The organism is Streptomyces spirodelae, assembly GCF_017676385.1.
GTDB classification, from domain to species: domain Bacteria; phylum Actinomycetota; class Actinomycetes; order Streptomycetales; family Streptomycetaceae; genus Streptomyces; species Streptomyces spirodelae.
Genome location: NZ_JAFFZN010000002.1, coordinates 341,061 through 435,887, shown reverse-complemented (window position 1 = coordinate 435,887; position 94,827 = coordinate 341,061). Strand labels below are relative to the sequence as shown.

The following is a 94,827-nucleotide window of genomic DNA, read 5'->3' as shown; positions in this document are numbered from 1 at the left end:
ACGGCGTACGGCGAGCGACCTCGCACTGCGCCCTTGGGGCAGGGCCGTGGGGTCCGGTCCCCCCGGAAAATCAGCGCGATACCGTTGTCGGGTGGACAACAGGGAAGCAATCGGGTCGTGGCTGTCAGGACCGCGCGCCGCGGCGGAGGAGATGGGCGCCGACTACGGCCACCGCGGCAAGCGGCTCGGCCTCCCCGAGGACGGCCCCGGAGCCATCGCGCCGGTCGGGCGCCGGGTCGGCGCCCTTTTCATCGACTGGGCACTCTCGGCCCTCATCGCCTTCGGGCTGCTGGCGGGGCGCCACCTGGAGGGCACCAACAACTGGGCGCTCGTCGTGTTCCTCGTCATGAGCCTGCTGACCGTCGGCACGGTCGGCTCGACGCCGGGCAAGCGGCTGCTGCGGCTGCGCGTCGTCTCGCTGGACGGGCTGGGCAAGCTGCCGGTGTGGCGCGCGGCCGTACGTACGGTGCTGTTGGGGCTCGCCATTCCCGCGCTCGTCTGGGACCGCGACAATCGCGGACTGCACGACCGGCTCTCGGGCTCCGTGCAGATCCGGACCTGAGGGCGACGCGCGGCAGGGTGGGCCCCGGGAGTCCCGGGAGCCCACCCTGTTCTGTGCGGCGTCAGCGGCCCTGCGGGCCCTTGGGGAGCTTCATACCCTTGGGCATCGGCCCCTTCGGGATCGGCATATTGCTCATGAGGTCGCCGAGCGCGCGGAGCCGGTCGTTGATCTGAGTGACCTCGGCGCCCTGCAGCGTACGAGGCAGCTTCATGATCTTGACGCGCAGCTTCTTCAGCTCCACCTGGCCCTCGTCGGAGCCGACGACCAGGGTGTGCACCGGTACGTCGCCGACGACGCGGTTCATCTTCTTCTTCTCGGACGCCAGCAGCCCGCGCAGCCGGTTGGGGTTGCCCTCGCCGACGAGCACGATGCCCGCCTTGCCGACCGCGCGGTGGACGACGTCCTGGCTACGGTTCATCGCCACGGCCGGAGTGACCTGCCAGCCGCGCCCGATGTTCTCCAGCACGGCGGCCGCCGCCCCCGGCTGGCCCTCCATCTGTCCGAACGCGGCCCGCTCCGCGCGGCGCCCGAAGACGATCGCGCACGCCAGCAGGGCCAGCAGTACGCCCAGAATCCCCACGTAGACGGGGTGACCGATCAGAAAGCCGATCGCGAGGAGTACACCGAAGGTGACAAGCCCCACGCCGGCCAGGATCCAACCGATCTTCCGGTCCACGCGCCGGGTCATCTTGTACGTCTGAGCGATCTGCTTGAGCCGCCCAGGGTTCTCGGTGTTGTCCTTCCTCGCCATGCGGTGAAGTTTACGTGGGAGGGCGGGGGCACTGCCGCGCGGCCGGGGGAACGTGGGTCGCCCCAGGAAGGCAGCAGCACGGGGAAGGGCGGGGACGCTGGTGAGCGGGCAGGTGGGGGCCCTTCCGTGGAAGGGCCCCGGTCGTTCAGCCTCGGGACGTCAGCAGTGTGCGGCGGTCCGCTGCCGCGTTCAGCACGGTTTCCGCCTCATGGCGGGCGCGGGCGCGGCGGCGGTCCTCGAGGACCGCCGTCCACGCGTTGCGCCGGGCGACCCGCTGGCCGTTCCCGAAGAAAAGATGTTCCAGACCTTCCAGTGCCCACAGGGTGGTTCGCACTGTCGTCCCCTCCGTCGGTGATGCGTCTGAACCGGACGCTCATCCGCACAGCCGGACGGCTGTGCGTGCGCGGTGTGTGGTTTCAGCGTTACGCATTGGTGTTACCAGGCGATGACCGGAGGGTCAAAGCCGGCGAAAGCCTGTGCGGCGAAGCTCACTCTCCGCCGCCCGCGCCGCCCGGCGGGCACCGGGCGGCGGGCACCGGGCGGCGCCGGGCCTCAGCGGTCACGCAAGTCTCAGGCAAACCCCAGGCAACCTCAGGCCGCGACAGGCAGCAGCTCGCAACGGGCCTCGGTCCAGCCGTAGGTGTCAGGCTGCGGAGGTCGTGCCCGTCCGGCGGGCTTCGACGGCCTGCTGGTAGAGGCGGCCGGCGCGGTAGGAGGAGCGGACGAGCGGGCCCGACATGACGCCCGCGTAGCCGATCTCGTCGGCCTCCTGCTTGAGCTCGACGAACTCCTGGGGCTTCACCCAGCGCTCCACGGGGTGGTGGCGGGGGGTGGGGCGCAGGTACTGGGTGATGGTGATCAGCTCGGCACCGGCCTCGTGCAGGTCGCGCAGCGCCTCGCTGACCTCCTCGCGGGTCTCGCCCAGGCCCAGGATCAGGTTGGACTTGACGACGAGGCCGGCCTCGCGGGCGCGCGTGAGGACCTCCAGGGACCGCTCGTAGCGGAAGCCGGGGCGGATGCGCTTGAAGATGCGCGGCACCGTCTCCACGTTGTGCGCCAGCACCTCGGGGCGGGAGGAGAAGACCTCCGCGAGCTGGTCGGGCTCGGCATTGAAGTCGGGGATCAGCAGTTCGACACCGGTGTCGGGCATCAGGCCGTGGATCTGGCGCACGGTCTCCGCGTAGAGCCAGGCACCGCCGTCCTCGAGGTCGTCGCGGGCCACGCCGGTGATCGTCGCGTAGCGGAGCTCCATCGTGCGGACCGATTCGGCCACCCGGCGCGGCTCGTCGCGGTCGAGCTCGGCGGGCTTGCCGGTGTCGATCTGGCAGAAGTCACAGCGGCGGGTGCACTGCTCGCCGCCGATCAGGAAGGTCGCCTCGCGGTCCTCCCAGCACTCGAAGATGTTGGGGCAGCCCGCCTCCTGGCAGACCGTGTGCAGCCCCTCGCTCTTGACCAGGTTCTGGAGGGCGTTGTACTCGGGGCCCATTTTCGCCCGGGTCTTGATCCACTCGGGCTTGCGCTCGATGGGGGTCTGGCTGTTGCGGACCTCCAGGCGGAGCATCTTGCGACCGTCGGGTGCGACAGCGGACACGTCCGGCTCCCTACGTACTTTCGATTCAGCGGCGGCTATCAGCCTACGCCTGCGGTTTCTGGCTTTCGTACGGGCCGGAGCCCGGGAAACATCCTGACCCCGGAGGACCCCGGAGGACCCCGGGGCCCGGCCCGTGGCCGTCGTCAGACCGCGCGGGGCAGTGGGGTCGAGGACTCCAGGACCTCGCGCAGGTGTTTCTCCATGAGAGGAAGCACCTCGGAGACCGGAACATTCCTGCCGAGTTCCTGCGAGACGGAGGTGACGCCCGCGTCGCGGATACCGCAGGGGACGATCCGGTCGAAACCGGTCGTGTCCGGGTTGCAGTTCAGCGAGAAGCCGTGCATGGTCACGCCCTTGGCGACCCGGATGCCGATTTGTGCCAGCTTACGGTCCTCGCCGCGCTGGCCCGCGTTGGAGGGCGCGTACTCCGGGCCCATCAGGCGCGGGTCGTAGTCCTCCTGGTTCATCCGGGGGTCGAGATCCAGCGCCAGGCCGCCGGTGGCGCCCTGCCCGGCGGGGGCCGGCTTCTCGACGGCGTCGCCGAGCACCCACACGCCGCTGCGGCCCTCCACCCGCGTCGTCTCCAGGCCGAGCTCGGCACAGGCACGGATCATGGCCTCTTCGAGGCGGCGGACATGGGCGACGACGTCGACGGGGCGCGGCAGTTTCAGGATCGGGTAGCCGACGAGCTGCCCCGGGCCGTGCCAGGTGATCTTGCCCCCGCGGTCGACGTCCACCACCGGGGTGCCGTCAAGCGGGCGTTCGCTGTCCTCGGTGCGCCGCCCGGCCGTGTAGACCGGGAGGTGCTCCAGCATCAGACAGGTGTCGGGAATCTCGTCGGCGAAGCGTGCGGCGTGCACCCGCTTCTGCTCCTGCCAGGCGTCCAGGTAGTCGACGGCGCTGTCGCCGAATCCCAGGTGGACGAAGCGGAGTTCGCCCTCCACAGGACCGTCCGCCGGACCCTCCAGCCGGGGTTCTCCCATGCCTTCTCTCCTTCGTAAGCCCGCGTGAGCCCGCTTCGCACGCCCTCAGTGGCAGGCTGCTCGGCGCTCGCGCCCCCCGCCACTGTACGGCCGTCACGCACCGTCGCCGCAGGTGGCCGCCCCCTCACACGTATGGATGAATGCACGACGAAGGGGGCGAACGATGTACGAGGGACCGTTACATTCGCGCCGTTCCAGCAGGGCGCCCCGGCGTCTGACACAAGCCGTGAGGGCAGGAGACCGTAGACCTGATGACGATGGAACGACCTGGGGAGTCCGTGAACGACGCGGCCCAGCCATCCCAGCAGCGAATCCCCAACCGCCAGCTCGCCGCCCTGATCGCCGAGGCGGGCTTCTCGAACGCGGGCCTGGCCAGGCGCGTGGATCAGCTCGGCCTCGAACACGGTCTTGACCTGCGCTACGACAAGACGTCGGTGACCCGGTGGCTGCGCGGCCAGCAGCCCAGGGGCACCACTCCGGCGCTGATCGCCGAGGTCTTCACCCGGCGCCTCGGCCGGCGGCTGACGGCGCAGGATCTGGGGCTCGACGCCTGCGCGCCGGTGTACGCGGGGCTGGAGTTCGCGGCGACGCCCGCCGAGGCGGTGGACATCGTCAGCGGTCTGTGGCGCAAGGACTCCGGCAGCCACGCGGAGCTGCGGAAGATCGCGTTCACTCCGGCGGGGCTGGTGGTGCCGAGCCGGGACTGGCTGATCGGCCGGGCTGACGAGCGGGTGGCGCGCGGCCCCGAACCGGACGGCTCGGGCGGCCACGCGGGCCCTGGCGGCCCGGGTGGCGGGCACGGCAGCGGCGGACACGGGAGCGGTGGACACGGCGGCGGGCCGACCGGCTCGGGGGCGGGACCGGCAGGCGCTCCCGGGGCGGGGCCAGGACAGCCCGGCACCGGGGTGGGCGCGGCCCGCGGACAGAGTCTCGGCGCTCATGGCCCTGGAGCCGGCCACGGCCACGGGCACGGCCATGGGCCCGGGGGTGCCACCGGCCATCCCGGTGCGGGCGGCCCCGGCGGTGCGGGCCACGGCACCGGACTGCGGGTCCCGGCGCAGTCCCGGCTCGGCGGTGGGGCCGGAGGGCCGAGTCGGCCGCCGTCGCTGGCCGCACGGCTGGACCGGGTCGAGCGCGGCCCCGGCCAGCGGGTCTCCGGCGGCGATGTGGCCGCCCTGCGCTCGGTGTGCGAGCTGTTCCGCGCGCTGGACAACGCCTACGGCGGCGGGCACGCGCGGCAGGCCCTGGTGCGGTATCTGGAGCACGAGGCCGAGCCGATGCTGCGCGGCGTCTACGGGGAGCAGCTCGGCAGGCGGCTGTTCTCGGCCGCGGCCGATCTGACCCGGCTGGCGGGCTGGACCTCCTACGACATCGCCGCGCACGGCCTGGCCCAGCGCTACTTCGTCCAGGCGCTACGGCTCACCCAGGCCGCGGGTGACCGCGCGTTCGGCGCCTACGTGCTGGTGACGATGAGCAGGCAGGCCGTCTATCTGGGGCATGGGCGCGAGGCGGTGCAGCTGGCCAGGGTCGCGCAGCAGGGCGTGGGCACCTCCGTGCCACCGGTGGTCCAGGCGCTGCTGCACGCGGCTGAGGCGCGCGGTCACGGGGTGCTGGGCGAGGTGCGGGCCTGCACGGCGTCGCTGGCCCGCGCCGAGCGGGCGCTGGAGGCCGCCCGGCCCAGCGAGGATGTGCCCGCCTGGGCTCGGTTCTTCGACGAGGCGCAGCTGGCCGACGAGTTCGGGCACTGCCACCGCGACCTTCAGCAGTACCGTGCCGCCGCACAGCACGCCGAGCGCTCGCTCCAGCTGCGCGGCGCCGGGTTCGCCCGCAGCCGGCTGTTCTGCCGGGTGGTGCTGGCCACCGCCCGGCTGGGGCTGGGCGAGATCGATCATGCTTGCACGCTGGGTGCCGAGGCGGCGCACCAGGCGGCGGAGATGCGGTCCGTACGTGCTCATGAGTACGTACGGGATTTCGAGCGGCGGCTGGAGCCGTATCGGGACGCGGCGGCCGTTCGGCAGTACCGGGAGAAGGTCTCGGCGCTGGTGTGAGGCGACTGTGCCGGGGAGGGGCTGCCCCTGTTCGGCGGTTGCGGACTGCGGGTGGGGGTGATTGCTCGCGCCCACCCGGCGGAGCCGCAGATCAGCACAGCCCCGCTCCCCTTCCGGGGCGCGGCTCAGATGGGGCGGCAGGGGATCTCCAGGGTGACCATCGTGGGGCCGCCCGGCGGGCTGCTGAGGGCCAGAACGCCGTCGAACGGCCCCAACCGGCGCTCGATGCCGGCGATCCCCGACCCCTTGGAGATGTCGGCGCCGCCCCGGCCGTCGTCGGTGACGGATATCCGCAGCATGCCGCCCGTGTCGTAGGTGTAGTGGATGTCCAGCCAGATGCGATCGGCCCCGGAGTGCTTGGCCGCGTTGGTGAGGACCTCGCTGACCGCGAAATAGGCGGCCGACTCGACGGGCTCGGCGAACCGGCCGGGAAGTTCGACGTCGGCCTCGACGGGTGTCTGCATTCGCAGGGCGAGGGCTTGGGCCGCATCGCCCAGGCCGCGTTCGGCGAGCACCGGGGGGTGGATGCCGCGTACCAGGTCCCGTAGTTCGGTGAGCGCCTCGGCCGAGGACTCCCGGGCCTGGGCGATGAGCTGCTTGGCCTTGGCGGGGTCGTGCTCGATCAGGGCCTCCACGGTGCCGAGGCTCATTCCCATGGCGACCAGCCGCGCCTGGGCGCCGTCGTGCAGGTCACGTTCGATGCGGCGCAGTTCGGCTGCCGAGGTGTCCACGGCGTCGTGCCGCGTCTCGTAGAGGTGCTCGACGCGCTGGGCGAGCCGCGCGCCACGGGTGGGGGCCAGCAGGGCGCGGGCGAGCTGGAAGTGGGCGCTGATCAGACGGGGGTTGGCGTAGAGGCCGAGCAGCAGCACGAAGCTGCCGAGCGCCGCGCACTGTACCGCGTCGCCGAAGGTGTCCACGTGGATGAAGCCGTACCAGTAGTCGCCCGCGACGGCGCGCCACACACCGGCGAACATCACCCAGCCCTCCACGGCGTAGGCGATCAGCGCGACCGGCAGCAGGGCGAGGACGAAGCCGAAGATCGCGTCGCTGATCAGCCAGGCGAAGTCCCGCCAGGTCGCGGGGTCCTTGAGCATCAGGACGCACCACTCGACATGTCCGGTCACTCCGCGCGGTCCGGGCGGCAGCGGCCGGTAGGGGGCTCCCATGGGCAGGCCCGCCCACTCGCCGGCCAGCGCGCGGCGCTGGTTGGCGTGCACCCGTACGACGTGCAGCAGCCACGGGGTGGTCAGCACGCCGACGCCGAGCAGCATCAGCACCATCGAGAGCAGCGTCATCAGGAACAGGGCCAGGGAGACGCCGAGGGAGAGGACCATCAGCACGAGGCCGCGTCCGGCTGCCAGGAGCGCGGCCGCCGGGCTCCCCGGCCGGCGCCGCTGCCGGGCCAGGGCCGGCCGCTGTACGCCGTCGGTCCACCGCTCCGCCGCTTCCCCTGTCCCGGCTGTCCTCGTCCCGCTCACCGCTCGTCCTCCCTCACTGCCTGCTCCCCCCGCCACACCGCTCCCGCCCGCATGTCTGGCGCCACCTCGTCCTCCGATGCCCGCCCTGGTGCCGTTTCGGGGGCACCGTGCCAGTCTGCGCCCGCTGCCGGGGCCCGCGCACTCGTCCGGGCTGCCGTCCCACGGGTAGACCTAGCACCACCCCCAGGCTCTCCATTTCCCTCCCCGGCACGGGGGTTCGCGCCTCCTCGGTACGGGTGCTCGGCGGCTGTGGCCGCGGCCCCGCCGTTTCTAGCGTCGTCTCTGCCCGGCACGGCAGGCCCGGCGGCCGAAAGCGGCACACCGCGCACATCGCGCACACCGCGCACACCGACGAAACGCGGCACACCGACGAAACGGGGAGAGCCCGATGCACAGACCACCCGCACCTTCCGTCCCGCACGGCGGAGAGGAAGCGTCAGCACTTCCCGGGAGCCCCGGGGGTCTTCCCGGGAGCCCCCCGGGTCGGGGCCGCACGCCCCGGCAGGGGCTGGCCGCCAGGCTCGGCGGCTGGAGCACCCGGCACCGCAAGACGGCGGTCTTCGGCTGGCTGTTGTTCGTCGTGCTGGCCACGGTCCTCGGCGGGATGGCCGGGCTGACGGAACCCGCCGACAGCGAGCAGTCCGTACGGGACTCGGCACGGGCCACCGCCATCCTGGAGGATGCCTCGATCGACGAGCCCCCGGCCGAGTCGGTGATGGTCACCAGCGCCGGCAAGGGCGGCTGGCGGGCGAGCGCCGAGGAGGTCACCCGGGCCGTGGAGAAGACCGGCCGGGTCAAGAACGTCCAGAAGCCGCTGCCCTCCCGGGACAACCGCGCGGGGCTGATCGGTTTCGAGATGCGGGGCGACCCCGACTCGACGGACGAGAAGCCGATCGACGAGGTGATCGAAGCAGTCGGCGAGGTCCGTGAGGCGCACAGCGGCGACGGGATCGAGATCCACCAGTACGGCGAAGCCAGCGCCAAGAAGTGGCTGAACCAGATACTCGGTGACGACTTCGCCAAGGCCGAGTGGACGGCCGTTCCGCTGGCGCTGGGCATCCTCCTGGTCGCGTTCGGTGCGCTGGTGGCCGCGCTGCTGCCGGTGGCGCTCGCGCTGACCGCCTTCCTCGCCGCGAACGGCATCCTCGCGCTGACGTCCGGCCTGCTGCACATCGACGAGACGACCAACTCGGTGATGCTGCTGATGGGGCTCGCCGTCGGAGTCGACTACTGCCTGTTCTACCTGCGGCGGGAGCGGGACGAGCGGGCCGCGGGACGGGACGCGGAGACGGCTTTGCGGATCGCCGCGGCCACCAGCGGCCGTGCGGTGCTGGTGTCGGGTGTGACGGTGATGGTGGCGATGGCGGGCATGTTCCTGTCGGGGCTGCTGCTGTTCAAGGGCTTCGCCGTCGCCACCATCCTGGTCGTCTTCATCGCGATGCTCGGCTCGGTGACGATTCTGCCCGCGCTGCTCTCCTGGCTGGGCGACCGCGTGGACAAGGGCAGGGTTCCCTTCCTCGGAGGCCGCAGGCGGGACCGCTCCGCCGGGCGGCGCAAGCCGGCCGGTCGGATCTCCGGGGCGCTGCTGCGCCCGGTGCTGGCAGCGCCCGGGCTGTTCGCCGCTGTCGCCGCCGTGGCGATGCTGGCGCTGGCCGCGCCCGCGCTCGGGATGAAGACCGAACAGCTCCCCCTCGACAAGCAGATGCCCAAGGGCGCCGAACTGCGGGTGAACGCCGAGAAGATCAGCGAGACCTTCCCCGGCGGTCCGGCACCGGCCCGCGTCGTCCTCAAGGCCGACGACATCCGTTCGGACGAGGCCCGCGCCGCGCTCGCGGACTTCGACAAGACGGTCCGCCAGGACGCCGAGCACTTCGGCCGGGGCGTGCAGACCGCCGTGCACGCCGAGAAGAACGTCGCCGTCATCGATGTCCCGCTGGCCGGCAACGGCACCGACGACACCTCCCTCGCCGCACTGGACACCCTGCGCAACACGGTCGTGCCGGACACGCTGGCACCGGCCGCGGCCGACGGGCAGGTCTATGTCGCCGGGGAGCTCGCGGGCTCACAGGACTTCAACGACCAGCTCAAGGAGGGGATCGTGCCGGTGCTCGTCTTCATCACGGTCGTCACCTTCCTGCTGATGCTCGTCTGCTTCCGCTCGGCGCCCATCGCGCTCGCCTCGATCGTCCTCAACCTGCTGTCGGTCGGCGCCGCCTACGGTGTGATGACGGCGGTCTTCCAGCACGGCTGGGGCGCCTCGCTGTTCGGCACGGAAGCGGTCGGGGCCATCGAGTCGTGGATGCCGCTGTTCGTCCTGGTCGTCCTGTTCGGGCTGTCGATGGACTACCACGTCTTCGTCGTCTCGCGGATACGGGAGGCCAAGGACCGGGGCATGAGCACCCGGGAAGCCATCCGTGACGGTATCCGGGCCACCGCCTCGGCCGTGACCGGTGCCGCGCTCATCATGGTGGCCGTCTTCGCAGTCTTCGCGACGCTGTCCATGCAGGACATGAAGCAGATGGGGGTCGGTCTGTCGGTGGCTGTCTTCCTGGACGCGACAGTGGTGCGGATGGTGCTGCTGCCCGCCGTGATGATGCTGCTGGGCGAGCGGAACTGGTATCTGCCGCGGTGGCTGCGGTGGCTGCCGCGGATGGAGCACGGGGAGGCGGCGCCGGCTGGTGCGGGGCACTCCGTGCCGGGGCCGGGCGATTGGGGCGCGGGGCCTTACGGGCAGCCGCCGCAGGTGGACGACCGGTCCCCGGAGAGGGTCAGGTAACCCCCAAGGACCTCCCCCGGCCGGACCGCCGCCCCTCCCCGTCAGCGTCCCGCCCCGTCAACGTCCCGCCCCGTCAGCGTCGCGGAAGCGCGTCGCTGACGGGGCGGGCGTCGCAGACGGGGCGGGCGTCGCAGACGGGGCGGGCGTCGCAGACGGGGCGTCGCCGCGGCCGTGGCAGCAAGAACTGGGCTCTCAGCGTTCGCCCCCCTCGGGCTGCGGGCCGGGCCGCCCGGTGATCAGGTCGGCGGCGCGTTCGGCGACCAGCAGCACGGTCACCATGGGGTTGATGGTCGGCATCGTGGGGAAGACGGATGCGTCGATCACCCGCACGCCCTCCTGGCCGCGCAGCCGCAGCAGCGGGTCGACGACGGCCATCGGGTCCTCGGCCGCGCCCATCCGGCAGGTGCCCGCCGGGTGGTAGACGGTGTGCGCTACGCGCCGCCCGTACTCCGACAGCTCGGCGTCCGTGCTCACCCTCGGGCCTGGGGCGATCTCCTGCTTGAGCCAGTCGCGCAGCGGCGCTGTCGCGGCCACCTCGCGGGCCAGGCGCAGCCCGTCGACGATGGTCTGTTCGTCGTGCCCGTCCGGGTCGGTGAAGTAGCGGAAGTCCAGCGCCGGGTGCTCGGCCGGGTCGGAGCTGCGCAGCCACAGCCGTCCCACCGAGCGGGCACGGGGCACGTTGGGCGTCATGCACACGCCGTGCGGGGGTGTGGGGTAGCCGAGGCGTTCTGTGTTGACGGTGAAGGGCACCTGGTAGAAGTGCCACATCAGGTCGGGGCGCGGCTGGCCGGTGTCGCGCCGTACGAACAGGCCGGCGTCGGAGTCCATGGCGGAGTTCGGCGGCAGCGGCTCGTATGTCTCCCAGACGATCACCGACTCGGGGTGGTCGAGCAGGTTCTCGCCCACACCCGGCAGGTCGGCCCGTACGTCGATGCCGAGGGCGCGCAGCTCGTCGGCCGGGCCGATACCGGACAGGAGCAGCAGCCGCGGCGTGTCGACGGCCCCGGCGCACAGCAGCACTTCACGCTCGGCGCGCACGGTGCCGGTGGAGCCGTCGGCGTACCGCACCTGGACGCGGGTGAGTCGCCCCGCCTCGTCGGGCAGCAGCCGGTACGCCCAGGTCTGCAGCGTCAGCGTCAGATTGGGCCGCTTGCCCATGACGGGGTGGAGGTAGGCGACGGAGGCCGAGGAGCGCTTGCCTGTCTCCGGGTCGTAGGCGAGGGAGAAGAAGCCGGCGCCGTCGGGGAAGGGGCGGCGGTTGAAGTCCTCGACGACGGGCACGTGCAGCGCTTCGGCGGCAGCGGTCACGAAGTCGCGGGCGATGGGGTTACGGTCCTGCTCGCCGACGGGGACGATGTTGTTGCGCAGCCGCTTGCGGTACGGCAGCACGGTGACCGGGTCCCAGCCGGCGCAGCCCATTCCCACCCACTCGTCCAGATCCTCGGGGAAGGGCAGGAAGCTGATGAGCGTGTTGTGCGAGGAGCAGCCGCCCAGCACCTTGGCCCGGGAGTGGACGATGTGCGAGTTGCCGCGGGGCTGTTCGGTGGTGGTGTAGCCGTAGTCGTACTCGGACTCCAGCAGGTTGATCCAGTTGCGCAGCCGCAGCACGTTCTCGTCGCCGACGTCGCTGGGCCCGCCCTCGATGACGCACACCCGGCAGTCCGGGTCCTCGCTCAGCCGGGCCGCCAGCACGGAGCCGGCCGTGCCACCGCCGACGATGACGTAGTCGTAGCTGTTCCCGTCGTTCGCATTCATGCCGGTCCGCTTCCTCAGCCCTTGAACCAGCCGGAGGGGGCCGGTGAGAGGTTCTGGTAGATGTGCTTGGCCTCCTGGTACTCGCGCAGCCCGGTCGGCCCCAGCTCGCGGCCGATGCCCGAGCGGCCGAAGCCGCCCCACTCGGCCTGCGGTACGTACGGGTGGAAGTCGTTGATCCAGACCGTGCCGTGGCGCAGCCTGTTCGCGACCCGCTGGGCGCGGCCCGCGTCGCTCGTCCACACGCCGCTGGCCAGCCCGTAGCGGGTGTCGTTGGCCAGCTCCACCGCCTCGTCCTCGGTGCGGAACCGCTCAACGGTGACCACCGGGCCGAAGATCTCCTCCTGGACGATGCGCATGGAGCGGTCGCAGTCGGCGTAGACGGTCGGCAGCAGGAAGTAGCCGTTGGCCAGTTCGGGATCGTCGGGGCGGCGTCCGCCGGTGACCAGCCGGGCGCCCTCCTCGCGGGCGATCTCCAGATAGCCCTCCACCTTCGCGCGGTGCTCTGCCGAGCTGAGCGGGCCCGACTCGGTCATCGGCTCCAGGCCGTTGCCGAGCCGGATGGCGCTCGCCCGGGCGCCGAGCGCTTCGACGAACTCGTCGTGCACGCCCTCCTGCACCAGCAGCCGGGAGCCGGCCGAACACACCTGCCCGGAGTGCAGGAAGGCGGCGTCCAGCGCGTAGTCGACGGCGGCGGCGAAGTCCGCGTCGTCGAAGACCACATTGGGGTTCTTGCCGCCCAGCTCCAGGGCGAGGTTCCGCACGCCGGGCGCGACGCCTTCCATGATCTTCCGCCCGGTCGCCAGCCCGCCGGTGAAGGAGACCAGGTCCACCTCGGGGTGGGTGGTCATGGCCGAGCCGACCGTCGCGCCGGAGCCGAGCACCAGGTTGGCGACCCCGGGCGGCGCCCCGGCTTCCGCGATCAGCCGGATCATGGCAATGGTGGACAGCGGCGTGGTCTCACTGGGCTTGAGTACGAAGGTGTTGCCGGCGGCCAGCGCCGGGGCGACCTTCCAGGACGCCTGGAGCAGCGGATAGTTCCACGGTGCGATCAGACAGCAGACCCCGACGGGGTTGTAGACGACGCGGCTGAGCACGTCGGGGCCGACGTCCACCACCCGGCCGCCGTCCTTGCCCGCGAGTTCGGCGTAGTAGCGGAAGGCGTTCGCCACGTCCTCGATGTCGATACGGGCCTCGGTGAGGGTCTTGCCCGTGTCGAGGGTCTCGGTGCGGGCGATCTCCTCCTGGTCCCGCAGCAGCAGTTCGTGTACGCGCCAGAGGACGTCGGCGCGCTCCCGGGTGGGCGCCGAGGACCAGTCGGCCCGCTCGAAGGCGCGCTTGGCGGCGCGTACGGCAATGTCGACGTCGGTCTCGTCGGCCTCGTCGACCGTGGTGATCACGGAGGCGTCGAAGGGGTTGCTCACATCCCGCCGCCCACCAGCGACGGCCTGCCGCCACTCCCCGTCGATGAACAGCTCCGCCATCGCCCGTCTCCCTCGTTCGCACCGACCGGCGCCAAGATTGCGCCCGAGTGCCACCGCTGGCTACGGGGCGCACCGGTCACGTGCGCCTCCGGCGGAATATTCGGCACCGATGGGGCAATCCCGGCCCGCGCCGCCCGGTATCGGCCGCGCCACCCGGCACCGGCCCGCGCCGCCCGGCACCCCCGTGCCCGCCGGGGCCCTCGGCGCGGGGACGCCCTCGGCATCCGCGCCCGGACCTCGTACGCTGCCCGGTATGAAGTTCGGACTGCTGGGGACAGGGCCCTGGGCGGAGCGCACCCACGGACCCGCGCTGGCCGCGCACGACGAGGTGGAGCTGGTCGGGGTGTGGGGGCGGCGCCCCGAGCCCACGGGAGCACTCGCCGAGCGGCTGGGAACCCGGCCCTGGGCCGAGGTGGACGCGCTCTTCGACGCCTGCGACGCGGTCGCTGTCGCGCTCCCGCCGGATGTCCAGGCGCCGCTCGCCGCGCGCGCCGCCGAGGCCGGATGCCATCTGCTCCTGGACAAGCCCGTCGCCACCACGCCGCAGGCGGCCCGCGGCGTCGCCGAAGCCGTCGAGCGGGCCGGGGTCGGCTGCGTCGTCTTCTTCACGCTGCACTTCTGCGAGTCGACCGGCGGCTGGCTGCGTGAGCAGGCCGCGGCGGAAGGCTGGCAGGTCGGAAGAGCAGACTGGCTCTCCCCCGTCTTCGGCGGCGCCGACTCGCCCTACACCGCGTCGCCCTGGCGGCGCGAGAAGGGAGCGCTGTGGGACGTGGGGCCGCACGCGCTGTCCGTGCTGCTTCCGCTGCTCGGCCCGGTGGAGCAGGTCTCGGCAGCGCCCGGCGGCATCGGTGACACCGTGCACCTGGTACTGCGGCACACCTCGGGCGCCTCCAGCACCTGCACGCTCAGCCACTCGGTGACCCCCGCGGCGGCCGGGGTGACCGCACAGGTGCGGGGCGCCCCGGGCGTCACCGAGCTGCCGCTGCGCGACGAGGCCCCCGCCGACTCCTTCGGGCGCGCCGTCGAAGCGCTGCTGACGGCGGCCCGCACCGGCGAACAGCACCTGTGCGACGCCCGCTTCGCGGAAACGGTCACCGGTCTGCTGCACACGGCTCAACAGCAGTTGCCGACCGGGTGATCCGGCACCGAGCTCTCCGCCGGCTCACCGATCAACATGTCCGTCCCAACGCGGCGCCGGGCCGGTCTCTTCCGGGCGGTGGGCGGTGAGGGTGGTGGCGTTCAGGTCGGGGTCGGTGGTGACCGTGACCTGGAGACCGGCGGCCGACAGCAGTCCGGCTGCCGGTTGTGCCTGGTGGGAGCTGGTCTCCGTGAGCAGTGCGCCGCCCGGCGCCAGCCAGGCGGCGGCGTCGGCGGCGACCCGCCGCAGCAGGGACAGGCCGTCGGGGCCGCCGTCCAGCGCGGGGCGCGGCTCGTGGTCGCGGGCCTCGGGCGGCAGGAGCGGTATGTCCGCCGTGGGAACGTAGGGAACGTTGGCCGTCAGTACGTCGATCCGGCCCCGCAGCGAGCCGGGCAGCGCGGCGAACAGGTCGCCCTCGTACACGTGGCCGCCCGCCGGGGCGAGGTTGCGCCTGGCACACCGTACGGCGGCGGGGTCGAGATCGGCGGCGTGCAGTTCGCCCCGCCCTCCCAGCGCGGCCAACAGTGCCACGCCGACCGCTCCGGTGCCGCAGCACAGGTCGACGAGGACGGGGGTGCCCTCATCCGGGGCGCAGGCGGCGGCGCACCGTACCAAGGACTCGGTGCGGCGCCGGGGCACGAAGACGCCGGGGTCGACGGCGATCCGCAGCCCGGCGAACTCCGCCCAGCCCAGTACGTGTTCGAGGGGGTGACCTGCGACGCGGCGCGCCGTCATCGCCCGGAGTTCGGCCGGGCCGCTCGCGGTCTGACACAGCAGCTGCGCCTCGTCCTCGGCGAAGACGCAGCCCGCCGCGCGGAGCCGCCCGACCAGGTCGGACGGCGGAGAGAGCGGGGACTGAGGGGACTGCCGGGAGAGCTGGGAGGAGCTCTGAGAGGAGGGAGAAGAGGGGGAGGGAGGGGTGGTGTGGTGCATGGAAGCCTTTCCCGTGCTGGAGCGCTCCCGTTCGCCCGCGGTCGCCCGGGTCAGCTGCTGCCGGGCCGTTCACCGCGAGGCGAGAACGCGTTGTCTTCCGGAGCGGAAATGCGTCTCACCTCCCTCTGTCACCGCATCGCTCGAACATCCGTTGCTGTCGCCGCACCTTATCCCGGGCGCAACCCGCACGCATCCGAAGGGTTCGGACCGCGCCCTCGGCGTCCCCCAAAAAGCCCTGGACAAGCGGGAGTTGAGAGGGTGGGATGGACGCGTCGCGAGTAACGGCAGATGTTTGTGTCATCTGGTGGTGTGGCCGACGCCGCGCCCCGCAGTCGCCCCGGCGGCCGGGCGCCGCCGGGGCGGGAAGAGAAAGGACAGGCTCATCAGGACCAGCCAGCACTCCCTCGGAAATCGCCTCACCCGCCGTACCGCCAAGAGCACCGCCAGGGGCACCGGCAGGGCCGCGCGTGCGGTGTTCGTCTCGGCCCTCTCCCTGGGGCTCGCCGTGGCGGGCACGGTCGCCTACGCGGCCCAGGAGTCGGGCACGGCGGGGGACTCCGGGTACGAGACGAAGATCATCGGCGGTGAGGAGTCCACCGAGAACTACTCCTTCATCGTCTCCCTGCAGAAGCAGCGCGGCGACGACCCCGACGGCCACACCTGCGGCGGCACCCTGATAGCCGCCGACTGGGTGCTGACGGCAGGGCACTGTGTCACCACCACGGCGGGCACCAACGACCCGGCCGCCTACCATGTGCGGGTCGGCTCCCTGGACCGCACGCAGGGCGGCGAGGTCGCCGAGGTGAAGAAGATCGTGGTCCACCCGGGCTACGACTACACGGACGCGAACCGCGGCAGCGCGGACGATCTGGCGCTGCTCAAGCTCTCCTCCAAGGTCTCGAAGAAGCCCGCGCCGCTGGCGTGGCGGACCCCCGCAGCCGGGGAGACCGTCAAGGCGACGGGCTGGGGCTACACCAAGGCGACGGGCAACGACCCCTCGCAGCTGCCCGTCATGCACCGCGAGGTCGACCTGCCGGTGCTGGCTCCGGACACCCCCAAGTGCGTCTCGAACGAGACGGACGGGGACGCCTGGGGCATCCGCGAGGGCGACTTCTGCACGGACAACCCGGACGGCTACGCCGGCACGTGCGGTGGCGACTCGGGTGCTCCCGCGCTGACGAAGGTGCACGGCCGCTGGCGGCTGGCCGGTGTCACCAGCCGGTCGGTCGGCGACTGCGGCACGACGCCCGACATCTACCCGAGCGTTGCCGAGCACCGCGGCTGGATGCACAAGGTCATCGGCTGACCCGCCGCCACCGGGAGGGGGCGGCACCTCGCCCCCTCCCTCCTGGAAACTCTCGGAAAGGTCGGGAGGGACACCCGGATGAACCGGATCGACCTGGTCACACTGCTGGTGGAGGACTACGACGAGGCCCTGGGCTTCTACGTCGGCGTGCTGGGCTTCACCCTGCGCGAGGACACCAGGATCGACGCGAGCAAGCGCTGGGTCGCTGTGCGGCCGCCCGCGCCCGGCGGCACGGGACTCCTGCTGGCCCGCGCCGTGAACCCGGCGCAGCGCCGCCGGGTCGGGGACCAGACCGGCGGGCGGGTCGGATTCTTCCTGTACACCGCGGACTTCGCCGCTGAGCACGCCCGTCTCACCGAGGCCGGAGTCCGCTTCGAGGAGCCGCCCCGCCGGGAGCCGTACGGGACGGTCGCCGTCTTCCGGGACCTGTACGGCAACCGGTGGGACCTGATCCAGGGCTCGGACCGGCCGGGACCGCGCGAGGTTCTCGACCGCTACCACCGGGCGATGCTGGACATGGACGCGGACGCGCTGGCCGGCCTGTACGCGGACGACGGCGTGCACGAGTTCCCGTTCGCCTTCCCCGGGCTGCCCGAGCGCTTCACGGGGCGGGAAGAGATCCGTGCGGGCTACCACGCGCTGTGGGACGGCAGTCCGGCCCGGCCGGAGGAGATCCGGGATGTCGTGGTGCACCCGAGTACGGATGGGGAGGTGCTCACCGTCGAGCAGACGGTGAGCGGGACGGTCGCGCCCGAGGGCCGCCCGTTCCGCTTCCCCGGGCTGTTGGTGCTGCGGGTGCGCGACGGACGGCTCGTCCTTGTCCGCGACTACATGGACGGGCTCGGGGTCGCCCATGGATTGGGGCGCCTCGACGCGGTCGCCGCCGCGTTGCGGAAGGAACAGGGCCGCTGATGCGCCGGGAGGTTCCCCGGTAGATTCAGGGCGTCGTGCCGCCATCCGGCCCAAGCCGCTGTCAATGGGGAGCTTTCCGTGCGTGTCGTGATCGCCGAGGACCTTTTCCTGCTCAGGGACGGGCTCGTACGGATGCTGGAGGCGTTCGACTTCGAGATCGCCGCGGCTGTCGACAACGGTCCTGAGCTGAGCCGGGCGCTGCTGGAGCTGGAGCCGGACGTGGCCGTGGTGGACGTACGGCTGCCGCCCTCGTTCACCGACGAGGGCCTGCAGTGCGCGCTGGAGGCCCGCCGCAAGCGGCCGGGGCTGCCGGTGCTGGTGCTCTCGCAGCACGTCGAGCAGTTGTACGCGCGCGAACTGCTGGCCGACGGCAACGGCGGGGTGGGCTATCTGCTCAAGGACCGGGTCTTCGACGCGGACCAGTTCGTGGACGCCGTGCGCCGGGTGTCCGAGGGCGGTACGGCGATGGACCCGCAGGTCATCCAGCAGTTGCTGACGCGGCGCGCCCAGGACGAACCGATGGGCAATCTGACCTCCAGGGAGAAGGAGGTCATGGAGCTGATGGCGCAGGGCCGGTCGAACGCGGCGATCGCGGCCCAGCTGTTCGTCACCGAGCGGGCCGTCGCCAAGCACACCTCCAACATCTTCGGAAAGCTGGGACTGCCGCCCTCGGACGACGACAACAGGCGGGTACTCGCCGTGCTCGCGTACCTCGACCGAGGCTGACCGCTTCGTTACCGTGCCTCCCCGTACGTGTCTTTGGTCACATACGGCAGGACATCCGTCATCTGGAGGCGCCCACCATGCACGAGCCGGTCAATGAGCGGGAAAGATACGACAAGTCCGATCAACGCTCGGTGCCCCCGGCACGCTCCCCCCTCAACAGACGCGCCGTGCTGGGCACCACGGGGGCGCTCGGCGCGGGTCTCGCGCTGGGAAGCGGGTATGTCCCCGCCATGGCAGCGGACAGCACCGGCGCGGCCCACGGCGCACTCGGCGCCCAGGCCCCTGCCACCGCACCGGGCAAGGCGGCCACGGCTGCCGCCCGGGCCGCGCTGCGACGGCTGCTCCCCCGGCACGCCGACCAGATCACGCTCCAGCACATCGGCGGCCCCGAACGCTTCAAGGTCACAGGCCGCGCCGGGCGTATCAACGTGGCGGGCACCGGCCCTGTGGCGCTGCTGACCGGCGTGCACTGGTACCTCAAGTACAGCTGCGACGCGCACATCTCCTGGGCCGGCAGCCAACTCGACCTGCCCGCCACCCTGCCCGCGCCCCGCAGGCAGCACGCGCAGCAGGCCACCGTGCCCAACCGGTTCGCGCTCAACGACACGCACGACGGCTACACCGCCCCCTACGCCGACTGGGGGCACTGGGAGCACTTCCTCGACGTCCTCGCGCTGCACGGCTTCAACGAGGTGCTGGTCACCGCGGGCCAGGAAGCCGTCTACCACCGGATGCTCCAGGACTTCGGCTACAGCGACCAGGAGGCGCGCTCCTGGATTCCGGCGCCCACCCACCAGCCCTGGTGGCTGCTGCAGAACATGGCCGAGTACGGCGGTCCCCTCAGCACCGAGCTGCTGAAACGGCGTACGGCGCTGGGCAAGCAGATCGTGGACCGGATGCGCGAGCTGGGCATGAAGCCCGTGCTGCCGGGCTACTTCGGCACCGTCCCCGGCGACTTCGCCAAGCGCAACAAGGGCAGCCGCACCGTTCCGCAGGGCAAGTGGGCCGGGCTGGAGCGGCCGCCGTGGCTGGACCCGCGTACGGCGGCCTTCCGCAAGGTCGCGGCCTCCTTCTACCGGCACCAGAAACAACTGTTCGGTGAGGCGGACCACTTCAAAATGGACCTGCTGCACGAGGGCGGCGACCCCGGGGACGTGCCGGTGCCGCAGGCGGCGCGGGCCGTGGAGAAGGCCCTGCACACCGCACGGCCCGGCGCCACCTGGGTGATTCTCGGCTGGCAGAACAACCCGCGCCGCGACCTGCTGGACGGGCTCGCGGCCAAGGACAAGATGCTCATCGTCGACGGCCTCTCCGACCTGGACCGGGTCACCGATCGGGAGAAGGACTGGGGCGGGGTGCCGTACGCGTTCGGCACCATCCCCAACTTCGGCGGCCGCACCACCATGGGCGCCAAGACCCACATGTGGACGGAGCGGTTCACCGCCTGGCGCGACAAGCGGGGCAGCAAGCTGACCGGCACCTGCTACATGCCCGAGGCCACCCATCGCGACGCGGCAGCGCTGGAGCTGTTCAGCGAACTGGCGTGGCGGCAGCGCCCGGTCGACCGCGGCACCTGGTTCGACACCTGGGCGAAGATCCGGTACGGCGGCACGGACGCGCAGGCCAAGAAGGCGATGCGGGCGCTGCGCGAGACGGCGTACCGCATCAACAGCAAGGACGGGCGGCCGCACGACAGCATCTTCGCGGCCCGTCCCAGCCTGACGGCCCGCTCCGGCGCCTACTACGCCACCCACACGCCGGCCTTCGACCTGCCCGCCTTCGACGCCGCCTTCGACGCGCTGCTGGGCGTCGGCAAACGGCTGCGCGGCAGCGACGCCTACCGCTACGACCTGACCGACACCGGGCGGCAGATCCTGGCCAACCGCTCCTGGTCGCTCATCCCCCAGCTGAGAGCGGCCCACAAGAAGAAGGACGTCGCCACCTTCAAGAAGCTGGCCGCGCTGTGGCTGAAGCTGATGGAGCTGGCCGACGACATGTCCGGCGGCCACCGCGCCTTCCTGCTCGGCCCCTGGCTGACCGCTGCCCGCGCCTCGGCCGCCTCCGGCCCGGAGCGCGCCGCACTGGAGCGCACCGCACGCGTGCTGGTCACCACTTGGGGCGACCGCCCCACCGCGGACGGCGGCCACCTGGCCAACTACGCCAACCGCGACTGGCAGGGCCTCATCCGGGACTTCCACCTGCCGCAGTGGAAGGCGTTCCTCGACGACCTGGTGGACGCGCTCGAACAGCGGCGCGCACCGAAGAAGTTCGACTGGTACGCCGAGGAAGAGCCCTGGACCAAGAAGACGAACGACTACCCCACCCGGCCCCTCACCGACCCGTACACCACCGCGACCCGGGTCCGTGACGTCCTGGTCAAGGCGCCCTACCAGGGTTCGCTGAAGGTGTCGGCCGAGCCGCGCGCCGTCCCGGCCGGTGAGACCAGCACCGTCCAGGCGGTCTTCCGCAACGAGAACGGGCTGTGCCCCACCGGCACCGTCGACCTCGCGCTGCACGGCCTGGACGGCGCCAAGGCGCAGGACCCGACCCGGCACCGGGCCATCAGCCCCGGCGGCACGGCGACCGTGCGCTGGCGCTACACCACACCCGGCCGGCAGCCGACCCGCCCGCTGGAACCGCTGGAGTACACCGTCGAGGCCGAGAACGGCCCCGAGGGCCAGGAGCGGATCACCCTCGGCGAAAACGGCCGCATCTACCGCGCGGGGGCGCTCCCCGACGGCGTACGCACGGTGACGACCAACGAAGCCGTCTTCGGTCACCTGGCGGGCCGGTGGGCGATCGACGGCGCCGGCGCGGACCTGTGGAAGGCCACCGCCGAGTTCGGCACCGTCTACCGCGCGCAGGCGCTGGCCGACGGGGGCAGTGTGACGCTGAAGGTCGTCTCCCAGGAGGACAGCGGCCCCTGGGCCCGCGCGGGCATCGTGGTGCGCAACAGCCTCGCCGAGGCCGGCTCGGCCGGTTTCGTCAACCTGGCGGTGACCCCCGCGCACGGCGTCGTCCTGTCGTACGACAGCGACGGCGACGGCACCCTGGACTCCTACCGGGCGGCCTCCGGGGTCAAGGCCCCCGTCCTGCTGCGGCTCTCCCGCTCCGGCACCTCCTACAAGGGGGAGCTGTCCACCGACGACGGCAGGTCGTGGCGTACCGTCTCAACCGTCGAGGCGCCGGGCGCGTCAGGCAGACAGGACACCGGACTGTTCATGTCGGCGACCAACGGCGGCAGCGGCGACCGCGCACTGGTCGAGTTCGCGGACTGGCAGACCGAGTAGGACCGACCGGCCGGGACCGAGGAGTGGGGGCACGGCAGACGTGACGGAGGACAGACCGCGGGCCGCGGTACAGACACACGAGCTGATGCTGGCTCTCGTGCGAGGACCCGCGCTCGCGGTCGTCACCCTCCCGCTGTCCATCCTGCTGTTCACGCTCTGCGTCGTCTCGATCGTGCTGCTGCCGATCGGGGTGGGCGTCTTCACCACGCCGCCCACCCAGCAGGCCCTCCGCTGGTACGCGGACCAGCGGAGGCGGCTCGTGCGCGACTGGGGCGGCCTGGAGGTGCCCCGGCCCTACCGTCCCTGGCCGCGTGAGCTGCGCAGCGGCGTCGTGGGCCAAGTCGAGCGCTGCGTACTGCTGCTCAAGGACCCGGCGACCTGGCGGGACCTGGCCTGGCTGCCCGCCGATATGACCGCGGGCTTCACCACGGCCCTGCTGCCGCCGCTGCTGCCGGTCAACCACCGGATCACCAAGGCGATGCTGGAACCCACCCGCGAGATGCTGCTGGCGCAGCGCGTCGAGCAGCTGTACGAGACGCGGCACGACGCGGTGGACGCCTCCGCGGCGGAGCTGCGGCGGATCGAACGCGATCTGCACGACGGCGCGCAGGCACGGCTGGTCGCCATGGGCATGAGCCTGGGCACCATCGAGGCGCTCGTCGAGCGGGACCCCGCGCGGGCGAAGAAGATGATCGCGCAGGCGCGGGCGAACTCCGCTGAGGCGTTGACCGAGCTGCGGGATCTGGTGCGGGGCATCCACCCGCCGGTGCTCGCCGAGCGGGGGCTCCCCGACGCGCTGCGCGCGCTGGCGCTGCGGATGCCGGTGCCGGTGGAGGACGACATCGAACTGCCGGGCCGTTTCGACGAGCCCGTGGAGACGGCGGTGTACTTCGCTGTGAGCGAGCTGCTCACGAATGCGGCGAAGCACGCGGACCCGAAAAAGGTGTGGCTCGACGTGCTGTTCGCCGCCGACGTCTCGGGGGCCTCCGTCATCCGGGTGACGGTCACCGATGACGGCAAAGGGGGTGCCACGTCGGAGGGCACCGGCTCGGGGTTGGGCGGCGTTCAGCGACGGCTCGCCCAGTTCGACGGTGTCCTTGCCGTGAGCAGCCCCGAGGGCGGCCCCACCATGATCACCCTCGAACTCCCCGCCACCCCCCTCCCGGGGTGACCCCGACGCTGCCGCTCCGTTGGTGGGTGACGGGTGGTGGCCGTATCCCGTGCGTGCCTTTCGCATGGTCAGTCGAGGACGGGGAAGTTGGTGCGGAAGACGCCACGGGGGTCGCGCTCGTGCTTCAGCGCGCGCAGTCGGCCCAGCGCGTCCGGGGTGAAGGCGCTCGCGGCCCGCTCGCCGGGGGCGAGGAACGTGTAGGGCTTGCGGCCGCTGGTGTACGGGGTGAGGGTGGCGGCCAGCTCGCGCTGCCGCTCGCGGACGGCCGCCGCCTTCTCGGGTGTGGCCGGGATGCCGAACGTGTACAGCAGGTACGGCTCGGAGAGCGCCCCGCAGGCCCCGGCGTCGGCTGCGGGCCGGGTCAGCGCTCCGCCGAGGTGGCGCAGCTGCACGCTCAGCAGCGGGTCGACCGGCTCGGCCAGCAGGGCCTGCGCCACCTCGGCCGTCAGTTCGGTCAGCAGCTCGGCGCGGGACATGCCGGGGCCCGGGTCGGTGGGCTCGGCGGTGATGGTGCCCAGGTCGGCTACCGGGAGCGGGCCGCGGGAGTCGCTGATCCGGCCATCGATCTTCTCGAAAGCGCGCAGCAGATCGGCACCCTCCCAGGTCTGGCCCAGGTAGGTGGCGTCCACGGCGACCATCGCCGGGGCTCCGGGGAACTGCAGCAGGTCGTACCAGACCGAGAGCTCGTCCGGCGCCCGGGCGGTCACCTCGCGATACACCTCGAACACCGCGGGCGCGGCGGCCGCCGGCCACAGCATCCGCCCGCCGTACAGATTCGGCGCCGGGTGCAGGGCGAATTCCAGGGCGGTGACGGCGGCGAACTCGCCGCTGCCGCCGCGAAGGGCCCAGAACAGCTCCGGGTCCGACTCCGCTGTCACCCGCCGCCGTGCGCCGTCCGCGTCCACGACATCGAACGCACGGACGCTGTCTGCCGCGAAGCCGTACGCGCGGCTGAACCAGCTCAGCCCACCGCCCAAGGTGTACCCGGTGACGCTGACCGCGGGGGAACTGCCCGCGAGTCCGGTCAGCCCGTGCGGGCCCGCCGCGCGAAGGACCTCACCCCACTTCACGCCCGCGCCCACCCGGGCCAGCCGCTGCTCAGGGCGGATCTCGACACCGCCGAGGCCGCCCGTGCGCAGCAGGATCGCGCCGTCCACGTCCCCGGTGGCACCGTGCCCGCTGGGCTGGGCCAGGACCGCCAGACCCGCCAGGCGGGCCCGGCGGACCACGGCGGCGACGTCGTCGGCGTCCGCCGCGTCCACAACGGCCGCCACCCGCTGATCGACCGCGAGGTTCCAGGGGCGGCGGGCGGCGTCGAAGCCCTCGTCGCCGGGGGTGAGAATCCGGCCCTTGACCGCGGAGCGCAGATCGTTTCCGATAGTCATCGCTGTCTTCCTCTCGTTCGTTCGCTGTTCGATGCCGCTAGCTTCGGGCCGCAGGTCTGGGGTTGAGCTGGGATCGGGTTGAGGTCGCAGTTCGCAGCAGGCTGCGGTCGCACAGGGCCGCGGGAGAGGGAGCGAGTCATGCCAGGAAGCCCGGAGTTCCGGCTGTTCGGGACCGTGGAGGTCGTCGACGAGGCCGGGCGGCCACGGGATCTGGGCACCCGCAAGCAGCGGGCCCTGATCGCGATGCTGGCCCTGGAGCCCGGCCGCGTGGTGTCCCTGGACCGGTTGATCGAGGAGCTGTGGTCCGGCGAGCCGCCCGCGCAGGCCACCCGCACCCTGCAGGCGTACGTCGCCCATCTGCGCAAAGTGCTCGAACCCGACCGCCCGCCGCGCACCCCGCCACGGCTGCTGCTCACCCGTGAACCGGGCTATCTGCTCGCCGTCGCACCCGGCCGGGTCGATCTGGAACGCTTCACGGCCTGGGCCGACGAGGGGCGCGCGGCGCTGGCGCGGGGCGAACACGCCGAGGCGGTCCGGGTGCTGAGCCGGGCGCTGGAGCTGTGGCGTGGTCGGCCGCTGGGCGAGTTCGCCGACGAGAGCTTCGCCCGGCCGGTGGCCGCGCGGCTGGCCGAGGTGCGGGCGGCGGCGCTGGAGGACAGGTACGAGGCCAGGCTGGCGCTGGGCGAGGCGGCGGCATGCGTACCTGGCCTGGAGGCGCAGACCGTGGAGCAGCCGTACCGCGAGCGCGGCTGGGCGCTGCTCGTGCTGGCGCTGTACCGCACCGGCCGACAGGCGGACGCGCTCGCCGCGCTGCGCCGGGTGCGCTCCAGGCTCGACGACGACTTGGGGCTGCAGCCGGGGCCGGAGCTGCGCCAACTGGAGCAGGCAGTGTTCGAACAGGCCCCCGAACTGCGGCTCCCGGCCCTGCCACAGCCCGTCTCGGCGCCCGTTCCGCGGGACCGGCCCACCGCACGGGCCGACGGGCTCATCGCCAGGGACGCCGAGCTGGCGCTGGCCGAGGAGCGGCTGAGCGCGGCACGGGGCGGCCGCGGCGGAGCCCTGCTGGTGACCGGCGAGGCGGGGATCGGCAAGACCCGGTACGCCGGCGAGGTGGCCGAACGGGCCGCGGCACGCGGCTTCGCCGTGGCCCGGGGCGGCTGCGTCGACGGCACCGCGCCCGCCTTCTGGCCGTGGGTCCAGGTGCTGCGGGCGGCGGTCGACGACGCCGCCGGGGCCCTGTTGACGGACGGAGAGCCCGCCGCGGACCCGGACGCGGCTCTGTACGAGCGGTACGAGCGCGTCGTATCGGCGCTGACCGCACGAGACGGGCCACTGCTGATCATCCTCGACGACCTGCAGTGGGCGGACGTCTCTTCGCTGCGGCTTCTGTCGTACGCGGCCGACGCCGTCGCCCGTCAGCCCGTGCTCGTCCTCATAACCCTCCGTCCCGAGCCCGGCGACCACCCCGGCGCGCTGCGCGACACCCTCGGCGCGCTGGCCCGCCTCGAGAGGACGTCGCGGGTGGAGCTGCGGCCGTTCACGGCCGTCGACGTGGCGGCGTACCTGCGAGCCCGGGGAGTTGGCGAGGACCTGTCACAACCACTGCTGCACCGCACCGGCGGCAACCCCTTCTACCTGGGCGAGGTGCTGCGGCTGCGGGAGAGCGAGGGCGGCGTCGAAGACGCGCTGCCCGCGGGCGTGCGGGAGGTCATCGAGCGCCGCGTCGCCCGCCTCCCCGAGGAGACCGCGCGGCTGCTGCGCGCCGCCGCGGTGGCCGGTGCCGAGACGGACGCCGACCTGCTCTCCGCCGTCAGCGGCCGCCCCGTCGAGGACGTGCTGGACGCGCTCGAACCGGCTGTCGCCACCGGCCTGCTCACCGAGCCGCCGGACGGGCCCGACTACCGCTTCCGGCACGCGCTGGTGCGCGACGCCCTGCGCACCGGGCTGAGCCGCCGCGAGCGCGCCCGGATGCACCTGCACATCGGCCAGGCGCTCGAACCCGTGCTGCCCGCGGCCGAATCCGCCACCCTGGCCCGGCACTTCGCCGCGGCCGCCCGGGTCGGCGGCGCACCCAAGGCGGTGGAGCACGCGTCCGCCGCGGCCCGGCACGCCACCGGGCAGCAGGCATACGCCGAGGCCGTCGAGTTCTGGGAACTGGCGTTGTCCGCACTGCCGGCCGAGGAGGGAATGGCGCGGCGCGCCCGGCTGCTCACCGACCTCGGCCAGGCGCGCCGCGCCGTGGGCGACGCCACCGGCGCCGGACGGGACCTGGACGCGGCCTTCGGCCTGGCCCGTGAGTCCGGCGACCGACAGGCCGTCATCGGTATCCTCACCGCCTTCGCCGCCCCCACGCTGTGGAACTGGCGCCCGTACGGCACGGTGAAGCAGCCGGTCGTCGACGCGATCGAGGAGCTGCTGGCCGGACAGCTCGACGACCGGGACCGCGTCGGCCTGCTCGGCGCCCTCGGCGTCGAGCTGCACTACACCCCGCGCCGCGCCGAGGGCGAGCGAGCCACCGCCGAGGCGGTGGAGCTGGCGCGCGGGCTCGGCGACCCCGCGCTGCTCGCCCGCGCCCTGGGCAACCACCTGCTCGCGAGCTTCGCACCCGGCCGCAACGCCGAACGTCTGCATGCCGCCCGGGAGATGGCGGCACTGCCCGGTCTGCCCCGCTCCACCGAGCTGATCGCCCGCGCCTTTCTGATGTCCTGCCTGCTGCGCCTCGGTGACCTGCCTGCCTGGGAACGGCAGCTGGACCGCTGCCGACGGCTGCTGAAGGAGGCGCCCCGCCCCGAGCTGGAGTCGATCGTGCGGGTCGCGCAGACCGCCCGCGCCACCCTGGACGGCCACTGGGCGCAGGCGGAGGAGCTGGTCGGTACGTACGCCGCAGTGCGTTTCGCCGCCACGCCCTGGGGCGCACGCTGGCGGACCCTGGTCACCACGTACACCTGCCGGCGCGGACAAGGCCGGGTCGCGGAGATCGCCGACGACCTCGTGGCCGCCGCCGAGGAGCCGGACATGGTGCCGCTGCGCCCCGTCGCGATCCTGGCCACCGCCGAGGCCGGGGGCAGCGGCCGGGCAAGTGAGCTGCTCGCCCGCTGGGGCACGGACCTCGCGGACGACTGGACCGCCGACTTCCTGCTGCCCGTCTGGGGTCTCGTCGCCGCCCGCCTCGGCACCCCCGACCCTCAGCGCCTGTACGACCTGCTGGCCCCGTACGCCGACCAGTTCATCGTCGCCGGCATGGGCACGGCGGCCTGGGGCTCCACCCACGCCGTCCTCGCGGAACTGGCCACCCGCCTCGGCCGCGACGACCTGGCACACCACCACACCCGAGCGGCGGCCGAGGCTCACCGCGCCCTCGGCAGCGCATCCACCGGCGCGGGTGTGCGCTCCTAGAGGGGAGGAGCCCTGGCAGGAAAGAGGATCAGATGGCCGGGGCCTCAGCCAATGGTGGCGGTGACTCTCGGGGGGCGGGGATCGTTCTGAGGGTGTGAGTGAGGGGACGCTGGACGTCGAGCAGGCCGAACTCGCCCTCGTCGAGCACTACACACGACTGGTCCGACTCGCATACTGCGTACTGGGCGACAGCCCTCGCCGAGCGCACGCGCTCACCCGCAGAGCGCTCCCCCGCCGGTGCGCGTCGGCATCGGTACTGCCACCCCGGCCACGGCCGGAGCCCGCTGAGGGAGAGGGAGAGAGCGAGGGCGAGGACCCCGCCTACGCGTGGCTGCGACTTCGCGTGCTGCGCGCGGCGCTCGCCCGGCCCGCGGACCGGCGAGCGCCCGCCCGTGCCGCGTACGCCCTCCGGCATCTGGAGCGGATGACGGACCCGGACATCCGGTGCCTGCTGCGGGCCGCCAGGGTCCGGGACCCGGACGAAGCGCTGACCCAGGCGGAGGTCCAGCCCGCCTGGGAGCTGCCGGGGCCGGAGTGCCGCCTGTGTGCGGCACAGCCCTGGTACGCCCGCGATCTGGTGCGCCGCCGCAGGCACTGGCGAACAGCGGGGGCCGCGCTCGTGGCGGCGCTGCTGTGCGGCGCGCTGCTGGGCGTGCCCGGCGACTCCTGGGGGCCGGACGCTGCGGCGCGGCCGCCGCTGGTGCGGGGCACGGACGGGGAACGGGCGCTGGACCCGGGTGCGTTGGTCCGGGTGAGCGACACAGCGTGGCGGCAGGCTTCCCGCGTGGACTTCGCCGTGTGGCCGGCACGGGGGGCCCTGACCCGCGATGAATCGTTGCTGCGCCGGGCGCTGGTGACCTGGGCGCGGCCGCGCGCTGATGTGCGGGTGAGCGCGGCACCGGGTACGCCGAAGGGGCCGCCGCCCGGGCCGCCGCACCTGCTGTACGCGGGGCGGCTGGAGGGGCGCGCTGTGGTGCTGCTGTACGACGGGCTGCGGGTGGCGCGGTACGCCGAGCCGCTGGACCCGCACAGCGGTTCGAGCGCGGCGAAGGACGGTGTGTCGTTGGAGCTGTCCCGTACGGCGGGCGCTGGGACGGTGGCCTCCGGGGCGCTGGCCCTCACGCGGAGTGAGGAGGAGGTGCGGTTTCTGACGGCGCCGTGGATTCGGCAGGCCGCCGAGGTGGATCTGCTGGACCCGGCGGATACGGCCGGCCGGCCGCTGGCCCGCGACGAGGACGGGGTCACCGAGCCGGTGCCGCTGCCGGTGACACTGCCGCGCCGGTGCGAGAGCTGGCCGGGGCTGGCGCTGCGCGGCAGCCCCGGCGCCGCGCGGGACACGCAGCTGTACACGGACCTGGGCGAGTTGACCCCGGCCCGGCTGACGGACGGCGCCGGGCGGGTGCCCGCCACCGGCGGCGCCGCCCGGAAGCGGCTGGCGCGTACGGTCTGCCACCTTCCGGCGGTGCTCGACCGGGGGGTCAAGGCGGTCAACTCCTGGCAGTTCGCGCGGCAGTGGCTGCCGGACGGGGACGGCGAGGCGGTGTGGGTGTGCACCAGGGCCGGGACCTGGCGGGGTGCGGGTGCCCGGGTGATGACGCAGTTCCAGCCGTCTGCCGCGGCTCCGGGGCGCCCGGGCGCTGTCACGTCCCGGGCCGAGGACACCCGCCTGTGCGGCCCGCGTGCCGGACAGTTGCTGACGGGGCTGCTGTGGAAGTCGACCGAGGGCAACTGGTACGTGCTGGCCGCCGCCGACGAGAGCGCCACCCGCCTGCGGGCACGCGGCAGCGGCCTGGTGGACGGTCCGGCGGAGGCGAGCGGCAACACCCTGGCCGTACGCGCCGAGCGGGACGCCTCGGTGCGGCTGTCGGCGCAACGCGCGGGCGGCTCCCCGGCCCGCCCGCGCGTCCTGCCCTGATACGGCCACCGTCATACGTCGCGGCGCCGCACCACCCACGTACCGGCCGCGACGGACGCGAGGCTCCAGCCGGTGAGGACCAGCAGCGCGGCGGCCCAGCCATAGGTGCCGTTGTCGCCGAGGACCAGGGCCTCGGAGGCGCCGGCCGGCAGCAGGTCCACCGCTGTCTCGCCGCCCGGCAGCACGTCCAGGCCCACGGGCAGCAGGAAGAGCAGCCCGAACAGTGCCGTGACCGTACCGGCCGATCGGCGCACCACGGCGGCCAGCCCCACGGTCAGTACGCTCAGCAACGCGGCGTGGGCGGCGACGGCGAGGAGGCGGCCGCAGACAGCCCCGGCGTCGAAGGTGCTCTCCTCCAGCGTCAGGGCGCCGCACACCGCGCCCAGCACGGCGCAGGCCAGTCCGGCTGCGAAGGTGACGGCGCCGAGCAGCAGGTACTTGGCGGCCAGCAGACGCCCCCGGCGGGGCACACACAAGAACGCCGTGCGGGCGCTTCCGGTGGCGTACTCCCCCGTCACCGACAGCATGGCCAGCGCGGCCAGGACGAGCCCGACGCCGTTGAGTTCGGCGATCGCGGCGGGGTCGGCGGGAGAGGCGGCGGGGTCGTGGGTGAGGACACCGGCCGCGGAGGCGACGGTCCCGGTCAGCGCGGCCGCGCCCAGCAGCAGGTACCAGGTCGAGTGCAGCGACACCAGTTTGGTCCACTCGGCGGCGAGGGCGCCGCGCAGTCCGCCGCTCCCCGTCCGGGCGGAACGCCGGACGGCCGGTGGCGGGGAGGACGGGGACGAAGGGGACGAGGACGACAGAGACGGGGCGAGTGCTTCGGTCACGTCACACCCCCGCTTCCGCGCCGGTGCGCGGCGCCTGGCCGTACTCCACGCTCCGGGACGTCAGCCGCATGTACGCCTCCTCCAACGAAGCCTCCTCGGCGCGCAGTTCGTACAGGTGTACATGTTCCTCATGGGCGAGGTCGCCGACGCGTTCGAGCGGTACGCCGGTCACGGACAGCTCGTCCGGCGCGGGCCGGGCCACTTCGGTCCCCTCGCGTACGAGCCGGTCCGCCAGCACCGCCAGCCCGCCGTTCCGCGGTCCGCGTACCCGCACGGAGCGGCGGGTGCCGGCCGCGACGACGTCCGTGACGGGACCGTCGGCGAGCAGCCGTCCCCGGCCGATGACAACGAGCCGGTCGGCGGTCAGCTGCATCTCGCTCATCAGATGGCTGGAGAGGAAGACAGTGCGGCCCTCGGCCGCCAAGGAGCGCAGAAAGGTGCGCACCCACAGCACACCGTCGGGATCGAGGCCGTTGACGGGCTCGTCCAGCAGCAGCACCTCGGGGTCGCCGAGCAGGGCGGCGGCGATGCCCAGCCGCTGGGCCATCCCCAGCGAGAAGGAGCCCGCGCGTCTGCCGGCGACATCGGAGAGTCCCACGGCGCCGAGCACCTCGGGCACCCGGCGCGTGGGGATGCCGTTGCTGCGGGCCATGGCCAGCAGGTGCTGGTGCGCGGTGCGCCTGGGGTGTGCCGCGCGCGCGTCGAGGAGCGCGCCGGCCACCCGCAGCGGATGGGCCAGCTCGGCGTACGGCGTGCCGCGGACCAGTGCGGTGCCGCTGGTGGGACGGTCCAGCCCCACGGCCATCCGCATGGTGGTGGACTTGCCGGCGCCGTTGGGGCCGAGGAAGCCGGTCACCTTGCCGGGGGCCACCTCCAGCGTCAGGTCGTCGACGACGGTCTTGCCGCCGTATCTCTTGGTCAGTCCGCGCAATGTGAGCATGCCTGGGACGGTAGGCGGCGGCCGGAGCCGCAGGCAGTGCACATTGGTCGTCGGTGCACTGCACTTTCGTCAAGGTCCGGCCCGCCGCCGGGGAGGCCGGGCCCGTGCTGGGTTAACGTGCTGCCGTGGACGGGGCGGAAGCGGGGGCGGGAAGACGATGATTCGGGTACTGCTGGCGGACGACGAGGCGATGATCCGGGCCGGGGTGCGGGCGATCCTGGCGTCGGCGCCGGACATCGAGGTCGTCGCGGAGGCGGCCGACGGGCTGGAGGCCGTCGAGCTGGCGCAGCGGCACCGCCCCGATGTGTGCCTGCTCGACATCCGGATGCCGAGGCTGGACGGGCTGCGGGCCGCGGCCGAGGTGCGGCGCACGTGCCAGGACAGCGCGGTGATGATGCTGACCACCTTCAGCGAGGACGAGTACATCTCCACCGCGCTCGGCTCGGGCGCCGCCGGCTTCGTCCTCAAGTCGGGCGATCCGCACGAGTTGCTGTCGGGCGTACGCGCCGTCCACGAGGGCGGCGCCTACCTCTCCCCCGTCGTGGCGCGGCACGTCCTCACCCAGATGGCCGCCGGGCAGCTGAGCCGCCGGGCGACCGCGCAGGCCCGCACCGCCGCCCTGACCCCGCGCGAGCGCGAGGTGCTGGGCCTGGTCGGCGCGGGCCTGTCCAACGCGGAGATCGCCGGACGGCTGCACGTGGTCGAGGGCACGGTGAAGACGTACGTCAGCCAGATCCTGGCCCGTCTGGAGATGAAGAACCGCGTCCAGGCCGCGATCCTCGCCTACGAGGCGGGGCTGGTGCCGTCCTCGTAGAAGGAGCGCCCAGCGGAGCAGCGCCCAGGGCCCGTGGCCGGCTCAGCCACGCGGCACGTGTGCCGTCGAGCCCCGTACGACCAACTCGGGCTGGAAGACGAACTCCGTCTCGGCCATCGGGCTGCCGCCCATCGGCTCCAGCAGGGCGTGCACGGCGGCGTTGGCCATGGCGCGCACCGGCTGGCGCACGGTGGTCAGCGGCGGATCGGTGAAGGCGTTGAGCTCGGAGTCGTCGTAGCCGACCACCGAGAGCCGGCCTGGTACCGCCAGCCCGCGCTGGCGTGCGGCGCGGATGGCGCCGAGGGCCATCATGTCGCTGGCGCACACGATGCCCGTGCAGCCCTCGTCGATCAGCGCCCCGGCGGCGGCGTGGCCGCCCTCGACGGTGAACAGGGTGTGCTGGATGCGCGGTTCGGCCCCCGCCTGCTCCATCGCGCTGGTGAAGCCCGCGACCTTGCGCCTGCTGGGTACGAACCGCTCGGGGCCGACGGCCAGTCCGATGCGCCGGTGTCCCAGCTGGAGCAGGTGGTCGACGGCCATCGCGGCGGCTGCCCGGTCGTCCGGGGAGACGAACGGCGCCTGGATGCGGTCGTTGTAGCCGTTGATCAGGACGAACGGCACACCCCGCTCGGCCAGCCGGGCGTAGCGGGCGGGGTCGGCCGTCAGGTCGGCGTGCAGTCCGGAGAGGAAGATGATCCCGGACACGTCGCGCTCGACGAGCTGGCCGACCAACTCGTCCTCGGTCGCGCCGCCCAGCATCCGGGTCCCCAGCACGGGTGTGAAGCCGTATCCGGACAGGCACTGCTCGATGACCTGGGCGAAGGCCGGGAAGATCGGGTTGGTCAGCTCGGGGATGACCAGCCCGACCAGCCCGGCGCTGCGCTGCCGGGCGCGCGCCGGGCGCTCGTAGCCGAGCACGTCCACCGCGGCCAGCACCCGCTGCCGAGTGGCCGCGGCCACGCCCGGCTTGCCGTTCAGTACCCGGCTGGCCGTGGCCTCGCTGACCTCGGCCTGTGCGGCGATGTCGGCGAGGCGCGCGGTGAGGGAGGTGGTCATCCGGCGGCCCACCATGCGGTCGTGTCCCCGGGCAGTACCGGTCGGCCGGAAGCCCCGTGCCGGGTCAGCGAACCGCTGGCCAGCAGCAGTTCGCCCGGCTGGAAGTCCAGCTCCGCCGGCTGAGTGCGGGTGTTGGCCGCGCAGACGAACGCGCCGCGCCGGAAGGCCAGCACGCCCTCGGGGGCGGGCAGCCACTCCAGCGGTGCGCCGTCGCCCAGCTCGGGCCGCTCCCGGCGCAGCCGCAGCGCGGTGCGGTAGAGCTCCAGGGTGGATGTTGCGTCACCTGTCTGAGCGGTGACGGACAGCGCACCCCAGCCGGGCGGCTGCGGCAGCCAGCTGCCCCCGCTGCCGAAGCCGTAGGAGCTGCCGCCGTCCGCGTCCTTCTCCTCGGCCCAGGGCAGCGGCACCCGGCAGCCGTCGCGGAGCCCGTCCTGGCCGTTGTCCCGGAAGAAGGAGGGGTCCTGGCGCGCCTCGTCGGGCAGCTCGGTCACCTCCGGCAGCCCCAGCTCCTCACCCTGGTAGAGGTACGCGGAGCCGGGCAGCGCCAGCATCAGCAGCGAGGCGGCCCGGCCCCGGGCGTGGCCGCCGCCGAGCCGGGTGCGGTGGCGTACGACGTCGTGGTTGGACAGCACCCAGGTGGCGGGTGCGCCGACGGCGCCGAGCGAGCTGAGGGAGGCGTCGATGACCTCGCGCAGCGCCGCCGCGTCCCAGCCGGTGTTCAGATAGTGGAAGTTGAACGCCTGGTGGAGTTCGTCGGGGCGTACGTACAGCGCGGTGCGCTCGGCGCTGGGCGTCCACGCCTCGGCGACACCGACGCGCTCGCCCGGGTACTCGTCGAGTACCTGTCGCCAGGAGCGGTAGATCTCGTGCACCCCGTCCTGGTCGAAGAACGGCAGCTCGGCAGTGCCCAGCAGCTTCAGCTGCCCGGTGCTGCCCATGTCGGGCAGCCCGGCCGCCTTGACCAGGCCGTGCGCCACATCGATCCGAAAGCCGTCCACGCCCATGTCGAGCCAGAACCGCAGCACGGACCGGAACTCGTCGCGGACGGCGGGGTGGTCCCAGTTGAAGTCGGGCTGCTCCGGCGCGAACAGGTGCAGATACCACAGCCCCGGCGAGCCGGGCACCGGGCTCCAGGCGGGGCCGCCGAAGACGGACTCCCAGTCGTTGGGCGGCAGTTCGCCCGCCGGCCCCTTGCCGGGGGCGAAGTGGTAGCGCTCCCGGGCGGCCGCGTCCCCCGCGAGGGCGCGCCTGAACCACTCGTGCTGGTCGGAGGAGTGGTTGGGGACGATGTCGGTGATCACGCGCAGCCCCAGCGCGTGCGCGTCCCTGATGAGGGCGCCGGCATCGTCCAGGGTGCCGAACATCGGGTCGATGGCCCGGTAGTCGGCGACGTCGTATCCGGCGTCCGCCTGCGGTGACGCGTAGAAGGGGCTGAGCCAGACGGCATCGACGCCGAGCTCGGCCAGGTGCGGCAGCCGCTGCCGTATCCCCGGCAGGTCGCCCATGCCGTCGCCGTTGCCGTCGGCGAAGGAGCGCGGATACACCTGGTAGATCACCGCCTCCCGCCACCAGTCGGCTGCGCCGTGCGACGCCGCCGGGGCAGCCTCTTCCACGGCGCCTTCGGCCTGGGGGGCACTGCTGTGCTGAGTCATGTCGTCCCTGAAGAGTTGAGGTGACGCGCCCCCGAAGGGGCGCGGGCCTGTGTCGATATGCGGCTCCGCCGCGTGGGCGCGAGCGGCCGACGACGAGCCGCGGTCCGCGGTGCCGGTCAGGGGCACCTCCGACCGCACAAGGGAGGGCCCGCTTCGGACGCGCGGCCTACGACTTGGTCGCTCCTGCGGTCAGCCCGCCGACCAGATGCCGCTGGGCGAAGCCGAAGACCACGGCCGCCGGTACGGCGATGACGACGGCGGCCGCCGTCATGGAGCCCCAGTCGGAGCCGTACCGGTTGACGAAGGTCTGCAGACCGCCCGCCAGCGTGAGGTTCTCCTCACCGGTCATGAAGGCCGTCGCATAGGCGACCTCCGCCCAGGCGGTCACGAACGTGTAGAACCCCGTGACGGCGATCCCTGGCTTGGCCAGCGGCAGGATCAGCCGCCAGAACGTGCCGAACGGGTTGAGCCCGTCCACCCGGCCCGACTCGTCGATGTCGACGGGGATCGTGTCGAAGAACCCCTTCATCATCCACGCGCAGAACGGCACCGCGATCGTCAGATACGTGATGATCAGCCCCACCGGCTGGTTGAGCAGCCCCAGCTTGGCCATCGTGTTGTACAGCGGGACGATCAGCACGGCCATCGGGAACATCTGCGTGATCAGCAGCACCCACATCAGCGGCCGCATCCCCGGGAAGCGGAACCGGCTGAGCGCGTACCCGGTGGTGGCCGCGATCAGCACGCCGGTGACGGTGGTGCCGACGACGACGATCAGCGAGTTCCCGAACCAGGTGAGGAAGTGGGTGTCGGCGATGACATGCCGGTAGTTGGCGAAGGTGAAGTTCTTCACCAGCGCCGTCGTGAACGCCTCGCTCTCCGGCTTGAAGGAGGTCACCAGCAGCCAGAGCGGCGGGAAGAGCGCGCACGCCGTGCCCAGCAGGAGGCCCGCGTGGAGACCGGCGGAGGCGAGGGGACTTCTCTTGGTTGTTCTCATGGCTTCGTTGTCACCACGCCTCTCCCTGGCGGCGCAGCGCCCGCCGGTAGACCATCGTGAACAGGCAGAGCAGCAGCAGAATGAGCACGCCCCAGGCCGCCGACGTGGCGAAGTCGCGCGGGCTGTTGACGAACGACAGCCGGAACGCGTACGTCACCAGGATCTCCGTCGAGTCCTCGGGGCCGCCCCGGGTGAGCAGGAAGATCACCGGGAACATGTTGAACGTCCAGATGGTGCTGAGCAGGATCACCGTACTGCTGACGGAACGCACGCCCGGCAGCGTGATGTTGCGGAACCGCTGCCAGGGCCCGGCCCCGTCCATCTCGGCCGCCTCGTACAGCTCGCCGGGTATCGCCTGGAGCGCGCCCAGCATGGCGACGATCATGAACGGCACGCCGAGCCAGACGTTGACCGCGATCACGGAGACCTTCGCCCACGTCGGGTCCCCCAGCCACGGCACCCCCTCGATGCCGCCGCCGTCCAGCACTTTGTTGAGCAGGCCGTTCTTCTCGTTGAACAGCATCTTCCAGGCGAAGACGGAGACGAAGGCGGGAATGCCCCAGGGCACGATCATCGCCACCCGGTAGAAGGAGCGGCCCCTCACCTTGCGGTTGAGCATCACCGCGAGCGTCAGACCGAGGGTGAAGGTCACGCCGACGCATGCGGTCGTCCACATCGCGGTCCAGCCCAGCCGGTCCCAGAAGACACTCTCGGACAGGATCGCCTTGTAGTTGTCCAGGCCGACGAACTCATAGGTCGCCGGGATGTGGTTCACACCGATGGTGCGTTCGACGTTGGCCTCGTCGGCGTCGGTGAGGGAGAGGTAGATCCCGCGGGTGAGGGGGTAGCCGATGATCAGCCCGATGACCAGGGTCACCGGGGCGATCATGGCCCATGCGTACCAATGTCTCGCCGCCCACGTTCTGACCCGCCTCATGTTGAAGCCTTTCACTCGTCTCCGGGGCTCCGCCCCTACTGGGCCCCCGCCGCGTTGTGGACGCGGGCCCCGTTTGTTGCTTCGGCTGCCGCCGACAGGTCGTGTCGAGGGGCGAGCCCCCCGACGCCCGTCCGGCGAGGCCCCGGGAGTTGGGGGGGGCGGAGCCCCCCAACAACGAGAGGGAGCAGAGGGCCGGGCCCTCGGCCATTGGAGGCGGCGCCCGTTACTTGTAGTCCTTCAGGAGCTTGCGGAACTTCTCCCCCATCGTGGAGGCCGCCTCATCAGGCGACTTGCCCCCGGCAAGAACCCCGTCGACGCCCACCCGAATCGGCTCGAAGAGCGAATTGCCCTCGGCGATCCAAGGCCGCTGCACCGCCTTCTTCACGGCCGGCCGGAAGAACTTGACCATCTCGTTGCGGCGTACGGACGGCTGCTCGTAAACAGACTTCCGCGTGGGCAGGAGCGACAGCTCCTCCGTGGTGCGGGCCTGCACCTTGGCGCTGCTCATGTACTTGACGAACTCCTGCGCGGCCCGCATGTTCTTGGTGCCCGCGTAGACGGACAGGTTCCAGCCGCCCTGGGGCGAGCCCTGCGCCTTGCTGCCGGCCGGTACGGGGGCAACGCCCAGGTTGTCCCCCTTGGCTCCCTTGAACTCCTTGCCCTCGCGGGCGAGCGCGATGTCCCAGGGGCCGTCGATGATCATGGCGACCTTGCCCTCCTGGAACGCCTTGATGCCGTTCTCCTGGCCGTCGCTGGAGTCGGTGATCGCCGCCTTGGAGTCGACGAGGTCCTTCATGGTGGCGAGGGCCTGTACGCCGGGCTTCTCGTCGACGGTGACCTTCTTGTCCTCGGTGTCGATCAGGTCGCCGCCCTCTCCGTAGAGGTAGGGCAGGAACCAGTAGGGGTCGTCGCCGCGCAGATACAGCGCGGTGGCGCCGGTCCTGTCCTTGATCTTCTTGGCGTTCTTCTTCAGCTCGGCGAAGGAGGTGGGCACCTCGACGCCCGCCTTCTTCAGCAGCCGCTTGTTGTAGAAGAGGCCAAGGGTGTCGGTGACCTGCGGCGCCGCGTAGGTCTTGCCCTTGAACTTCGTCGAGCCTGCCGCCGTGGCGAGGTAGTCCGACTCGTTGTCGAGGGCGGGGGTGCCGTCCAGCGGGGCGAGGTAGCCGAGGTTGGCGAAGTCGGCGACCCAGGCGACCTCGGTGCGCATCACATCGGGGGCTCCGGAGTTGCCGCCGGCCGCGTTCTTGAACTTCTGGTTGGCGTCGCCGAAGTTGACGTGCACGTACTTGACGTTCACCTTCGGGTACTTCTTCTCGAAGTCTTCGGCGATCTTCTTGTAGGTGCCCTTCTCGCCGTCGTTCGAGGTGTCCCAGTAGGTGACGGTGCCCTCGATCTTGCCGTTCGAGTTGCTGTCGGCGCCGTCCGAATCTCCGCCGCAAGCCGTTGCCGCAAGTGCCAGCCCCGCTACCAGCGCGGTGGCGCCTATGCCACGCCGCATGTCCGATCCCTCCGCAAGGTGAAAGGGCGCGCCTCGATTTCTGTTGGCCTGTGGCGGCGCCCGGCTGCGGAGGAACGTAACAGCGGTGACACCTGAAGGAAAGACCTTGCCGCAATTTTCTGCAAGGATGCGAGGGGCCTCGTTGGGGCACGTAACCCCATGACCGCGTCCGCGTTGTGACCGTTGACACCGGCTTGCCACACTTAGCGACCCGTACCGGGTCCCGCCCGATAGGGAAGACTTGTGACCCAGCACGTCACGACCCAGCACACCGCCGACTCCGACCCGGCCCCGGCCGGTCACCGTCCGCCGCAGTCCCCGCTGGGCTGGTGGCGGGACGCCGTCATCTACCAGATCTACGTCCGTTCCTTCGCCGACAGCGACGGCGACGGCGTGGGCGATCTGCCCGGTTTGCGGCAGCGGTTGCCCTACCTGGCCGAGCTCGGCGTGGACGCGGTGTGGCTGACGCCGTTCTATGCCTCCCCGCAGGCCGACGGCGGCTACGACGTGTCCGACTACCGCACGGTCGACCCCCGCTTCGGCGACCTGGGCGAAGCGCGGGCACTGGTGGACGAGGCGCACGCGCTCGGGTTGCGGATCATCCTCGACATCGTCCCCAACCACACCTCCGACCAGCACCCCTGGTTCCGGCGCGCGCTGGCGGGCGACCCCGAGGCGCAGGCCCGCTACTACTTCCGTGACGGCCGCGGCGAACGCGGCGAGCTGCCGCCCAACGACTGGCAGTCCGTCTTCGGCGGCCCGGCCTGGAGCCAGGTGCCCGGCGTCCCCGCGCTGTGGTACCTGCATCTGTTCGCACCCCAGCAGCCGGACCTGAACTGGCAGCACCCGCGCGTCCACCAGGAGTTCGACTCCGTCCTGCGGTTCTGGCTGGACCTGGGCGTGGACGGCTTCCGGATCGACGTGGCGCACGGCATGGTCAAGGCCGAGGGACTGCCCGACATCGGCCCGCGCGAGCAGGCCCGGCTGATCGGCGCGCAGCAGCTCCCGTTCTTCGACCAGGACGGCGTGCACGAGATCCACCGCTCGTGGCGCCGGCTGCTGGAGACCTACGGGCCCGACCGGATCGGGGTCGCCGAGGCATGGGCCCCGACCCCGGAGCGGCTGGCCCTCTACGTGCGCCCGGACGAGCTGCACCAGGCGTTCAACTTCCACTTCCTGCGAGCCGGGTGGGACGTCGGCGAGCTGCGCAGGGTGATCGAGGAGTCGATGGCCGCCACCACCTCCGTCGGCGCCCCGACCACCTGGGTGCTCTCCAACCACGATGTCGTACGCCACCGCACCCGGCTCGGCTCGCTGGCCAGGGCCCGGGCCGCGGCGCTGCTGATGCTGGCGCTGCCCGGCTCCGTCTACCTCTACCAGGGCGAGGAGCTGGGACTGCCCGAGGTGACCGAGCTGCCCGACGAGGCCCGCCAGGACCCCGCGTTCCACCGGGCACCGGGCACGGCGGCCGAGGGCCGGCAGGGGATGCGCGACGGCTGCCGGGTGCCGATGCCGTGGCAGACAGACGGCCCCTCCATGGGCTTCGGGCCCGCGGGGAGCTGGCTGCCGCAGCCGCCCGGCTGGCGGGAGCTGTCCGTACAGGCGCAGACCGGTGACCCGCTCTCCACCTTGGAGCTGTACCGCACGGCGCTGCGGCTGCGCCGGCTGCTGCCGGGGCTCGGGGACAGCGCGATGGAGTGGCTGCGGGCGCCCGAGGGGGTGCTCGCGCTCTCCCGCCCCGGGCTGGTCTGTCTCCTCAACACCCGCGACGAGGCGGTGCTGACGGCCGCACCGGGGGAGCTGCTGCTGTGCTCCGTCCCGGAGGAGTCCCGGGATTCCATGGAGGCCGGGGCGCCCCCGGGACAGCTGCGTATCCCGGCGAATTCCTGCACTTGGTGGGCAGCGTGATCCAGGGCCGGTAAGGTCCAGTCCTGTGACCGCGCGGCTGGCTGACATCGCAGCACAAGCGGGGGTCAGCGAAGCCACCGTCAGCCGGGTGCTCAACGGCAAGGCGGGAGTGGCGGCGACCACCCGCGAATCAGTGCTGGCCGCGCTCGACGTGCTCGGGTACGAGCGCCCCGTCAAGCTGCGCCGCCGCAGCGAGGGCCTGGTGGGGCTGATCATCCCCGAGCTGGAGAACCCGATATTCCCGGCCTTCGCGCAGGTCATCGCCCAGGGCCTGACCAGGCAGGGCTACACCCCGGTGCTCGCCACCCAGACCCCCGGCGGCTCCACCGAGGACGAGCTGACGGAGATGCTGGTGGACCGGGGCGTCGCCGGGATCATCTTCGTCTCCGGGCTGCACGCCGACACCACGGCCGACGTCGGACGGTACGAGCGGCTGCACGGCCAGGGTGTCCCCTTCGTCCTGGTCAACGGCTTCTCCGAGGGGGTACGGGCGCCGTTCGTCTCGCCCGACGACCGCGCCGCCATGCGGCTGGCCGTCACCCACCTCGTCTCGCTCGGCCACGAACGGATCGGCCTCGCGCTCGGTCCCGAGCGCTTCGTGCCCGTCCAGCGCAAGATCGAGGGCTTCACCCGCACCATGCGGGAGCACTTCCCCACCGACCCCGCGGTGTTGATCGAGCACTCCCTCTACACCCTGGAGGGCGGCCAGGCAGCCGCCACCACGCTGCTGGGCAAGGGCTGCACGGCCGTCGTCTGCGCCAGCGACATGATGGCCCTCGGCGCCATACGCGCCGCGCGGCAGCGCGGACTGGCGGTGCCCGGCGATGTCTCGGTCATCGGGTTCGACGACTCCCCGCTGATCGCCTTCACCGACCCGCCGCTGACCACCATCCGGCAGCCGGTCACTGCGATGGGGCAGGCCGCCGTACGGGCGCTGTTGGAGGAGATCGGCGGCACCCCGGCGCCGCACAGCGAGTTCGTCTTCCTGCCGGAGCTGGTGGTACGCGGCTCCACCGCGTCCCGTAGGAGAAACCCGTAGGCGACGTAGTCACCGGTCCTCCCCCGGGGGGACGACGGCGGAGGCGCAAGACCCGACCGCAGGATGATCGAGCGGCACCCCCCGTCTGGCAGACTGTCGCCCCATGGGGGTACCGACGACGAGGACCGAAGACGACAGCCGGCAGGACACCACCGAAGCCCCGGCGGAGCCGGCCGCTGCGCGTACCGCGACGGCCGCGGACGACCAGGCGGCCGTCGATGCGCGGCGCCCGGAACCCCGCTGGACCCTGGCCCGGTTCCGTTCCCCCCGGCATCCCCGGCTCTGGTTCGAGATCGTGCTGATCGCGGTCAGCTACTGGACGTACTCCCTGATCCGTAACGCCGTCCCGGAGCAGCGCGCCGATGCGCTGCGCAACGCGGACTGGATCTGGCGGGCCGAACACACTCTGGGCATCGCCGTCGAGCAGTCGATCAACCACGCGGTCGGCGGTGTGACGTGGCTCATCGTCTCGATGAACTACTACTACGCCACGCTGCACTTCGTCGTGACCATCGGCGTGCTGGTGTGGCTCTACCGCGCGCACCCGGGGCGGTACGCCGCAACCCGGCTGGTGCTGTTCGCCACGACCGGCATCGCGCTGCTGGGCTACTACCTCTTCCCCCTGGCACCGCCCCGGCTGATGGACGGCGGCCACTTCATCGACACCGTCCAGGTCCATCAGACCTGGGGCTCCATGGCCTCCGGCAACCTCGCGCAGATGTCCAACCAGTACGCGGCCATGCCCTCCATGCACATAGGGTGGTCCGTCTGGTGCGGGATCACCATCGCGATGCTGGCCCGCCCCATGTGGGGGAAGGTTCTGGGAGTGCTCTATCCGCTGGCCACGCTGACCGTCATTGTGAGCACGGCCAACCACTTCTGGCTCGACGCCGTCGGGGGCCTGCTGTGCCTCGCTTTCGGCTTCGGCCTCTCCTGGGCCTGGTACTCCGGCCTGCCGTATCACCTCCCCCGAGTGGTTGAGGGCCCGGCCCGCGGCACCCCGAAGAAAGAGGTTCTCGACTACTCGGCGTCGTAGAAGAGGCGGTCGACAACGGCACGCGCCCGCCGCGTAACCCGACGGTAGTCATCCAGCATCTCCCCCACATGCCCCGGCTCATACCCGAGATACCGCCCCACCGCAGCGAGCTCCCTCGACTCTGAGGGAAACGTGTCACCCGGCCGCCCCCTCACAAGCATCACGGCGTTGCGCACCCGCGAAGCCAGCACCCACGCCTCATCGAGCACATCCGCGTCATCGGCGCCGATCAGCGAAGCGTCCCGCGCGGCGGCCAGCGCGGCCCGCGTACGGGTGGTCCGCAAGGAAGTGAGCTCAGCGCCGTGCCTGAGCTGCATCAATTGCACGGTCCACTCGACGTCGGTGAGCCCTCCACGGCCCAGCTTGGCATGGGTCGTGGGGTCGGCACCCCGCGGCAGCCGTTCGCTCTCCATCCGCGCCTTCAGCCGGCGGATCTCGCGCTCGGCGTCATCGCTCAGGCCGCCCGCGGGGTACCGCAGAGGATCGATCAGCTCGATGAACCGCTCCGCGAGCCCCGCGTCGCCGGCGACGTATTCGGCGCGCAGCAGGGCCTGGCTCTCCCAGACCACGGACCAGCGCTCGTAGTAGGCGGCGTACGAGCTCAGCGAGCGCGCCAGCGCGCCGGACTTGCCCTCGGGGCGCAGGTCGGCGTCGATGATCAGCGGCGGGTCGGAGGTCGGCAGCTGCAGCAGCCGCCGCATCTCGGTGGCGACCGCGAAGGCGGCCTTGCCCGCCTCGTGCTCGCTGACGCCCTCCCGGGGCTCGTGCACGAACAGGACATCGGCGTCGGAGCCGTAGCCCATCTCGCGGCCGCCGAACCGGCCGACGCCGATGACGGCGAACCGGGTGGGCAGCTCGTCGCCCCACTGCTGGCGTACGGCGGCGCGCAGCGCACCCGCCAGGGTTGCGGCGTTGAGGTCGGTGAGCGCGTTGCCGACCCGGTCCAGTGCCTCGCCCGGCTCCTGCTGGGCGACGTCCTCGGTGCCGTACGCGCCGATCAGGTCGGCCGCCGCGGTGCGGAACAGCTCCCGGCGGCGCACTCCACGCGCCGCCGCGACGGCGGCTTCGGCACCGTCGGCGCGGCCCACGGCGGCCAGCGTCTCCTGGGTGAGCGCGGCCCGCGAACGGGGCCGCAGCCCGTTCTCGTCACCGAGCAGCGCGACGGCCTCGGGGGCGCGCAGCAGCAGGTCGGGCGCGAGGCGTCCGGCCGACAGCACACGGGCGAGGTTCTCGGCTGCGGCGCCCTCGTCGCGCAGCAGCCGCAGGTACCAGGGTGATTTGCCGAGCGCGTCGGAGACCTTGCGGAAGCCGAGGAGGCCGGCGTCCGGGTCGGCGGAGTCCGCGAACCAGCCGAGCAGTACGGGCAGCAGGGTGCGCTGGATGGCGGCCTTGCGGCTGACGCCGGAGGCCAGCGCCTCCAGGTGGCGCAGCGCGGAGGCGGGGTCGGCGTAGCCGAGGGCTTCCAGGCGCTGTCGGGCTGCCTGCGGCGAGAGGCGTTCGTGCCCGGCCTCCAGCTGGGCGACGGCGTCCAGCAGCGGCCGGTAGAACAGCTTCTCGTGGAGCCGCCGTACGGCCGAGGCGTGCCGCCGCCAGGCTTTGTGCAGTTCGGTGACGGGCTCGCTGCGGTAGCCCAGCGAGCGGCCGAGGCGGCGCTGGTCGGCCTCGGCCTCGGGCATCAGATGGGTGCGGCGCAACTGGTGGAGCTGGATGCGGTGCTCCATGGTGCGCAGGAAGCGGTAGGCGGCGTCCAGGGCTGCCGCGTCCTGGCGGCCGACGTAGCCGCCGGCGGCCAGCGCGTCGAGGGCTTCCAGGGTGGTGGGGCTGCGCAGTGAGGTGTCGCTGCGGCCGTGGACGAGTTGGAGGAGCTGGACGGCGAATTCGACGTCGCGCAGTCCGCCGGGGCCCAGCTTCAGTTCGCGGTCGAGCTGGGCTGCGGGGATGCTGGCGACCACGCGGCGGCGCATCTGCTGGACGTCGGTGACGAAGTTCTCGCGTTCGGCGGCCTGCCAGACCATCGGCGCGACGGCGTCCACGTACTCGTACCCCAGCACGGCGTCGCCCGCGACCGGACGGGCCTTGAGCAGCGCCTGGAACTCCCAGGTCTTGGCCCAGCGCTGGTAGTAGGCGAGGTGGCTGCTGAGGGTGCGGACGAGGGGCCCGTTGCGGCCCTCGGGGCGCAGGTTGGCGTCGACGGGCCAGATGGTGCCCTCGGCGGTGGTGTCGGAGCAGATCCGCATCATGTGCGCGGCCAGCCGGGTGGCGGCCTTGACGGCCCGCTCGTGCTCGTCGGCGGATTCGGTGCTCCGGCCGGTGGCGGCGGGTTCGGCGACGAAGATGACGTCCACGTCGGAGACGTAGTTGAGTTCGTGGCCGCCCGCCTTGCCCATGGCGATGACGGCGAGCCGGCAGGCGGCCGCGTCCTCGGGTGCCTCTTTCTCGGCGATGGCCAGCGCCCGGCGCAGGGTGGCCGTCGCCAGGTCGGCGAGTTCGGCTGCGGTCTGGGAGAGGTCGCTGGTGCCGCAGACGTCGCGGGCCGCGATGGACAGCACGGCCCTGCGGTAGGCGACGCGCAGCGCGTCGGGGCTGTCGGCGTCGGCCAGGGCCGCCTCGAACTCTTCCACTCCCGGGTGCAGATCGGCCGACTCGTAGGTGACCAGCGCCTCCCAGTCGTGCGGGTGGCCGGCGAGGTGGTCGGCCAGCGCGTCGGAGGCGCCGAGCACGCCGAGCAGCCGGTCGCGCAGCGGCTTGGCCGTCAGGAGGGTGTCGAGGAGCGGCTGGGCTTCCTTGTCGAGCGCTTCGAGGGCTTCGGTGAGCCGGACGAGGCCGAGGAGCGCGAGGTCGGGGTCCGCGGTGGCGCCGAGCGCGTCGAGGAAGAGGGCGTCGTCGCGGACGGGGGCGAGGGGAGGGCTGTCGAGGAGGCGCGCGGCGGTCTCCGGGTCCGTGAAACCGTGCCGCAACAGTCGCCCGTACCGGGTGCCCCGCCGCCCGTCTGGTGTCACGCTCACTCCTCTTGTTCCTCCTTCCCGGGGTCCCGGGGAACCGGGTTCCCGGCGGTCCCGGCCCGGCGCCGCCCGTCTCCTCGGGTGAGGCCCCGCACCCCGGGAGGGACTACAACGTAGCCCCTCCGGAACGTGCGGAGCACGGGTCGGGGGCTGAGCCCCGCGAAACGGTGAAGACCGAAGGCGCAGGGCAGGGGCCTACAGCACCGGCAGGCTCTTGCGCAGCTCGAAGGCGGTGACCTCGCTGCGGTACTCCTCCCACTCCTGCTTCTTGTTCCGCAGGAAGAAGTCGAAAACGTGCTCGCCCAAGGTCTGGGCGACCAGTTCGCTGCGCTCCATGAGGTGGATGGCCTCGCCGAGGTTCTGCGGGAGCGGCTCGATGCCCATGGCGCGCCGCTCCGCGTCGGAGAGGGCCCATACGTCGTCGTCGGCCCCGGCAGGCAGCTCGTACCCCTCCTCGATGCCCTTGAGGCCGGCGGCGAGCAGCACGGCGTAGGCGAGGTAGGGGTTGGCCCCGGAGTCGAGGGAGCGCATCTCGATGCGCGTCGAGCCGGTCTTGCCGGGCTTGTACATCGGTACCCGGACCAGCGCGGAGCGGTTGTTGTGGCCCCAGCAGATGTACGAGGGCGATTCACCGCCCTCGCCCGCGGTGCGGTTGGCGCCGCCCCAGATGCGCTTGTAGGAGTTGACCCACTGGTTGGTGACGGCGGAGATCTCACCGGCGTGGGTGAGCAGTCCGGCGATGAAGGAGCGGCCGACCTTGGAGAGCTGGTACTCGGCGCCGGACTCGTAGAAGGCGTTGCGGTCGCCCTCGAAGAGGGAGAGGTGGGTGTGCATGCCGGAGCCGGGGTATTCGGAGAACGGCTTGGGCATGAAGGTGGCCTGGACCCCCTGCTCCAGTGCGACCTGCTTCATGACCAGACGGAAGGTCATGATGTTGTCGGCCGTGGACAGCGCGTCGGCGTAGCGCAGGTCGATCTCCTGCTGCCCCGGGGCTCCCTCGTGGTGGGAGAACTCGACGGAGATACCCATGGACTCCAGCATGGTGATCGCCTGACGGCGGAAGTCCATGCCGACGTTCTGCGGGGTGTGGTCGAAGTATCCGGAGGAGTCGGCCGGGACGGGGCGGGTGCCGTCCACCGGCTTGTCCTTGAGCAGGTAGAACTCGATCTCCGGGTGGGTGTAGAAGGTGAACCCGAGGTCGGACGCCTTGGCCAGGGCGCGCTTGAGGACGTAGCGCGGGTCGGCGTAGGAGGGGGAGCCGTCCGGCATCAGGATGTCGCAGAACATCCGCGCCGTTCCAGGGGCCTCGGCCCGCCACGGCAGTATCTGGAAGGTGCCGGGGTCCGGCTTGGCGATCATGTCGGACTCGTAGACGCGGGCGAAGCCCTCGATGGCCGAGCCGTCGAAGCCCATCCCCTCGTCGAACGCCTGCTCCAGCTCGGCGGGGGCGACCGCGACCGATTTCAGGAAGCCGAGGACATCGGTGAACCAGAGCCGGACGAACCGGATGTCGCGCTCCTCCAGAGTGCGGAGGACGAATTCCTGTTGCTTGTCCATGGGGCCTATCCTTGCAGGTCAGAGGGGTTCGCTCGGGTCCCCCGGCGCACGGGGCCATATCAGCATTCCACCACAGGGTTTCCGCGGTATTGCGCGCCCCGATCCGATCGTTTCACAGCGGGCGAAAGGGAGCAGCGCAGCACCCGAACGAGCACGCGGTGTGACGTTCACGTAACGCGCAGGAGTGACCACCGGGCGGGCGCGGGATGGGACGCGAGGCCAAGGTGCGGGTGGCGGAATTTCCGGGAACCCCCGCGCATTGAGAGGGGTGAAAGGTAGTTCAATAGTCAACTACTTCGACCGAGGCACCACCCGAAGACACCACCCGAGGACGGCGAGCACCATGACGGCCACGGCCACCCCGACCCCGACCCCGACGGCCCCCATCCAGTTCGGGATCTTCACCGTCGGCGACGTGACCCCCGACCCCACCACCGGGCGGACGCCGACCGAGCACGAGCGGATCAAGGCGATGCTGGCCATCGCCCGCAAGGCGGAGGAGGTGGGACTGGACGTCTTCGCCACCGGGGAGCACCACAACCCGCCGTTCGTACCGTCCTCACCCACGACGATGCTCGGCTATCTGGCGGCCAGGACCGAACGGCTGATCCTCTCCACCTCCACCACCCTGATCACCACCAACGACCCGGTGAAGATCGCCGAGGACTTCGCGATGCTGCAGCACATCGCGGACGGCCGCGTCGATCTGATGATGGGCCGCGGCAACACCGGACCGGTCTACCCCTGGTTCGGCCAGGACATCCGGCAGGGCATCCCGCTGGCCATCGAGAACTACGCGCTGCTGCGCAGGCTGTGGACCGAGGACGTCGTCGACTGGGAGGGCCGCTTCCGCACCCCCCTCCAGGGCTTCACCTCCACCCCGCGCCCGCTGGACGGCGTACCGCCGTTCGTCTGGCACGGCTCGATCCGCAGCCCGGAGATCGCCGAGCAGGCCGCGTACTACGGCGACGGCTTCTTCGCCAACAACATCTTCTGGCCCAAGGACCACTTCAAGCGGCTGATCAACCTCTACCGCGACCGCTTCGAGCACTACGGCCACGGGACGCGGGAGCAGGCCCTGGTCGGCCTGGGCGGGCAGGTCTTCATGCGCCGCAGGTCCCAGGACGCGGTGCGGGAGTTCCGCCCCTACTTCGACAACGCGCCGGTCTACGGACACGGCCCCAGCCTGGAGGAGTTCACCGACCAGACCCCGCTGACCGTCGGCAGCCCCCAGGAGGTCATCGACAAGACGCTGACCTTCCGCGAGTCCTTCGGCGACTACCAGCGCCAGCTCTTCCTGATGGACCACGCGGGGCTGCCGCTGAAGACCGTGCTGGAGCAGCTCGACATGCTGGGCGAAGAAGTCGTGCCGGTACTGCGCCAGGAAATGGCCGCCCGGCGTGCGGCAGGCGTCGCCGACGCCCCCACCCACGCGACCCGTGTCGCTGACCGAGAGGGAGCTGCCGTATGACGTCCACCGAGGGAACGGGCACCGTCCAGCTGGCCGTCGTCTCGGCGGGGCTGAGCGACCCGTCATCCACGCGCATGCTGGCCGACCGTCTGGCCGAGGCGACGCGGGTCGCGCTCCGCGAGGAAGACGTCGCCGCCGAAGTCACCACGGTCGAACTGCGCGATCTCGCCACCGGGATCGCCCACAACTTCACCACCGGCTTCCCCGGCACCGCGCTGCGCGAGGCCATGGAGCAGGTCACGGGGGCGCACGGCCTGATCGCCGTCACCCCGGTCTTCAGCGCCTCCTACAGCGGGCTGTTCAAGTCGTTCTTCGACGTCCTGGACAAGGACGCGCTCGCGGGCAAGCCGGCCCTGCTGGGCGCCACCGGCGGCACCCCGCGCCACTCGCTGGTGCTGGAGCACGCCATGCGGCCGCTGTTCACCTACCTGCGCGCCGTGACGGTACCGACGTCCGTCTACGCGGCAACCGACGACTGGGCCGCACCGGACGACGGGGTCACCCCGTCCCTCCCCCGCCGGATCGCCCGCGCGGGCGGCGAGCTGGCCGGACTGGTGGCGCCGCGTGCCACCACTGGGACAGCGCGTCCGGGCGCGGAGCCCGATGTGGTGCCGTTCGAGCAGCAGTTGGCGGCGTTGCGGGTGAAGGAGTGACGGACACTTCCAGCGACTGGTGCGCTCCGGTGGCATGACGCGGTTCGCGAAGTTGCGCAAGTTCGTGCAAGTTCATGGCGCGGCACGGGCGGATCGGCGCAAGCTCATCAGTGCCGATCCGCCCTGAGGAACCGGAGGAGACATGGCCCTGCACCGGTTGGGCAAGGACCCCGAGAGCCCGAACAACGGCTCCCCGACCGTGTACCTGGACGACGAGACCGGGAACTACGTCCTGCAAGGTTGGCGGGTGACCGATCCCGAGCGGCTGGCGCAGATGGATGTTCCGCCGCATGAGACAGTGATCGAATTCCCACCCCGCATGATGCAGTTCTTCCCGGAGATGGACGGCGGTCGTGGCAGCGACGTTTGAGGAGATGTTCCGCGCCGCTCGGTACAGCGCGTACCACTTGGAGACGCGCGACGGCTATGAGCAGGACGAGGCGTACGCCGAGTGGCTCGCGGGCCACCGGTTCGATCCGGCCGAGCGCTGGCCCTGGTGGATCGAACTGGTGTCGGCGGCTGTCGCTCGCGGTGTGGAAGTCCGCCGTGCGCGCGTCGTCTCCGAGCCGGTGAGCGCCTACATCCGGTACGAGTACGACCTGACCACCGGTCACAACGTCAAGGCAGGCGAACAGGTGCGCTGGCTGCCGCGCCGACAAGCGAACGCGCTGTTGCTGCCGGGTAACGACCTGTGGCTGTTCGACGGGTCACAGGTGCTCTTCAACCACTTCGACGGCGACGGACGCATGACCGGCGAAGAACTGGTGACGGAACCGGGCATCGTTGCCCACTGTGTGACTGCCTTCGAGGCGATCTGGGACGCTGCCACACCGCACGAGGAGTACAAGCCCACCTGAGTTCAGCGACACCGGAATGGAACGTGACGTCTTCATCGAGCGTACGCCAGGCCCGGGAAGCCCTCGGCAACCGTCTGCGTGAGATCCGGAAGGATGCCGGACTGACCGCACGGGAGCTGGCTTCCCGGGCCGGTTGGCATGAAAGCAAGTGCAGTCGGATCGAGCACGGGCGCACCTCCCCGGCCGATGACGACCTGAGGACATGGGCACATCTCTGCGGCGCAGAGGGCCAGGCTGCCGATCTGATCGCCACGGCCCGCAACATCGAGGGTGCGTACGTCGAATGGCGACGCATGGAGCGCTCCGGGCTCAAGCACGCCCAGGAGTCCGTTCTCCCCCTATGGGAGCGGACGAGGAATTTCCGCGCGTACTCGTCGTGGCTGATCCCAGGGCCATTCCAGACCCGCGCCTACATCGAAGCCCTGCTGCGCGCCATCCGCGACCGGCGCACCGTTCCCGACGACGTGGCCGCTGCGGTGCAGGTACGCGTGAACAAGCAGCGCATCCTTCACGAGGGACGGCACCAATTCGCAGTCGTGCTGGAAGAGAGCACCCTCCGGCACCGTATCGGCGGAGCGGAAACCATGTCCGGGCAGCTCGGCCACCTGCTGTCGCTCGCCACGCTGCCGAACGTCAGTCTCGGTGTGATCCCCATGGAGGCCGACCGTTCCGCACTCTGGCCTGTCGAGGACTTCTGGATCTTCGACGACGCGCAGGTGAACGTGGAACTCGTCTCCGCTTTCCTCACCATCACACAGCCGAACGAGGTTCGCGCATATGACGAAACTTTCGCCCGGATGATCGAGTTGGCCGTCTACGGCCCGCATGCACATGCGCTGATCACCAGAGCAATTGACTCTCTGGAGTAACCGGGTGCAAGTCCCCGCACATTCGTTGAGGCTCCTCACCGTGCGCGCCTAGCGTCGAAGGCTCACACCTGCAGCGACCGCGACTGGAGGCCCCGCAATGGGTGGACACGAGAAGCCCAAGGACAACCCCGAAGACCCGCTTCCGGGACAGCCATGGTCCCCGCCCCAGGACCCGCCGTCCCCGGACGGCGGCGCACCGGAAGGCGACGGAGACCACCGAAAGTGAGCCGAGACCATGAAACGGAGAACCGCACCAGCCCCCACGCGGAGCTGGCGCGGTTCCTCCTCGACGCCGGTGCCCTGACGCGAGATTGGAGCTCGGCATTCGACACCGCCCCGAGAAGCGCGTTCCTGCCGGACCTCATTTGGCCGTTCGACATGGACGCGGGCACCAGCCGTGCCGTGGACCGGCGCACCGACCCGGAGGGCTGGGAGCGTGAGGCGTACACGAACGCACCACTCACCATCCAGTGGGACGACGGGCACCATGTCGGCCCCGAACCAGGCCGCGTGCCGACCAGTTCGGCGAGCATGCCGTCCGTCGTCACCCGAATGCTGGCCGACCTTGATGTGTTTCCAGGGGCTCATGTGCTGGAGATCGGGACGGGCACCGGATGGAACGCCGGTCTGCTGTCAGCCCGGTTGGGAGACCGCAACGTTGTCACGGTCGAGGTGGACAGGACCGTCGCGACGTGGGCACGCTCGGCACTCGGAAGCGTCGGGCTGTCCCCAGATGTGGTCTGTCGGGATGGCAGGTTCGGCCGGTCGGAAGAAGCCCCGTATGACCGTGTGATCGTCACGGCAGGCGTGCGAGAGTTCCCTGCCGCGTGGGTCGAGCAGACCCGCCCTGGCGGACTCGTCCTGGCTCCGTGGGGAACCCACTACTCCGGCGGGGACGCGCTGGTACGGCTGACCGTCGCCGGCGACGGGAGCGCGCACGGGCGGTTCCTCCGACCGCTGGAGTTCATGAAGCTCCGGGCTCAGCGCCTCGACTGGAACCGGTTCGGCCGGCACGTCGGGGAATACCCCGGAGACGCTTCCGTGTCGGCAACGTCGGTGAGCCTGTCGGACCTGGGTGAGGGGCGACGGTTCCAGGACATTCAGTTCGTCCTGGGGCTCTGCGTACCGCGATGCGCCCATGTTCGCAACGTAGGCGAGAGTGAAACGGTGCTCTGGTTCTTCGATATGACCGAGGGCTCCCGCGCTTGGGCGTCGGCCACCTTCACCGACGGGGAGTCCAAGGTCACGGTCCGCCAGTCGGGCCCCCGCCGGCTCTGGGACGAGGTTTTCCGGGCGCTGGAGTGGTGGCGTGGTGAGGGGGCACCACGACTGGACCGGTTCGGCCTCACCGTCACCCCGGACGGCGTCCACCGGCCATGGCTGGCGGACCCGGCGAACCCTGTTCCGTCGTTCGCCGGGTGACCGCCCCGGGCGGCAGCGTCATCGCCCGGAGTGCTTCACGCCTTCGACGAAGGTCTGCCATGCGGCCGACGAGAACGACAGCGGCGCGCGCGTGGTGTCCTTACTGTCCCGCACCGGGACCACCCCGTTGCCGCCGCACACGAGCTCCGGGGCCCACTCGACGCAGTTGCCGCCCTCTCCGTCGCTGTAGCTGGACTTGATCCATACGGGCCTGTCGCTCATGTGCTTCCCTCACAGTGTCGATGAAGTCCAACGAAGCATGCGGGCTCAAAGCGCACGCGCGCAAATGATCGAAGATCCGGCGCGAGTTCTTCAGTGCCGCTTTGTCGTCGTACGGCCGCCCACCCTGGGGGCCTTCCACGTGAACTGAGAACTGACCGTCCTCAAACCCCAGCAATGTGAACGGCGTTGCGCGTGCAGCAGCCGACGCGGAAAGCGGCAGAACCTGGAGCGCCAGCGTCCGGCACTGCGTCACCGCATCGCGCAGGAAGCGAAGTTGCGTTGCCATCACCTCCGGTGTTCCAACGTTGGCGCGCAAGCAAGCTTCGTGCAACACCACCCAAATCTGCGGCGGTTCGCCCCTGAGCATGATCTCGCGGCGCCGCATACGTCCCGCCACCTTGGCATCCAGATCGCGGGGGTCCGCCCCCGAGGCGACAGCATCCAGCGCCGCTCGCGCATACTCCGGAGTCTGAAGCAAGCCGTAGACGAAAAGGGTTGAGTAGTCCTCGATGACTTCGGCCTCGCGCTCCGCTTCGATGAAGGGCGCGAACCATGACGGGTTCTCACCCTCAATGATGCGACGGAGCTGTCGCGCGAAGAGTCCGCCCGTGCTAAACACCTTGTCGCACCCTTCCGCGAAGCGTTGCGACGGGATGACCGCGCCGGATTCGACCTTGCTCACGTAGCTCTTGCTGTAGCCGGTCGCATGCCCCAACGCTTCCTGCGACATACCTCGGGCTTCCCGGAACCGCTGCACGTCCTCGCCTAATGCTCCGCTGGGTTCGTGATTCAACCATGGGTTCCAAGGCTGGCTCTTCTTCGAGCGTGACATGGGCGTTTCCCCTCCTCTGCAAGGGAGTTCGGACCCAACGGAGTTGAACATGTCGCTTCAACCCGCGACATCGTAGCGCCCTGCGTGTTCCCCTCACCACAGAAAGTCACAATCAACTACCGCAGCAGGTGGGAAAGATGGACCAAGGAAGCCCTCCCCAAGACGGGGGCTGCGAGGACTGTGCGTGGTTCCGCACGATGATCGTGCGGTCGGCACACGACCCGGGGCCGCGCGCCGATCTCGAAGTGCTCTTCGGCGCGCATCTGCACCGCAAGCACGCGCCGGACCAGTCAGGCGGCGGCGCCCAAAGGCTGCGCGGTGTGTGACATGTGGGCGGTCGGCGACGTGGTGCAGGACAGGAAGACGGGGAAGAACGGGGAGATCGTCCGGGTGACGGGGCCCGCACCGTTCATCTACCGGCTCAGAGTCGAGGAGGACGACGGGGCAGCCATCCTCATCTACCGGTACGGCGACCAGGTCCGCCGCGTGCCGCCCCAGGCCGGGGGCGACCCGTGCTGTCTCTGCGCTCTGCGTCCCACGTGAGAGGTGGCGACTTCGGCGGGGCAGCCGGGCTCGGCTGCCCCGCGCGTACGGTGGGCTCCCAGCAGGGGACCGGCGTCCGTCAGGTCAGGCGACGGCGGAGCCACCAGGCGCAGAATCCGGCCAAGGCCAGGGCGAGGCCGAGGTAGAGCCCGGTCTCGGCCCATTGAAGGGGCCAGAAGTTGCCGGCGGGATGGTAGGTCAGCTGTTGCTGGTAGCCGCGTTCGCCGAGGTCCGCGACGCAGCGGTCGATCCGCTCCATGCTGGGCGGGCCCGACGCGGGTTGCAGGCAGTCGGCGAAGGACGCAGGCGGGGAGGACGGCCGGCCGGCGGCGTTCAGCGTCTGTTCGGACGTCAGCCAGGCACCGGGCTGCTCGAGCGGCACGGCGATCTCCCTGCCTTCCTCGCGGATGCCGATGGGGGTACCGCTCCCGATCGGCACGGTTGTCCGGCTGGATGCGGCCAGATGGGACCGGACCCACAGCGGCACGGCAACCTGTACCGCCGTGTAGACGGCGAGCGTGGTGGCCATCGCGGGCAGGGTGCGGTGGATGACGAGGCCCAGGGTGACGCCGAGGACGAAGGCGAAGGCGGCGTAGCCGACGGGGACGATGCCGCGGGCGGCGAAGGCCAACGGGTCGAGGCGTGCCAGATATGTCTCGGTGCCGCCGCCGTTGTCGACGGCGCGGTCGATGGGGCCGCTCCACCAGGTGACCGCCAGGCTGACCAGCCCGGACGCGGTCATGGCGGCCAGCGCGCCGACGCCGAGTTTGGCCGCGAACCAGCGAGTACGGGTGATGCTCTGGTTCCACACGAGGCGGTGAGTGCCGGTCTCCAGTTCACGGGAGATCAGCGGCGCGCCCCAGAACATCCCGATGACGGCCGGCACGGCGAACACGACCGTCAGACCGGTGTAGTAGAGGGTCTGATCGGTGCTGGAGAGCTGGTCCACGAGGCTGCTTCCACCAGACTCGTACAGGTCGGCGAGTTGCGGTCCGGTGACCGCGAGGAGCACTGCGAAGCCCGCGACCACGGCGAACATCACCGCGGCCTGGGTGCGGAACTGGCGCCAGGTCAGCCAGATCATCGAAGGACCTCCAGCGCCGGCCGGGAGTCACGGACCGCGTCGGCGGGCCGGGTCATATGAGCGAGGATGATGTCCTCCAGGCCGAGCGGACTCACCGTCCAGCCCGGGTCGTGGACCGCGGTGTCGGTGCGCACCAGGAGCGTGGTCTGCCGCTCGGTGTGGCTGGCGGAGAGGATGTGCAGGCCCGTCGGCAGGGTGTCCGGGTCGCGGCGCGGGCCGGTGAGGCGGTGGTGGGAGGCGACCAGGTCCTCGATGTCGCCGGTCACCTGTACCCGGGAGTCGACCAGGACGATGACGTAATCGCAGGCCCGCTCCACATCGGAGACCAAGTGGGAGGAGAGCACGACGCTCATCTCGTGCTCGGCGACGGCCTCCATCAGATCCTGCATGAACTCCCGTCGGGCGAGCGGGTCGAGGGCGGCGACCGGTTCGTCGAGGATGAGCAGTTGCGGACGCTTGGCTATGCCCAGGGTGAGGGCGAGCTGCGCGCGCTGACCACCGGACAGCTTTCCTGCCCGCTGCTTGGGGTCCAGACCGAGGCGACGGATGCGGTCCCGCGCCAGGGCGTCGTCCCACGTCGGGTTGAGGTGCCTGCCGAGGTCGAGGTGGTCGGCGACGCTCAGGGAGGCGTAGGTCGGGGTGTCCTGGGCGACGAAGCCGACCTTCGCCAACTGGTCGACGCCCGCGGCGGGACGGCCGCCGCACACCTCGATGGTGCCGGCCGTCGGGGTCAGCAGCCCGGAGGCCAGGTTCAAAAGGGTGGACTTGCCTGCTCCGTTGGGGCCGACCAGGCCCACCACCCGACCGGCCGGGATGTCCAGGTCGCAGTCCCGCAGCGCCCAGCGCTGCTTGTACTTCTTGCCCAGTGCCTGGGCCCGCAAGACGGCGCTCACGCCACGTCCTCCCCTGCTTCGTTACGCAAAGTGTTCATGAACAGCGCCTCGATGCTCTCCTCGTCGAGCCCGGCCAGGCGGGCCTTGGTCAGCCAGCGCCGCAGGTCCTGACGGAGCGGGCCGTGCGCGGCGAGCGTGCCGTCGGCCAGCGTCCGGGTCACGAACGTCCCGACGCCGGGTCGGGCGGCCACCAGGCCGTCGTGCTCCAACTCGCGGTACGCCTTGAGCACGGTGTTCGGGTTGATCGCCAACTGCCGCGCCACGTCCTTGACCGTCGGGAGCCGGTCCCCCTGCTCCAGCAGACCCAGCCGCAGCGCGTGCCGCACCTGCCGCACCACCTGCTGGTACGGCGACAAGCCGGAACGGTCGTTCAGGTGAAACTCGATCACCAGTTCCTCCATTTACCTAGCTACCTAGCACTTTAGCTTCCTGGTCCGCTGCGCGGTCAAGGCGGGGACGATGACAACAGGCGAAGGAGGCCGAGCTGCACTGAAGTTGAGGAGACCGAGCGAGGCGGAGGCACCCGGTGGGCTCGCGTCGTACCTGAGAGGGACATCCCAGGTGCGCTCTGCGGAGGGACGTGGGTGAGGGGGCCCGGTTCATAGCGTCCGTGGGTGTCCGGTTCCGCTTCATGGAAGGCACCCTCACCATGGTGTTCGGCTCCTCGCACGCTCTGTCGGGCACGCGCGGCCTCGCACGGCGCATCGCCGATGCCACCCCTCCCGACCGGGACCGGGGCGCCGATGCGCTGCGGGCCTTGGCCATAGGTGGGGTGGTGCTCGGGCACTGGCTGGTGACCGGGCTCGTGGATGACGGCGGCGCCCTGCACGGAGCCAGCCCGCTGGGGTTCCTGCCTCAACTGGCGCCCGTCTCCTGGCTGTTGCAGACGCTGGCCGTCTTCTTTCTGGTGGGCGGGCAGATGGCGGCCAGGGGGTGGGCCTCGGCTCGGGAGAGAGGAGCCGGGTACCGGGAGTGGGCGGGTGCCCGGATGGTGCGGCTGGCCCGGCCGGTGGCGGCGCTGCTGGGCGTATGGGCCGTGGTGGTGGGGGTGATGATCGGCTGCGGGGTCGCGGGCACGACCGTGCGGACGCTGGCCAAGCTGGTCGTCTCACCGCTGTGGTTCCTGGCGGTGTACGCGGTACTGACGGCGGCGACGCCGCTGGTGGCGCGGCTGCACCCGCTGTGGCCGGTCGCGGTGGTGGCGCATGTGGACCTGGTCCGGCTGGGGTTGGGCGGCCCGCAGTGGCTGGGGTGGGTCAATCTGGGCGCCGGGTGGCTGGTGCCCTACTGTCTGGGCACTGCCTGGGCGCGCGGGGAGCTGCGGGACCGTACGACGGGATGGGTGCTGCTGCTGGGCGGCGCGGGTTTCACCGGGCTGCTCGTGGTGGCAGGGGGCTATCCGGCGTCCATGGTCGGAGTGCCGGGCGCCGCGCTGTCCAATCTGAATCCGCCCAGCCTCGCCGCCGTCACCTTCGGACTCGCCCAGTGCGGGGGCGCCCTGCTGCTGCACGGGCCGTTGCGGCGGTGGTGCGCGAGGCCCGGCGCGTGGGCTGCCGTGGCGCTGGTCAACCTCTCGGCGATGACGGTCTTCCTGTGGCACCAGACCGCGATGATGGCCGTCACCCTGGCCGGGACGTGGGCGGGCGACCCGCTGCCGGGGCTGCACACCGTGCCCGACGGCGCCGGGTGGGTGCCGTCCCGGCTGCTGTGGCTGCCGGTGTTCGGGGTGGCGTTGCTGGTGTGCTGGGCCGCTTTCCACCCGTGTGAGCGAGGGTGGCGGAAGGGGGCGAGCAGGGTCGTACGCAGGGGGTCCATGGCCCGGTCGGAGACGGTGGAGCACGTTTAGGGTGACGTTCATGACAACGGTGGGGCTGGGACTGGCCCGGCGGCTGCGGGCGATGCCCCGTGCGTTGCGCGAAGACCTGTTCATGCTGGAGCGGGGGACGCCGCCTCAGGCGACTGGTCCCGGCGCCGGGGACGCGACGAGTTGGCGTATCTGGCAGCCGACCGTCGTCCTGCTGGTGTCCCTGGCCGCCCTCGTCATCGGTCTGTTCAACATCGGCGTCCTCACCTCGGACGTGCACAGCACCCTGAGCCAGCCGGAGGCGGTGCTGCTCGGCGGGGGCCAGGCGGCTGCGCTTGTTCTCGCCGCTTTCCGGCCGGTCACCGCTTGGTGGGTGGTGACCGGCTTCATGCTCGTCATCACCGTGCGGCTCGGTGCGCTCCCGCCGGCTCCCTGGTCCCGGCAGTCCCCCTGGACCGTCCCGGAGGTGGCCTGCCTGGCAGGAGTGCTGCTGCTGGTCGCCGTACGCAGACGGCCCCGGGCCGCGGCAGGCGCGCTGCTCGTCACCGTGGTGAGCGCGCTGATCTGCGGTATGGCCACGCGTCGGCTGCTGGGCCCGCCCGCCTTCCGCGACGTCCCCGGGGATGTCCTCGTCCTCATCATGGCCGTGGTCGTCGGCACCGCCCTGCACGGGCGGCAGGCGGCCCGCAGCGAGTTGGTCGTCCAGGAGGAGCTGGCCACCGAGGAGCGCACCCGGCGCACACTGCTGGAGGAGCGCAACCGGATCGCGCGCGAGCTGCACGACGTGGTGGCCCACCACATGTCGGTCATCTCCATCCAGGCGCAGGCCGCTCCGCACCTGGTGGACAACCCCTCCCCGGAGCTGAGGGAGAGTCTGGCGGGCATCCGGGAGAACGCCGTGGAGGCGCTGGCCGAGCTGCGCCGCGTACTGGGCGTGCTGCGGTCCGGAGACGCACCGGGCGACCGGCACGCACCCCAGCCCACCCTGGAGGGGCTGCCGGAGCTGGTCGCGAACGTACGGGCCGCTGGGCTCACCGTCACCGACAGGGTCACGGGCCGGCCCTTCCCGCTCGCCCCCGGGATGGAGGTGTCGGCCTACCGCATCGTTCAGGAGGCCCTCAGCAATGTGCTGCGGCACGCGCCGGGTGCCGAGGCGCACGTGGAGATCGGCTACCACCCCACCGAACTCACCGTGCGGGTCAGCAACACCGCTCCGGACCGGCCCATGCCCCCTGCCACCGGTGCGGGGCACGGTCTGCCCGGTATGCGGGAGCGCGCCGCGATGCTGAACGGCACCCTGTGGTGCGGAAACACCCCCGACGGCGGCTGGAGCGTGACGGCCACGCTGCCCTACCCCGAGACCGCTGAGGACCCCTCGTGACGAGAGCCCGGACCATCCGCGTACTGCTCGCCGACGACCAGAAACTGGTCCGTCAGGGCTTCACCGTGCTGCTCGACGCGGAACCCGACATCACGGTGACCGGCCAGGCCGTGGACGGTGTGGAGGCGGTGGAGCGGGCCGCGGAACTCGCCCCGGACGTCGTCTTGATGGACATCCGGATGCCACGGCTGGGCGGTATCGAGGCCACCCGCAGAATCACCGAGGCGAACACGGCGGGCGACGGCCCGAAGGTGCTCGTGCTGACCACGTTCGACCTGGACGAGTACGTCTTCGAGGCGCTGCGCGCCGGGGCCTCCGGCTTTCTGCTCAAGGACGCCTCAGCCGCCGAACTGGCCGAGGGGGTGCGGGTGGTGGCCCGGGGCGAGGCACTGCTGGCGCCGGGGCTGACCAAGCGGCTCATCGAGAAATTCGCGGGAATGCGGGACGAGAACGGTCCGGGTGGCGCGCGGCTCATGGAGCGCGTCGCCGATCTCACCGAGCGCGAGACCGAGGTGCTCGCGCTGGTGGCGCGGGGCCTGTCGAATCTGGAGATCGCCGAGCAGCTCGTGGTCGCCGAGCAGACGGTGAAGACCCATGTGAGCCGCATTCTGGTCAAGCTGGGGCTGCGCGACCGCACCCAGGCCGCGGTCTTCGCCTACGAGACCGGGCTGGTGCGGCCGGGTGGGGCTTGAGACCGGAATGCACGGTTTTCAGGTTGTTTCACCGTAAAATCTGACAGCTGATCGACCAGTGGTTTCCGACTTCGACGAGCGCGGAGTCCGACTTCGACGAGCGCGAAGTGCGACTTCGACGAGCGCGAGGTCCGACTTCGTCGAACGCGAAGAAATGAGAGGGAGAGATGGAATCCGCGATCCGCCGGCGCGCCCGGCGCGGTGCGGCCCTGTGGCTCGCGCTGACACTGGCGGCCGGCACCGGGTGGACGGCCGGGGCCGGGCCGGCGCATGCCGAACCACCACCGGTACCGCCCTTCCGGCTGCCGCTGCCCCTGCTGTGGCACTCGTCCGGCTCCGAGTCACCGCCGCCGCACACGGGCAATTCGCACACGGGAAGGCCCCGTACCGGGAGCGCCAAGGTGCTCCGGCTGGTCAACGTGGAGCGCGCACGGGCGCACTGTCCCCGGGTTACGGAGCACAGGGCGCTGCGCCGGGCAGCGCAGCGGCACAGCGTACGGATGGCTCGCGCCCGGCAGCTCTCCCACACCCGACCGGAGCACGCGGGCCCCGGGCGGCGCCTGGCCCGCGAGGGATACCGGTTCGGGCGGGTGGGAGAGAACATCGCGCGAGGCCAGCGAAGCGCCGCGGGGGTGGTGCGCGCGTGGATGCGCAGCCCGAAACACCGTGCCACGCTGACCAACTGCGCCTTCCGGGAGGCCGGGGTGGGCGTGAGCAGCGGGCCCGGGGGCCCGTGGTGGGCGCTGATGCTGGCCAGCAAGCGGAGGTAAGGCGAGCCGAGCCGCGGCCGGACGCGCCTGCTGCCGGACCGGGTAGGCGAGCGAGCCTGCTATTGCCGGGCCGGGTGTCGGGCCGGATGTCGGGCCTGATGCCGGCTGAGCCGGGGTCGCACGCACGACCGCGGCCCGGTGTGTGGGGCACCGGGCCGCGGAAGGTGGGGGTTGTCCGTGCGCCGCCGTCAGCCGGCGGCGCACGGGGGTGTCACTTGACGACGTTCAGCAGCAGGTTGGGCGAGCCCTGGCCCGGGTTGCCCACGACGTCCTTGGAGGCGCCCTCCGTCAGGGCCTTGGAGACGGCCTCGGGCGTGGCGTCCTTGTGGCCGGAGAGGTAGACCGCCGCGGCGCCCGCGACGTGCGGGGAGGCCATGGAGGTGCCGGAGATGGTGTCTGTGGCGTCGTCACCGGTGTTCCAGGCGCCGGTGATGTCGACGCCGGGCGCGTACAGGTCCAGCACCTCACCGTAGTTGGAGAAGGTGGCCTGCGCGTCCTTGTTGTCGGTGGCACCGACGGTGAGGGCTTCCTTCACCCGCGCGGGCGAGCTGTTGCCGGCGTCCGTGCCCTCGTTGCCCGCGGCCACCGCGAAGGTGACGCCCGCCTTGACGGAGTTCTGCACGGCCTTGTCCAGCGCCTCGTCGGCGCCGCCGCCCAGCGACATGTTGGCGACCGAGGGGGCCTTGGCGTTCTTGGTGACCCAGTCGATGCCCGCGACGACCTGCTCGGTGGTGCCCGAGCCCTGGTCGTCCAGGACGCGGACGGCGATCACGTTCGCCTTCTTGGCGACGCCGTGCGCCTTGCCCGCGACCGTGCTGGCCACGTGGGTGCCGTGGCCGTTGCCGTCCGAGGCGTCGTCGTCACCGTCGACGGCGTCGAAGCCGCTCTTGGCGCGGTCGCCGAAGTCCTGGTGCGTGGTGCGGACACCGGTGTCGATGATGTAGGCGTTCACGCCCTCGCCCGCGCCGTCCGGGTAGACGTACTTCTTGTCGAGCTTCAGCTCGGGTGTGTCGATGCGGTCCAGGCCCCAGGAGGGCGGGTCGGCCTGCTCGCCGGTGATGGAGTGCCGCTGGTTCGCGTAGACCTTGTCGACCGCCGGGTCGGCGGCCAGTTCCTTGGCCTCGCTCGCGGACATCTTGGCGGAGTAGCCGTTGAGGGCCTTGGTGAAGGTCCTGCGCACCTTGCCGCCGTGGTCGGCGATGACCGACTTGCCCTTCGCGGCGGCCGACTTGGTGCTCACGGCCGACTTCTTCATCGTGACGATGTAGCTGCCCTTGACGGCCTTCGCGGAGTGGGCACCGACGACGGTGCCCTGTGCGGGCGCCTCCGGGGACGCGTTCGCGGGGAGCGCCGTGACGGTGCCGATGGCCGCCGCGGCGACCGCGGCCGATATGCCGAGCGCAGCTTTCTTACGCGTCACTGCCATGGGGAGGGTTCCTCCTCGTGTGGGGGGATGCGCATGTGGGGTGCGCGATCGGCACGCTAAGCGCTCTGTCACGAGCAGGACAAGGGGTTCGGTGTGACGCGGGTAGACGGTCAATTGCCTTACTGCGGGCCATTCCTAGCGGTTCGGGCGGGGCTCGAAGGCGCCTGCGGAAGCCAGCCGAGACTCGCCGCGCGCACCCCCAGCTGGAACCGGGTCGTCGCCCCCAGGCGCTCCATCAGCCCGTGCAGCCGCCGCTGGAAGGTCCGGTAGCTGACGCCGAGCTGGCGGGCCATCACCTGGTCGGTCATCCCGGTCGTCAGCAGCGCCAGCAGCTTGGCCTCCTGCGGACTCGGCCCGTCGGGAGCGCCCGGATGGCGGCCCGAGAGGTACTCCGAGATCGGCAGCGCCCTGCCCCACAGCACCTCGAAGAACTCGCACAGCACTTCCAGCAGCCCGGAGGGGTGGACGACGACGCTGCTGGCCAGCTCGTTCGGCGCGGCGCGCAGCGGGATCAGTGCGATGCGGTCGTCGGCGATCAGCATCTTCGTCGGGGTGTCCGCCATCACCCGTGCGTCCTCGCCCAGTTCGGCGGCGGCGCCGATGTCGGTGTCGAACCGGTGCGAGGTGGTGAGCCCCTCGGTGTCGTAGATCACCCGGTATCTGACCCCGCGCCGCATCATCTGCGCCTGCACCGGCATCATGCCCGTCTTCGGGTCGAGGCGGTCGGGGTCGCTGTTGGCGTACGGCGGCCGGTCGATGCCCCGTATCTCGCCGCGTGCGCTGCGCTGGAGCTGGTCGACCTGGCGGATGACGGCAGCGCGTCCCGTCACGATCTCCACCAGCTCCAGCGGGTCGCGCCCGGCCGTGTGCGCCCGGAACCGTGCCGCCAGATGCTGGATGTGCCGGCGCGTGCGGTGGATCTCCTCCTCGCGGGCCAGCAGCAGCGACTCGAAGGCGATCTCGGGCGCCACGGGCAGATAGCGCTCGGCACCCTTGCCACCCCCGTCCGCCGAGAAGCGTCCCACCAGGTTGAGCTTCTCCAGGGAGGCCAGCGCCGCCCGCACCCGGGCGGCACTCACCCCGGCGGCGGTCCGCAGCTCATCGACGGTCACGGCACCGTCCACCAACGCCTCGTAGACCTGCTGCTGGACGGGGTCGAGATCAAGAGCCTCCAACATGGTGCGCATCCTGTGCACGGTGGCGAGTTCACGTCAATGACCGAACGTCGCCAGACCACCGGTCAAATCCCCCGGAGCGCCGCGAACCGACCCACGGCATACCCCCGGTGGGCATCGGGTTAGGGTGATCCCATGCTGACGGGCGAGCGCACCCCCACCGCCACCTGGTGCGTGCGCGCGCTGCTGCTCGCCACGCTGCTGCTGGGGCTCGTCACCATGCACACGCTCGGCCACACGGCGTCCGGGCCGGCACCACCCGCGGCAGCGCACCTCTCCCACGGACCGGCATCCGGTCCGGGTACGGCGTCAGGCACGAGTACGGCCGCCGCGCCCGCCCCCGCCCACCACCACATGATGCCGCCCCCGGCGCACGACGACGGCCACGGCAACGGCACGGCGGGGGACCCGCTCTCGGTCTGCCTGGCCGTCCTGGGCATATGGACGGCCGCCGCGCTGCTGGGCGCGGCCATCGGGCCGGCGCTGCGCGGACGCGGCACCGCCCTGTCCCCGTTCCGCTCCCGCACACTGCGTGCGCTGTGGCCGCTGCCGCCGCCGAGAACAGCGCTGAGACTCGCCCAGTTGTCGATCCTGCGGACCTGACAGGGCCGCGCCCCTGCGACGCATCCGCACCGCAACCATCGACAACACCAAAGGCACACATATGCGTTCCCACTTCACACGACGAGCCGTGCTCGGCACCGGCGCCGCGCTCGCCGGGGCCGGTTTCCTGACCGCCTGCTCGGACACCGCGCGGCGCTCCGACGCCAAGTCCCCCGCCGGCTATGTCGAGTCCGACGGCCCCGAGGTCCGCGCCGCCGAGGCCCGCCGCGCCCGGGGCCGTACCGAGCGGGTCCGGCTCACCGCCACCCGCACCCGCCTCGAACTGGGGGCCGAGGGCACGGTCCCCACCTGGGCGTACGGCGACCGGGTGCCCGGCAAGGAGATCCGCGTCGGCGCGGGCGGCACCCTCGACGTCACTCTCGCCAACCACCTCTCGGCCCCCACCTCGGTGCACTGGCACGGTCTCGCCCTCCGCAACGACATGGACGGCGTGCCCGGCCTCACCCAGCGGGAGATCCGGCCGGGCGCCGACTTCACCTACCGCTTCGCGGTGCCGGACCCGGGCACCTACTGGTTCCATCCGCACTCCGGCGGCCAGCGGGACCGCGGGCTGTACGCGCCGCTGATCGTGGAGGACCCCAGGGAGCCGCTGCGGTACGACAAGGAGTGGGTGGTCGTCCTCGACGACTGGTTGGACGGCGTCGATGGCTCCAGCCCGGACGGCGTCCTGGCCGAACTGCGCCGGGGCATGGATCACGGCGCAGGGCACGGCGGCAAGAACAGCGAGGGCGGCAAGAGCGACGGCAAGAGCGACGGCGGCGGCCACGACATGCACGGCATGCACGGCATGGGCGGGAGCCGTCCGGCCGGCAAGGGCCCCTCCCGGGTGCTGATGGGCGCCACCAGCGAGCTGCTCGGCGGCGACGCGGGCGACGTGCAGTACCCCTACTACCTGGTGAACGGGCGTACCGCCACGGACCCCGAGACGTTCAGGGCCGAGCCGGGCGACCGTATCCGCATCCGTTTCATCAACGCGGGCGGGGACACGGCCTTCCGGGTGGCGCTCGGCGGCCACCGGATGACCGTCACCCACACCGACGGCTACCCGGTCGAGCACAAGGACACCGACGCACTGCTGCTGGGCATGGGCGAGCGCTACGACGTGCTCGTCACGGCCGAGGACGGCGTCTTCCCGCTCACCGCGCTGGCCGAGGGCAAGAAGGCGACAGCCCGGGCGATGTTGCGCACGGCGCCGGGCGCAGCGCCCGCGGCCTCCGTCCGCCCTGAAGAGCTGGAGCGCGGCAGGCCGCTGACCGCCGGGCAGCTCGAGGCGGCGGAGTCGGCCCGGCTGTCCCCCGGCCGGCCCGATCGCACGGTCACGCTGCGGCTGACGGGTTCCATGGCCGCGTACGACTGGGGCTTCAACGGCAAGCAGTACACCCCGGATCAGCGGCACCCCGTCACAGCGGGTGAGCGGGTGCGGCTGCGCTTCGTGAATACGACGGAGATGTGGCACCCGCTCCACCTGCACGGCCACACCTTCGCCCTGCCGGACGGCGGAGCCCGCAAGGACACCGCGATCGTGCTGCCGGGGAAGACCCTGGAGGCGGACTTCGAGGCCGACAACCCGGGCCTGTGGCTGGTCCACTGCCACAACGTCTACCACAGCCAGGCAGGCATGATGACAGTGCTCGGCTACCGTAAGTAGTGGCGCGGGGGAGGTCTCAGGGCCTCCCCCGCCCATAACGTCAGCCCGACGATTACACTCGGCCTCGTGCCTCAACTACGTCTCGCGCTGAACCAGGTCGATTCCACCGTCGGCGATCTGGAGGGGAACGCCGCCTCCGTCGTCCAGTGGACCCGGAACTCCGTCGAACAGGGGGCGCATCTGATCGCGTTCCCGGAGATGATGCTGACCGGCTACCCGGTCGAGGACCTGGCGCTGCGGCGCTCGTTCGTCGAGGCGAGCCGCACCGCCGTACGGGACCTCGCCGTGCGGCTGGCCGACGAGGGGCTGGGCGAGGTACCCGTCGTCGTCGGCTACCTGGACCGCTGCGCACAGGTGCAGCCCCGCTACGGCCAGCCCGCCGGAGCCCCGCAGAACGCGGCGGCCGTGCTGCACCGCGGCGGGATCGTGCTGACCTTCGCCAAGCACCACCTGCCCAACTACGGCGTCTTCGACGAGTTCCGCTACTTCGTGCCCGGCGACACCATGCCGGTGATCCGGGTGCACGGCGTCGATGTGGCACTCGCCATCTGTGAGGACCTGTGGCAGGAGGGCGGCCGGGTCCCGGCAGCACGCACCGTGGGCGCCGGGCTGCTGCTCTCGGTCAACGCCTCCCCCTACGAGCGGGACAAGGACGACACCCGGCTCGAGCTGGTGCGCAAGCGCGCGCAGGAGGCCGGGTGCACCACGGCGTATCTCGCGGAGATCGGCGGCCAGGACGAGCTGGTCTTCGACGGCGACTCGATCGTCGTCGGCGTCGAAGGAGAGGTGCTGGCACGGGCCCCGCAGTTCGAGGAGAGCTGCCTGGTCCTCGACCTGGAGCTGCCCGCCGCCGCCCCGGCGGCTCCTTCGGGGACCGTGGACGACGGGCTGCGTGTGGATCACCGCGTCATCTCGTCCGAGCCGCTGCCCGCCTACCCGGCGGAGCGCACCGGCGGCGAGGCACCGCGGATGGACGACGACGAGGAGATCTACCACGCGCTGGTCGTCGGGCTGCGCGCGTATGCGGCCAAGAACGGCTTCCGCTCGGTGCTGATCGGACTGTCCGGCGGCATCGACTCGGCGCTGACGGCCTCGATCGCCTGCGACGCGGTCGGGGCCGGGAACGTGTACGGCATCTCGATGCCCTCGCGTTACTCCTCGGAGCACTCCAAGGAGGACGCCGCCGAGCTGGCGGAGCGCACCGGGCTCAACTTCCGCACCGTCGGGATCGAGCCGATGTTCGCCGCGTACATGGACTCTCTCGCCCTCACCGGGCTCGCCGAGGAGAACCTCCAGGCACGGCTGCGCGGCACGCTGCTGATGGCCGTCTCCAACCAGGAGGGCCACATCGTGCTCGCACCGGGCAACAAGTCCGAGCTGGCGGTGGGCTATTCGACGCTGTACGGCGACGCGGTGGGCGCCTACGGGCCGATCAAGGACGTCTACAAGACGAACGTCTTCCGCCTCGCCAAGTGGCGCAACCGCGCCGCCGAGGAGCGCGGCGAGACCCCGCCCATCCCCGAGCGCTCCATCACCAAGCCGCCCAGCGCCGAGCTGGCGCCCGGCCAGGTGGACACCGACTCGCTGCCCGACTACGGGGTCCTCGACCGCATCCTGAAGCGGTACGTGGACGGCGACCAGGGCGCGGCCGCCATCGTGGCGGCGGGCTTCGACGCGCAGACCGTGACCCGGGTGCTGCGGATGACGGACCGCGCCGAGTACAAGCGCCGTCAGTACCCTCCGGGCACCAAGATCTCCCCCAAGGGCTTCGGCAAGGACCGCCGGCTGCCGATCACCAGCCTCTGGCGCGAGGGCTGACGGTCCCCTGCGGGCTGCGAGCAGGGCGGCACGGAGTGGGTCGGGGCCTGCCCGCGGGGTGCCCGCAGGGCGCGTCCTAGTGCGCGGAAGGGGCCCCCACCGGGACGTCGCTCGCCCGGGCCACCACCCGCGAGTCGCCGCGGTCGAGCATCCCCGCCGTCACGGCGATGGCGAGCCCGGCCAGGGCGAGGGCCGCGCCGACCAGGGTGGGGGACATCCAGCCCCAGCCGGCGGCGATGACGACACCGCCGAGCCAGGCCCCGCCCGCGTTGGCGAGGTTGAACGCGGAGTGGTTGGAGGCCGAGGCGATGGTGGGCGCCTGCGCGGCGGCCCGCATCACCAGCATCTGGATCGGCGTGGTGATCAGGAAGCCCACGGCTCCCAGCAGCCCCACCAGCGTCAGTGCGGCCCACTTCACGGGCGCCGCGAAGTGGAAGGTGACCATCAGCGCGGCCATCAGCCCCAGTGCCGCGTACAGGGTGCGGCGCGGGGCCCGGTCGGTGAGCGGTCCGGCGACCAGGGTGCCCAGCGTCATGCCGATGCCGAAGAGGGCGAGCACCCAGGTCACCGAGGTCTCGGCGAGCCCGGTGACCTCGGTCATCATCGAGGCGAGGTAGCTGTAGACGGCGAAGACGCCACCGAAGCCGAACACGGCGGTCAGCAGCCCGAGGACGACCTGGCGGTTGCCCAGGGCGCGCAGTTCGTGGCGTACGCCGCCCTGGTGCTCCAGAGGCATCCGGGGCACCAGCAGCGCGAGCGCCGTCATGGCGGCCAGGCCGATGAGGGTGACGACCACGAAGGTGGCGCGCCAGCCGAGCTGCTGGCCCAGCGCGGTGCCGCCGGGTACGCCGACGATGTTGGCGACGGTCAGCCCCAGGAACATCGTGGCAACGGCGCGGGCCGCACGGCCCTCGCGCACCAGCCGGGCCGCGACCACGGCGCCGACACCGAAGAACGCGCCGTGCGGCAGCCCCGCCAGCACCCGGCCCGCCAGCAGGGTGCCGAACCCGGGAGCGAGAGCGGAGGCGAGGTTGCCGAGGGTGAACAGACCCATCAACAGCAGCAGCATCAGCTTGCGTGGGACGCGGGCGCCGAGGGTGGTCAGCAGGGGGGCTCCGAGCACGACCCCGAGGGCGTAGGCCGAAACCAGGTATCCCGCGGTCGGAACGGATGTGCCGAGATCGTCGGCGACGTTCGGCAGCAGGCCCATCATCACGAACTCGGTGGTGCCGATACCGAAGGCGCCCACGGCGAGTGCGAGCAGAGCCAGAGGCATGCGCAGACCTTTCTTACGCGTCAGGAGTGATGTAACCGATTACATTGCTGAGCACCCGCCGGTGCGGGCCTATGTTTGGGACTGCAACAAAGTCTCGCAGCCAGATGTTCCACGGCGCAAAACGCGACGTTAAGGGCCGTGGAAACCCGGTCGGCCTGGCGGTACGGAGCTGCCCCCGGCCGTGCCCCTACTCCGTCAAGTTGATCTTCGCAGCGATGGGGAGGTGGTCGCTGTCGGTCGCCGGCAGCGTCCACGCGGAGACCGGGTCGGCGCCCTTGACCATGATCTGGTCGATCCGTGCCATCGGGAACGAGGCGGGCCAGGTGAAACCGAAGCCGTCGCCCGCCGCACCCTGCGCGGACCGCATCTGGGAGGTGATGGGCGCCAGCGCGCGGTCGTTCATGGTGCCGTTGAGGTCGCCGAGGAGCAGGACCTTGTCCGCCGGGTCGTGGGCGATCGCCTCACCGAGCGCCTCGGCGCTGCCGTCCCGCTTCCCGGCCGTGAAGCCGGAGCGGAACTGCACCCGTACCGAGGGCAGATGCGCGGCGTACACGGCGACCTCGCCCTTGGGGGTGCGAACCGTGGCACGCATGGCACGCGGCCAGCCCATCTTGATGTCGACGGTCCTGATGTCGCTCATCGGGTACTTGGACCAGATCCCGACCGTGCCGGTGAGCTTGTGGAACCGGTATGTCCTGCCGAGTTCGGACCGGTAGGAGGCGGCCTGGGCCGGAGAGACCTCCTCCAGCGCGAGGATGTCGGCCCCCGAGCCGGCCAGTGACTTGGCGGTGCCCCGGGGGTCGGCGTTGTCCGCGTTGACGTTGTGGGTGACGACCGTGAGGTCGGCCGGGCCGCTGCCGGTCTTGTCGTTGAACGGGCCGCCGAACAGGTTCACCCACATCAGCGTCGGCACCAGCAGTGCGACCAGCGCCGTCGCCGAGCGGCGCAGCACGGCGGCGACGAGCAGGACGACGATCAGCAGTCCGCCCCAGGGCAGGAACGTCTCCCACAGCGAGCCGAGGTTACCGATGGCGTTGGGGACCTCGGCGTGCAGGAAGAAGGCCAGCCCCAGCAGCAGGGCCAGCGCCGCGAGCAGCATCCCCCGCCGCCATTTGCCCGGCCCCGACCACCCCGCGAAGCCGCCGCGGGAGCGGTTGCCGGTGTAGCGGGACCACAGTCCCTGTCGTTCGCCGCCGTTCTCGCTGTACGCGGCCTCCGACGTGTACGCGCGCGCCATCCGCCGTCCTCACTTGCCTGTGCTGGTGCCCGATGAACGATAGGCGATGCCCGTTTTTATGCAGTTAAACCTTTCCGTTCAACTGCCGCTTTCGCCCTGAAGTCCGTTGTGGAGTCCGAGAGGAGGACGAGACGCGGCTGCGCACGGGTTCCAGCAGGTCGGGGCGGGATCGGGACTGTGACACAACCAGCACATCAGCCGCACGCGACGGCCACGGACACCCCCACTCCCCCGGCGGACCGTCCCCCGCCGGGCCGTCCCCCGCCGGGCCGTCCCTCCGCCGGCCCTTCACCGCAGCACGGCACCGGCACGGTGCTCACGTCCGAGGGCGCAGGCCGTCCAGGAAGGCGTCGACGATCTGCCGGGGCATCTCCTCGGGGAGTTCCTCGCCCTCCCGCAGCAGGATGCGGGCGAGTATCGGCGCGGTCAGCAGGTCGATGAGCACATCGACGCCGATGTCACCCCGCAGCTCGCCGTGGTCGATGCCCCGCCGCAGCACGGCGGCCAGCCGCTCGCGCCGGGCGCCGACGACGGTCTCGCGGTAGCGCTGCCATAGTCCGGGGTGCGAGTGCACCTGCCCGGCCACCACCCGCAGCAGCGCGGAGCGCCGCTTGGCGAGCCCGACCTCGCGCAGCCACTCCAGCGCTCCGACGAGCACCTCGCGCAACGGCCCCTCCCTCGGGCCCTCGTACGGCAGTTCCTCCAGCTCCCTGACGACGTACAGGAACAGCTCGTCCTTGCCGGACCAGCGCCGGTAGACGGCGGCCTTGCCGACGCCCGCGGTGCGTGCGATCCGCTCGATGGAGAGCGCTTCGTAGGAGACGCCTTCCTCCAGCAGCCGTGTCACCGCTTCGACGATGGCGCGCTCGACGGCCTCGCTGCGCGGCCGCCCACGGGTCTTCCCTGCCGGGAGGGGCACACCCCGCTCCCGCTCGGGTGCCGCTGCCCCGACGCCGCTGCCGCCCGCCGACCCGACGCCGCTGTCACCCTCGCGCTTCACCGCAGGCTCACCGCTCCGTCCCCACTCGCTCCGCCTCCTCTTCCCCGCCGGTCTCATCCTCTCGCGCGCCTTCCTCGGCGGGCTTGCCCGGCAGCCAGACGGCGACAACCAGCGCACCCAGCAGCGCGACGGCACCGGAGGCGAGCACGGTGGTGTGCATGGCGTCGACGAAAGCCGACTTGGCGGGGGCCACCAGCGCCCGCCCCGCGGGGCCGAGCCGGTCGGCGAGCGCGAGGGTGGCCTCGATGGACTCGCCCGCCTCGTGCCGCGCACCCGCGGGCAGGTGCGGCGTGGTCTCGAGAGCGCCGCCGATGCCGTCCCGGTAGCGGGTGGAGAGCAGCGAGCCGAGGACGGCGACCCCGAGCGCCCCGCCGACCTGGCGGAAGGTGTTGTTGACGGCCGATCCGGAGCCCGCCTTCTCGCGCGGCATCGCCTGCATGATCGAGACCGTGGCGGGCGGCATCACATGCGCCATGGCGCTGCCCATCACAAAGAAGATCACTTCCAGCACCCACAGCGGCGTCGTCTCGTCCAGCCCGGTGAAGGCGAACATGCCTGCGGCCACCAGCAGCAGCCCCGTGGTGCACACCGCCTTGGCGCCGAAGCGGGCGACGGCCTTCGCGGCACGCGGCGCGAAGATCATCTGGGCGGCGGCCAGCGGGAGCAGCAGCAGTCCGGCCTCCAGCGGGCTGAAGCCGCGCACACTCTGAATGTAGAAGACGCTGAAGAACATCGCGCCCATGAGGGCGAAGAAGACCAGCCCGATCGCGGCGACGGCGGCCGAGAAAGCGGGTTTGCGGAAGTAGCGCACGTCGAGCGCGGGGTGCGTGGTGCGCCTCTCGTGCAGCAGGAACAGCAGCAGCAACAGGACACCGCCGCCTGCCGTTGCCAGCACCTTCGGCTCGGTGAAGTCGGCGAGCTGCCCGCCCTCGATGATCCCGTAGACCAGCAGCACCAGCCCGGCGACCGAGAGCAGCACGCCCAGCGGGTCCAGCCTGCCGGGCGCGGGGTCGCGGGAGTCGGGCACCAGCAGCAGGATCGCCACCAGCGCGAGGAACACGACGGGCGCGTTGACCAGGAAGACCGAGCCCCACCAGTAGTGGTCGAGCAGCACCCCGCCGGTGATGGGTCCTGCCGCGATGCCGAGGCCGACGGCGCCCGCCCAGATGCCGATGGCCCTGGGCTGTTCCTCGCGAGGGAAGACGTTCATCAGGATCGCGAGGGTGGCCGGCATGACGAAGGCCGCGCCGAGCCCCATCACGGCGCGGTAGACGATCAGTTCGCCGGGGCTCTGGGAGAAGGCGGCGAGCAGGGAGCCGAGTCCGAAGACCAGCAGCCCGGACAAGAGCACCTTCTTGCGGCCGAGCCGGTCACCGAGGAGCCCGGCGGTGAACAGGAAGCCGGCGAAGACGAGCGTGTAGGAGTTGATGGCCCATTCGAGCTCGCTCTGGGTGGCGCCGATTCCGGTGGGCGCGGGCTGGGCGAGGGTCTTCATCGCCACGTTGAGGATGCTGTTGTCCAGGACGACGGCCAGCAGGCTGAGCATCAGCACGCCGAGGACCGTCCAGCGGCGCAGGTGGGCCGGCGCGGCTTGCTCACTCTCCCCGGCCGGCGCCGGGGAACCGGGGGTACTCATGGCGGGCAGCGTAGTCGTATTTACGAAACGGCGCCGTTCCGTTTCGTAAAAACTCGGTCATGAGTGCCAGGAGCCGGGCCCTCTACCGGGCAGCGGAGGGGCGTGCCAGCATGGACAGCGGATCCGGAGACGCCGTTGGGGCGCTTCGAGACGACCACAGGAGTCAATGCCATGCCGCAGACGCTCTACGGGGGAACCCGTAATCGCCGTGTGACCGTGCGCGACCTCGCACTCGCCAAGGAGCGAGGCGAGAAGTGGCCCATGCTCACCGCTTACGACGCGATGACCGCCTCGGTCTTCGACGAGGCCGGCATTCCCGTCATGCTCGTCGGCGACTCGATGGGCAACTGCCACCTCGGCTACGAGACGACGGTGCCCGTCACCATGGACGAGGTGGCCATGCTGACCGCCGCCGTCGTACGGGGCAGCAGCCGCGCCCTGATCGTCGCCGACCTGCCCTTCGGTTCGTACCAGGAAGGAGAGGTCCAGGCGCTGCGCAGCGCCACCCGACTCGTCAAGGAGGCCGGGGCGCAGGCCGTCAAGCTGGAGGGCGGTGAGCGCTCCGCCGACCAGATCGGACGGCTGGTCAGCTCCGGCATCCCGGTGATGGCCCATGTCGGGCTGACACCGCAGTCCGTGCACACCATGGGCTACCGGGTGCAGGGCCGCGGCGAAGAGGCGGCCGACCAGCTGATGCGCGACGCCAAGGCCGTCCAGGACGCCGGGGCCTTCGCCGTCGTCCTGGAGATGGTGCCCGCGCCGCTGGCCGCCGAGGTCACCCGGGCGCTGCACGTGCCCACGGTCGGCATCGGCGCCGGGCCGGAGTGTGACGCCCAGGTGCTGGTGTGGACCGACATGGCGGGCCTCACCCCGGGCAAGCTCCCGCGCTTCGTGAAGCAGTACGCACAGCTGCGCACCGCGCTCGGGGACGCGGCCCGTGCCTTCGCCGAGGACGTCACAGCGGGCGCGTACCCGACGGCGGAGCACTCCTTCGAGTAGGGCGGAGGGTCCGGCGGACACCCGCTGACGGACGGCCCATCGACAGAGCAGGGCTCGACTGTCGGTGGGCTGTCGGTCGGCTGTCGGTCGTTTGTCAGTGGCGGCTGTCATATTGGCGACATGACGCGAGAGAAGACGACGAACGCGGTCGAGGTCCGCGGACTGGTCAAGCACTTCGGGGAGACGAAGGCCGTCGACGGCATCGACCTCGATGTGCGCGAGGGCACCGTGATGGGTGTGCTGGGCCCCAACGGCGCGGGCAAGACGACGCTCGTCCGGATGCTCTCCACCCTGCTGCAGCCCGACGGCGGCACGGCGAAGGTCGCCGGGTTCGACGTGGTGCGCCAGCCACGCGAGCTCCGCCGCACGATCGGCCTGACCGGCCAGTACGCCTCGGTGGACGAGAAGCTGGCCGGCTGGGAGAACCTCTACATGATCGGGCGGCTGCTCGACCTGCCCCGCAGCGAGGCCCGCAAGCGCGCCGACGAGCTGCTGGAGCGGTTCTCCCTCACCGACGCGGCCCGGCGCCCCGTGATGAAGTACAGCGGCGGGATGCGCCGCCGGCTCGACCTGGCAGCCTCCATGATCGGCCGCCCCAAGGTGCTGTATCTGGACGAGCCCACCACGGGCCTGGACCCGCGTACCCGCAACGAGGTGTGGGACGAGGTCAAGAACATCGTGGCCGACGGCAACACCGTGCTGCTCACCACCCAGTACATGGAGGAGGCCGAGCAGCTGGCCGGCGAGCTGACGGTGATCGACCGCGGCCGGGTCATCGCCGAGGGCAGGGTCCCGGAGCTGAAGGCGAAGGTCGGCGGCCGCACCCTGGAGATCCGCCCTGCCGACCCGGGCGAGCTGACGCGCATGGTCGGTGCCATCGCCCAGGCGGGCCTGGACGGCGTGGCCGGCGCCACCGGCGACGAGGAGTCCGGCGTCGTCAGCGTCCCGATCGTCAGCGACGAACAGCTGACGGCCGTGGTCGCGCTGCTGGGCGAACGCGGCTTCGCGATAGCCGACATCGCCACCCACCTGCCCAGCCTGGACGAGGTGTTCCTCGCCCTCACCGGCCAGAAGGCCACCCACCAGGACGAAGAGAACGAACTCGAGGAGGTCGCGGCGTGAGTACCGCCACCGTCAAAGCGCCCGGTTCCGAGCAGGCACCCTCCGGGTCCGGGGCCGGGACGAACCCCGCGCCCGGCAAGCCCGCCACGGTGGAGGGCCGGATCGGGCTGCAGGCCAACCTGCGGCACATCGGCGCGCTCGTCCGCCGCAACGCCCTGCAGATCAAGCAGGACCCCGAGTCGATGATGGACGCACTGCTGATGCCCATCATCTTCACGCTGCTGTTCGTCTACGTCTTCGGCGGCGCCATCGGCGGGAGCGGAGGCGGCGGCGACCGGGCTGAGTACGTGCAGTATCTGATCCCCGGCATGATGGGCATGATGGGCATGAACATCGCCATGGCCGTGGGCACCGGTATCAACGAGGACTTCCGCAAGGGTGTGATGGACCGCTTCCGGTCCATGCCCATCGCCCGCTCCTCGGTGCTGATAGCCAAGGCGGTCGTCGAAATCGGCCGGATGCTGGTCGCCATCACCGTGCTGCTGACCGTGGGCTTCCTGGTCGGCTTCAACATCAGCGGACACTGGCTGGGCATGCTGGCCGCCATCGGACTGACCGCGCTGTTCGGCGCCTCGCTGCTGTGGATCTTCATCCTGCTGGGCCTGACGATGAACACGGCCCAGGCTGTGCAGGGCGTCTCGTTCCTGGTGCTGATGCCGCTCCAGTTCGGCTCCTCGGTCTTCGTGCCGACCGACACCATGCCGGGCTGGCTGAAGGCGTTCACGGACGTCAACCCGCTCACCCATCTCGCCGACGCGGCCCGGGGACTGATGCTGGGCCAGGGCGAGGTCGGCAACCCGGTGATGTGGACGGTGATCTGGTCGGCGGGGCTGACGCTGCTGACGGCGCCGATCGCCATCTCGAAGTTCCGCAAGAAGACCTGAGGCAGACCGCCGACCAGGAGACCTGGGGCGGCCGGCACCCGGCCGGCCGCTCAGCTCTCCCGCACCAGGGCCACGGCCTCGTCGGTGGTCAGACCGTGGCCCGAGGCGTAAGCGCCCGCGTACGCCTGATCGGACAGCACTTCCCGCACAGCCGCCTCGGCGGCCGCCCGCGACTCGCGCTCGACGGGGTGCGGGAAGTGCCCCTGCGGCAGCTTGGACAAGCCGTCGTAGGCGCCCACCAGCCGCCCCGCCTGCTCGCCGCGGCCCAACTGGGCCAGGGCACGTGCGGCGGTCAGCAGCTGACTGAGAGTCAGGTGCGGGGCGACCGCCTCCGCCATCACATCGCGGGTCTTGACAATGGACTGCCGGACCTTGGCCAGCGACTCGGCGGACCGGCCGTCGACAACGTACGTCCAGGCCAGAATCCCCTCGACCATCCCCGCGAACAGCTGCGGCACCCGGTCGGCGAACTCGGCCTCCAGCGGCGTCAGCAGCTCCCTGGCCTGCTCGGCCAGCCCCTGCCGGGTGAGGAAGACGGCGTACTGGATGGCCGCGAAGTTGGGGCCGTCCCCTCCGATGTGGTCGGAGTCCTCGACGGCCTCCCGCATCAGCCGCTCGCCCTCGGCAGCCTGCTCCGGGCCGCCCAGCTCCACCAGCACCGAGCCGAGGCGGGACTTGAGCTGCGGTACCTGGCTGTGCGCACCCAGCTGCTCGGCCCGGGTGATGGCCAGCCGGCAGGACTCGGCGGCCCGGGCGAACTCCCCGCGCGCCGTGGCGGCTTCGGCCCGGCTGGAGAGCGCCTCGGCCTCTCCCCAGGCGTCCCCCACCCGGCGGAAGATCTCCAGGCTCTCCACCGCGTCCGCCGCCGACTGCTCCCAGGAGGCGGGCTGGTCGCTGGTCAGCTTGGCCCGCAGTTGCAGGGCGAAAGCCAGCTCCCACTCATAGCCCAGCTCGCGGCAGCCGGTCACGAAGGCGTCGGACAGCTCGGCCAGCTTCCCGAAGTCACCGGTCATGAACCAGGCGAAGAACCACATGCAGCCGGGAATCCGGCACACCTGCGGCATTCCGGGCGAGTAGACCTGGGTGATGTTGCGCAGCTCGGCCTGGCGTTCGGGGGTCTGGAACTTCTCGATTCCCTCGTCCGCGTCGGCCAGCGCCATCAGCCGCACCCCGCGCCTGGCCTCCCACAGCTGCTCCTCGTCCATCGGCGGCGGGTTCGCGGTGCACGACTCGTACAGCGGCCGTGCGGGGCGCGGTGGGGAGCCGAAGGGGTCGGGGCCGAGCCGGAGCACCGCCTGGGCCCAGGTGCGTACGTCACCGCGGTGGCCGCGCAGCTGCCAGAACCAGCCCATCGACAGGACCAGGCACAGCGCCTCGTGCTCGGCACGCGCGGCGACGGCCCGGCGCAGCGCGGTGCGGATGTTGTCGTGCTCGCGCTCCAGCCGGTCGAGCCACACCACCTGCCGGGGTCCGCGCAGCAGCGGGTCGGCGGTGCGGGCCAGCTCCCGGTAGACGGTCAGATGGCGGCGCTCGGCGTGCTCGCGTTCACCGGGCACCTCGTCCAGCTTCTCGGCCGCGTATTCCGCGACGGTCTCCAGCAGCCGGTAGCGCATCCCGGCCGTGTCCTCGCCGGGCACCGCCACCACCAGCGACTTGTCGACAAGCGAGCTGAGCAGCGCCGCCACGTCCCCGTCGGGCCCCTCGACCAGGTCCGCGCACACCTCCTCGGCCTGCTCCAGCTCGCAGCCGCCGGCGAAGACCGCCAGCCGCCGCAGCACTGCTCGCTCGGCAGCGTCCAGCAGCTCCCAGGACCAGTCGACCACCGCGCGCAGCGTCTGTTGCCGGGGCAGCACCGTACGGTTGCCGCTGGTCAGCAGCCGGAAGCGGTGGTCGAGGCGGCGGGCGAGCTGACCGGGGGTGAGCGAGCGCAACCGCGCTGCGGCCAGCTCGATGGCCAGCGGCAGCCCGTCGAGCCTGCGGCAGATCTCCGCGCACGCCTCCGGGTCGTCCTCTGTCCGGAAGCCGGGGCGCGCCGCGGCGCCCCGCTCGGCCAGCAGCCGGAGCGCCACCGGGTCGGGCAGCGGCTCGACGGGCCGTACGAGCTCGCCGGGCACCCCGAGGGGCTCGCGGCTGGTCGCGAGTACGGTCACTCCGGGGCACTCCACCAGCAGCGTCTCCACGACCCGGGCCGCCGCGTCGATCAGGTGCTCGCAGTTGTCCAGCACCAGCAGCATCCGGCGGGTCGCGCAGCGCTCGGCGAGCTGGGCGAGGGGGTCGTTGAGGGTGGGGTCGGTGGCGGCACGCAGCCCCTCGGCGGTGGTGCCGGTCAGTACGGTCTCGCGCCCGCCGAGCGCGGTGAGCACCGCTTCGGCTGTCGCGCCCTGGTCGTCCGGGTCGCGTACGGCTGCCAGTTCGGCCACCCATACACCGTCCGCCCACTCCTCGTCGTACTCGGCACGTGCCCGGGCCGCGGCCTCCAGTGACAGCCGCGTCTTGCCGGCGCCGCCGGGCCCGGTGAGGGTGACCAGCCGCGCCGTCCCCAGTCGGCGGCTCAGCTGCCCCAGCTCCGCTTCCCGGCCCACGAACGAGTTCAGCCCGGCGCGGAGATTGCCCGCCGCCCGTCTGGGCGGCCGTCGCGCGGAGGGGTCCCGGGGGTTCTCCGCCGGGACCCGCGAGGGGGCTGCTACCGGCTCGGCGGCCAGCAACTCGGTGTGCAGGGCGCGCAGTTCCGGGCTCGGGTCGGTGCCGAGCTGCTCGGCGAGGCGGCCTCTGACCACGTCGTATGCTGCCAGCGCCTCGGCGGCGCGGCCCGCGTCCCGCAGGGCGCGCAACAGCAGCGCTTGCAGCGGCTCGTTCAGCGGGTGCTCGGCCGCGAGCTGTCGCACCGTGGGCAGAGCGGTTTCCGCGTGACCGAGGGCGAGTGCCGCCTCGGCCCGGTGGCGGCGCGCTGCCAGCAGGCGGTCGGCGGCCCGGACACCGGCGGCCCCTCCCCCGTCGGGAAGGTCGGCCAGCGCTGGGCCGCGCCACAGTGCGAGGGCGTCGTCGAGCAGGTCGGCGGCCTTGGCCGGGTCGCCGTCGGCAAGAGCCGCCGCACCCTCGGACGCCAGCCGCTCGAAGCGGTGCAGATCGATGTCCTCGCGCGCGGCCACCAGCCGGTAGCCGCCCTCGACGGAGCCGACCGCCTCCCGCCCCAGGGATCTGCGCAGCCGCCCGACGAGGGCCTGGAGCGCCGCCGTCTCGTCGGCGGGCGGGTCCTCCTGCTCGCCCCACACCCAGGAGACGAGCTCGCCGGTGTGCACGGCGCGGCCTCCCGCGAGGGCGAGCGCGGTCAGCAGCGCGCGCAGCCTGGCTCCGCCGATCGGCACGCTGGTGCCGTCCTCGCGGAAGGCTTGCGTGGTGCCCAGAACGCGGTAGAGGTAACGCACCCCCACATACTGCCACCGGCCCGGGGCCGTTCAGCCTCGGGCCGGTTCGGGCATCCTCGCCCCGCGCGGCTGCTCAGTCCGCACCCGCCGATCGCCGGCAGGCGTCACGCGATACGGGGCCGGGCGCCGGGTGGAGCGTCAGGCTTTGTAGCAGTGGGTGCCGCGGACCCACTTGGGGGTGTTGGCGTAGCCGGAGCTGCCGTGCTTGTTCACGCAGACCACCTTCTTGTGGTGGTGGTGACCCTTGCGGTTCTCGATGGTGAAGTGGCCACGGATGTGGCCGTGGCGAGGCGCGTTGATGGCGCGGCAGTGGCCGCTGCCGACGGCGGCCTTGCCGTGCTGCTCCAGCCGGTCGCAGACGTAACCGCGCTTGTGGTGGTGGCCGCCGCCCGGGCCGTCTCCGGCGACCGCAGCAACCGGCGCCATGCCGACCAGAGCGGTCGCCATCGCCGCGACCACCGTCAACGACCGTACGCGGCGGGTTGTTGCCGACTTCCTCATACTGTGTCCTTTCGCTGCCCCGGTCTGCTCCGCCCCCATCGGCGGGAATTCGGGGAATGTGCACTCGCACAGCATCAGGAGAGCAGGCGTATCGGCCTCCGGCGCAGATCCCCAGGGGAAGGTCACCCGTTGGGTGAGCCCACACCACCCTGTCGGTCGCATTCGCAGCGTTTCGGAAGCGGTCCGCCGCCCGTCGCGTCGCGCAAGGCGCGCAGCGCTACCCCGACCGCCGGGCGGCGCAGGAGGCAGTCGCGGGTGACGGCGAACAGGCGTCGGGTGGGGACAGGGTCCAGCGGACGCAGCACCACCCCGTCCGGCAGCTGCCCCCGCCCGAGCCGGGGCAGCAGCGCGATGCCCAGACCCGCCGCCACGAGGGCGATCTGGGTCTGGAACTCCGCGACGTAATGGGCGACATCCGGCTCCTGGCCGGCGCCGCGCAGTGTGGTGTGCAGCCAGTCGTGGCAGACGGTGCCGGGCGGCTGGCTGATCCAGCGCCGCCCGGCCAGGTCGGCCGTGCGCAGCGTGTCCCGCTCGGCGAGCGGATGCCCGGCCGGTACCAGTACCTCGCAGCGGTCCTCGCCCAGCCGGATGCTGCGTACCCCCTCGGGCGCGGGCATCGGCGCGATGTCCCAGTCGTGGGCGAGGGCCAGGTCGATCTCGCCCCTGGCGACCAGGCCCACCGACAGGTGCGGGTCGACCTCCGTCATCCGCAGGTCCAGTTCCGGGTGGGCGGCGGCGAGTTCGGCCAGCACCCCGGGCATCAGGCCGCGGGCGCCGCTGGGGAAGGCGGCGAGCCGCAGCCGGCCCGCGGGGCGGCCCTTGCGCTCCTCCAGTGCGACCTCGGCCTGCTCGGCCAGGTCGAGCATCTGACCGGCCGTGCGGACGAGCATCAGCGCGTCGTCCGTCAGCGCGATGCCGCGCCCCTGCCGCTCCAGCAGGGTGGTGCCGGTCTCCCGCTCCAGCTTGGCGATCTGCTGCGAGACGGCGGAGGGGGTGTAGCCGAGTGCCTGAGCGGCGCCGCCCACCGAGCCGTGCAGCTGGACGGCGTGCAGGGCCCGGAGCCTGGACAGATCGAGCATGGTCTGGGTGCCTCCCTCCGTGCGCGGGTGCTCCCACTGGGACTGTTCCCGCAAGAAAGTTCAGTATTGCTGAATCCAACCATGCACGAATCCGTGCTGGTGCTGAACAGTTCGGCCGGTGACGATCGGGACATGCGTCTGAGTCCTCTCCACTGCGCCCTCGCGGTGCTGGTTGCCGCCCTCTGGGGCGTCAACTTCGTCGTCATCGACATCGGGCTGCGGCACTTTCCGCCACTGCTCTTCTCCGGGCTGCGGTTCCTGATCGCCGCGCTGCCCGCCGTCTTCTTCGTCCGCCGTCCCCAGGTGGCGCTGCGCTGGGTCCTGGGAGTGGGACTGGCGCTGGGAGTCGCGAAGTTCGGGCTGCTGTTCCTCGGCATGCGGCAGGGCATGCCTGCCGGGCTCTCCTCGCTCGTCCTCCAGGTGCAGGCGGTCTTCACCGCCGCCTTCGCCGCCGTGGCGCTGGGCGAACGGCTCGGCCGCGTACGACTGGCGGGGATGGCCGTGGCGCTGTCCGGGATAGCGGTGGCCGCCGTCGGCCAGGGTGCCTCGGGGCCGCTGGGCGCCTTCCTCCTGGTGATCGCCGCCGCAGCGGCCTGGGGCGTGGCCAATGTGCTGACCCGCAAGGCCGCACCGCCGGACGCACTGTCGTGGATGGTGTGGGTCAGTCTCGTCCCGCCGCTTCCGCTGTTCGTCCTCTCGCTGCTGTTCGAGGGGCCGGACGCCGATCTCGCCGCGCTCCGCTCCGTCGATCTGGCAGGGCTGGGCGCCCTGTGCTTCGTCGCCTGGGCCGCCACCCTGTTCGGCTTCGGCGTATGGGGCTTTCTGCTGCGACGGTACGACGCCTCGTCCGTCGCACCCTTCACGCTGCTGGTACCGGTGTTCGGGATGACCTCAGCCGCACTGCTGCTCGGCGAGGGCATCACCACGCTGGACGCCCTCGCCGCCGCGCTGCTCATCGGGGGCGTCACGCTGGTCTCCCTGGTGGGCGGGCGCGGGGTGGGGAGGGAGCAGGGGCCGCCGCCCGCGCCCGCGACGGAGCCGGGAGCGGCACCTGTCGCGACCGGCTCACGGAGCTGACCGCGGCCGATACGCGCGACGGCGGCCGGGCCGACACGGACCAATGGCGCGCTCGCGTACCAACGGCCCGTATCGTGCGCGCGGTTCGCGGCGCATGCCAGGCTGCCGGTACGGTCTGGCCCCATGACCAGCGCAGCCACCCACCCGGACCACCACCGGATCAGCCCGGTCTTCCTCGGACTGGTCGCCGTCATGGCGCTCTCCGGCTGGGGGGTCTGGGCCGGCTGGGCCGACGTCACAGGCGTCGCCGTGTTCTTCTTCGTCGTCTCCGGCTGGATCGTCTCGCTGTGCCTGCACGAGTACGCACACGCGCGGTCCGCGCTCGGCGCGGGGGATGTGTCGGTGGGCGCGAAGGGGTATCTGACGCTGAACCCGCTGCACTACACCCATGCGATGCTCAGCATCGTGCTGCCGGTGATCTTCGTCATCCTCGGCGGCATCGGGCTGCCCGGCGGCGCCGTCTACATCGAACGCGGCCGGATCGCGGGGCGCTGGAAGCACAGCGTGATCTCGGCGGCGGGACCGCTGACGAATGCGCTGTTCGCGGCCGTGCTCACCGCGCCGTTCTGGCTCGACGCCATGCGTGACGTACCCGTCGCCTTCCGCAGCGCCCTCGCCTTCCTCGCGCTGCTCCAGGTGACGGCCGCGCTGCTGAACCTGCTGCCCGTGCCCGGGCTGGACGGCTTCGGCATCATCGAGCCCTGGCTGTCCCCGCGGGCCCGGCAGCAGGCGGAGCCCTTCGCCCCGTTCGGCCTGCTGATCGTCTTCGGCTGTCTGTGGATTCCGCAGGTCAACGAGGTCTTCTGGGATTTCGTCGACGGCCTGCTGCGCGGAATGAACGTCTCCGACTTCGAGACCTTCCTCGGTCTGGAGTACTTCCGCTTCTGGGAGGGCGAACCCCAGAACGTGCTGCTGCCGTAGGGCCGTCGAACGTTGGGGCGTGGGCCGCCGCTGATGCTGCCGGACCCTGTCTCGTCGCAGGGAGTGCGGGGCAGCGACCCGAGTCGCAACGTCCGACTACTCGGCACCCCGTGCCGTGCGGCGGCGGTGGTAGTACCAGGCCATGTTCGAGGTCAGGCCCGCCAGCAGGACCCAGACGATGCCGAGCCAGCTGCCGTTCGCGAAGGAGACCACGGCTGCGGCGACGGCGAGGACGCAGATGACGGTCGCGTAGAGGGCGAGGCCCTGCGGGATGCGGCGGGTGGGGGCTGACATGGCTCGGTCTCCAACGAGAGGACGGCGCGCCGGGGTGCGCGGGTGTGCACCGGCCATTCTCCCTCACCCCTCCCGGCCGGCCGCATTCCGGGCGGCGGCGCGGGCGGCGCGGCGCCCGTACCCGATGTCCGCCACGGCCACGGCCAGCGCGCCCGCGACGAAGCAGGCGGCCGTGAGCAGCCCGTAGTCCAGCGCTGTCGCCCAGTTGTGGCTGCTGGCCAGCCAGGCGAAGAAGACGGCGCCCACAGCGGCGATCCCGGCGGCGGAGCCGATCCGCTGGCCGGTCTGGATCACCCCGCCCGCGGCGCCGCCCTGGGCGACGGGCACCGAGCGCAGGGCGAGGGTCTGGTTGGGTGAGATGACCAGCCCCGAACCGAGCCCCGCGCAGAGCATGGGTGCGGTCAGGGCCCAGCCCACGCTGCTGTTCTGCACCTCGTGCACGGCCAGCGCCGCGCCGCCCAGCCCCAGCAGGACGAGCACCAGACCGGCGGCGATCAACGGCCTGCCCACCCGGGTGATGTACCGGCCGCCGACGGCCGACGAGATCGCGGAGCCGACGGCGAACGGGGTCAGCGTCAGCCCGGCCTGCAGCGCGGAGTAGCGCATCCCGTTCTGCAGGAAGAGGGTGAAGATGAAGAAGATCGTGGTGAATCCGGCGAAGTAGACCAGCCCCAGCAGCGTCCCGAGCGAGTAGGAGCGGTCCTGGAAGAGCCGCAGGTCCACCAGGGGTTCTTTGCCGCGCCGCTGGTAGATCCGCTCCCACCACACGAAGGCGACGATCAGCAGCGTCCCCAGAAGCACCAGCAGCCACTTGGCCTGGCCGTGCCACTGCCGCTCCTGCACCAGCGGCAGCAGCACGGCGAGCACGCCCGCACCCAGCAGCAGCACGCCGAACGGATCGAGCGTGTGGCGGTGCTCGGTGTCGCGCTCGGCGCAGGCGTGCGGCACCAGGCGAAGCGCGAGCAGGAAGGCGATGATGCCGATGGGCAGGTTGACGAAGAACACCCAGCGCCAGCCCTCGTCGGCGCCGAAGACCGCGATGAGCAGCCCGCCAAGCAGCGGGCCGACCGCGGTGGACAGGCCGATGGTGGAGCCGAGCATGCCGAATGCCTTGCCGCGCTCGGCGCCGCGGAAGAGTTGCTGGATCATGCCGGAGATCTGCGGCATCAGCAGTCCGCCGCCCACGCCCTGCACCAGTCTGGCCAGCACCAGCCATCCGGCGCCCTGGGCGAAGCCGCAGGCCATGGAGGCGACGGTGAACAGGGTCAGGCCGCCCAGGAAGGCGGTGCGCCTGCCGAGCGCGTCGCCGATCCGCCCCGAGGGGACGAGGACGAGTCCGAAGGTGAGGGCGTAGCCGGAGACCACCCAGGATAGGGCGGACTCCGAGGCACCCAGCCCTTTCTCGATGGCGGGCAGGGCGACGTTGACGATCGAGACGTCCAGCAGGGACATGAAGCCGACGATCAGGCAGACCGACAGCGCCTTCCAGCGCCGCGGGTCCGGCGTGTAGGCATGTTCGTCACTCGTCGTCCCGGCCCGTCCGGCGGCGGGTACGGGCTGCTGTGCCATCCGTGCCTCCTGGCGGGCGCGCGCCGCGTTGCCGGTCGCCGCTCCACCCATGATGTGCGGGGTGCGCGCGGCCCGCATGTCCGAGGGGCGGGGTGCCCACCGGCACGGACGGTTACACGGCGGCGCAGCTAGTCAAACTTGACTAGAGTGTCGGCATGGGAGAGACGACCACACCGATCCTGCCGTGCAGGACCCTCCAGCCCGTCCTCGACTTCTATCTCGCCCTCGGATTCGAGGTGACCTTCCAGCAGAAGAGCCCCAACCCGTACGCGGTGGTCCAGCGCGGCGGCGTGGAGCTGCACTTCTTCGGGATGAAGCAGTACGACCCCACCGCCTCGTACAGCACGTGCGCGATCCGGACCGACGACGTCGACGGACTGCACAGGTCCTTCCGCGCCGCGCTCAAGTCCGCGTACGGACGCGTCCCGACCCGGGGGCTGCCGCGGATAGGGCTGCTCAAGGACACCACGTATGGCGTGCGGCAGTTCCTGCTCACCGATCCGGGCGGCAACTGTCTGCGTATCGGGCAACCGACGAGCGACGACCCGCACCACCGGCCCGCGCCCAAGGAGACATTCGCGCGGGCCCTGCACCACGCCTCCCTCCTCGCCGACTCCAGGGAGGACCCGGCGGGCGCCGCGCGGATCATCGACCGGGCGCTGGGGCTGCACGACGAACAGCCCACACCCGAGCAGCGGTTCCGCCTCCTCGTGCTGCGCGCGGATGTCGCCGGACGCCTCGGCGACGAGGAGACGGCCACCCGGGCACTGACCGAGGCCACCGACGCCGCAGGCCGCCTCACCGCACCGGAGCGCGAGGCCGTACGCGACGACCTCGAACGGCTCGCGGAGTTGCAGCAGTAGCGCGAGCAACCGGCGCCGGCCCGGCGCCGCAGTCAGCCCCGCGCCTGGTCAGCGAGCCGGGTCGTCAGGTCCGTGAACCGCTCACGGGAGAGCCGCGTGAGATGCTCGCCGATGCTGACGACGAGGGCGATGTCGCCCTTCCCCGTCACCGGCAGCCGCACGGCGGCGACGTTCCCGCTGGAGGTGAGCAGGACCTCGCCGCGCCGGGCCCGCTGGGCCCGGCGCGCGTAGGCGAGGAGGTCGTCCATCGGGATCTCGGCGTCGTGCTGGATCTGGGGCAGCAGGACATTGACCGCGTGCCCCTTCCGGACGCCGACCGTGAAGAGGCGCAGCCGCTCCTCGCCCAGCCGGTAGCCGCAGTCGACGAGGGCGCCCTTCGACTGGGCCAGCGGTGAGTCGGCGCCGTCCGGGAGTTCGCCCTCGACGGAGCCTTCCTTGACCGCGCCGTCCACTCCGGCGGACCGCGCCGCGTCGGCCAGGTCGTAGCGGACGGGGCAGCTCGCGCCGGGCCCGTCGGCCATCCGCTCCACGGCCGCGACACTCAGCGGCGCGGGCCCGTGCCGGTCGCCCTTCCCGCCGTCGGACTCGCTGCCGCCCCCGCCCCGCTGCGAGCAGCTCGCGAGCACCGCCGCCACCACGACGGCGACCGTCCAGCCGCCGCCGGGGATCCTCCGCTCCCCCACCGTCCCCTACCTGCCGTCCGACTGCCGTCCCTGTCCCCGGATACCGGCCCGGTCCCTCAGATGTCGGTGAGGCGGACGCCCGCGTGTGCCTTGTAGCGCCGGTTGACGGAGATGAGGTTGGCGACCAGCGACTCCACCTGGTGCGCGTTGCGCAGCCGTCCGGCGAACACGCCGCGCATCCCGGGGATGCGGCCGGCCAGCGCCTGCACGATCTCGCAGTCGGCGCGCACCTCACCCAGCACCATCACGTCCGTCTCGATCTCCTCGACCTCCGGGTCGGAGAGCAGCACGGCGGACAGGTGGTGGAAGGCGGCCGTCACCCGCGACTCGGGCAGCAGGGCCGCCGCCTGCTCGGCGGCGCTGCCCTCCTCGGGCACCAGCGCGTAAGCACCCTTCTTGTCGAACCCCAGCGGGTTGACGCAGTCCACGACGAGCTTGCCCGCGAGCTCCTCGCGCAGCGACTCGATCGTCTTGGCGTGCCCCTCCCACGGAACAGCCACGATCACGATGTCGGACTCGCGGGCGCACTCTGCGTTGTCCGCGCCCCGCACCCCGTGCCCGATCTCCTCGGCCGCCTGCTGCGCCCGCTCGGCGGCACGCGACCCGATGGTCACGGCCATCCCGCTCCGCGCGAGCCGGTACGCCAGCCCCCGTCCCTGGTCCCCGGTCCCGCCGAGCACCCCGACACGCATCCCGGAGACGTCGGGCAACTCCCAGGGATCCTTCTTGGGCGCACGGCCATCGGCAGTCGTAGAGGCAACAGAAGTCATACGCCGCATCCTGCCATCCGACCCTGCACCACGCCGCCGTCACCCGACGTGAAGACGATCACTCCCTCATCGAGCGCATTCCGGGCGCCGCGAACGAATAGGCGATCATCCACCTTGGCAAGGCAGCTTCTTCTCGATCTGGACTGTGGCAACCTGAGCGAGCTTTCCGAATACCTTGTGGGCTCGATCGGGGTCGTCGTTGAGCGGTGTGTCGTTCGCATAGATGTCAACGAGGAACCTGGTGAACGACCTTTCGGGGTGTTTCTTGGGACGTGCACAATCTATTGCAGCAACCGCACCGGAGGACCAAGTCGCCACGTCATAACGACCAGGATACTTTCTCGACTCAGCTTCGGAGTCGTGCTCTTTGATCAGCTCACCCGGGGTGCTCGGCTCAACGGAATCATTCAGTTTCGCCCATCTTCCCATCACATACACTGAAACGTCGCCGTCCACGAAGTAATTGCAGCCTTGCGAGTCTCTCGGGTTTCCCCACTCCCAGTGCGGGTCCTTTTCTACCTCCTTTCCGGGACCGAAGAGCGGAGAGTAGTATCGCTTGGGAATGTCAAGTTCGCAGAGTTTTCGCGGAATCGCATAATCCCGCTCGGGAGACATGCCACAGGAAGAGCTGAGCAACAGCATAACGGACACCCAAAGAAAAGCGCGACCAGTTACACTTCCTCCTCCTCGACCCCTCTCATGACGGGCGACACCGCTACGAAGCCGGGCTGACATTTCCATGGGACCCAGCAGTGTGCGAGCCATCGTTGAACCAGACGAGGGCACCCTTCCGAGCGCCATCCTTGACCCCTTCCAGTATTTTCTCATCCAGCCCTTTCTCCCTGCCGAACCTCTCAGCCCAGTCCCGGGAAAAATCCACAACATTCTTTCGGGAATTTGTATATTCGTACCTACCTTTATCCTCTGCATTATCGGAGATTTGCGGAACATCTTTTTTGATCAACTTCATAATCGCTGTGTTGGCGTCCTCTTGCGCCCAGCCAACCGGCGTAGCTACATGCGCTTCGGGCCCCTGCTTAGCAAGCATGCTTCCCGTACCGATGCCGATGAACCTGTTCACCCAAGCATTCGCCTTATCAGCACGGTCGTTGAATTCCCTGGCATTACTGACTTTGTCCTCGTAGAGCGCATCCGCCTTGGCTTCGCTAAGTGCTCCAGAGACGTGTGCCCCGCCTGCTACCGCGTCATCTGTCAGACTTTGTGCGTCACTCCTGTCTGTCCCCGGCCCCATACCGTTGATCACGTCATGGAGATGTTCAAGGGTGTAGTTTTGCTGGGAAGCCTGGATGACGGCGTAGGCATGGGGATCGCGCCCCAATTTGTTCAAGAACCCCTCCAGGGCTCCGCTGTCGAAATTCGCAGCGGCGCCCTTCGCCTGGTATTCGTCGTCCCCTGTCACATTCCGTTGCACATCCGCAGGATAGTCGGCGATCAGCTCGCCGAGCATGCCTCTCATGTCGGCGAGATCTCCTTTCTTGTCTTCGTTCTCGGTGAGCGGATGTGTCTCTTCCCCGTCCACCGGTTTACCGAGAACGCGTACTGTCTCCTCCATCACACCGGCGTTTGCCTCCGAGTGGGCTGGAGTCTTCATCGGTGATGGGTCATCCGGAAGTCGACCAGTGGCCCCGGCTTTCAGCGCCGCCTTAAATCCTTCCCGAGCATCTTTATCGAGCGTGTCATTATTGTCGTACGCGTCAGTGTCCACGATCTCCCATTCTCGTTTCTTGGCGAGATATTCAAGGCGATCGTTCTTCTGCACCCCGTCTTTTGACAAATCTGCGTCCGAGGCTGAATCCAGATAGCCGGCAGCAGTGTCCGGGTCCTTGGACATGATCTTAAGCAGGCCATCGTAAGGGTCATTTTCGAAGCGGCCGTCATGCATTTCAGGAGGACCAGCGTGGGATGCCTTCTTGCCGAAGCCGGCGTGATCCCAAATGTTCGGATCTTTTTCCTCGGCCGCGCGAACGTCATCGCCCAAGTCATAAAGCATCTGCGGTGAATACCCATCACCGTGCTTCATCAGCGTCACCAGGCTCTGGTAACCACGACCATAGGTCGAAGCACCACCGACTCCTCCTGCTTCTTTCGATTCATTCGTCCACTTTTCCACGCCGGCCTTGCGCATTCTGTTGCGCCAGTCGTCATAGAAGGCCCCGTCCTTGCTGTGCAGCCAAGCGGAGTACCTCTTCCCGTACTCCGAGGAACCCAACTTAATCTTCTTGCCGTTTCCATCTCGAAATACGGGCACTTTGGTAGCTGTCGCCAGAGCGTTGGCGAGCGACTTCTCCATGCCGAGATACTGGTCCCCGTGAGCTTTATCAGATCGGTAGGCCAAAGCGTTCATCTGATTGGTGGCATCGATCAGACCTCGCGGCCCAAGAGAGTTGAGCATGGTGCGGGTGAATTGCTTGTCGTCGGCGTTCGCGCGCAGCATCACCTGGAGTTCGTGCCGTTCCCCAGCGCTCAGGCCGCCGCCGTCCTTCAAGGAGTCGAGGCGACCGGCAAGGTCGGCAGATCGGTGAGCGGCGTATTTCTCCACATCACCGACGGCCTTGCTGTTGAATCCACCTGACTCGCCTTTTCCGTCTTTGTCTCTCGCAGCCGCTTTAAGAGAGAGCATATTCTCGTAGTCGACGTCGTCGACATGTTTGACCGCCTCTTGGATGCGGCGATTCCATTTGGCTTCGGTGTCCATACGACTGGGGTCGCGGAGAGCCCCTTGTGCTTCCTCGTCCGTCATCTTGCTGGTGTCGAGGTTGCACTTGCCGTACGCGTCAACCTTCATGCCGCCTTCATGGATGGCTTGGTCGCGAACCTTCTTCAGATGGTTCCGTGCCTCGACCAGGCGCCCGTGGGCGTCGTCCAACAGTTTGGCGATCTTGTTCGCCTGGCTTTTCGCTGCGGACAGTTCGTGGAGCGTAATGTCCGATGAAATCCAGAAGGCTCCCGCGGATTCCCCGGCCCACCCCTTGACTCTCTTGCGCACGTGGTCGCGGTAGTTGTCCCGCAGCGTGCCGCAACGCTTGGCCATCGACCGCCAGTTCTTGGCCGTCTCAGTGAGTGCCGAGAAGTGGGCATTCATGATGTCGTGGTACGTCAGTTCCATGTCGGCCCGCCTCTCACAGGTCGTTGAGGCGGCTGCTGCTGGGCGGGGTCAGCAGGCTGTTGAAGTCGCGAACCCTATCAAGCTCTTGGTTCTGGAAAGCGACCTTTGTGGCGTTGAGGGCGTGCATCTCGCTTCTGAGACGGTTGGTGGCTTTCTTCCAAGCCGCGTCCCACCGCTCCAAGCAGAAGTCGAGTCCCTTTCTGGTGTCCCAGCCCCGCAGCTCGCCCGGCGTAGTGTTGCTGCTGCCGAACACACTGGTCGATGCCAGCACAGCCTGGCCGCCCTCGCGTACCGCAGCCGGACCGAGCTCCGTCTCGATGTAACCGGCAGCAGCACGCTTGTCAGCCGCCGAGACCGACAGGTCCGCTGCACCCTTCCCCTCGGCATTATTCGGTGTTCCATCGAGTCGCATACCGGCGGTTTCGCCCGAGCTGCTCCCCTGTTCTTTGAAGGACAACGCCTTCCCCCCTGCCATTTGGTGAACTCGATTCCCCCGTGCTCGTCACGCCGCAGTCTGTGTCTACGTGCGTGCGTACCGTAACAAGCCGAATACTTTACCGCCCGAGCGTTCGTCCAAGTCAACCGCCTGCGTCGGCCTACTGGGCAGAGCCAAGGTGCCGCTGTCTGGCTGCCTCGTACAGGGTCGCTGTGGCGGCGTTCGCGGCGTTGAGGGAGGAGGCGGAGCCCTGCATGGGGATGTGGACGGTGTGGTCGCAGCGGTTGCGCCAGGTGGTGCTCAGGCCCGTGGTCTCGTTGCCGACCAGGAGGAGGACGGGGCCGGTCAGATCGGCGTCGAACAGGGCCGTCTCACCGTGTTCGTCGGTGCCGACGACGGTGATGTCGTGGGCCGAGAGCCAGTCGTCGACCTGGCGCGGGGAGGGGACGCGGACGGCGGGGAGGGAGAAGAGGGAGCCGGTGGAGGCGCGGACGGACTTGGGGTCGTAGACATCGGCGGCGTGCCCGGTGACGATCAGCCCGTCGGCGCCGAAGGCGTCGGCGGAGCGGATGAGGGTGCCGATGTTGCCGGGGCTGGTGGGGCGGTCGAAGAGGACGCCGAGGAAGGCCGGGCCCACCGGGATGCGGTCCAGATCGTCCTGTGGCATCCGTACGACGGCGACCAGTTCGGCGTCGCCCTCCGTGCGCTCGCTCAGCTCGGCGAGCAGTTCGGGTGCCATGGCGACGCGCTCGCCGGGTGCGGGCGAGTCGAGCAGTTCGCGGGCCCAGCCGGAGAGCCGGCGGCCCTCGGCGTACAGAAGTGCTGTGATCGGCCAGCCGTGCTCGACGGCGAGCGTGATCGGCCGTACGCCCTGGACCAGGAACTCTCCGGCGCGCTGCCGCTTGGTGCGGTTGGTCAGGAGGGCCTGCCACTGCTGGAAGCGGGCGTTACGGGTGGTGATGCGCTGAAGGCGGGGCATCCGGTCGAGACTAGCGGGGATCAGACCAGGTCCGTGACCGGGATACGCCGGAAGGTGATCGTCTCGTAGGCGCTGTCGCCGCCGGTCTCGTAGAGGAGGCCGACGGTCTCCTGGTCGGCCCGGACCAGATCGGAGTACGCGGCCCGTCGCTCGTCCACGGTGTGGACCTCGCGCCAGGTGACGCCGCCGTCCGTGCTGGCGCGTACGGACATCCGGTACCGGGTGTCGGGGCGCGAGGGCGCGGAGAACAGCAGCACGTCGGGGTCGCGCAGCTGCAGCACCGATGCCTCGACAACGGGAGCTGTGAGGTTGGGCTGGGGGCCGAAGGGTGCGGTCAGGGTCTCGCCGCCGTCGGTGGAGCGGGCATCGGCGCGGTGTTCGGGCACCTCGGAGTCGTTGCGGGTGTTGAGGTAGACGGTGCCGTCGGTCAGTTCGGCGGCGGTGGTCTCGTTGACGTTGATCCGGCCGTCGGGGTTGTCGTCCACATAGCCGATCCGCCAGGTGGCGCCCCCGTCGTCGCTGAGGAGGTCGTGGCCGCCGTTGTAGCGGCCCTCGGTGCCGTCGTCGCCGGAGAGGGTGGGCGGCGTTGAGTGGTTGGCGGGGACCAGGACCCGTCCGGAGCTCAGCTGGAGGGCGTGGCCCGGGGTGGTGGCGTACCAGCGCCAGTCGGGGTGCTTGGCGGTGCCGGTGATCTCGCGGGGCGCGTCCCAGCCGAGGCCGTGGTCCTCGCTGAACTGCACCCATACGCGGCGCCCTTGCCCGGCGCCGACCTCGCCGCGCCGGATGCGCTCCTCGGTGGCGTCGGCCGCGCTGGTGACGAAGACGAGGAGGACGCGGCCGTCGTCGAGGACGACGGGCGCCGGGTTGCCGGCGGTGCCTTCGGCCGGGTCGTCGCCGGAGTCCCGGCCCCGGCGGCCGGCGCCCGCCGAGCCGCCCGCGCTGTCGCCGTAGCGGGCCACGGCGGCCAGGCGGCCCCAGCTGCGCCCTCCGTCCGTGGAACGTTTGAGGACGATGTCGATGGCCCCGCTGTCCTTGGCCGAGTCGACCCGGCCCTCGGCGAAGGCGAGCAGGGTGCCGTCGGCCGCGCGGACGACGGCGGGGATGCGGAAGCTGGCGTAGCCCTCGCTCCCGGCGCGGAACGGTACGGAGCTGACGTACTCGTGCGGCATCGAGTGATTCCCAACTGCCGGAGGTAGAACGTCCCTTGTCCTGGGGTGAACGGTAGGCAGCCCGCACAGAGCCGTCAAGAACGAGCGGCGCGGACAAGCCGCCGATCCGGGTGGCACAAAAGAGGCGGGGGTGTGCTGACTCTTCACCAGGCGGTGCACCATGTGGAGATCTTGAGACGAGTGGACCCTCAAGTGGCGGATGGCTGCACCGGCGTGTTTCGCTCTTCGAGCAGTCGGGCGGAACGACCGCTACCGGTTCCGAATTCGTCCGGTTTTCCGGGTGTGACCACGCCCGACTGATGAGCGCCCTGATCGGCATTTTCTGCCGCTCGGGGCGAGTCCCCCTCATAAACCCGAAAGCAATGAAGGGAAGCGCATTCATGCGTCACCAGATCGAGACCGCTGAGCTTGCCGACGCCGAGCTGGACGCCGTTGCCGGCGGCGTCGTGAGTGAGCAGCTCCACACTGTCGCCAACACCGTCGGCGGCGTCGAGGGCGTGGCCGGCGACATCGCCGGCGGCCTCGGCGTCCCCGGCATCGGCGTCGCCTCCGCGCAGACCCCGAGCGTCGGCGCCTCCGTCGGCGTCCAGTCCTGAGCATCTGCCAGGAATTCCGGTGTCGTCGACCGACTCTTCGAGTCATTGACTGACACCTTTCCCGTGTCCCTTCCGGGCTGCGCAAGAAAGCCCTTGGGCGATGGGTCGAGCATTAGCCCCGGAACTTTGTTCCGGGGCTTATGTGTTACGGTCGTGCGCCGTTGCCGCCACTTCGGTGACCGGCCGTAGAAACAACCGTGAAGGAAAGGTGTCGTGGAGTTCCGGCAAAAGGCGCTTGCCAAGCTGCAATCGCCCGAAGAACTCGACGTTCCGGTACGTTTCGCGCGGCCGCAGGGCCTTCTCGTACTCGTCGTCACTCTTGTGGTGATGGCTGCGGGTTCCGTCTGGGCCGTCACCGGCACGGTCTCCTCCAAACTCACCGCCGCCGGCGTCCTCACCCACACCCAGGGCAGCTACCTGCTGCAGAGCCCGGTCGCGGGCCAGGTGACCGCCGTGCACGCCAAGGCGGGGCAACTGGTGGAGAAGGACGCGCCGGTGCTGAGTGTGCGCACGGACCGCGGCGTACGCGCGGTACGCGCGGTGGCCCGCGGCAGGGTCACCTCGCTGGCTGCCGAGGTCGGCGCCGTGGTCACCACCGGAGCTGACGTGGCGACCGTCGAACGCGTCAAGAGCTCCGGCGACCCGCTGGTGGCCATGCTCTACGTCCCCGCGGACAGGGCGGCGACGGTGCCGGTGGGCGCCAAGGTCGACCTGACCGTCGGCTCCGTGCCCACGGACCGGTACGGGATGCTGCGCGGCACGGTGCGGGCCGTCGGACGGACCCCGCAGACCCGGCAGCAGATCAGCGGCTTCCTGGGAGACAAGGACTTGGCACAGCAGTTCACCCGCGAGGGCCGTCCGCTGGCCGTCCAGATACGGCTGAAGCGCTCCTCGGCGACGAAGTCGGGGTACGCCTGGTCCCGCGGCGGCGGTCCACCAGCGGCGCCCGACTCGACGACACCCGTCAGCGGCGCCGTCCATCTCGCCTCCCAGCGCCCCGTCGACTGGCTGCTGCCGTGAGCACACCGCAGCACGACCGGCCCCCGCACCAGCGGCAGCAGCGCCGCCGGCACGGCGGCCGCCAGGCACCCGCCCCGGGCGTACGGGCGCAGCGGCGCGGCGCCCCCGGCGGCAAGACCCGCACGGCCCCCGCCGGGAAGCCCCGCGCGGGCAGCGGCGCGAAGCCGCAGCCCCCGCGCCGCACCAGGAGCGTGCGCACCCCCTCGGTGCTCCAGATGGAGGCCGTCGAATGCGGTGCGGCCGCGCTCGCCATGGTGCTGGGCCACTACGGGCGGCACGTACCGCTGGAAGAGCTGCGCATCGCCTGCGGCATCTCCCGGGACGGCTCGCGGGCCAGCAGTCTGCTGAAGGCCGCGCGCGGCTACGGGCTGACGGCCAAGGGCATGCAGATGGAACCGGCCGGACTGGCCGAGGTGCGCGCGCCCGCCATCCTGTTCTGGGAGTTCAACCACTACGTCGTCTTCGACGGGATGGGCCGTCGCTTCGGTCGGCGCGGTGTGCACATCAACGACCCGGCGCGCGGGCGCAGGTTCGTCTCCATGGAGGAGTTCGACACCTCGTTCACCGGTGTGGTGCTGACCTTCGCACCGTCCGACGACTTCCGGCGCGGCGGCCGCAAGCCGAGCGTCACCGGCGCCCTCCCGGCGCGGCTGCGAGGCACCTCGGGCGCGATGCTGGCGGCGCTGGTGGCCAGCTTCCTGCTGGTCGTCGTCGGTGCCTCGGTGCCCGCACTGAGCCGCACCTACATCGACACCTTCGTCTTCGGCGGGCAGGACTCGCTGCTGGACGTGCTGTTCGCAGCGATGGGCGCCGCCGTCGTGCTCACCGGCACACTGACCGCGCTCCAGCAGGGCAATCTGCTGCGCGCCCGGCTGATCTCCTCCACCCTCAGCAGCGCCCGCTTCCTGCGGCATCTGCTGCGGCTGCCGGTCACCTTCTTCGCGCAGCGCAACCCGGCCGACCTGGTCCAGCGTCTGCAGTCCAACGACACGGTGGCCGAGACCCTGGCCAGGGACCTGGCGGCGGCGGGCGTGGACGCCGTGGTCGTCGTCGGCTACGCGGTGCTGCTGTGGACCTACGATCCGCAACTCACCCTCGTCGGCGTGGGGATCGCGCT

At 71.2% G+C, this 94,827-nt stretch carries 79 protein-coding genes and 2 pseudogenes (1 of these 81 cut by a window edge); 40 read left to right on the top strand and 41 right to left on the bottom strand.

Going from position 1 to position 94,827, the window contains the following annotated elements; translation table 11 throughout:
* The first annotated feature begins 91 nt into the window (after window positions 1-91).
* Window positions 92-562: an RDD family protein gene (locus JW592_RS04215; RefSeq protein ID WP_209263460.1), complete on the top strand. Its 471-nt coding sequence runs from the start codon at window positions 92-94 to the stop codon at window positions 560-562.
* A gap of 61 nt (window positions 563-623) precedes the next feature.
* Here the strand turns inward: JW592_RS04215 and JW592_RS04210 are convergent, their stop codons facing one another.
* The 4 genes from JW592_RS04210 to lipB form a co-directional block, all read right to left on the bottom strand.
* Entirely contained in the window at window positions 624-1,313 is a 690-nt protein-coding gene (locus JW592_RS04210) for a DUF4191 domain-containing protein (protein WP_209263459.1), read from the bottom strand.
* A gap of 145 nt (window positions 1,314-1,458) precedes the next feature.
* Entirely contained in the window at window positions 1,459-1,647 is a 189-nt protein-coding gene (locus JW592_RS04205) for a hypothetical protein (RefSeq protein ID WP_209263458.1), read from the bottom strand.
* Between the two features lie 309 nt (window positions 1,648-1,956).
* Entirely contained in the window at window positions 1,957-2,904 is a 948-nt protein-coding gene (lipA, locus tag JW592_RS04200; RefSeq protein ID WP_209263457.1) for a lipoyl synthase, read from the bottom strand.
* A gap of 143 nt (window positions 2,905-3,047) precedes the next feature.
* A complete protein-coding gene (gene lipB, locus JW592_RS04195) occupies window positions 3,048-3,887 on the bottom strand; it encodes a lipoyl(octanoyl) transferase LipB (protein WP_209263456.1) in 840 nt (279 codons plus the stop codon).
* A gap of 251 nt (window positions 3,888-4,138) precedes the next feature.
* On the opposite strand from lipB, the gene JW592_RS32475 reads away from it, so the two are divergent.
* Window positions 4,139-5,935: an NsdA family TPR-like regulatory protein gene (locus JW592_RS32475; protein ID WP_229375107.1), complete on the top strand. Its 1,797-nt coding sequence runs from the start codon at window positions 4,139-4,141 to the stop codon at window positions 5,933-5,935.
* A 125-nt stretch (window positions 5,936-6,060) separates the two neighbouring features.
* Here the strand turns inward: JW592_RS32475 and JW592_RS04185 are convergent, their stop codons facing one another.
* Window positions 6,061-7,269, bottom strand: coding sequence for a sensor histidine kinase (locus tag JW592_RS04185; RefSeq protein ID WP_209263508.1), 1,209 nt, complete (start codon window positions 7,267-7,269; stop codon window positions 6,061-6,063).
* A gap of 532 nt (window positions 7,270-7,801) precedes the next feature.
* Between JW592_RS04185 and JW592_RS04180 the strand changes: the two genes are divergently transcribed.
* Window positions 7,802-10,189: an MMPL family transporter gene (locus JW592_RS04180; protein ID WP_209263455.1), complete on the top strand. Its 2,388-nt coding sequence runs from the start codon at window positions 7,802-7,804 to the stop codon at window positions 10,187-10,189.
* A gap of 192 nt (window positions 10,190-10,381) precedes the next feature.
* On the opposite strand, the gene JW592_RS04175 is transcribed toward JW592_RS04180, so the two are convergent.
* Complete coding sequence (locus tag JW592_RS04175; protein WP_209263454.1) at window positions 10,382-11,944, bottom strand: GMC family oxidoreductase; 1,563 nt, start codon at window positions 11,942-11,944, stop codon at window positions 10,382-10,384.
* A 14-nt stretch (window positions 11,945-11,958) separates the two neighbouring features.
* Window positions 11,959-13,425 (bottom strand): aldehyde dehydrogenase family protein, encoded by a 1,467-nt coding sequence (locus JW592_RS04170; RefSeq protein ID WP_209263453.1) that lies wholly within the window; start codon window positions 13,423-13,425, stop codon window positions 11,959-11,961.
* 253 nt (window positions 13,426-13,678) lie between these two features.
* Here JW592_RS04170 and JW592_RS04165 point away from each other — a divergent pair, with 253 nt between their 5' ends.
* Window positions 13,679-14,563, top strand: coding sequence for a Gfo/Idh/MocA family protein (locus tag JW592_RS04165; RefSeq protein WP_209263452.1), 885 nt, complete (start codon window positions 13,679-13,681; stop codon window positions 14,561-14,563).
* Between the two features lie 24 nt (window positions 14,564-14,587).
* On the opposite strand, the gene JW592_RS04160 is transcribed toward JW592_RS04165, so the two are convergent.
* Window positions 14,588-15,496 carry a putative protein N(5)-glutamine methyltransferase gene (locus tag JW592_RS04160; RefSeq protein WP_209263451.1) on the bottom strand — a complete coding sequence of 303 codons (909 nt, stop codon included), beginning with the start codon at window positions 15,494-15,496 and terminating at the stop codon, window positions 14,588-14,590.
* Window positions 15,497-15,800: 304 nt separating this feature from the next.
* Between JW592_RS04160 and JW592_RS32470 the strand changes: the two genes are divergently transcribed.
* The 6 genes and pseudogenes from JW592_RS32470 (at window position 15,801) to JW592_RS04135 (ending at window position 22,901) form a co-directional block, all read left to right on the top strand.
* A complete protein-coding gene (locus tag JW592_RS32470; protein ID WP_307805280.1) occupies window positions 15,801-16,802 on the top strand; it encodes a S1 family peptidase in 1,002 nt (333 codons plus the stop codon).
* Window positions 16,803-16,880: 78 nt separating this feature from the next.
* Window positions 16,881-17,258, top strand: a pseudogene (locus JW592_RS32465) (VOC family protein); the annotation flags it as partial.
* Window positions 17,250-17,714 (top strand): nuclear transport factor 2 family protein, encoded by a 465-nt coding sequence (locus JW592_RS32460; RefSeq protein WP_267877965.1) that lies wholly within the window; start codon window positions 17,250-17,252, stop codon window positions 17,712-17,714. The pseudogene JW592_RS32465 and the gene JW592_RS32460, both read left to right, overlap by 9 nt.
* Before the next feature lie 78 nt (window positions 17,715-17,792).
* Window positions 17,793-18,440, top strand: coding sequence for a LuxR C-terminal-related transcriptional regulator (locus tag JW592_RS04145; protein ID WP_209263448.1), 648 nt, complete (start codon window positions 17,793-17,795; stop codon window positions 18,438-18,440).
* 77 nt (window positions 18,441-18,517) lie between these two features.
* A complete protein-coding gene (locus tag JW592_RS04140) occupies window positions 18,518-21,730 on the top strand; it encodes an alpha-N-acetylglucosaminidase (RefSeq protein WP_209263447.1) in 3,213 nt (1,070 codons plus the stop codon).
* 85 nt (window positions 21,731-21,815) lie between these two features.
* Complete coding sequence (locus JW592_RS04135; protein WP_209263446.1) at window positions 21,816-22,901, top strand: sensor histidine kinase; 1,086 nt, start codon at window positions 21,816-21,818, stop codon at window positions 22,899-22,901.
* A gap of 68 nt (window positions 22,902-22,969) precedes the next feature.
* Here the strand turns inward: JW592_RS04135 and JW592_RS04130 are convergent, their stop codons facing one another.
* The gene (locus tag JW592_RS04130) at window positions 22,970-24,286 is read right to left on the bottom strand and encodes an FAD-binding oxidoreductase (RefSeq protein WP_229375106.1); all 1,317 of its coding nucleotides are present in this window, start codon (window positions 24,284-24,286) and stop codon (window positions 22,970-22,972) included.
* A 138-nt stretch (window positions 24,287-24,424) separates the two neighbouring features.
* Between JW592_RS04130 and JW592_RS04125 the strand changes: the two genes are divergently transcribed.
* Together JW592_RS04125 and JW592_RS04120 are read left to right on the top strand one after the other, a co-directional pair.
* On the top strand, window positions 24,425-27,682 hold the full coding sequence (locus tag JW592_RS04125; protein ID WP_209263445.1) for an ATP-binding protein: 3,258 nt from the start codon (window positions 24,425-24,427) through the stop codon (window positions 27,680-27,682).
* 94 nt (window positions 27,683-27,776) lie between these two features.
* Window positions 27,777-29,597, top strand: coding sequence for a hypothetical protein (locus JW592_RS04120; protein ID WP_209263444.1), 1,821 nt, complete (start codon window positions 27,777-27,779; stop codon window positions 29,595-29,597).
* A gap of 11 nt (window positions 29,598-29,608) precedes the next feature.
* On the opposite strand, the gene JW592_RS04115 is transcribed toward JW592_RS04120, so the two are convergent.
* Together JW592_RS04115 and JW592_RS04110 are read right to left on the bottom strand one after the other, a co-directional pair.
* Window positions 29,609-30,427 (bottom strand): ABC transporter permease, encoded by an 819-nt coding sequence (locus JW592_RS04115; protein ID WP_307805279.1) that lies wholly within the window; start codon window positions 30,425-30,427, stop codon window positions 29,609-29,611.
* Window position 30,428: 1 nt separating this feature from the next.
* On the bottom strand, window positions 30,429-31,367 hold the full coding sequence (locus JW592_RS04110) for an ABC transporter ATP-binding protein (RefSeq protein ID WP_209263443.1): 939 nt from the start codon (window positions 31,365-31,367) through the stop codon (window positions 30,429-30,431).
* Between the two features lie 157 nt (window positions 31,368-31,524).
* Between JW592_RS04110 and JW592_RS04105 the strand changes: the two genes are divergently transcribed.
* Window positions 31,525-32,181, top strand: coding sequence for a response regulator transcription factor (locus JW592_RS04105; protein ID WP_209263442.1), 657 nt, complete (start codon window positions 31,525-31,527; stop codon window positions 32,179-32,181).
* Between the two features lie 42 nt (window positions 32,182-32,223).
* Here JW592_RS04105 and JW592_RS04100 read toward each other — a convergent pair whose 3' ends face one another.
* The 5 genes from JW592_RS04100 to JW592_RS04080 form a co-directional block, all read right to left on the bottom strand.
* Window positions 32,224-33,237 (bottom strand): LacI family DNA-binding transcriptional regulator, encoded by a 1,014-nt coding sequence (locus JW592_RS04100; RefSeq protein WP_229375105.1) that lies wholly within the window; start codon window positions 33,235-33,237, stop codon window positions 32,224-32,226.
* The gene (locus JW592_RS04095; protein ID WP_209263440.1) at window positions 33,234-34,889 is read right to left on the bottom strand and encodes a glycoside hydrolase family 13 protein; all 1,656 of its coding nucleotides are present in this window, start codon (window positions 34,887-34,889) and stop codon (window positions 33,234-33,236) included. Before JW592_RS04095 ends, JW592_RS04100 begins: the two co-directional genes overlap by 4 nt.
* Before the next feature lie 166 nt (window positions 34,890-35,055).
* Complete coding sequence (locus tag JW592_RS04090; RefSeq protein WP_209263439.1) at window positions 35,056-35,886, bottom strand: sugar ABC transporter permease; 831 nt, start codon at window positions 35,884-35,886, stop codon at window positions 35,056-35,058.
* A gap of 10 nt (window positions 35,887-35,896) precedes the next feature.
* Window positions 35,897-36,823, bottom strand: coding sequence for a carbohydrate ABC transporter permease (locus JW592_RS04085; RefSeq protein WP_209263438.1), 927 nt, complete (start codon window positions 36,821-36,823; stop codon window positions 35,897-35,899).
* Between the two features lie 223 nt (window positions 36,824-37,046).
* A complete protein-coding gene (locus tag JW592_RS04080) occupies window positions 37,047-38,321 on the bottom strand; it encodes an extracellular solute-binding protein (protein WP_209263437.1) in 1,275 nt (424 codons plus the stop codon).
* Between the two features lie 243 nt (window positions 38,322-38,564).
* Between JW592_RS04080 and JW592_RS04075 the strand changes: the two genes are divergently transcribed.
* From JW592_RS04075 to JW592_RS04065, 3 genes are all read left to right on the top strand, one after another.
* Window positions 38,565-40,229 carry a glycoside hydrolase family 13 protein gene (locus tag JW592_RS04075; protein ID WP_209263436.1) on the top strand — a complete coding sequence of 555 codons (1,665 nt, stop codon included), beginning with the start codon at window positions 38,565-38,567 and terminating at the stop codon, window positions 40,227-40,229.
* 25 nt (window positions 40,230-40,254) lie between these two features.
* A complete protein-coding gene (locus tag JW592_RS04070) occupies window positions 40,255-41,268 on the top strand; it encodes a LacI family DNA-binding transcriptional regulator (RefSeq protein WP_307805278.1) in 1,014 nt (337 codons plus the stop codon).
* A gap of 103 nt (window positions 41,269-41,371) precedes the next feature.
* Window positions 41,372-42,304 carry a phosphatase PAP2 family protein gene (locus JW592_RS04065; protein WP_209263435.1) on the top strand — a complete coding sequence of 311 codons (933 nt, stop codon included), beginning with the start codon at window positions 41,372-41,374 and terminating at the stop codon, window positions 42,302-42,304.
* On the opposite strand, the gene JW592_RS04060 is transcribed toward JW592_RS04065, so the two are convergent.
* Together JW592_RS04060 and glnA2 are read right to left on the bottom strand one after the other, a co-directional pair.
* On the bottom strand, window positions 42,289-45,303 hold the full coding sequence (locus JW592_RS04060; protein ID WP_209263504.1) for a bifunctional [glutamine synthetase] adenylyltransferase/[glutamine synthetase]-adenylyl-L-tyrosine phosphorylase: 3,015 nt from the start codon (window positions 45,301-45,303) through the stop codon (window positions 42,289-42,291). The genes JW592_RS04065 and JW592_RS04060 overlap by 16 nt on opposite strands.
* A gap of 198 nt (window positions 45,304-45,501) precedes the next feature.
* Window positions 45,502-46,863: a gamma-glutamylpolyamine synthetase GlnA2 gene (gene glnA2 / locus JW592_RS04055; RefSeq protein ID WP_209240726.1), complete on the bottom strand. Its 1,362-nt coding sequence runs from the start codon at window positions 46,861-46,863 to the stop codon at window positions 45,502-45,504.
* A gap of 385 nt (window positions 46,864-47,248) precedes the next feature.
* Here glnA2 and JW592_RS04050 point away from each other — a divergent pair, with 385 nt between their 5' ends.
* The 6 genes from JW592_RS04050 to JW592_RS04025 all read left to right on the top strand — a co-directional run bounded on the left by JW592_RS04050 (window position 47,249) and on the right by JW592_RS04025 (window position 52,135).
* Window positions 47,249-48,334, top strand: coding sequence for an LLM class flavin-dependent oxidoreductase (locus JW592_RS04050; RefSeq protein WP_209263503.1), 1,086 nt, complete (start codon window positions 47,249-47,251; stop codon window positions 48,332-48,334).
* Window positions 48,331-48,987 (top strand): FMN reductase, encoded by a 657-nt coding sequence (locus tag JW592_RS04045; protein WP_209263434.1) that lies wholly within the window; start codon window positions 48,331-48,333, stop codon window positions 48,985-48,987. The genes JW592_RS04050 and JW592_RS04045 overlap by 4 nt, the downstream gene beginning before the upstream one ends.
* A gap of 142 nt (window positions 48,988-49,129) precedes the next feature.
* Complete coding sequence (locus tag JW592_RS04040) at window positions 49,130-49,357, top strand: hypothetical protein (protein ID WP_209263433.1); 228 nt, start codon at window positions 49,130-49,132, stop codon at window positions 49,355-49,357.
* A 4-nt stretch (window positions 49,358-49,361) separates the two neighbouring features.
* The gene (locus tag JW592_RS04035; protein ID WP_209263502.1) at window positions 49,362-49,844 is read left to right on the top strand and encodes a DUF6879 family protein; all 483 of its coding nucleotides are present in this window, start codon (window positions 49,362-49,364) and stop codon (window positions 49,842-49,844) included.
* A gap of 23 nt (window positions 49,845-49,867) precedes the next feature.
* Window positions 49,868-50,713: a helix-turn-helix domain-containing protein gene (locus tag JW592_RS04030; protein WP_209263432.1), complete on the top strand. Its 846-nt coding sequence runs from the start codon at window positions 49,868-49,870 to the stop codon at window positions 50,711-50,713.
* A gap of 222 nt (window positions 50,714-50,935) precedes the next feature.
* A complete protein-coding gene (locus JW592_RS04025; RefSeq protein WP_307805277.1) occupies window positions 50,936-52,135 on the top strand; it encodes a methyltransferase domain-containing protein in 1,200 nt (399 codons plus the stop codon).
* Window positions 52,136-52,153: 18 nt separating this feature from the next.
* Here the strand turns inward: JW592_RS04025 and JW592_RS33295 are convergent.
* Window positions 52,154-52,282 (bottom strand): annotated as a pseudogene (locus tag JW592_RS33295) (DUF397 domain-containing protein); the annotation flags it as partial.
* Complete coding sequence (locus tag JW592_RS04020) at window positions 52,236-53,189, bottom strand: helix-turn-helix domain-containing protein (protein ID WP_209263430.1); 954 nt, start codon at window positions 53,187-53,189, stop codon at window positions 52,236-52,238. The pseudogene JW592_RS33295 and the gene JW592_RS04020, both read right to left, overlap by 47 nt.
* A gap of 197 nt (window positions 53,190-53,386) precedes the next feature.
* Here JW592_RS04020 and JW592_RS33125 point away from each other — a divergent pair, with 197 nt between their 5' ends.
* Window positions 53,387-53,515, top strand: a complete 129-nt coding sequence (locus JW592_RS33125; protein WP_267877956.1) for a hypothetical protein — start codon at window positions 53,387-53,389, stop codon at window positions 53,513-53,515.
* 1 nt (window position 53,516) lies between these two features.
* Window positions 53,517-53,732, top strand: coding sequence for a hypothetical protein (locus tag JW592_RS04010; RefSeq protein WP_209263428.1), 216 nt, complete (start codon window positions 53,517-53,519; stop codon window positions 53,730-53,732).
* A gap of 79 nt (window positions 53,733-53,811) precedes the next feature.
* Here JW592_RS04010 and JW592_RS04005 read toward each other — a convergent pair whose 3' ends face one another.
* The 3 genes from JW592_RS04005 to JW592_RS03995 are packed head-to-tail and all read right to left on the bottom strand — an operon-like array spanning window position 53,812 to window position 56,110.
* Window positions 53,812-54,816, bottom strand: a complete 1,005-nt coding sequence (locus JW592_RS04005) for an ABC-2 membrane transporter-related protein (RefSeq protein WP_209263427.1) — start codon at window positions 54,814-54,816, stop codon at window positions 53,812-53,814.
* Window positions 54,813-55,709 carry an ABC transporter ATP-binding protein gene (locus JW592_RS04000; protein ID WP_209263426.1) on the bottom strand — a complete coding sequence of 299 codons (897 nt, stop codon included), beginning with the start codon at window positions 55,707-55,709 and terminating at the stop codon, window positions 54,813-54,815. Before JW592_RS04000 ends, JW592_RS04005 begins: the two co-directional genes overlap by 4 nt.
* Window positions 55,706-56,110 (bottom strand): GntR family transcriptional regulator, encoded by a 405-nt coding sequence (locus JW592_RS03995; protein WP_209263425.1) that lies wholly within the window; start codon window positions 56,108-56,110, stop codon window positions 55,706-55,708. The genes JW592_RS04000 and JW592_RS03995 overlap by 4 nt, the downstream gene beginning before the upstream one ends.
* 248 nt (window positions 56,111-56,358) lie before the next feature.
* Here JW592_RS03995 and JW592_RS03990 point away from each other — a divergent pair, with 248 nt between their 5' ends.
* From JW592_RS03990 to JW592_RS03975, 4 genes are all read left to right on the top strand, one after another.
* Window positions 56,359-57,555, top strand: coding sequence for an acyltransferase family protein (locus JW592_RS03990; protein WP_209263501.1), 1,197 nt, complete (start codon window positions 56,359-56,361; stop codon window positions 57,553-57,555).
* Between the two features lie 10 nt (window positions 57,556-57,565).
* Window positions 57,566-58,894: a sensor histidine kinase gene (locus tag JW592_RS03985; protein ID WP_229375102.1), complete on the top strand. Its 1,329-nt coding sequence runs from the start codon at window positions 57,566-57,568 to the stop codon at window positions 58,892-58,894.
* The gene (locus JW592_RS03980; protein WP_209263424.1) at window positions 58,891-59,586 is read left to right on the top strand and encodes a response regulator; all 696 of its coding nucleotides are present in this window, start codon (window positions 58,891-58,893) and stop codon (window positions 59,584-59,586) included. Before JW592_RS03985 ends, JW592_RS03980 begins: the two co-directional genes overlap by 4 nt.
* A gap of 167 nt (window positions 59,587-59,753) precedes the next feature.
* On the top strand, window positions 59,754-60,356 hold the full coding sequence (locus JW592_RS03975) for a CAP domain-containing protein (protein WP_209263423.1): 603 nt from the start codon (window positions 59,754-59,756) through the stop codon (window positions 60,354-60,356).
* Between the two features lie 211 nt (window positions 60,357-60,567).
* On the opposite strand, the gene JW592_RS03970 is transcribed toward JW592_RS03975, so the two are convergent.
* Together JW592_RS03970 and JW592_RS03965 are read right to left on the bottom strand one after the other, a co-directional pair.
* On the bottom strand, window positions 60,568-61,782 hold the full coding sequence (locus tag JW592_RS03970; protein ID WP_209263422.1) for a S8 family peptidase: 1,215 nt from the start codon (window positions 61,780-61,782) through the stop codon (window positions 60,568-60,570).
* A 119-nt stretch (window positions 61,783-61,901) separates the two neighbouring features.
* The gene (locus JW592_RS03965; protein WP_229375101.1) at window positions 61,902-62,969 is read right to left on the bottom strand and encodes a DprA-like winged helix domain-containing protein; all 1,068 of its coding nucleotides are present in this window, start codon (window positions 62,967-62,969) and stop codon (window positions 61,902-61,904) included.
* Between the two features lie 123 nt (window positions 62,970-63,092).
* On the opposite strand from JW592_RS03965, the gene JW592_RS03960 reads away from it, so the two are divergent.
* The 3 genes from JW592_RS03960 (at window position 63,093) to JW592_RS03950 (ending at window position 67,047) form a co-directional block, all read left to right on the top strand.
* Window positions 63,093-63,560, top strand: a complete 468-nt coding sequence (locus tag JW592_RS03960) for a hypothetical protein (RefSeq protein ID WP_209263421.1) — start codon at window positions 63,093-63,095, stop codon at window positions 63,558-63,560.
* A gap of 61 nt (window positions 63,561-63,621) precedes the next feature.
* The gene (locus JW592_RS03955) at window positions 63,622-65,229 is read left to right on the top strand and encodes a multicopper oxidase family protein (protein WP_209263420.1); all 1,608 of its coding nucleotides are present in this window, start codon (window positions 63,622-63,624) and stop codon (window positions 65,227-65,229) included.
* Between the two features lie 66 nt (window positions 65,230-65,295).
* Window positions 65,296-67,047 (top strand): NAD+ synthase, encoded by a 1,752-nt coding sequence (locus tag JW592_RS03950; protein WP_209263419.1) that lies wholly within the window; start codon window positions 65,296-65,298, stop codon window positions 67,045-67,047.
* 76 nt (window positions 67,048-67,123) lie between these two features.
* Here JW592_RS03950 and JW592_RS03945 read toward each other — a convergent pair whose 3' ends face one another.
* From JW592_RS03945 to JW592_RS03930, 4 genes are all read right to left on the bottom strand, one after another.
* Window positions 67,124-68,323 carry an MFS transporter gene (locus tag JW592_RS03945; protein WP_209263418.1) on the bottom strand — a complete coding sequence of 400 codons (1,200 nt, stop codon included), beginning with the start codon at window positions 68,321-68,323 and terminating at the stop codon, window positions 67,124-67,126.
* A 187-nt stretch (window positions 68,324-68,510) separates the two neighbouring features.
* Entirely contained in the window at window positions 68,511-69,422 is a 912-nt protein-coding gene (locus JW592_RS03940; RefSeq protein WP_372446447.1) for an endonuclease/exonuclease/phosphatase family protein, read from the bottom strand.
* A gap of 454 nt (window positions 69,423-69,876) precedes the next feature.
* Window positions 69,877-70,560, bottom strand: coding sequence for a TetR/AcrR family transcriptional regulator (locus tag JW592_RS03935; RefSeq protein ID WP_307805276.1), 684 nt, complete (start codon window positions 70,558-70,560; stop codon window positions 69,877-69,879).
* Between the two features lie 7 nt (window positions 70,561-70,567).
* Window positions 70,568-72,196 (bottom strand): MFS transporter, encoded by a 1,629-nt coding sequence (locus tag JW592_RS03930; protein ID WP_209263415.1) that lies wholly within the window; start codon window positions 72,194-72,196, stop codon window positions 70,568-70,570.
* A 171-nt stretch (window positions 72,197-72,367) separates the two neighbouring features.
* Here JW592_RS03930 and panB point away from each other — a divergent pair, with 171 nt between their 5' ends.
* The 3 genes from panB to JW592_RS03915 all read left to right on the top strand — a co-directional run bounded on the left by panB (window position 72,368) and on the right by JW592_RS03915 (window position 75,201).
* Window positions 72,368-73,195, top strand: coding sequence for a 3-methyl-2-oxobutanoate hydroxymethyltransferase (gene panB / locus JW592_RS03925; protein WP_209263414.1), 828 nt, complete (start codon window positions 72,368-72,370; stop codon window positions 73,193-73,195).
* A gap of 120 nt (window positions 73,196-73,315) precedes the next feature.
* Entirely contained in the window at window positions 73,316-74,317 is a 1,002-nt protein-coding gene (locus JW592_RS03920; protein ID WP_209263413.1) for an ATP-binding cassette domain-containing protein, read from the top strand.
* Window positions 74,314-75,201 carry an ABC transporter permease gene (locus JW592_RS03915; RefSeq protein WP_209263412.1) on the top strand — a complete coding sequence of 296 codons (888 nt, stop codon included), beginning with the start codon at window positions 74,314-74,316 and terminating at the stop codon, window positions 75,199-75,201. Before JW592_RS03920 ends, JW592_RS03915 begins: the two co-directional genes overlap by 4 nt.
* Window positions 75,202-75,251: 50 nt before the next feature.
* On the opposite strand, the gene JW592_RS03910 is transcribed toward JW592_RS03915, so the two are convergent.
* The 3 genes from JW592_RS03910 to JW592_RS03900 form a co-directional block, all read right to left on the bottom strand.
* Window positions 75,252-78,632, bottom strand: coding sequence for an AfsR/SARP family transcriptional regulator (locus JW592_RS03910; RefSeq protein ID WP_209263411.1), 3,381 nt, complete (start codon window positions 78,630-78,632; stop codon window positions 75,252-75,254).
* A gap of 132 nt (window positions 78,633-78,764) precedes the next feature.
* Window positions 78,765-79,127: a hypothetical protein gene (locus tag JW592_RS03905; protein ID WP_229375100.1), complete on the bottom strand. Its 363-nt coding sequence runs from the start codon at window positions 79,125-79,127 to the stop codon at window positions 78,765-78,767.
* A gap of 122 nt (window positions 79,128-79,249) precedes the next feature.
* Window positions 79,250-80,206, bottom strand: coding sequence for a LysR family transcriptional regulator (locus JW592_RS03900; protein WP_209263410.1), 957 nt, complete (start codon window positions 80,204-80,206; stop codon window positions 79,250-79,252).
* Window positions 80,207-80,344: 138 nt separating this feature from the next.
* On the opposite strand from JW592_RS03900, the gene JW592_RS03895 reads away from it, so the two are divergent.
* The gene (locus JW592_RS03895) at window positions 80,345-81,283 is read left to right on the top strand and encodes an EamA family transporter (protein ID WP_209263497.1); all 939 of its coding nucleotides are present in this window, start codon (window positions 80,345-80,347) and stop codon (window positions 81,281-81,283) included.
* A 123-nt stretch (window positions 81,284-81,406) separates the two neighbouring features.
* The gene (locus tag JW592_RS03890; RefSeq protein WP_209263409.1) at window positions 81,407-82,204 is read left to right on the top strand and encodes a site-2 protease family protein; all 798 of its coding nucleotides are present in this window, start codon (window positions 81,407-81,409) and stop codon (window positions 82,202-82,204) included.
* Window positions 82,205-82,300: 96 nt separating this feature from the next.
* On the opposite strand, the gene JW592_RS03885 is transcribed toward JW592_RS03890, so the two are convergent.
* On the bottom strand, window positions 82,301-82,498 hold the full coding sequence (locus JW592_RS03885; RefSeq protein ID WP_209263408.1) for a hypothetical protein: 198 nt from the start codon (window positions 82,496-82,498) through the stop codon (window positions 82,301-82,303).
* A 63-nt stretch (window positions 82,499-82,561) separates the two neighbouring features.
* Window positions 82,562-84,067, bottom strand: coding sequence for an MFS transporter (locus JW592_RS03880; protein WP_209263496.1), 1,506 nt, complete (start codon window positions 84,065-84,067; stop codon window positions 82,562-82,564).
* Between the two features lie 155 nt (window positions 84,068-84,222).
* Here JW592_RS03880 and JW592_RS03875 point away from each other — a divergent pair, with 155 nt between their 5' ends.
* A complete protein-coding gene (locus tag JW592_RS03875) occupies window positions 84,223-84,930 on the top strand; it encodes a bleomycin resistance protein (protein ID WP_209263407.1) in 708 nt (235 codons plus the stop codon).
* 32 nt (window positions 84,931-84,962) lie between these two features.
* Here JW592_RS03875 and JW592_RS03870 read toward each other — a convergent pair whose 3' ends face one another.
* From JW592_RS03870 to JW592_RS03840, 7 genes are all read right to left on the bottom strand, one after another.
* A complete protein-coding gene (locus tag JW592_RS03870) occupies window positions 84,963-85,613 on the bottom strand; it encodes a hypothetical protein (RefSeq protein WP_209263406.1) in 651 nt (216 codons plus the stop codon).
* 56 nt (window positions 85,614-85,669) lie between these two features.
* Complete coding sequence (gene npdG, locus JW592_RS03865; protein ID WP_209263405.1) at window positions 85,670-86,383, bottom strand: NADPH-dependent F420 reductase; 714 nt, start codon at window positions 86,381-86,383, stop codon at window positions 85,670-85,672.
* Window positions 86,384-86,488: 105 nt separating this feature from the next.
* Window positions 86,489-87,025, bottom strand: a complete 537-nt coding sequence (locus JW592_RS03860; protein WP_209263404.1) for a hypothetical protein — start codon at window positions 87,023-87,025, stop codon at window positions 86,489-86,491.
* A 73-nt stretch (window positions 87,026-87,098) separates the two neighbouring features.
* Window positions 87,099-89,510 (bottom strand): DUF6571 family protein, encoded by a 2,412-nt coding sequence (locus JW592_RS03855; RefSeq protein WP_209263403.1) that lies wholly within the window; start codon window positions 89,508-89,510, stop codon window positions 87,099-87,101.
* 13 nt (window positions 89,511-89,523) lie between these two features.
* Window positions 89,524-89,985 (bottom strand): hypothetical protein, encoded by a 462-nt coding sequence (locus tag JW592_RS03850; protein ID WP_209263402.1) that lies wholly within the window; start codon window positions 89,983-89,985, stop codon window positions 89,524-89,526.
* A gap of 121 nt (window positions 89,986-90,106) precedes the next feature.
* Window positions 90,107-90,925, bottom strand: a complete 819-nt coding sequence (locus JW592_RS03845) for a TrmH family RNA methyltransferase (protein WP_209263401.1) — start codon at window positions 90,923-90,925, stop codon at window positions 90,107-90,109.
* A 20-nt stretch (window positions 90,926-90,945) separates the two neighbouring features.
* The gene (locus JW592_RS03840) at window positions 90,946-92,094 is read right to left on the bottom strand and encodes a sialidase family protein (protein WP_209263400.1); all 1,149 of its coding nucleotides are present in this window, start codon (window positions 92,092-92,094) and stop codon (window positions 90,946-90,948) included.
* 380 nt (window positions 92,095-92,474) lie between these two features.
* Here JW592_RS03840 and JW592_RS03835 point away from each other — a divergent pair, with 380 nt between their 5' ends.
* From JW592_RS03835 to JW592_RS03825, 3 genes are all read left to right on the top strand, one after another.
* On the top strand, window positions 92,475-92,690 hold the full coding sequence (locus tag JW592_RS03835; protein WP_209263399.1) for a type A2 lantipeptide: 216 nt from the start codon (window positions 92,475-92,477) through the stop codon (window positions 92,688-92,690).
* A gap of 213 nt (window positions 92,691-92,903) precedes the next feature.
* Complete coding sequence (locus JW592_RS03830) at window positions 92,904-93,710, top strand: biotin/lipoyl-containing protein (protein ID WP_209263398.1); 807 nt, start codon at window positions 92,904-92,906, stop codon at window positions 93,708-93,710.
* 215 nt (window positions 93,711-93,925) lie between these two features.
* Window positions 93,926-94,827: the 5' portion of an NHLP family bacteriocin export ABC transporter peptidase/permease/ATPase subunit gene (locus JW592_RS03825; protein WP_229375172.1), read on the top strand. Its footprint extends 1,216 nt past the window's final position; only the first 902 of its 2,118 coding nucleotides appear in the window; the start codon lies at window positions 93,926-93,928; its stop codon lies beyond the right edge, outside the window.

Coding starts and splice junctions, on each gene's coding strand:
- npdG (WP_209263405.1), bottom strand. CDS start 86,383: ATGACTTCTGTTGCCTCTACGACTGCCGATGGCCGTGCGCCCAAGAAG.
- JW592_RS04110 (WP_209263443.1), bottom strand. CDS start 31,367: ATGCTCACATTGCGCGGACTGACCAAGAGATACGGCGGCAAGACCGTC.
- JW592_RS03885 (WP_209263408.1), bottom strand. CDS start 82,498: ATGTCAGCCCCCACCCGCCGCATCCCGCAGGGCCTCGCCCTCTACGCG.
- JW592_RS03965 (WP_229375101.1), bottom strand. CDS start 62,969: ATGCGCACCATGTTGGAGGCTCTTGATCTCGACCCCGTCCAGCAGCAG.
- JW592_RS03880 (WP_209263496.1), bottom strand. CDS start 84,067: ATGGCACAGCAGCCCGTACCCGCCGCCGGACGGGCCGGGACGACGAGT.
- JW592_RS04080 (WP_209263437.1), bottom strand. CDS start 38,321: ATGCGGCGTGGCATAGGCGCCACCGCGCTGGTAGCGGGGCTGGCACTT.
- JW592_RS03860 (WP_209263404.1), bottom strand. CDS start 87,025: ATGCTGTTGCTCAGCTCTTCCTGTGGCATGTCTCCCGAGCGGGATTAT.
- JW592_RS03985 (WP_229375102.1), top strand. CDS start 57,566: ATGACAACGGTGGGGCTGGGACTGGCCCGGCGGCTGCGGGCGATGCCC.
- JW592_RS03835 (WP_209263399.1), top strand. CDS start 92,475: ATGCGTCACCAGATCGAGACCGCTGAGCTTGCCGACGCCGAGCTGGAC.
- JW592_RS03845 (WP_209263401.1), bottom strand. CDS start 90,925: ATGCCCCGCCTTCAGCGCATCACCACCCGTAACGCCCGCTTCCAGCAG.
- JW592_RS04125 (WP_209263445.1), top strand. CDS start 24,425: ATGCCAGGAAGCCCGGAGTTCCGGCTGTTCGGGACCGTGGAGGTCGTC.
- JW592_RS04065 (WP_209263435.1), top strand. CDS start 41,372: ATGGGGGTACCGACGACGAGGACCGAAGACGACAGCCGGCAGGACACC.
- glnA2 (WP_209240726.1), bottom strand. CDS start 46,863: ATGGACAAGCAACAGGAATTCGTCCTCCGCACTCTGGAGGAGCGCGAC.
- JW592_RS04045 (WP_209263434.1), top strand. CDS start 48,331: ATGACGTCCACCGAGGGAACGGGCACCGTCCAGCTGGCCGTCGTCTCG.
- JW592_RS03970 (WP_209263422.1), bottom strand. CDS start 61,782: ATGGCAGTGACGCGTAAGAAAGCTGCGCTCGGCATATCGGCCGCGGTC.
- JW592_RS32475 (WP_229375107.1), top strand. CDS start 4,139: ATGACGATGGAACGACCTGGGGAGTCCGTGAACGACGCGGCCCAGCCA.
- JW592_RS04135 (WP_209263446.1), top strand. CDS start 21,816: ATGCTGGCTCTCGTGCGAGGACCCGCGCTCGCGGTCGTCACCCTCCCG.
- JW592_RS04020 (WP_209263430.1), bottom strand. CDS start 53,189: ATGTCACGCTCGAAGAAGAGCCAGCCTTGGAACCCATGGTTGAATCAC.
- JW592_RS03995 (WP_209263425.1), bottom strand. CDS start 56,110: ATGGAGGAACTGGTGATCGAGTTTCACCTGAACGACCGTTCCGGCTTG.
- JW592_RS04175 (WP_209263454.1), bottom strand. CDS start 11,944: ATGAATGCGAACGACGGGAACAGCTACGACTACGTCATCGTCGGCGGT.
- JW592_RS03840 (WP_209263400.1), bottom strand. CDS start 92,094: ATGCCGCACGAGTACGTCAGCTCCGTACCGTTCCGCGCCGGGAGCGAG.
- JW592_RS03945 (WP_209263418.1), bottom strand. CDS start 68,323: ATGCCTCTGGCTCTGCTCGCACTCGCCGTGGGCGCCTTCGGTATCGGC.
- JW592_RS03930 (WP_209263415.1), bottom strand. CDS start 72,196: ATGAGTACCCCCGGTTCCCCGGCGCCGGCCGGGGAGAGTGAGCAAGCC.
- JW592_RS04005 (WP_209263427.1), bottom strand. CDS start 54,816: ATGATCTGGCTGACCTGGCGCCAGTTCCGCACCCAGGCCGCGGTGATG.
- JW592_RS04010 (WP_209263428.1), top strand. CDS start 53,517: ATGTGGGCGGTCGGCGACGTGGTGCAGGACAGGAAGACGGGGAAGAAC.
- JW592_RS33125 (WP_267877956.1), top strand. CDS start 53,387: ATGATCGTGCGGTCGGCACACGACCCGGGGCCGCGCGCCGATCTCGAA.
- JW592_RS04100 (WP_229375105.1), bottom strand. CDS start 33,237: ATGACCACCTCCCTCACCGCGCGCCTCGCCGACATCGCCGCACAGGCC.
- JW592_RS04095 (WP_209263440.1), bottom strand. CDS start 34,889: ATGACTCAGCACAGCAGTGCCCCCCAGGCCGAAGGCGCCGTGGAAGAG.
- JW592_RS04105 (WP_209263442.1), top strand. CDS start 31,525: ATGATTCGGGTACTGCTGGCGGACGACGAGGCGATGATCCGGGCCGGG.
- JW592_RS03850 (WP_209263402.1), bottom strand. CDS start 89,985: ATGGCAGGGGGGAAGGCGTTGTCCTTCAAAGAACAGGGGAGCAGCTCG.
- JW592_RS04035 (WP_209263502.1), top strand. CDS start 49,362: ATGTTCCGCGCCGCTCGGTACAGCGCGTACCACTTGGAGACGCGCGAC.
- JW592_RS03905 (WP_229375100.1), bottom strand. CDS start 79,127: ATGAGGAAGTCGGCAACAACCCGCCGCGTACGGTCGTTGACGGTGGTC.
- JW592_RS03875 (WP_209263407.1), top strand. CDS start 84,223: ATGGGAGAGACGACCACACCGATCCTGCCGTGCAGGACCCTCCAGCCC.
- lipB (WP_209263456.1), bottom strand. CDS start 3,887: ATGGGAGAACCCCGGCTGGAGGGTCCGGCGGACGGTCCTGTGGAGGGC.
- JW592_RS04130 (WP_229375106.1), bottom strand. CDS start 24,286: ATGACTATCGGAAACGATCTGCGCTCCGCGGTCAAGGGCCGGATTCTC.
- JW592_RS03975 (WP_209263423.1), top strand. CDS start 59,754: ATGGAATCCGCGATCCGCCGGCGCGCCCGGCGCGGTGCGGCCCTGTGG.
- JW592_RS04040 (WP_209263433.1), top strand. CDS start 49,130: ATGGCCCTGCACCGGTTGGGCAAGGACCCCGAGAGCCCGAACAACGGC.
- JW592_RS03890 (WP_209263409.1), top strand. CDS start 81,407: ATGACCAGCGCAGCCACCCACCCGGACCACCACCGGATCAGCCCGGTC.
- JW592_RS04185 (WP_209263508.1), bottom strand. CDS start 7,269: ATGGTCCTCTCCCTCGGCGTCTCCCTGGCCCTGTTCCTGATGACGCTG.
- JW592_RS03920 (WP_209263413.1), top strand. CDS start 73,316: ATGACGCGAGAGAAGACGACGAACGCGGTCGAGGTCCGCGGACTGGTC.
- JW592_RS03960 (WP_209263421.1), top strand. CDS start 63,093: ATGCTGACGGGCGAGCGCACCCCCACCGCCACCTGGTGCGTGCGCGCG.
- JW592_RS03955 (WP_209263420.1), top strand. CDS start 63,622: ATGCGTTCCCACTTCACACGACGAGCCGTGCTCGGCACCGGCGCCGCG.
- JW592_RS03900 (WP_209263410.1), bottom strand. CDS start 80,206: ATGCTCGATCTGTCCAGGCTCCGGGCCCTGCACGCCGTCCAGCTGCAC.
- JW592_RS04170 (WP_209263453.1), bottom strand. CDS start 13,425: ATGGCGGAGCTGTTCATCGACGGGGAGTGGCGGCAGGCCGTCGCTGGT.
- JW592_RS04210 (WP_209263459.1), bottom strand. CDS start 1,313: ATGGCGAGGAAGGACAACACCGAGAACCCTGGGCGGCTCAAGCAGATC.
- JW592_RS04140 (WP_209263447.1), top strand. CDS start 18,518: ATGCACGAGCCGGTCAATGAGCGGGAAAGATACGACAAGTCCGATCAA.
- panB (WP_209263414.1), top strand. CDS start 72,368: ATGCCGCAGACGCTCTACGGGGGAACCCGTAATCGCCGTGTGACCGTG.
- JW592_RS04180 (WP_209263455.1), top strand. CDS start 7,802: ATGCACAGACCACCCGCACCTTCCGTCCCGCACGGCGGAGAGGAAGCG.
- JW592_RS04165 (WP_209263452.1), top strand. CDS start 13,679: ATGAAGTTCGGACTGCTGGGGACAGGGCCCTGGGCGGAGCGCACCCAC.
- JW592_RS03990 (WP_209263501.1), top strand. CDS start 56,359: ATGGTGTTCGGCTCCTCGCACGCTCTGTCGGGCACGCGCGGCCTCGCA.
- JW592_RS04160 (WP_209263451.1), bottom strand. CDS start 15,496: ATGCACCACACCACCCCTCCCTCCCCCTCTTCTCCCTCCTCTCAGAGC.
- JW592_RS04085 (WP_209263438.1), bottom strand. CDS start 36,823: ATGAGGCGGGTCAGAACGTGGGCGGCGAGACATTGGTACGCATGGGCC.
- JW592_RS04090 (WP_209263439.1), bottom strand. CDS start 35,886: ATGAGAACAACCAAGAGAAGTCCCCTCGCCTCCGCCGGTCTCCACGCG.
- JW592_RS03940 (WP_372446447.1), bottom strand. CDS start 69,422: ATGCTGCTCGCGGCGCTGGCCCTGCTGCTGGGGCTGGCCTTCTTCCTG.
- JW592_RS03855 (WP_209263403.1), bottom strand. CDS start 89,510: ATGGAACTGACGTACCACGACATCATGAATGCCCACTTCTCGGCACTC.